Raw genomic sequence first — 115,343 nt, forward strand, 5'->3', positions numbered from 1 at the left:
TTAAATGAGATATAAATTTGGGTGGTACCGCGAACAGGCTTTTCGCTCCAGTAAGGAGAGAAGTCTGTTTTTTTATTTTAAAAATCAATAAATAAATTTTAGGGGGCAAAAATTATGATGTGTAAAAAAACTTTAAAAACTTTAGTAACAATTCCATTGGTGGCTTTAGCTTTATTTTCGGGGTGTTCTAGTAACAAGGGGGATGAACAAGTTATTAGTAAAGGTAATGAAAAAGTTATTAATATTGGGGTAGCTCAAATAGTGGAACATCCATCTTTAGATTCAGCTAGGAAAGGATTTATGGATGCTCTTTCAGCAAATGGTTATAAGGAAGGTTCAAATTTAAAGGTAGATTTTCAAAATGCACAAGGAGATATGCCTACAGTACAAACTATTGCTCAAAACTTTGCATCTCAGAATAAAGATCTAGTGTTTGCAATTGCAACACCTACAGCTCAGGCAATGTATAATGCAATAAAAGATAAGCCTATACTTGTAACAGCAGTAACAGATCCTGTTAAGGCAGGTATTGCAAATTCTCTTGAAAAGTCAGGAACAAACGTTACAGGAACTACAGATGCAGCGCCAATTGAAAAACAATTAGAACTCTTAAGAAAACTAGTACCTAATGCTAAGAATATGGGTATACTTTATAATACCAGTGAAGTAAACACTGAATCAGAAATTGAAAAGATTAAAAAAATAGCACCTAAGTACGGTTTGAATATTATAACCTCAGGGGTTACTAATACAAATGAGATATCGCAGTCTTTAAGTGCCCTTGTGAAAAATATAGATGTTTTATATGCTCCAGCAGATAATGTTGTCGCATCATCAATGCCTTTAATATCATCTAAGTGCATTGAAAATAAGATTCCAATTATAGGAGCTGTAAAGGCTGAAGTCGAAGGAGGAGCTTTAGCTACTGAAGGTATAGATTATTATAAACTTGGATATCAAACAGGAGTTATGGCAGTAGAAGTTATAAAAGGAAAAAATCCAAAGGAAATGCCAATTACAACTTTAAGAGATACTGAACTAGTTATAAATATGGATACTGCAAATAAGATAAATATAACTGTTCCTGAGGACTTAAAAAAATCTGCGACAATTATAAATGGTGGTGAAAAATAATGTTTAATTTTTGGTTAGGTGTATTAGAACAAGGACTTATATTTGGCATAATGGCTCTGGGAGTATATATTTCATACAAAATATTGGACTTTCCGGATTTATCAGTAGATGGCAGCTTCCCATTGGGAGCTGCGGTTACTGCTGCATCTTTAACATCAGGTATGTCCCCAGCTATTGCTTGTGTATTGTCTTTACTAGCAGGTGCTATAGCTGGAAGCATTACAGGAGTTTTACATGTAAAACTTAAAATAACTAATTTACTTTCAGGAATTATAGTAATGACAGGATTATATTCCGTTAATTTAAGAATCATGGGAAAAGCAAATATTCCTCTTTTCAACAATAAAACTATATTTACAGGTAGTAATAATACTTTAATAGTTATTTTAATATTTGTTTTGGTGATGAAGTATATATTAGATTTTTTCCTAGATACAAAGATAGGCTTTCTTTTAAAAGCAACTGGTGATAATCCAAAACTTATAACTTCACTAGGAATTGATAAAGGGACGATTAAAATTCTTGGACTTGCTATTTCAAATGCATTAGTAGCTTTATCTGGATCTATAATGGCACAATATCAAAGTTTTTCAGATGTAGGTATGGGAAGTGGAATAGTTGTAATGGGGCTTGCCTCCATTATACTTGGAGAAGCCTTATTCAAGAAGTTATCATGGGTTAAGTTAACAACTGTTGCAGTACTTGGAGCAATTCTATATAAACTAAGTATTGGGGCTGCTTTAAAATTAGGATTAGAGCCTACAGATTTAAAACTTATAACTTCTGTAATTGTAGTATGCGCACTTGGATTAAGTCAAAATAAATTAAAGTTAAAGATTAAAAAATTATCACTTTGGGGAGGGATGACTAATGCTCAAGATACAGAAATTGTCTAAGGTATTTAATGAGAATACTATAAATGAGAATTTAGTTTTAGATAAATTATCACTAGATATTGAAGAGGGAGATTTTATTACTATAATAGGAAGCAATGGAGCAGGTAAGTCAACTCTATTAAATATAATTTCAGGTTCTATAGAAGATTATAAAGGGAAAATAGTTTTAGACGATAAAGAAATATCTAATTTATCTGAGTTTAAAAGAACAAAATTTATTGGGAGAGTGTTTCAAGACCCTTCTTCGGGAACATCACCTTCAATGAATATATTAGAAAATTTATCCATGGCCCATAACAAAGGAAGGCGATTTGGACTTTCTAAGGGGATTTCAAAAAAAGATATTCCGTATTTTAAAGAGTTACTATCAAAACTTGATTTAGGCCTTGAAAATAATCTTTATAATAAAGTAGGACTTTTATCAGGAGGCCAGAGACAGGCGATGTCACTAATTATGGCTACAATGTCAAATCCAAGACTTCTTTTGCTTGATGAACATACTGCTGCACTAGATCCTAAAACTTCTGAAAAAATAATAAATTTAACTGAAGAAGTAGTCAGAAGTAAAAAGATAACTACCCTTATGATAACTCATAATTTAAATCATGCAATAAAGCTTGGCAATAGACTTATTATGATGCATAGAGGCAATATATTATTAGATATTAAAGGTGAGGAAAAGAAGTCTCTAACTATAGAAAAATTACTAAATTATTTTGAAAATCTACAATCTCAAGATGTTATGAGTGATAGAGTATTATTTTCATAGAAATTATAAACTGAAAGCACATTAAATAAGGAGATTGAGTAATTTTGAATCATAGTATAAAGGGAAAGGGTACTAGGTACCATCCTATAAATATTGAATAAGATGAGCAGAGGAATGAAAAACTCTGCTCTCTTTATTTTTTGGCTGAGACTTCTTTAGGGGATTTAACTTGAAATTGATTGGTTCTTCCCATGATATAAGAGAGCTTAATTATTTTCTTCTCATCTTCGCTCATTTCTCTATTAAACATCTTTTCAAATTGCTTTATTAAACTATAGTAATCAATATTTTTCTTTTCTTTGATAAGAGTATTTTGAGCTCTTTGGCTTATAGGATTATATGTTTTAACTTGAATTTTGTTACTGTAAATTCTTTTGAATATTTCCGTAGTATAATGAGCATCAGCAAATGCATTATGAAATTTACTATCAAGGGGAATGTTTAGCAAATTAACTGCTTTATTTAATCCTATATGAGTTCCCTTTGGACATTTAAGAAATTTAGATGCATACTGTTGAAGATTTATATATTTCATAGGTATAATAGATATATCTAAATTATGGTATTTTATATTACGTAATAGCTCTTTAATATCTGCAAGGCCCCATACACACAGGATGCTTTTATCTCCTTGAATAAAGTCAATAAATTCCTCATATATATCTTTAAAGGGCTTTGAAGTATTTAAATCATCCATTGTTATGCCAGTAAGATTTTCAATAAATGGATTAAGTGTAGTATATATATGAGGTTTTATTAGCCTATTAAAGGTTTGTATTGTTTCAAAGTTTTCATTAAGTTTTAGTGCTCCAATTTGAATTATTTCAAAAGGACATTTTTCATTTGTTATAGTGATTTTTTCTTTTTTGCATTGGTAGGCTTGATTAAATTCTAAATCAAATACTATATAACTCATATATTTATCTCCTAAATTTAATTCTATTATTTAGTATGCCACAAAAAATTATATATAAGAAGGGGGGAAATAAAAATGTCTGATTATAATGCAGCAAAAGAAAGTAAAATGACAAAAACTCTTTCTTTATGGAATTACTTTACCATAGGTTTTGGTGCGATCATTGGTACTGGTTGGGTTTTGCTTGTTGGAGATTGGATGATTATAGGCGGGGGACCTACAGCTGCAATAATTGCATTTATTATAGGCTCTTTATTTTTACTTCCTGTAGGTGCAGTTTTTGGAGAACTCACCTCTGCTATTCCTGTTTCAGGAGGGATAATCGAATATGTTTCACGTACTTTTGGAGATAAGGCGTCATATTTTACGGGATGGTTTCTTGCTTTAGGTAATGGAATACTTTGTCCATGGGAAGCAATTGCTATCTCCTCTTTACTTGGTGAATTTATACCTGCACTTAAAATAATTCCCTTGTATGAAATTATGGGAGCTACTGTGTATCTTCCTACATTAATTATATCTCTAATATTTGCAACTTATGTTATTATGTTAAATTTTAAAGGTGCTTCAGAGGCTGCAAAACTTCAAGGCTTTTTAACTAAATTATTGCTTTTAGGTATGATAATTGCAATGGGTATCTCTTTTTTTAGAGGAGGACCACATAACTTAACGCCTATATATGATGGTATTTCAAAAGGAAGTAAATCACAAAGTATATGGATGGGAGTTTTACAGGTTCTCGTCATTACACCATTTTTTTATGCAGGTTTTGATACAATTCCACAACAAGCTGAAGAAGCAGCGGAGGGACTAGACTGGAATAAGTTTGGTAAAGTTATTAGTATGGCATTATTAGCTTCAGGAATATTCTACGTAATATGTATATACTCCTTTGGGACAATAGTTCCTTGGAAAGAATTTGTTACTTATAGTATTCCGGCACTAACTATTTTATCAGTAATTGGTCTTAAAGTTTTTTCAAAAATAATGATATTTATTGCTATTATGGGGCCACTTGGACCTATGAATTCTTTTTTTGGAGCTACTACAAGAATTTTACTTGCTATGGGTCGTAAGGGGCTACTTCCTAAAAGGTTTGAAGAACTTGATAAAAAAAATGGAACTCCAAGGCTTGCCAATATTTTAATGGCAATTCTTACAGTAATAGGACCATTTTTAGGGAAAAATATGCTGATACCACTTACCAAGGTTAGTTCTTTAGCATTCATAATTGCTTGTTTTATGGTAAGCATTGCTTGTCTTCGTATGAGAAGTACAGAACCTGAAATGACAAGGCCTTATAAGGTTCCTGGGGGAAAACTTGGAATAGCTTTAGCTTGCATTACATCTCTTGTTATTATAGGGTTAATGGTTATCCCAGGAAGCCCTGCAAACTTGAATTTTGTAGAGTGGATTATTGTAATTTTATGGTTTGTAATAGGAGTTATATTTATGCTTATTCAAAACAAAAAATAAAAAGTAAACAATTTATATAAATCCATGATTAATTTTTAATTATTGTGGTATACTAGTAATATCAACGAAAAAGCACTATTGATAAAAATTAGTTATATCAATTATAAAAGTGTTTTAATTTTAGGAGGAATATTAAGCAATGAAAACAGGAACAGTAAAATGGTTTAATTCAGAAAAAGGATTTGGATTCATTTCCGTTGAAGGCGAAGATGACGTTTTTGTTCACTTCACAGCTATTCAAGGTAATGAAGGAAGAAAAAATCTTGAAGAAGGTCAAAGAGTTGAATTTGAAGTAGAGCAGGGATCCAGAGGACCTCAAGCAGCTAATGTTGTAAAACTTTAAATATAGTTTTATAGTGTATTAAGATTCCCTATGCTGTAAAGCTAGGGACTCTCTTATATACAATGATTTGTAAGTAATAAATGGTTACCACCTTTATAAAGGTGGTTTTTATATTTCCATATAATTAAAGTATTTTTTAAATAGTTAAAAAGAAGGAGAATAGCATTGAGAAAAAATTATAAATTAAAGAGAACCATATCTATGAAGCAGTTTATTAGTGAATTTGGGGAAAGTTTTTCTGATCATATGAAGGAAAGATTATTAGAATTAGAAGTAAGATGTGTTTTAACAAGGAAAGAAGAGGAAAATAAGCTTGACTTAAAACATGTGGAACATACAAAATATGATTCTAAAGAATATGCATATGGACAACTTATAGCAAATGAGGGGGAATTATACTTTTCAGAAAAGTGTATGGAAGGACCTGATGTTATGGAAAATCCAGTTGTAGATCCTATTTATAATGCTTTAAAAACAGAAGAAGTAGTGATTAATGAAAATATTAAGGCTAAAAAAGTAGATGACAGTAATATTGATTATATAATTGACAATATATTAGAAGTATGTCCTCAAGTTACGGATAGATATCTAGAAATCATGTCTAAGTATTTATAAAATTAAAAAACATCTAATATAATTTAAAATACAAGCTGACTAGTTTGCAAATTACAATATCGGAATCACCTAAGAATTAAAATCATGCAGAATACACATACTAATAGCCAAAGGTGGTGAAAGTATGGATGAAACACTAAATCAGCTTCACAATAAAACAGACCAAGCAATAGTTATGGGTATAGAAATACCACAGGATGGCTATTGGGGAAATAAAACTTCTAAAGAATGTGGCATGGTCGGGGGAGCAACTGTCGGAAATTTCACAAGAAATGCTGTGGAAAGCTTTGAGAAAAATTTAGTTGAGAAAAAAACAACATTTTAAAAATAAGCTTAACATAGGAAAAGCTGTAATAATAGCTACAGTTTTTGAAATTATATTAATGAGCACAGCCATAGTCAGCATTATAAAAAAACAATGGGGAAATGTATTTTTATGTATATTAGCTATGATTGTGCTTATGGCTCCCTTTATCATTAAATATATTACAAATAAAAATAATATAAACTTGCCAAAAGGCTTTGAATTAGTAACTGTGTTGTTTATTATTCTAGCACAATACTTTGGAGAAATTTTAAACTTTTATAATTTTTGGTGGTGGGATTTATTTTTGCATGGAGCAGCGGGCTGCTATATATTTATAATTGGCATGAGTTTATATAATAGCATTAATATACCACGAAAAAAAATTAATAAAAAGGTGCTTATTTTGTTAAGTATAGTATTTTCATTTGGATTTTCAATTGCTATAGGAGTTTTGTGGGAGATATTTGAAGCTGCAGGAGATTATTTATTTAAAACTCGCATGACAGAAAATGGACTTAAAGACACAGCGGGAGATCTTCTTATAAAAACAATAATAGCATTTATTACTTCGATAATATATTATTTTTATAAGGAGAAATATAATATTAAATTATAAGATGATATTTTTAACCAGGAATGTATAGGACAATTATCCTATTTTCCTGGTTTATAATTTTGCTTAAAATTATATTTCCGTCGATATTATTTATGAGTGTACTTAGTGTATATTCTTTTTTTAGGATCTATAATAGTAAAATATTTTTTGATAATCTTAAGTTTATAAAGATAAGTATGATAATATTATTTATAGGTTTAGTTGCTAAAATTTTTAGTACTATCTATATTGGATATAACACAGGTAATGGGAATAAGATTTTATGCTTCATAAAACAGTGTTATAGGATAAATGAAAATACTATTATCAAATATTATAAATTGGTAAAATTCATATAAATATTTTGGTATGCATAAAGAAAGGAAGTAATTAATTTGTTACAGAAAGCAAAAGAGCTACTTAAAAAGTATTATGGATATTCTGAATTTAGAATAGGTCAGGAAAAGAGCATAACAAGTATTTTAAATAGAGAGGACACATTGGCTATTATGCCTACAGGAGCTGGTAAATCTATATGTTACCAAATTCCTTCTCTTATACTAGATGGCATAACACTAGTCATATCCCCGCTTATTTCTCTTATGAAGGATCAAGTGGATTCTCTAAATGATATGGGTATAAAAGCCACCTATATAAATAGCTCCTTAAGTAATTTAGAGGTGGAAGATAGAATCTTTAGAGCTAAGAATGGCGAATATAAAATGTTGTATGTTGCTCCAGAAAGACTTGAGTCTCAAGGTTTCTGTCAAGTTTTAAGAAATATAAATATTTCCTTACTTGCAGTAGATGAAGCTCATTGTGTATCTCAATGGGGGCATGATTTTAGGCCGAGTTATAGAGAAATTTCAAGGTTTATAAAGAACATGCCAAGTAAACCTATAATTGCGGCTTTTACTGCCACTGCCACAAAAGAGGTAAAGGAAGATATAATAAGGCTTCTTGATTTAAGAAATCCTAATGAATATATTACAGGTTTTGATAGAGAAAATCTTTATTTATCCGTGGTACAAGGAGTAGATAAAAAGGATTACATTTTAGATTATGTAAAAGATAATGAAGACAAGGTGGGAATTATATATGCTGCAACCAGAAGAGAAGTTGACAGTATTTATGAATTGTTAAGTAAAAAGGGATTTAAAGTAGGAAAATACCATGCGGGCTTAAGTGAAGATGAAAGAAGCAAGAATCAGGAGGATTTTTTGTACGATAATGTGAGTATTATTGTTGCAACTAATGCCTTTGGAATGGGAATAGATAAATCCAACGTTCGATATGTAATACATTACAATATGCCAAAAACTATGGAAGCATATTATCAGGAAGCTGGACGTGCAGGAAGAGATGGAGAGCCTAGTGAATGCATATTATTATTTTCTGAGCAGGATGTTGTGCTTCAAAAATATTTAGCTCAGCAAAACTTAAATTCTCATGAAAGAAAAATTGGAGAATATAAGAAAATTCAAATGATGGCAGATTATTGTCATACCCAGAGATGTCTTAGGGGATATATATTAGATTATTTTGGAGAACATGATTTTAAGGATAATTGCAATAACTGTAGTTCCTGCAAGGATGATAGGGAAAGCGTAGATATTACTATAGAAGCACAAAAAATATTTTCATGTGTTGCAAGAATGAATCAAAGATTTGGAACAAGTCTCGTAGCATTAGTACTTAAAGGTTCTAAAAATAAAAAGGTTATGGAGCAGAGATTTGACGAGTTGTCTACCTATGGAATAATGAAACAGTACAGTGAAAAAGAAATTAAAAATATGATAAATGTACTCATTGCTGAAGGATATTTGATTCTTACAGAAAGTGAATTTCCAGTAATAAGGCTTACCCAAAGGGCTTTAAATGTTCTTAAAGGTAATGAAAAGGTATTTAATAAAATTCAAAAGAAAGCGGAAAAGAAAAAGACAGATAACTCGCTATTCCAGCTTTTAAAAACCCTTAGAAAAGCTATATCTGAAAGAGAAAAAGTTCCACCATATATTATCTTTCCAGATAATACTCTTCGTGAGATAAGTGAGTATTTACCTTTAGATAAAACCTCATTACTTAAAATTAAAGGGGTAGGAGAAACAAAGCTTCAAAGATATGGAGATGAGTTTCTAGAAGTTATAAGTAAGTATGTAGATGAAAATCACATTGAAATAGTTCCAGATATACAAGAAGCTTGTTTAGAAGATGTGAAAGGAAAATTAAATGAAAATACACAAACTGAGTGTATAGAAGAGAAGGTTCCAAGTCATATAATAACTTTTAACATGTATAAAGAGGATAAATCATTAAATACAATAGCGGAAGAGAGAAATTTAAAAATCACAACTGTACAAGATCACATTATAAAATGTTTTCTTGAAGGGTTAGAAGTTAATTTAGATGAATTTATTCCAGAAAGATATAGAAAACTTATTTATGAAACTATTAAAAACATAGGTGCAGAAAAATTGAGGCCCATCAAAGAGGCTCTACCTGATGAAGTTGACTACATGGCAATTAAAGCAGCACTATGTAAACTATAGAAATATTACGACGGTTTTAATGCTCTGGGTTGCATAGAATTTTCATCTAGGAAGGTCATTGAGTTATGGTAACATCTCAGCAAACTGAGATGTGCTGATTTATAACGAAATCATAGATTTCTATAAATCATGCAATAACGGCTAATATTTATAAATTAAAAATTCCTAAACCTCCTAAACTCGCTGTCGCTCAGACAGTAGGAGGTTCTTAACGGAGTTTTCAGTTTATAAATATAGCCGTTTTAAAGCTTATTCAATGTCTTCTACGATGAAAATTCTATACTCTCAGAGCATTAAAAAGTTCTTCATGTGAACTGCTGAAGGAAGAAATTCAGCTAACTGAATTTCTAAGATCTTTTAGGACGGCAGTCCTTAACGTTACAAGAACCTACAAGTTAAAGGTAAGGTAGTACAATAAAAGATTTCTGATAAAATATAGAATACTTAATATCTTACGACCTATCGGTCTGCGGGCTTATCAGCCCTTAGGTAAGCGCCAATTTAAGAGAATTTCGTTAAAACGAAATTCCTTCCTTCAGTAGTGAAGATGAAGACATTTTTAATGTTAAATTTAGTATGGGTTCTGCATTGTAGAAAGCATTAAACAAGCAATTAGAAGCTCTTTGTCTGTCAATTTAAATCACCGTAAAGAACTTTCTACTGTCTGAGCGTCAGCGAGTTTAGAAAGTTTAGGAGATTTAAATTGACAGATATTAGAGCTTGTTTGCGTAGTGAACGCCTTCTTAAATGCAGAACCCATACGGAAGATTTAACATTAAAAACGTCATAATTTCCTTTTATTACATATGAATAACAGTTTGATTTTTTTGAAATTAGTGCTATAATAATTAATGTGTCAGAATAGTTTGAATTATTCAAAGTGTTCTTAGTGCTAGAGGCAGTGCCTTAATTAGAATTTCAAAAATGCACTATATTTTTATGTATTATGTATGGGGGTAATAAGATGAGTTTAGGGATTATTGAACAAAGAAAATTAAGTTTATTAATTGAGGAGTATAAAAATAATTATCAAGGCTTATTACGACAATACTTAAATAATAATAAAATGCTATCTAAATTAGATTTACTATATTGTGCATCACAAGGAATTTACATAATTTTGAATGAAAATGGTGGCGTTGAATTTAAAGAGCATAAAAGTTGGTGCAACATACCTGATATTATAAAGGATGAAATAGAGACAAGCTTATGTGAAATAAAAGAAGATATATTTAGTAAGGATATACCTGATTTTGAAACGCTTTTTAATATTATCTACAATAGTATTAGTGAAATTTATGGAGTGAATGAGTTGATGTGTTACGATATTGCCTTAAGAATAGGAGCTGCAAACGACATACTTCCTAAAGAATATATAATGTAGTTAAGTAATTATTAGAACTATTGGGCATGCTAAATAGAGGTGATGACCAATGGAAAATATCGCTTTTTGGCTACTGTTAACAATAACACTAGCCATAACTGCTATTATTATAAAAATAAGAAAATATAAGCTAATGGATTTTATTATGGCTATTAGCTTGGTAGGGGCTTCAGCTATTATTGATAAATTGCTTTCATCTCAGTTTCAACTGTATTATTATGTAGATTATGATAATAAGCTAATCTATTCATCTATATATGACTTATTAATTTATCCATGTTATGGAATCATGTTCTCAGTATTCATGCCGGGGAGCAGGAAATATAAATCCGCAGCTTATTATATCTTAAGTTGGACAGTGTTTCTAACTTTTGTTGAAGCTATAGTAGTATATCCTTTTCATATAGTTATTTATACAGGTTGGTGGATATTTCCATACTCACCTATATTTTATGTTGTAGGACTTACTATAACATACATCTATTATCAGATTGTAGAAAATAAATTTGCTTCGTAAAACTACGAAGCATTTTTTATAACTATTTATCTAATTGTAGAAGTTTTTTAGCATTGTTCCCAAGTATCCCATTAATTTCATGAGGATTTAAGTTTAATGACTTAATAAGGGAAATATCTATAGCCTGATCTCGCCATGGAGAATCAGTTCCAAAAATAACTTTCTCAGGACCATGAGCTTTTATAAAATCTGTTGCTCTTTCTATTCCCAACTCATGTATTGAGTAAGCTGTATCAAAATATATATTCTTTCCAAGTAGGCACTTTTCTACATCATCCCAATATCTATATCCTCCCATATGCGCTGCAATCATAGGGCTGCCTGAAAATGTATGTAATACTTTTTGTAACCTTGCAGGTGTAGTGTGAAAGGGCTCTGAAAATGCAGTATCAACACCAGAGTGGAATAATATAATGAGACCTGCATCAAATATTGCTTCATAAATCTTAAACAAATATGGATCATCTACAAAATAATTTTGACAATCACCATGAACTTTTACACCTTTAAAACCATGACTTGCTAGCCAAATTATTTCTTCTTTCCAATTTGGGAAATCGGGATGTATAGTGCCAAAACTAAGTATATTATCATCTTGTACACTTGCAGCCCAGCGGTTTATTTCTATATTTTTTTCTGGTTTTGAAGCTATATTCTGAAGTACGCTTATATTTACATCAGAGTTTAACATAGAACGTTTTAGTCCATCTACAGTTCCATCAGTAGCAGGTATAAGTCCAAATTTTTGTGAACGGACAGATATTGCTCTTTGAGCTACATTATCTGGAAAGCAGTGAGTATGTATGTCTATTATCATTTGATAGTTCAACCTCCTATTTATAAAAACAACTTATATTATTATAGCATACTGATAAATTATTAATAATCACATATTATACTGAAAAATAATGAAGTGGCTTTAAAAGAATTAAAGATATATAAGAGGAAATACTAAATAATGAAAGTAAGAGTTTTCAAGGAGGAATAATGATGTCAAAAATAGATGATGCAATTGAAAGAATAAAAATATTAGAATGCCCAACAGGAAATGTAGAAGCTAGAGTTGCTCAAATACTTGAAGAGTATGGAGTGGCAAGTAGTAATGAAATAAGTATAGAGAGAGATAAATATATTGATAATGTTAATGGAGAGGCTTATAGAGCGAAGATTTTAGGAGATGCTAACCAATCGATCATAGTAGTAGCTGAATCAGGATTAGATGATTATGTAGCTAAAGTTACAGATGTATATATGAAATAAATTATAAAATGGTGTTTTTTTATAAAAAAACACCATTTTCTTATATAACCGAATGATATTGAAAAATATTAATTTGGAAAACCTAGTAGCTCCTTTAAAGGATTAACAAAATAGATAGCGAATTTTATGAAGATAATGATGTTTTTAATAGTAAGAATGTACTTGTTATAACTTGTTAAACCCAACAAGGGAATTCTTCAAGGAGAGTGTGTATGGAAATTATAACTTATATATATTCACAGGATATAAAAGATACTATCAAGGATTGCTTTAATAAAAAAGGAATAAAGAATCATGACATATATGATATAAAAGATATTATCTGTGCTTTAAAGAGAGAGAAAAGAACTTTACTTATGATTGAGATAGATAATGATAATGAGGAGCTTAAAAATTTATTAGTTAAATTTAAATCTATTAATCCACTTTGTGAAATAGTAGGATTATTTTATTTAGAGCAGCACTATTTGGCTACTGAGTTTGTAAATTTAAAATTAGTTAGTGGTATAGGGTTTATTCCTATGAATTATAAGGAGTTTAGTAAAATTATTAACTTTTTTATAAATTCACGAAAGGATATTACTAATACAATAATAGAAAATATATCAGATAAGGACTACGTGATAAAGGATATTTTATCAATGGAATACATATATGATTTAATATACGGAAATATTGGAAGAATAAAAACTTTAAAAGAGACTACAAAGTTAATGGGCTTAATAAAGGTACCCCAATTAGTATTAACTCTTATGTGCGATGATTTCTGGAATATTTGCGAAAGCTTAGATAATAGGGAAAGATATAATGTAAAAAGAAAAATTTTAAATACAGTTAGGAATGCACTTAAAAGTAAGTGTAGAGGGGTATCCGCAACGTTAATTGGAACAGATAAAATTGTTATATTACTAGATTGTTATCCAATGAAAGAAAAAGAAGCAGAAAACTTTGGATTTGAAGTAGCAGAAAAGATAAGGAAGTATATTAATGAAAAAACTATATATACCGTAACTATTGGAATTAGCAGCTTTTCAAAAGACTATAGAGAACTTTGGAGAGCATACGAGGAATCCTTTAAAGCACTTACACATTCATTTATAAGAGGAGATAACAGTATTATTAGATATGATGAAATAAAATCTAAAGATAATGTTAGTTACGAAAGATATCTAAATGAATTTGAACAAAAACTAATTAGATGTATAAGTAGTACAAGCCGTGACGAATTGGAGACATCTTTTAAAAGTATATGTAAGTTTCTAACAATCAGTGGTTATAATCCAGAAACTATAAAATCAATAATAATAAAAATTTTATTTCAAGTTGTTCAATATTGCTATAATGTGGGCATAGATTTTAAATTTTTATCTAAAATAATGATAGATTTAATGGTTGAAATTCTTAAAACAAATTCCTTTAAAAGCATTGAGGTTATTGGGAGTAAATTTCTTAAATTGATATCAGAGAAAATAAGAAATTTACACCATAGTGATAAAAGTACTGTAATGAATACAGCTGTAGCATATATTAACAAATATTACTACACAAATTTAACCTTAGAAGAGGTGGCTGATGTATGCAATTTAAGTCATTTTCATTTTAGTAGAGTATTTAAGAATTATTGCGGAGTGAATTTTATTCAATATTTAACAAACTTAAGAATTGAAAAAGCAAAGCAGTTTTTAATTGAAAGTAGTGCAACCATTGAGGAAATATCAGAAAAAGTAGGATACAAGGAAGTTTCTTATTTTAGTAAAACATTTAAAAAGATTATGGAGATGTCCCCTAGCCAATATAGGAAAATTAAGTAGCAAAAAAATACAAATATTAAGCAATAATATTAATGGTTTAAAGTTATGAATTATCATAATATTTAAATATGATAATTCAGAACTTTGCATTTTCAAGGAGGTGTGGGACGAAAATGCAGTGTAATCTTAGTAAAATTTTATAGGGGGAATATTATATGGAAACTATGAAAAAAACTCAAACTAGCAATAATCTACTTATTAACGCATGTAAATTTGTATTTTTAAGCTTGATTGGTATAATAATGTTTTTTATTCCAATAACTATTGGTGGAAGTAATTCTGTACTACTTGACCACATTACCATGTATATAATGAAGAGCTTTCCTTTGGTGGGGAAGAATTATGCCCTTATTGTAATATTAATAGGCACTATTTATCCATTTTATAATAAATCATGGAATAAAACAAAAACAGATTTAGTATTTTCTCTTTTCAAAATTGTAGGGGCGATAGTTACTATTTTAGTTTATTTTAACATAGGACCCGAGGCAATATTACGTCCGGACTTTGGACCATTCTTATTTAATTCTCTTGCCATACAAGTAGGAATTCTCATACCTATAGGTTCAATATTTTTAACATTTTTAATTGGATATGGATTCATAGATGCAATTGGTATACTAGTAAGACCTATAATGAGGCCTATATGGAAAACTCCAGGCCTTGCAGCGGTGGATGCGGTTGCTTCATTTGTAGGAAGTTCAGTAGTAGGACTTTTAATTACAAATAACTTATACAAAGAGAGAAAATTTAATGCAAAGGAAGCTTGTATAGTTGCAACGGGATTTTCAACAGTTGCAGCAACATTTATGATAGTTGTTGCTAAAACATTAGGCATAATGGAAATGTGGAACACATTCTTTTGGGTTACCTTCGCAGTAACTTTTACAGTATCAGCTTTCACAGCAAGATTAAGACCGTTAAGAACAAAGCCTGAAACTTATTACAAAGGCCAGGAAGGAATCAAAGAAGAAAAACTTGAAGGAAACATAATTGTAAATGCTATAAAGGAAGGATTAAGGGTAGCAAGTGAAGCTAAACCATTTTGGACAAGCACTGTAGAGTGTGTAAAGGATGCTCTTCACTTAGTAATGGGATTTTTACCAAACTTTATGTCCATGGGAATTATAGGATTATTACTTGCAGAGTACACACCACTTTTCAATATTTTTGGATATCTATTTTATCCATTTACCCTTTTATTAAAAATTCCAGAACCAATGTTAGCAGCAAAGGCAACCAGCCTTGGACTTGCAGAAATGTATTTACCAGCACTAGTTGCAGCAGGTGCACCACTAGTTACAAAATTTGTCATAGGTGTTGGATGCGTATCTGGAGTTTTAATGTTTACTACAACAATTCCTGGCATTGTATCAACTGAGATTCCTTTATCAATTGGAGAGTTAGTTGTAATATGGTTCGAAAGAGCAGTTCTTACGCTAATAATTGTAGCACCTATTGCACATTTGATTCTATAATATTCAAAACTAATATTACAGGTTAATTGAGGAGGGATTACATGAGTAACATTAATGAAAAGTTAAAGGAATTATCCGAGGCAGTCATTGTCTATGATAAGGATAAAACAATAGAAGTAGTTAAAGAGTTGCTAAGTTTAGAACTTGAACCTAAAAAGATAATAAATGATGGTCTTTTAGTTGGGATAGAAGTTGTTAAAGATAAATTTGATAAGCTTGAGTATTTTTTACCAGAGTTAATTTTTGCATCAGAAGCAATAAAGGCATCTATAGATCTTATAATTGAAAAATTGCCTGAAAATGAGAGAGAAGAACTTATATGCGGTAGAGTTGTCATAGGTACCCCAAAGGGAGATATACATGATGTAGGTAAGAATATATTTGCAACCCTTCTTATGGCATCAGGGGTTAAGGTTTATGATATTGGTATTGACAAGCACATAGATAGCTTTATAGAAAAAGCTAAGGAAGTAAATGCAGATATTATTGCTATATCTTGCCTTATGACAACAAGCTTAATTCAACAAAAGGAGCTTATAGAAGATTTAATAAGACTTGGAATTAGAGACAAGTATAAGATAATTCTTGGCGGAGGAGCTGTTCAAGAAAATTGGGCAAATAAAATTGGAGCTGATGGATATGCTGTTGATGCTGGAACAGGAGTCACCATGACAAAGTCATTGCTGAGAAGATAATCATAAAAGGAGGGATAAAATGTATCTTAATACAATTGAGCTAATGGATAGAGCTATGAATACAGGGGAAAAGATGGAAGCTAGGGATTTTGACATGAAGGTTTATAAGGAGACAACAAGGCTTGTAAAGAAATATGGAATTAAATTTGATAAAGAAAACGTTGTTAATTTAGATGATGATATGGCAGATAGGCTCTTTCAAGCTGGTAAAGAATTTTACCTTAGCATGGGAACCTATACAATGGAGACAAAGAGAATTATTAGGGCTACTGAGAAAGAAATAAACAAAATTATATCAGAGCTGCCTTTTGAAATATCTATAGGACAGGGAAAAGATACAAGGATTATGAAACATAGATTTGTTGAAGACAGCGTACTTCCTACTATTCAAGGAGGAGTTATTGGAGGAAAGGCAACAGAAAGTATGTTGCTTCCACTATATCAAAGTATTGCACAAGAGAAATTAGTGGATTCCTTTTACTTTGATCCTCCACATGTTATAGAGGGTAGACCTGTTATGTTTGGAAGCCCAACAGAAATTTATGCAGCAAGGAGTACAGTGGTAAAAGTAAGGGAAGCAATTCAAAAGGTCGGAAGAGGCGGAATGCACCTTCTTGGAGGTTGTGGTTCAGCAGTTGCAGATATTAGCACATGCTTTGAAGGGGGAATAAGGACAACGGATGGAATATGCTCTCATACCACATCAGAACTAAAAACAGATTTTGATGCTCTTAATAAAATAATGCATACAATTCAATATGATTGTTTAAGACAGGTTTGGTGGGCTCCTGTTATAGGTGCCTTTGCTGGTGGAGCAGAAGGTTCAGCAGTTGCTGCAGTAGGAGGGCTTTTCCATGCAGCACTTATAGGGCAAGCGCATTTAGGATCAGCATATTTAGATTTACAAGTAACTCCTTATTATAATGCAGGAGCAACAGATAGAATGTCTCTTTGGATATTAACTGCTGCAGGACAAGCGATAGCAAGAAATTCAAATGCAATTCTACAAGGAACTGTAACTACATCAGCAGGACCAGGTACAAAGCTAATGTTATATGAAATAGCAGCTTCTGTTATTGCACAAACAGTTTCAGGATATCATATCTTTGGCGTAAGAATACAAAAGCCAACTAAAGATAATCATGGAACAGGACTTGAATCAAGATGGCTTGGTGAAGTTACCAGAGCAGCTATAAAATTAAATCGTAAGGATGCAAATAAAATTATAAATAAGCTTTTTCAAAAGTATGAATCATATATTGGAAATGCACCTGATGGATATAGCTTTGAGGAATTATATGATGTAGAAAAGATTGCACCAAAGGACAGTTATTTAACTATTTATGAAGAAACAAAGAAGGAACTTTTTGATATGGGAATACCTTTTGAAAATATTTAAATGAAGCAGGTGAGAGGATGAGTAATATTTATAGTCTTAATTTTAGATGTAATAAAGATGTAGTTATGAGGTGTATAAATTGTAAAAAAACTAGTCCTCTCTACAGTAAAGTTGTTGATATTTATGATGAAATGTTAAATAGGGCTAAATCACTTGTAAATATTAAAGGAAGTTTTAAATTTGTAGAAGGGGAACAAGTGGAAGAGTATTTTAAGGAATATGAATACTTTGTTCCATGTATTGTAACTCTTGGGGAAGAAATTATCAAGGAAATTAGTAATTTGTTTAAGAAAAATCAATGCATGAAGGCTATTATTTTGGATGAAATTGCTTCACAAGCATTATTTAATGCTACAAAAGAAATGTTTGATTTTATCTTAAAAAATGCCGATGAAGAGGGTTTAAACTTAACTCCAAGATTGTCTCCTGGTGATAACTCCATACCATTGGAATTTCAACAAGCCATCTTAAGCACTTTTAATCAGGAGGGAAGTCTTGGGGTCTCTCTTACAGAAGCTTTAATGCTAAATCCAATAAAATCAATGACTTACTATTATGGGGCGGGAAAAGATTTAGAAAGATGCACGGCTGATCATGATTGCAAAGGATGCGGTAGGATGAATTGTGTATATAAAAAAGAAGAATTAATAAAAATAAAAGTTATTGAAAATGACGAGGTTTCTGAAGTTTATGGTAAATCAGGAGATAATTTATTAGATATTTTAAGAAAAAATGATATATTTGCCGATTCTCCCTGTGGCGGAAGTGGAAAATGTGGTAAATGCAAAATAAAAATCATTCAAGGTAACTGTGATTATAAGGAAAATCATGAAAAAAGGCTATCAGATGAAGAATTAAAAGCAGGAATCCGACTTGCTTGTTTTACGTACTTAAGTGAGGAATTAAAAATTCAAATAATAAATAACATGAAAAATTATAACATATTAACGGAGTATTCTAATTCACTAAATTCCGTAAATCCGAAAATAGAAATTTTAACTTTAAATGAAATTAGTAAAGACTTAAAAGATGGAATTAGTATGACAGAATTAATTGATAGTGAGATAGGTAATAAACTAAAATATTCATTAAAATCATTACAAAATTTAGCTAAAGTATTTAATGAGCCTACAATAAATATTGTATTACAGGATGACTATGTAATAGATATATCATCAAAACATTCTATGCAATCCCTTGGCATTGCTATGGATATTGGTACTTCAACAATAGTTTTAAAAGTTATCAGCTTGATTAATGGCAGTGAAATTGGAAGTTACTCTGTTTTAAATCCTCAAAAACAGTTTGGTGCGGATGTAATAAGTAGAATCCAATATGATATGATTGAACAGGATGGGAAATTAACTAAGCTAATAAGGAAATGTATTGATAGTAGTATTGAAAAAATGTGTAAGGATTTATTTATAAACTATGAGGATATTCATAATATAGCGGTTGCAGCTAATACAACTATGCTTTATTTTTTACTTGGAATTAATCCTAAGGATTTAGCAACAAGTCCATTTACTACAGTTGTTTTAGATAAACAAACATATAACTATTATGAGATTTTTGAAAATAGTAACATAAAATGTGAAGTTAATATACTGCCGTGTATATCTGCATATATAGGTGCTGATATTTTTTCTGGAATGATGCATAAGGATTTTCACAACTTGGATAAAACAACGTTATTGATTGACATAGGAACCAATGGAGAAATGGTTATTGGAAATAGTGAAAAAAATCATTGCACTTCAACAGCTGCAGGACCTGCCTTTGAAGGTGCAAATATTATCAATGGAGTTGGCAGTGTTGATGGTGCAATAAATAAGGTTTACATGAAAGATAAAGATATTTGTTTTGAAACTATTAATAACCTGCCACCAATTGGTATATGTGGTTCTGGAGTAATAGACATTATTTCAGTTTTGTTAGAAAACAATATGATTGATAAGACAGGGAGATTAACTTTAGAAAATATGAAAAGCTCCATACCAATAGCTATTAAGAAAAATAAAGCTATAGACTTTTATCAAAGGGACATTAGAGAGGTTCAATTAGCTAAATCTGCAATTAGGACAGGGATGGATATTTTAATTAGTAGATTTGGATGCAGTTACAGTGAAATTGATGAGGTTCTTGTATCAGGAGGTTTTGGGAATAATATTAATGTGCAAAATGCAGTAAAGATAGGATTAATCCCTAAAGAGCTTAAAGAAAAAGTGAAATTTATTGGGAATAGCTCCCTTGGAGGAGCGGTTAAATATCTGCTCAATAAAGATTCTGATAAAATGATTGATGATATAAAAGCAAAAACCAGTTTTTTTGACCTAGGGACAATTGAAGAATTTAATCAAAAATATATTTACAACATGTATTTTTAATAAAGAAATAGTTAATTATACGATTTTTATAATACTGAAACATACTTTAAAGGTACTAGAAGCAAAATTCTAGTACCTTTAAAATTTACTTTTAACATTAATTAAAATATAATTGAGAAAGAGATAATGTTAGCTAAATCAAATATGTATGATATACGCGATATTAGAAGGAGAACAAAATTGATGGATATATCAAAAGAAAAGGAATATGAAGATTTAACATTTAGGGGATTAAAAAAAATTAATGAAAATGTAAGAGATAAAACTTTTATAAGTTGTGAGTTTAATAATTGTGATTTTACACAAACAGATTTTTCAAACTCAAAGTTTGAAGACTGTACTTTTAATGAATGTAATTTGACGTTAGTGAAATATGATGATGTGAGGCTAAGAAATGTAAATTTTAAAGGTTGCAAATTAGTAGGAGTAAACTTCAATAAGTGCGATACCTTTATACTAGAAATTGGATTTCAGGACTCTTTAATTGAAAACTGCAATTTTTCTAGTTTGGTATTAAAAAAATCCTTGTTTAAAAATTCTAATATCTTCGAAAGTGATTTTGTAGGAACAGATTTAACAGAATGTGATTTTACATCTTCAAATTTAGGTGGGACTATATTCGATAATTCCAATTTATCAAAGGCGAATTTTTCTGATGCCAAGGATTATGATATTAACCCATTAAATAATATAGTTAAGAAAGCAGTATTTACTATGCCAGAAGCGATGATGCTTTTAAGACATTTTAATATAACTATAAAATAAAAAGGGGTAAGATTATGGAAGTCAAACAAATTTGTGAAAAATCCACTGCTTATGTTTATGACGAAATCGAAAGTTATTTAACTAGTGTCTTTTTAATAGAAAAGAAATCTAAAATTTATCTTATTGATACCTTTTGTGGATCAGATAGCATGGAACCAATTATAAATGAAATAAATAAAATTTCACATAATAAAGAAGTTATAGTCATCAATACTCATTTTCATTGGGACCATGTATGGGGAAACTGTAGCTTCAAAGGAAATAATATAATAAGCCATGAGTTGTGTAGAAAGTTACTCGATAAATTTTGGGAAGAACAAATAAATAAAAATGGTGAATATATATTTGGGAAGGCAGAAAAACATCTACCGAATATAACTTTTAAAGAAAAGATTGCTTTTGAAGATGATGGTATAGAGTTATTTCATAGTCCAGGCCATACTGTTGATTGTATATCTATATTTGACCATGAAGAAAGAATATTATATGTAGGAGATAACTTAGAAAAACCTATAGTGTATGTTGAAAATGATGATATTGATACATACATTAGTACATTAGAAAATTATTTGAGCTATAACCCAAAGAAGATAGTAGCAAGTCATACACTAGAGATAACAAAGGAAGATTTGTTAAACACAATTAAATACTTAAAGTCTTTACAAGCTAATGGACAAATGGAATTTCAAACAGAGTATGAAAGAAAAATACATAAAGAAAATCTAAGGATAGTACATAAAATGTGTATTTAAATGAAATGGTGTTTTCTGCAAAGAAAGCATCATTTTAGTCAAATGGGGTTAAGGAGTTACCAAGGGAACTTATAATAACAAATAATAATGTAATAAGATATTTATTGAGGGAGAGAACAATATGAAATTAATAAGGGAAATAACTGAAAAGGATATTACAAATAAAGAAACTTATGAAGAGATAAGTTATAAAATAAGAAAGGCATCAAGAGCCATTGTATTTAATGAAGAAAATAATATAGCAATACTTAATGTTTCTAATGACAATTATCATAAGCTTCCTGGTGGTGGAATTGAAAAAGATGAGGATATAATCACTGCATTAAGACGAGAATTAATAGAAGAAGTTGGAGTAGAAGTAGATGTCATAAATGAATTAGGAATGATAATTGAATACAGGGATAACTTTAAACAACTACAAATTTCTTATTGTTATTTATGTAAAGTAGTAGGAGCATATCAAGAAACGTCCTTTACAGAAGAAGAAAAAAATAATGGCTTTATATTAGAATGGGTAAGTTTAAATGAAGCAATTTCTATTTTAGAGAAGGATAATCCGGAAAAGTACATGGGGAAATTTATAAGAAAAAGAGACTTGGAATTTTTAAAGAATGTAACGATATAGAAATATTACGACGGTTTTTAATACTCTGGGTTGCATAGAATTTTCATCTAGGAAGGTCATTGAGTTATGGTAACATCTCAGCAAACTGAGATGTGCTGATTTATAACGAAATCATAGATTTCTATAAATCATGCAATAACGGCTAATATTTATAAATTAAAAGTTCCTACCCCCCTCTAAACTCGCTTTCGCTCAGACAGTAGGAGGTTCTTAACGGAATTTTTAATTTATAAATAAAGCCGTTTTAACGCTTATTCAATGTCTTCTACGATAAAAATTCTATGCTTCTAGAGCATTAAAAAGTTCTTCATGTGAACTGCTGAAGGAAGAAATTTAGCTAACTGAATTTCTAAGATATTTTAGTACTTATCACATAAAAATCTTTTAGGGCGGCAGCCCGGCACGTTACCAGAACTTATACTAAATAAATGAAAAAATTTAACTTATAAGTTCAAGATAATATAATACAATAAAATATTTTTGATAAAAAATAAAATGGCGAATACTTTACCACCTATCGGTCTGCGGGCTTACCAGCACTTTGGTAAGTGTCAATTTAAAGGAAGTTCGTCAAAACGAAATTCCTTCCTTCAGCAGTGTGAATGGAGACATTTTTAATTTTAAAGTCACTGTTTTTTAAAAGGTAATATATAATGCAAAACTGGCTCTGATGAAGTTTCAAGCCTTACATTAACTTTATTTTTAGGAAGTAAATTAAAGCCTAGTGGATCAGTAGTTAATAAATTTATCCAATAATTACTTTTAGCAAAGGAAAGTTTGAAATAAAAAGATATCAAACTTGTAATGTCCTCTGAGATTATTTCAATGGAGTTCTTTATTCCCTTAAAATCTTCATTGCTATATATTACAATGGACAATAGGGATTCATTAATGTCTTTTATAAAGTCATAAAATTTACTCTCAGTATTAGTTTTTTTTATCAAATCAGAGAGAGATAAGTCCTGTGTGTCTTTATTATGAATATAGAGATATGCAAAATCATTAAATAAACTTTTGATTTTTTCCAGTTTTTCAGGATTAATTTCATATGCTATAAGTGATAAATTTAAGTCCTCTATTAAGTGTTTGAGAAATAAGTTTAAACCATCTATATTACTGTGTTCAGTAACTAAAGATACAAACTTATCATAGGGCAATCCTTCATAAGGGGCATGACTAATGTATGTTACCATGCTCGTAACTGCACTTTTATTGTATTGTGCTAATTCATAAACAATTTCAACAGAATTCATATAGCACATATCAAGAACCAATGTATCAATTTCACATTTTGAACTTTTACCTGCAGAGTTAATAGCCTCAATCATTTCAGGTATGCCCATAATATAAGGTGCATTTAAGCTTAAATCCGTCATACATCCTATAAAATTTGAACCATGATCAGACAATACAATCATATATTTTTCAGCTTTGTAATTGTCAAATCCCCATTTTATAAACTTATATAAATTATTTGGGTCTGCCATATTAATTTTTCCTAAATCCTCTATTAAGTAAGACATAGGATTTTTTATATAATATCGTCTTACACCAATCCAGTTATTAATACCAATGGCTTCATTAAAATCTATAAGTCCAATTTGCATAATTACATTGACATTTTCGTTAGAACCAGACTTTTCACAATCTAGCATGTTTTTGTATATAACATCAATCATTTCGTTATTGCCATCGGCATAAATTAAAATAGTCCATTTTTTTACTTCACTCATCTAAATCATCCTTTATGAAAGTTGTGTAATTATCCTTTAATCACCGCTCCTAGTTCTTAACTCTTAAAGTTGGGAAGTGATATATTTAGTAGAGACCAGTGCTAGGACTGGGTAAACTTCTAATTTATAATATGAAGGCAAAGTAGAATTAGTTATAAACTTACTTGATAAATTTTTTTATAGATCTAAAGGTTTATGGTAAGATATACTAGAATGGATTTTTAATTATAGGAGGATAAGTTAATGTATTATGGAGAAAAGGTTTGCTTAAGAGCTTATAAAGAAGAAGATATTAATATAGCAACATCGTTTGTTAATGATAAGGAACTTAAAAAGTTTTTAGTTACAACTATACCATTTCCAATGAGCTTGTGGGAAGAAGAGACTTGGATAAAATCTCAAACTGCTAATCAAAGCGGTGAATATAATTTTGCAATAGAGGATGTAAAAACTAATAAATATATTGGAGGTTGTGGCATTCAAAAGGTGAACTGGATATCACGTGTTGCAACGGTTGGAATAATGATTGGAGATAAGGAGTATTGGAGCAAGGGGTATGGAACTGATGCCATGAAAGTGTTAATGGAGTTCATATTTGAAAATATGAATATTAACAAAATAAGGTTAAGTACATTTTCTTTCAATGAAAGAGCTCGAAAATGTTATGAGAAATGTGGATTTAAAGTAGAAGGCGTTTTAAAAGATGAGATATTTAAGGAAGGAAAATACTATGATGAGATAATCATGGCTGCCTTTAAAAGAAATATAACATTTTAAAATCTATTTAATAAAATATAGGATTAGTCCCTTTACACAACAAAAATTTTGTTGGAAATTAGGTACTATAGAATGGTGAGTGAAAAAGAAATTGCAATTCAATTTCTTTTTTTATTTGTTATAGTAACTATGCAAGTCATGAAAACCAGTAATATTATTTATAATATTTGTGGAAAAATATTCACAAAAACATATTGTAAAACATATATTAATAGTGTAAAATTACACTAAAGAGATAGAAATGCACACAAAATATTGTAAGATTTTTAGTTGAGTAAAAGTATAGAGGTGGTAATATGGAGGGATTGACGCAAGAAGAACTTATCAGCATAGTTTCTAAAAAGCTTAGACTTATAAGAAGTGAATACAACTTTTCTCAAGATAAGATGGCTGAAGTGCTGGGTATTTCCAAGAAAACTTTGATACAAATAGAGAAGGAAAGAATAGAAGCTTCTTGGACACTGGTTATCGCAGTATGCGGGCTTTTTAGAGAAAGTGAAATTTTAAAAATGGTTTTAGGAGATGAACCTATAGAGCTTATAGAAACCATAATATTTAAAAATATGGCTACACCTAAAAATATAACGGGAGGTGGCAAAGCATTTTGGAAGGATATCAATATAGAGGGAAAGTTTAAGCTGCAAAAGAATATAATAAGCTCTCACTATAGGATAATTGATGGAAACAACAGAAGATGGTACAGTTCTTTTGATAAGGATTATATTTTAAAACAGTTTAAAGACCTTTTGGAAGGAGGAAAAGACAATGAAGAAGAAATTGAGTAAAGATCGTTACAGATTTATTTTAAGAGAATTTAATGAGCATAGGGACAGAGGAATAATTACTAAAGAACAAGTAGATGACATGATGACATTTTACGAAGAAGAATCATCAATGAATTTTATAAAAGTCCTAGTAACTATAGGAGCAATTTTAGTAGGACTTGGAGTTTTAAGTTTTGTTTCAAGTAATTGGATGTATATTAATAAACCGTTTAAGGTGGGTATCATCATTTTAGCACTTGGACTTTCAATATTTGCTTCATTTAAACTGGAAAAGTTGTACCCTAAAACTTCAAAGGCATTATTGTATTTAAGTGTGCTGATTTATGGGGCGGGAATATTTTTAATAGAACAAATATTCCATTTCGGGGGAGAATTTACTCAATCGTTCCTACTATGGACAATAGGGGCAATACCAATAGGATTGTTTTTAAAAGAAAAAATTATTTTTATATTTACTCACATTTTATTTATGGTTTATATTAATGGAAGTTTTGATAATAATATAATAGCTTATTCAGTAATAATTCTAGCTATTTTATATGCGGGAAATAAGTATTTTAATTTTTCAAAAATAGTAACGTTTTTTAACAACTTAGTAGGATTAAACTTCTTACTATACTTTTTAAATTATATAGATATGAAAGCTATATATGTAATATTAATCTTCTTTGGAATAGGTCTCGCTATGTATTATACAAAGCATAACTTAAACTTAGAGGTATTTAAATTTGAAGGTCTTGTAACCCTAGGAATAAGTGGACTATTTTTAACTTCAAAAGATGCGTGGGAAGAACTAAACTTCATAAGCAATGGTAATGCTATAGCAATTACCTGTGGAATTCTTTTATTGGTATATTTATTAACGTTAGTTAAAAAAGGAATGTTAACACCGCTTATATTTGTGTGTGCTTTAATTTTAAGATATTATTTTGATACATTATATGACTTCATGCCGAAATCAATATTCTTCATTGTTGGAGGAGTTATATTATTAGGTTTTGGTTATTACTTTGAAAGACTTAGAAAGAATTTAGGAGGTGCCTTAGATGAAAAAAATAATTAAAAAAAGAGGATTTAGATATCTAATGGCATTTATAATACCATTTATTGTACTACTTTCTATGACTATAAAACCTTCTATAACAAATGCTTGGGGAAGTGAAATTCTTATAAAAACAAAACCATTTGATCCTAGAGATGTGTTTAGAGGAGACTATGTATATTTAAATTATGAAATTAGTGAGATCACTTTAGATAAACTTGACGATAGTATTTTAAATATTAAAGATAATACAGAAGAATATGAGCCTTTTAGACGGCTTAGAAAGAAAGATTTATATGTAATTTTAAAGGAAAACAAGGGTTTTTATGAAGTGGATAAAGTGTCCTTAAATAAACCTAATGAGGGAATATACCTTAAAGCAAAATATAGATATACCCTTCAAGAAATCCCAGACAAAGAAGATGAAAACTTTGATAAGGAAAAAGAAAAATATATAATACCTAAAGCTATTGGAATTAATGTAGATTATTCATTAGATAAATACTTTGTACCTGAAAATACAGGTAAGGATTTAGAAGATAAAGCATTAAAGGGAGAACTTTTAGCAAAAGTAAAAGTATATAAGGGATATTCATTGTTAAAGGAAGTAATTTCAAAGTAATTTAAAAAAGCTCTTGGAGAAATCCAGGGGCTTTTTAGTACTAAAAAGATATTAAGTGCTTCACCATTAACCAAAAATATAGAGTATGTTTTTGGTCAATGGTGAATGAGTAAGATTAGTAATTAAAATTTGCTTTTCCAATCTGCTACAAAGTCATCAAGAACAGTATGTAGTACTTCTCCAATCTTTATATAATCCTCATCTTGAAGATTTGCAAGGGATATTCTAACGGACCATTCGGGTCCATGAAACCCAGAACTATCTAGTAGCACTATAGAAGATTTTTCAGCTAAATGAAATAAAATATCTACTGGTTTTTTATTTTCTCTTAAATATGTTGCAAAATCATCTCCATAATAATTATAAGCCCAATCTAATAAATTGAACTCTGTGTAATAGGAAGCATCATAAGGATCTTTTCTTAAGTTTAAGCCTAAGCTATCAAATAACAGCTTTTGACGACGTCTACAAATATCTATTGTAAGCTGTTTGTATTTATTTTCCTTGTCAATTAAAGAGAATAAACAGAAAAATGCCATTTGTACTTGCTGAGGTGTTGATAACCCAGCTGTATGATTTAGTGCTACCTGTCGACTATCTGCTACCATTCTATCGATAAAAGAAATATCCTCTGGATCACCTGCAAGTGCTTCATAACGGTGATGTAATTCTTTCTTACTATCTTGTGGTAAGTCTTTTAATAGCTTATCAAAAATGTTTTCTTCATGTAATGCAACAATTCCGAGTCGCCATCCAGTTACACCAAAGTATTTTGAAAAGGAATAAACGCCAATAGAGTTATAAGGCAAATCTGCCATTAAGGAACGAAAATCATCTACAAAGGTGCCATAAACATCATCAGAAATAATCATTAAATTTTGGTTATGTTCCTTTACGATTTGAACTAATTGCTTAACAGATTCAGGCCTAATTGCCACAGAAGGCGGATTACTTGGATTAACCACAAATAATGCTTTAATACTTGGATCTTTAAGTTTTTCAAGCTCAGATTTTGGATACTGCCAAGTAGGCGCTCCACCTTCTGAAGTATCTGATGCATTAATTTCAACTACATTAAAATCATAGCGAGATAAATGAGGAATTTCAAGATAAGGTGTAAATATTGGCACCATTAAAGCAATTTTATCTCCTTTAGATAGTAACTTGTTTGCAATTAATGAATCAAATATATAGCACATGGCAGCAGTAGCGCCCTCTACAGCAAATAACTTGAAGTTTCCTTCAGGTGGCTTATTATAGCACATTTCTTGCACAAGATATTTATATACAATTTTTTCGGTATGAATAAGCATTCTATCTGGTACAGGATAATTATCCCCAATGATTCCATCAGCAAGTTCATAGACGAAATCATCAGGAGTAAATTTAAGATGCTCTACGCCATAATCTACAATACTATCTAAAAGCTTTATCCCTGGCGCGTTTCTATGACTTGCTATGTAAGATTTAAAACGATTATAAATACCTTCTCGGTGAGGCATTCCTGCTAAATCACCTTGATCCCATACTCTGCGGGTTTCTTCTACAGCAAACAATCCAAAGGTAAAGAAAGCTTCACGAGGCGTAGCAGCAGTCCAATTTGGATTACCTCTTCCAGCATCAAGTAAAGTACGGGTGCTTTTTTCAGCAGTATCTTTTGCAAGGGTAACTAATTTATTTTTAAGCTCAAAAGGACTAAGTTTCCCATAAATATTTTCTATTTGTTCACGTTCTATATTCTGTGTATCCATAGACTTTGAAGCCTCCCTATTCACAATATCTATTTTGATAGTTTCATAAAATTTTAATTTCTATAAATTATAAAGTCACATATAATTATCATTATCTATATTGTAGGAAGTTATACTTATTTGATACCTGAACCATTTAGAAATATTGCGACACATTTTTAATGTTGAACCGCCCGCAGGGAATTTGCATTTATGAAAGCGTTCGCTACGCAAAAAAGCTCTAATATTTCTTCCTTTTAAGGCGCCTAAACCTTCTAAACTCGCCTACAGCTCAAACAATAGAAGGCTCTATACGGCGCCTTGAAATCAGAAATAAAGAGCTTTTAATTGCTTGCTCAATGCTTTCTACAATGCAAATTCCCTGCTTGTGTTCAACATTAAAAATATCATTCATGCTTACCTTACTAAAAGATGGAATTTCGCTTTGGCGAAAATTCCTTTTAAATTGACGATTATCAAAGAGCTAGTAGGCCTGCAGACCGATAGGTCGTAAGATATTAAGTATTCTATTTTTTGTCAGAAATCTTTTATTGTACTACCATATCTTTAACTTGTAAATTTTTTATTTATTTAGTATAAGTTTCTGTAATGTTAAGGACTGACGTCCTAAAAGATCTTTAGGTACTGATTACTAAGATATCTTAGAAATTCAGTTAGCTGAATTTATTCCTGCAGCAGTTAACATGAAGAACTTTTTAATGCTCTAGGAGCATAGAATTTTTATCGTAGAAGGCATTGAACGAGCCTTAGAACGGCTTTTATTTATAAATTCAAAATGCCGTTAAGAGCCGCCTACTGTCTGAGCGACAGCGAGTTTAGGCGGCTTAGGTATTTTAAATTTATAAATATTAGCCGTTCTTGGAGAAATGAACGCCTTCCTAGATGAAAATTCTATACGACCCAGAGCATTAAAAATGTCGTAATATCCTTTTTATCTGAACATAAAGAATGCTGAAACAAATAAAAGTACATAAACTATCTTAGTAAAAGCTCCATCTTTAATTCTATGATGGGCTAAGTTTCCGAGAACTGCGCCTATTGCAAGGAAGGGAAGAGTGTATAGGACAAGTTTTAAAACGTCCTTAGTTATTGCATGACTTAGAGCACTTTGTAATACTATAATACTGTCTAATGTAATCCAAAGCATTGAAAGGGTAGCTCTAAAGTTACTTTTATTTGGTAATTTTTCTGAAGCATAAAGTATGATAAGAGGGCCTCCACAGGAAAATGCTCCATGTATACACCCACCTAAAAATAAAAATATGCTTAATATAGAATTATTTATAGCTTTAAATTCTTTACCTTCTTTACTTTCTTTATAAGCTATAAATAATCCCCTTAGGGCAATCAAAACCATAAATACTCCAAGTATTTTTTTTAATGTGCTTTCAGGTAGTTTATCAAATAACCAAATACCAAATGGAAGACCTAAAATTACAAAAGCTAAAATTCTAAAATAATGCTCCCATAAAATGTCCTTGTGGGATATTATGACAATATAAATTGCAAGAAGTAATGCCACAATTGTAAGTACTGGTCTGGCTATATTTATCCCTATAAGCATTATTGCAAAAGGCATAGCAACCACCGCAGAACCAAATCCGGTTAACCCTTCTAAAAAATCAGCTATTAATATTACAAAACCAAGCAATAGGATAGTTAAAAAGCTCATAGCATATATCCCTCCTTAAAGAAATTGTGAAATGGCTTGGGTCAATAGTAAACAAGTGGTAATTATTTACAGAGTTCACTTATCATTATATATATATTCTAATCAGAGGGCAAATATTTTTAAAATAATCTATATTGAGTAGAGCTTTCTAAATCTTCTAGTTTGGGTTTGGGACATAAAGGTGTCATATATTCTAGATAATAGCTTAAAGTTAGGGCGAGCTGCTACATCCATAAAATAAGCAGAGGTTTTGGAGTCTTCTTTTCTATTTTCATTCAGTGAATTTATAATTTCATCTGCATCTCCTACACCTATGCCATGACCATAATAGGTCTCATTACCTAGGTCGATGACATTTTCGCCTTGCCATTCAGGGGTTTCAGGATTCACATCTGGATTTTTGAAATACCTACGATCACCAGGTAAATAATCAGGATATTTTTCGACATAACCTATATGACGAAGTTCTTTATTAATATAGTGCCAATTCATTAAGTGAATTTTAGGAAAAACTTTATTAAATAACTCTTCAGGATATATGCTTAAAAGTGCTTTATAATATATAATTACCATAGCTGTAGCACATTCAGTAGCATACTCATCTCCATTTTGAAAAATATCCCTAATAGCATCAGAAGCTTTTACTCCATCTTTTAGTAAAAAACCTCCTTCTGGCGTGAGTTCCCAATACTTAGCATTACATTTAGCATCATCAAAAACTTCAAAGGAGAAATCACTTCTATAAAGTTCCATAGAGGCTTTAATAATATTAATTCTAAATTTTATTTCAAATTCTAGTTCACTTAATGATGTATATTCGTATTCATTATTGCTTGAATTAAGTATGTTGATAATTTTAGTTGCTATACTATCTGATGAGTACTTTTGCATAATATCCTTTGTATCAAGTTTTTTCCCGGAAATTTTAATCATAATAAATTCCTCCCATTCTAGCACTTCTTATTTGAGAGTTAATGGGGGAATGAATCCAAGTATTCCAAGAGTATAAATTTTGACGATACACGGCATGTGAAAAGCTTGAAAGAAGCTTTTGAAAATCATCATCTAGTTTATTAAATTGGTCTAAAAGACTGAATTCATATCTAGTTAAAGGAGTTATAGGCCTTCCAGTATCAACGGATATTTTCTTACAAATATATTTAGCAGGATAAACTATTGTGTATGGACATGGAGTAGTTGTAAGTTGAAAGCTTTCTCCGGTAAATTTTAAAAATGATTGATTATCTTCTATCCAGTTAGTGAAGCATAAATACTTATTAAGATTATCTGTATTTCTGTAGCTATTTATTTCAGGTATAAATGACAAAAGTTCTTCTGCTAACTTAACATCCTTTAAATTTGAAGATTGAAGTTTATTGCCAATTAGATTTAAGCTGGATGGTTCTTTGGCCTCAAAAAAGGACCAAATTAAATTATGAGTGAAAAGTCCCTTTCTATGACGTAAAAAAATAGCATTTGCCACAGTAGGTAAAATGCTGTTGTCCTTATAATTGCATATCAAAACTGCTGCAATTTTATCAAAAGTTTTATCATAATCTTTGTCAAGTCCAACATATTTAGATAATTCATAAAAATTTTTGGTTAAATTCTCAGGAGTATCCTTTAGGTTTATATTATTTAGCAGGGATTTAGAATTTAAAGTCTCTCTAAACACATGTATTCCACCTTTTTAGTATTACAATACATAATATGCAAAAGAGACATAGAGGTGTATATGAAAGTCAGATGTAATTCTCTTGATTATAAATGTTAACATGTAATGTTGTTATAACTAATGATTAGTAAATAAACAGAATATATCGTAATTTTTACTGGTAAACTAAAAAATGAAGGTATATAATAAATGGTAGATATGGGCATGGTACCCGGTAAATAAAAATTTCAAACGGAGTGGAGGAAAACGTGAGATGCTTAATTTATTAATGAAAAGAAGAAGTATAAGAAAGTACAAGAATATGGAAATTTCAAAGGACAAGGTGGATACTTTAATAAAAGCTGCATTATTAGCCCCATCTGCAAAGGGAACAAGACCTTGGGAATTTATTGTGGTAGAAGATAAAGAAACACTTGAAAAACTAGGTAAGGCTAAGCAGCATGCAAGCGGCTTTATATCAGAAGCACCTCTTGCTATTGTGGTTGCTGCTGATAGTACTAAAACTGACGTATGGGTAGAGGATACATCAATTGCTTCCACAATAATTCAATTAGAAGCAGAGCATTTAGGCTTAGGATCTTGTTGGGTGCAAATAAGAAATAGGATGCATGATGAGGATAGTAGTGCTGAAAAATACGTAAAAGAAGTTTTAGGAATACCAGAAAATTATACAGTAGAATCCATAATATCCATAGGATATAAAGATGAGGAGAAAATACCTTATACAGAAGAAAGTTTAAAATATGAAAAGATTCATAGGGAAAAGTTTTAGGTAAGTTTTAATGATGAGAGGAGAGCTATAGTCTCCTCTTATTTTACTTATATCGTATTAATTTTATAGTTAAATTTGGAGGAGAAAACTCAACTTCCGCCTCATCAATCATCATTCCAATTAAGCTTAATTGATCAGTGCCTTCATCACTGCCAGCTAATTGCCAATAGTATTCTTCGATTTCTCTTTGTCTTTTTAAATTTAGAATTTGTTTTAAATTATTAATTTCTTGATTAGAGGATGTAACATTATACGAGTGAGCAATGATTTCAAAGAAATTTTCTGTGTTAGATAAGGATATATTTAAATTTAAAGCTCCATTTAGAAGACAAAAGTCCATTAGTTCCTGAACTATCTTAGAGATTTTTTTTAGCTCGTTTTTCATTAGGATAATCTCCTTTCTTAAATGCTTCAATAAGAGGAACTACTATGGCAGCAACCACTCCTCCAGAGAAGCCATTATTATATAAATTTAGCCCACCGTGAACAACTCCAATATTCATAACTACTGAAAGATGCAGAAAACCTGCTAAAATGCCAGCAAGTGGCCCGTAGGCTCCAGCAACAGGGGCTAAGGTTGTTCCAAATAATGCACCTATTATAACAACAGTCGAGCAAGGGTCCCAAATTTTTATGTTAGCTGCTATAAATACTCCAATTAAAATAGGTATAGCATTTCTAGGATGTTTGCCAAAAGCTGCAAAACCAACCATTGTTAATATTCCAGCGGTAATAGGTCCATTTACAATTCCTTTAGATATAACTACATAAGCTATACCTATTAAACCCATAATTCCCATATTTATAAATGTTATACCATATCCACAAAGTTGTGTAAAGTCTGTAACTGTTTTACCAGAATAATGTAGGACATTCTTATATCCTTTAAAGCTTTTGCCGTTTATATAATATCCTAAGAAAATAAGGAGTATAAAGCAGGAAATGAGAAGCAGCTTTAAAAATGAGTCATATTCAGTTGATAATATTTCTGTTGATTTAATTATTAGACCAAAACCTCTAAGTACAGAGGTTATTATAGAACCGATGAGGCCTGCTGTAAATCCTATATTATAAAGATTATATCCATCATGGACTTTTATAAGATGTGATGATAGTGGTGTTATTACAAATCCTATTAGTATTCCAAATAGTATGCCAATAGGAAGACCTAATTTTATAGATACATGTAATCCAAAGCTTATCTCACTTACTACTGGGGCAAGAGCTGTACTAAACATCATTATTACTACTATGTTTTTGAAATTTATTTGTTGATACTTAACATAGAGGTATCCTCCTAAATATATAGGCCAGACATTGAATAAGTTTTTTCCTATAAACGAGAAGGCCATAATAGTAAATACAGATGCAATTAATGCGCCATTAACTTTTAATTTTAATTTCCATATTATAAAAATGTTTACTAAGGTTAAAACACCTGCATTTATAAATGTTGCTCCAATTCCACCAACTGATATATAATCCGTCAATAGTATGTCGGGACTTACAACTATTCTATAAAGTCCTTTATATATGTTTTTAGGGTTATCAAATATAAAAGCTAAGATGATTAGGCATAATGGAAATAAACTAAGTATAGTTAAAACTCTTTCTTTTCCAATATCTATAGAATCCTTTGTAATAGCGACAACCTCCAAATGAACACCTCCAATGAAATTTTAAGTGTTCTATAATATTTTGGTATTGAAAAACTTATGTATACTTTACATAAATTTAATAGAATTTTATCAACCTTAAATTCCCTATTGCAATCTAGATGATATTTGATATAATAATTTCATAAGGTTAATCCCTTATTTCTGAAATATTTGTGAAGCTCTTATTTTGAACCTACATTACTTAAAAGGGAGTTCAACATTTAGATGTGAATTGACTCATAAGTCCAACGTAAATGGCAAGGTCTATAAAGCATCTGTGAGGACACCCACCTATCGGAGAGATAGGTGTCAAAATTAGGGCAGCGGTATTTTGGATACTTTCTTTGATTATAATTAGATTAGTATATATGATAAGAGATGACACTAGTCATCTCTTATTTTTGTATGAATAAAAATTTCCAGCTATGTTTCTAATATTAATCACTTAAAAAAGTCTTGGCATTTTTAAGCTATTGTGGTAATATGACTTTGTAAGATTAAGGTGAAAAGCAGTTTATGTAAGATTAGATTTTAATAGTATTACATATTGTGAAACACAACAAGTGCATAAAAAATCCCGGGGGGGCTGGTGTTGCTGGCTGAGAGTAAGAACGAAATTCTTAGACCCTTTTAACCTGAACTGGATAATTCCAGCGTAGGAAGAGGTTTTACATATACATATATTTTGAGGATATAGGTACAAATCTCTTTTGTAGATTTGTACCTTTTTATTTTTCTAAGATCCTTAAAATTATTAGTCTTACAATATTAAGTGTTACGACTAAAAGGAGCAATGGAGGGATTAATAATGAAATTTTCACAAAGTTTATACAAGAGTGTTGAAGATATTTGGGAATCTTATTACAAACATCCTTTTGTAGATGGTATAGGACAAGGAACTTTAGATGTGGACAAATTTAAATTTTACATGATTCAAGATTATATTTATCTTATTGATTATGCAAAAATTTATGCTCTGGGTATAGTTAAGGCTGATACTGAAGAGGTAATGAAAGGATTTGCCACTATGGTAAATGGAATATTAAATGGCGAAATGAGTATTCATAGATCTTATATGAGAAGACTTGGAATTACTCAGGAGGAAATTAGAGATACAAAGGCATCCCTTGCTAATATTTCCTATACTAATTATATGCTTTCTGTATCTCAAAGAGGAACTTTAGCAGATCTTACTGTGTCATTATTATCTTGTATGTGGAGTTATTTAGAGATTGGAAGACAGTTAAGTAAAATTCCAGGAGCTGTAGATCACGAGTTCTATGGAGAATGGATAAGAGGATATATTTCAGAGGATTATATAAAGCTAACTAACTGGGTAATAGACTTAGTAGATGACCTGGCAAAGGATCTACCAAAAGGGGAGCTTGAAAAGCTAGAGGAAATATTTGTGAACACAAGTAAATATGAGTATATGTTTTGGGACATGGCTTATAACAAGGAGATGTAATCAGTATGTTAGAGTTTTCTAATGTGAACTTTAAATATGAAAATGATTCAAAGACTCTTATAGAAGATCTAAACTTTAAGATAAATAAAGGAGATTTTGTAAGTATAATAGGGCCTAGTGGTTGTGGTAAAAGTACAATCTTTAGATTGATTTCAAAACTTGAAAAAGCTTCTAGTGGAGATATTTTATTAGGTGGTAATAATATTAAAGACCTACATGGCCATATAGGGTACATGCCCCAACGAGATTTATTAATACCCTGGAGAACGATTTTAGAAAATGCTTCATTACCGATGGAAGTAGGTTCTAGAAATGTTAAAGAAGCTAGACAAAAGGCAGAGGAATATTTAAAGATTTTTGGCTTAAATGAGTATAAAGATAAACATCCAAAGGATCTATCGGGAGGAATGAGACAAAGGGTTTCTTTTATCAGAACATTACTTACAGGATCAGAGGTAATGCTTCTAGACGAGCCTTTTAGTGCCTTAGATGCTATTACAAAGGTTTCTATGCAGGAATGGCTTCTAAGTCAATGGATTAATTTAAAAAAGACTATCTTGTTTATAACTCATGACGTAGAAGAAGCTTTATTTTTATCTAATAGGATATTTGTGATATCAGAAAAGCCTATTGTAAGGTTAAAGGAAGTTATAGTTCCTCTTAATTATCCAAGAGATAGACATGCTTTAAGCAATAGGGAAATACTTGAGATAAAAGAAGAACTTATAAATGAATTAAAGCAGAGGGTAGAGCTATGAAGAAATATAAATCATCAGCAATTGTAGGAATTTTCTTTTTTATTACCTGGGAAATTATTGCACGATATATAAATGCAATGTTTATACTTCCATCTCCTACTAAAGTTTTAATGAAAACTTGGGAGCTTAGGGAACCTCTTTTTTTAGTGCATCTTCCTGCTACAATGCTAGTTACTTTCATAGGACTTTTAATATCAATAGTTTTAGGAGTTATGCTAGCCATAGCTATGAGTTTAAATAAAAGAATTGAAGAAGCAATATATCCTATTTTAGTAGTAACTCAAACTATACCGATAACGGCATTGGCGCCAATATTTGTACTCTGGTTTGGATACAGCATTTGGAGTAAAGTTGTAGTAACTATACTTATTACGTTTTTCCCTATAGTTGTAAATACCTATGATGGCTTCCGTTCTACTAAAAGGGAAATGGAAGAGCTTTTGGTAACCTTTGGAGCAAGTAAAAAGGAGATTTTTATTAAGTTGAAATTTCCTCATGCTCTGCCATATTTCTTTTCGGCACTAAAAATAGCTGTACCTTTAAGCGTAATAGGTGCTGCAATTGGAGAATGGCTTGGAGCTCAATCGGGACTTGGATATTTTAGCAAAAGAATGATGACTCAATTAGATGGTGCGGCAGTTTTTGCTCCAATAATGATTTTATCGCTTGTAGCAATAGTCTTAGTTTGGATAATTAATATTTTAGAAAATAAAATAATAGGGGATTTTTATAGAGAATAACCTTTATTTTTATATTTAAGGTATCTTGAAAAAAATAATCAATTAGATGATAACATATTTTTAAGAGCCTAAAAGGAGGAGTAAACTATGAAAAAGTTAAAGTATTTATCATTATTATTAGCATTTTTACTTTTAGTAATGACAGGATGTAGTAGTAAACAATCTAATCAAAATGAGGCAGATAAGCTAGAAGAGGTGGATTTAGTACTTGATTGGTACCCAAATGCAGTACATAGTTTCATATATGCAGCTATAGAAAAGGGATATTTTAAAGAAGAAGGATTAAATGTAAATATTAAATTTCCATCTAATCCTACAGATCCACTATCACTACCAGCAGCAGGAAAAGCAACAGTTGGAATATACTATCAACCTGATGTTATAATTGCAAGAGCTAATGAAAAAGTGCCTGTAAAATCTATTGGATCTATAGTGCAATCACCTCTAAATGTAATAATAGCTTTAAAAGAGAAGGGGATAAATTCTCCTAAGGACCTATCAGGGAAAACTATAGGATTTTCAGGGAATCCATTAAATACAGAATATGTTAAAACAATGGTGAAAGAAGATGGGGGAGACCCAAATTCAGTAAAGGTAATAGACGTAGGATTTGAGCTTTTATCTGCGATGATTACAAAAAAAGTTGATGCAACAACTGGGGGACTTATAAATCATGAAGTTCCTGTTATGAAACATGAAGGACATGAAATAAATTATTTTGATCCATCTAAGTATGGAGTACCTAACTATTATGAATTACTTTTTGTTACAAGTGATAATACATTAAAAGAAAAGCCTGAAACTTTAAAGAAATTTATGAAGGCATGCAAAAAAGGATTTAATTTTACAAAGGAAAATCCAGATGAGGCATTAAGTATATTATTAAAGAATCAACAAAAGGATAATTTTCCTCTTATAGAAGCTGTAGAAAAGGAAAGTATGAATACTTTACTTCCAAAGATGGAGTTAAAAGATAGTCCATTTTCCACTCAAGATAAGAAAGTTTGGGAAGACAATATGAACTGGTTATATGAAAAGGGAATGCTTAAAGAAAAAGTAAAAGCAGAGGACTTTTATGTAGACTTACTTTCTAAATAGTATATATAATTAATAAGCAGTAAGCAGTATATATAATATATAACTACTTACTGCTTATTTTATTAAAAGGTATTTTGTGAGTGCTGAATACTTATCCAAGCGTCCTGTGGTAAGCTTACAAGTATGCAGCTTACTGCAGAAATGCAAAGTATTAGTAGTATTAAAAAGATACTAATACCTTTTATCTTAAATCTTTCTGAGGAAAAGAGGCACATAGAGTTTGAAATTAAAAGTTCTGTACCTAAGAGTATTAAAAGTACTGGCCACCATTTAAGAAAGCTTATAAGGGTTAGTATATCTTGAGAAGGAGATAAAAAAAGAACTATGCCAAGAAATATACAAGATATTCCTAAGGTAAAAGATCCTGTTGTCCATTGGCGCATGGCTTATCTCCTCCAGTTTTTTTAGTTTTCTTACCTGATAGAAGCTTTATTCCAATACCTATACATAAAATAGAAGCTATAGATGTTCTTATATAATTTTCAATTCTCATATCTAGATATATATTTAATGATGGAAATATTACTCTGTTTATCATAGATAAAGCACCAATTATTATAAGTCCATAAGCTATTAATTTTACTTCATCACCTTTACATACAAAGTTGATGCCTTCATCTTCTGAAATAGGTTTATCAGAAATCAATTGCTTTCGAACATCAAATATACTAAAAAACCAAATTATTGGAATTAAAAACATAGTAAATGAAATACGAAGCCAGTCGCTTAACCCAATTATTAAGAAAAATGATGCCATAATTTGAATTCCTTTTCGCTGTAGCCCTATATACATGTGACCTGCCCCAGGCATTAATGAAAATAGCATTGCTAAAGATTTATTATTTTGCATTTTAACAACTCCTTAAAATTTTCTTTCTAATCAATACTATAAGACTTAATTCTTAAATAAAAGAAAATATAAATATTAAAAATTTCTTAAGTTTATTCAGTATAAGCTTGTAGAAGGAATTATTAGAATTATTATAGAAAATAAAATTAATGGTATATTAATGTAATTGATAATAATATTTTGTGGTAAACTAAAAGTATAAATTAACTAAGGGGGCATTAAGAAATGAAACAAAATAGACTAGAAAAAGTATTGAATGATATGAGGAAAAAAGACATACAACAACTTATCGTAACAGATCCATCTTCTATATTTTACTTAACAGGAAAATGGATTCATCCAGGAGAGAGAATGCTTGCACTTTACATAAACTTAGCTGGAAATCATAAGCTGCTTATAAATGAACTTTTTCCAGTATATGATGACTTAGGAGTGGAAAAGGTTTGGTTTAAAGATACAGATGATAGTATAGAACTTTTAGCTAATTATATAAATAAGGATCAGGTAATTGGTATAGATAAAAACTGGCCGGCTAAATTTTTATTGAAATTAATGGAGCATAATGCAGCTAAGGGTTATATAAATGGATCAAATATTATAGATGAAATAAGAATGAAAAAGGATGAAGAAGAAAGAGAACTTATGAGAAAGGCTTCAAAGATAAATGATGAAGCTATAGAAAGACTTATAAATATAATACCTGAAGGATTAACAGAAAAAGAAATGGGTCAAAGACTATTAAAGATATATGAGGAAATAGGAGCAGATGGATTTTCCTTTGAACCAATTATAGCTTATGGAGCAAATGCAGCAGATCCTCACCATGAAGGTGATAACTCAAGGGTAAAAGAAGGGGACTGCGTAATCATAGATATAGGATGTAAATATAAATCATACTGTTCAGATATGACTAGAACTGTATTTTATAAAAGCATACCTGAAAAATCAGAAGAAATATATAATATAGTATTAGAAGCTAATAAAAGAGCTATAAGTATGGTAAAACCAGGAGTTAGGTTTTGTGATATAGACAAAGCGGCAAGAGATTATATAGAATCCAAAGGCTATGGTAGATATTTTACTCATAGAACAGGTCATTCTATAGGTATAGATGTACATGATTTAGGGGATGTGTCATCAGTAAATACAGACATAGTAGAGCCAGGTATGATATTTTCCATTGAACCGGGAATATACCTTCCAGGAGAAGCAGGAGTAAGAATTGAAGATTTAGTATTAGTAACGGAGGAAAGCTGTGAAGTGCTAAATAGATTTACAAAAGATGCCCAAAGAATAGAATAAACTATGATTTTTATTAATTAAATATGAAAACTAGAAGAAGTTTGCAAATGCAAGCTTCTTTTTTTATAAATTACAATTATTTTTGAATTGCATAATTTTTAAGAAAATTTATTGAGAAATATATTGAAATCTGGAAAAAATTATATTATTATAAATTAATAAACGTTTGTTAAGTTAGGGGATGATACAGTTGTCAGTTGAATTTAAAGAAGCAGCAATAACGTTATTTTCAAAGAAAGGATATTCAGGAACCTCTGTAAGAGATATTACAAGATCCTTGGGAATAACGCCTGCAGCTTTATATGCACATTTTGGTTCAAAGGAAGAACTTTTTTTAAAGGTATTTACAGAAGGCTGGGATGAAATATTAAAAGAAGTTAAAGACATCATAATAAGCAGTGAGGGAAAATCGTATAAGGATATATTACATGATATATATAGGCATTATGTAACAGCCTATATAAAGGACAAGCAAAGAACAATTTTTTTACTTAGAAGCGTAATGTTTCCCCCAGATGAGTTGAGAGAAAAGGTACTTAATATTTTTCAAAAAAGTTCCAGTGAATTTAATGTTCATATTAAGGAAATATTTAGGGGATGCATAGAGGGAGGTATTATAAAGGATTTCCCAATACAAGAACATGAGGATATTTTTTATAAATTTGTTGATTGTTTTTTATTTCAAATAACAGTAACAAACAAAATAATTACTATGGATGAAATTGAAAAGCATTGGATGTTTTATTGGACACTTATAGAAAATAAGCACTAAAGAGGAGAGACTTATATGAAAATATTTAAATTTACTTCAATACGTAAAAGAATACTAACTACTGTATTACCATGTGTAATAATCTCAATGTTAGTTTTATCTGTTTTAAGTTATCAAAATTCCAAGAGTATAATAAATAATGAAATTGATTCGAAAATGAATTCTGAAATTGATTATATAGCTGAATCTATAGAAAAAAATCTTACAAATCACAGTAGAATTCCAAATACTCTTGCAAGAACAGTTGAATCTGTAGGTGGTATCATGACAGAGGGACAATACCAATCAATTTTAAAAAAGTATACAGCAATAAATGAAGCTACTTTTGGAGCTGGAGTTTGGTTTGAACCTTTTATGTATGAGAAAGATAAGAAATATTTTGGACCATATGTTTATAAAGATAAAGATAATATAGTTTATACGGATCAATATAATAATGAACAATATGATTATCATAATTATGAATGGTATAAAATTGCAACTAATACTGACAAACAAGTGGTATGGTCAGATCCATACTATGATGAAGTTGGAAAAATAACAATGGTTACAACCACAGTTCCATTTTATGATAATAACAAAAAACTTTTAGGTGTAACCACAGGAGATATAGATTTAACAAATATTCAAAAGTTCATTGACGAAGTAAAAATAGGAAGTACAGGAAGGGCCTTCTTACTTGACAAAAATGGAGTATACATGGCGGGAGTAGATGCTTCAAAAATAATGAAAATAAATATAAAAGAAGATGAAAATAAAAGTATAGCAGAGCTTGGGCAAAAGATGGCATCAAAACAAAAGTCTGTAGGTGAGTATTCAGATATTAATGGGGATAATATTGTATATTATGCACCTATAGCGGAAACAGGATGGATGCTTGGAATTTCGATAGCAAAAGGTGAACTGTATAGTCCTTTAAAGAATTTGATGTATAAGCTAATATTTATAAGTTTAATATCTATAGTACTAATAGTAATTATTATTTTATTATTTGAGTCTTATATTAGTAAAAACATCAAAAAGATTTTAGAATTTGGACAAGCTTTAGGAACTGGAGATTTAACTCATAGTTTAGATATAAAGTCTCATGATGAGCTTAGAAGCCTTGGAAAGTCTTTGAATTCAGCACAGGAAAATATCAAGAATATGATAACTGAAATAAATGAAGGTTCGGAAAAGTTAAGTACATCTAGTGTAGAACTTTCGTCAACTATTGATAATATTTTTTCAAAGGTAGATGCAGTAAATATGGCTATTAACCAAATATCAAGGGGGACTCAGGATTTAAGTTCTACTGCGGAAGAGGTAAATGCTTCTACAGAAGAAATTACCTCTACTGCTCATGAGCTTTCTAAAAAAGCTGACAATGGCAGTGAAGCTTCAAAGGAAATTAAAATACGTGCTGGGCAAATAAAGAAAACTGGTAAGGAATCTATAGAAACAGCAACGAAAATTTACGAAGAAAAACAAATTGATATTGTTAAAGCTATTGAGAAGGGGAAAATTGTAGAGGAAGTTAGGATGATGGCAGAGTCAATTTCAGATATAGCAAGTCAAACTAATCTTTTGGCTTTAAATGCAGCAATTGAAGCTGCAAGAACTGGGGAACAGGGAAGAGGATTTGCAGTAGTTGCAGATGAAGTTAGAAAGCTTGCAGAAAAGTCATCGGAGGCAGTATCAGCTATTCAAAATACAGTAGTAGACGTGCAAGAGGCATTTAATAACCTTTCTAAAAATGCTCAAGATGTATTAGAATTTATAGAGGATAAGGTTAAGCCTAATAATGAACTTCTTTTAAATACAGGAGAGCAATATGAAAAGGATGCAGAATTTATAAATGCCTTATCAGAGCAGATAGCTATTGCAAGTAAATCAATGAGTGAGATTATGACTCAGGTAGGTAGTGCTATTGAAACTGTATCTGCAACTGCAGAAGAAACAGCAGCAGGCTCTGAAGAAATTTCTGCAAGTACCAATGATACAGCTGCTGCATTAGAGGAAGTAGCAAAAGCCTCACAAGAACAATCTGAACTTGCAGAAAGTCTTAATAATATTGTAAAGAATTTTAAATTATAACAAAATACTTCTGAGGGTATATTAATATACACTCAGAAGTATTTTGTTTTTTGAATACTAGTTGAAAATAAAATATAAAATTTACTTAAAAGGTATAGTTTTTTGCAAAGTGGTAACGTAGGATACCGAGTTTTAAATTAATAACATATAAAATAAGAATTAAGAAAATACTAGTAGAGAAAATAAATTTAACAAGTGAATTTTAGGAGGAATATAAATATGAGCAAATTTTTAGGTAAAATACATTATTGGTTATTTGATAAGATAGCGTGGTTTGAATCTTTAGAACAGGAAATAATAGATTGGGGCAAAGGTAAATCAGATTTGTCTATGCTACAATGGGAAAAAGAATCTATAGAAAAGTTTGGCGCTCCTGTAGGAAAAGTAGCCCTTGAAGATGTAATAGATACATCAAATATTCATGGATGGCTTCAAGATAAAATAAATAGAGCAGAACTAAGACAGGCATTTATAATAACTAAGGTTATAGATTCAGCTAATGGAGAAAGTTACAAGGAAGATTTAAAGAATATATATAAGTCTCAAGGTACAGAAGCAGGTACAAAACACAAAGGAGAATATGCACTTGAGACACCAGATGAAATATTTAATGTTATAAATAACTATATATTAGAAGGAATGCCTTGTGATCGTGTAAACGAGGTTTCTGAAAATACTAAAGATGCATTTAGCTGGTTTGCAACAACTTGTCTTCATACACAATACTGGAACCAAGTACAGGGTAACGTTTCAAACTTTTATGCATTAAGAGAAGAATGGACTCGTGCATTTGTAGAAGCACTTTCAGACGAATATGCATATGAAGTAAAAGATGAAAATGGACACAGATTAAATACAATATATAGAAAGTAATTTAAAAGGAGGTATTATTATGAATGCTATTGAGCTTATGATGAGTGAACATAAAAATATAATAAGAATGCTTCATGTTGTAAGAAAATATTCTTATAAAGTGTTAAAAAATGAAGAGGTTGATATCAACGATTTTTACAAGATAATAGATTTTATTAGAAATTATGCAGACAAACATCACCATATGAAGGAAGAAAATTCTCTATTTAATAGATTAAGTGAAAAAATGGGTGGAGCAACCCAAAGTGGACCTATAATGGGAATGCTTATGGAGCATGACTTAGGAAGAATGCATATAAAATTATTAGAAGAAGCTCTCGAAGAATTAAAAGAGGGTAATGATGAAGCTAAACTTGATGTAATAGCTAATGCTATAGCTTATGCAGAACTATTAAAAAGGCATATTGAAAAGGAAGATACAGTTATATATAAATATGCAGAAAGAGCATTATCATCTGAAGAACAAAAGGCAGTTGAAGAGGAATGCATAAATGTAGAGAAAACTGCTGAAGAAAGTAAAACACAACAAAAGTATATAGACTTACTAGAAGAATTAGAAAAAAAGGTGCAATAATATAAAACGGAGCCCCGTTATGTGGGCTCCGTTTTGTATTATTGTAGTAACTATGTTAAACAAATTAAAGTAAAGCAGTAATATCTTATTGCTTTATATGGTTATTCTTCCTCATATTCCTTTACAGATATGATTTCTTCAATAGTACATAAATCCTGTATTAGTGAAGATGGATAAATCGATAATGGCGTGGAGAGGGTATAAAATGCTTTATGATAGTTTAGTTCTTCGTCAGTGGTAAATGACACGCATGTAACTTCTATACTTCTAGCATTAAAAAGTCTTTCAGCCTTTTGTACAAACCTATTATTTAAATATTGTAGTTCGATTTTTATAGTTTTATTTTTGTCTAAAAATTTCACTTCAAATCTTTTAAGACTAACTAATACTAAAAATACTCCTACTGCCGCAGCAATACTTAAAAAATAATATCCAAGACCAATAGCGAGTCCAATACATGCTACAGTCCATATACTTGCAGCGGTAGTAAGACCTCTTACAGAACCCTTTTCATGAATTATAGTACCAGCACCTAAAAAACCAACACCAGTTATAACTTGTGCACCCATTCTGCCTATATCTACCTTAAGTGATGACACAAGAGCGGGATTTGCTGCTATCTGCTTTGTCATGTCATGAACAGCTACTTCTTGGATTATTGAAATTGTAGCGGCGCCAATGCAAACTAAAATATGGGTTCTAAAACCAGCTGGACGTTGTTTATATTCTCTCTCGTACCCTATAAGTCCGCCAATTATTATAGCAAGAAAAAGTCTTACAATAATTTGTATATATAAGTTGTTAAAATCCATTTAAAGCCCTCCTATAAGTTGTTTAATTAGTTTTGTATGATGAAGATTATTAGGCATTTTTTCTATTTTCCCATTTTTAGCTAATAAAATCAACATATTTATAAACATATGTACTAAATAATGCTCTAAATATACAGAAATTATGAGTATAGCATTTAAAATAGAAAAGAGAAGAGTTTATTATTTCCAAACTCTCCTCAGCTTTAAAATCTCCTGGAAGTATCCGATTAATGACATAGGGCTCATAAGCATTTGATATGCTAGTACATAAACTAAAAATCCTAGAAAGTTTTTTCTAATTTGCAGGTTAAGACTTTTAAATACATTTCGTTGATATCTATACAGTACATAGTTTTGAAGAAGTGCTAAAGGAAGTACAAATAAAGTCATTACACCAACTATGGCATGATTACCAAATAGGGCAAGTATTAATCCAGGGATGAAAAAAAATGTATATGCAATATCTAAGTAAGGCATAATAAAGTTAATTGTAGTTAAATACTTGATATACATTACAGGCTGATGCCAAGGCTTTATAAGTTTTAGAGCCTCGATCATACCCCTTGCCCATCTGCTCCTTTGGCGAGTTAAGTGTTTTAAGCTAGTAGGTACATCTGTAAATGCAACAGACAGTGGTTCAAAAAAAACCTTTTTATTATTATTTAAAATGTTCCAGGTAAGAACTATATCTTCTCCTATGGCGTTGGGCCACCCGTTAATACTTCTTATTATACTTGTTTCGTACAATGAAAAAGCGCCTTGAGCAACTAGTGTACCTTGATAAAGACCTTGAAATCTTTTAATACTTGCAATACCTAGAAAGTAATCCCATTCTTGAAGCTTGGTTAGAAAGTTATAGCGACTATTTCTTGTGAGCACAGTTCCGGCTACCGCACAAACATCGGAAGGAGAAGATTCCATTCTAGATATCAGATGTTTCAAAGCAGATTTATGCAAAATAGTATCAGCATCTAAGGTTATTAAATAGCTAGTTTCAACATATTTTAAAGCTGTATTCAAAGCATTGTGTTTTCCAGGCTTCTTTTCCTGTATAACTAAAATATTTAGTCCAAGCCGTTCACCTTCATGCTTAGCTGCTTTAAATGTATTATCAGTAGAAGCGTTATCAACTACAATTAATTTAATAGTTCCCTCAAAGTCTTGCTTTGGGATATATGAGAGGGTATCTGCAATTGTTTTTTCTTCATTATGACAAGCTATAATTATTGTGATTTCATTTATAGACTTTCTTTTATTGAACCTAGGTTGTCTGTCTAATAATAAACTTATTAAAACAAACATATTTATATATCCAGGGATATATCCAAGTCCTCCTATTGCAAATAGTGCGACAGGAAAAGTTATTAAGTTTGAAAGATCTTTAAGCCATGGGAGGGATAAAATTATAGAAAATGTCATCCATAAAAATGCAAAAAAATTACTTATAAAAAACTTAGTATTAACTTTAACATACCTATCTTTCTTAAAAGAATTGTATTTGAAGTCATATAGAGTATGAGAAAAAATACTTCGACACATAATCTCACCTCAATAATTAATATTCTACAAAAAGCGACAATTATAGTGTAATTATATCAATAGTCTATAGTACAGTCAAGGAAAGAGGTAATATAGATAATCTTTACAATATATGTAGTTATCAAGAAAGGATGTTAACTTTATTTTAAAAAATAATAAAAATATTTTTTTGTGGTATCATATATATAGGTGATAATTTAAAGCTAATATTATCACTTGAATATTATATATTTAAATATAAGAGGATGATAATGGATAAGAATTGCTTGAATTTTAATAAAGAAAAGGAAGTAAAAAAATTAAGTAAGGTTCAATATGATGTTACCCAGAAGAATGCTACAGAAGCACCCTTTGAAAATGAGTTTTGGAACCATAATGAAGAAGGCATATATGTAGATATAGTCTCAGGAGAGCTACTTTTTACATCTAAGGATAAATTTGATTCAGGGTGTGGTTGGCCTAGTTTTACTAAGCCTGCAGAAAAGAAAAATATAAAGGAAAAAGCGGACTTTAGCTTTGGTATGCATAGAATAGAGGTCAGGAGTAAATATGGAGATTCTCATTTAGGACACGTATTCACAGATGGACCTGAAGATAAAGGTGGGCTTAGATACTGTATAAATAGTGCAGCGTTAAGGTTTATACCAGTAGATAAACTTGAAGAAGAAGGTTATGGACAGTACTTAAAATTATTTAAATAATTGACAATTTCTTATTAGTTGAAAAGTTAAAAATAATAAGGGAAAAATTAATAAAAGTAGTTGACTAAAATATAAATTTAGCATAGAATAGTAATATAAATAATACCCCTTAGGGGTATAACGGAGGTATTGAAAATGGTAACAGAAGTAAGAGATAATAGTTTCGAACAAGAAGTTTTAAAATCTGATATTCCAACTGTAGTTGATTTTTGGGCAGTATGGTGTGGCCCATGCAAGATGCTTGCACCTGTAATAGATGAAGTTTCAGAAGAATTAGCTGGTAAAGCTAAATTTGTTAAAGTAAATGTAGATGAAAATCCTGCAACAGCTAGTCAGTTTAGAATAGCAAGTATTCCTACTGTTATGATATTTAAGGGTGGTAAGGCAGTAGATACTTTAGTTGGATTTAGACCTAAGGATGCTATTAAAGCAGCTATAGAAAAGCACCTATAATATTTATGGATAAATATTATTAATAATCCATAAGTGATTTAATGAATTGATATAGAACAATCGCTTATAAAAAGGAAGTTTGCAAGTGCAGGCTTTCTTTTTATTTCGTTAACTTAATAGAGGTTATTAACAAATAATAAACATTTATGAACTTTGTGGATTTATATGCTGGCTATGGGATAAAATATAATAAGGAATATGTACGAGGTTAGATATAGTAATTTTAAAAATTTAATATATATGGAGGGGAATGTTATGGTAATTAGTGTAAATGATGATAATTTTAAAGAAGAAGTTTTAAATTCCAATATACCAGCAATAGTTAAACTTTACGCGGATTGGTGTCCGTACTGCAGAAAATTTGCTCCAGTATTTGATAAGGTATCAGCGGAATATGAAGGTAAGGTTAAATTTGTTGTAATGGATGTGGATTTGAGTCCAAAAACTACTAAAGAATACAATGTTAATACCATTCCAACGGTTATAATTTTTAAGGATGGGGAAAAAGTGAATGAATATATAAATCCTCAAACTGAGGAAGTTTTGAAAAACTTTTTACACGAAAATCTTAATTAAAAATCTCTAGTTTCTACTCTCTAGCCGATAATTGTCTTTAACTAATTTTAAATATGGCGGTTAGAGAGTAGTAGTTAGAGATTTTTTAATTACAAATATACAAATTTAAATAGCATTAAGTTTTATTAAATTACCAACAATAAAATTTTAAATCAATCTAATACTTAGCAGTAGCTGCTAGATTTTTTAATAACAAAGTTACTTCCTAATTTTACTATTTCAGTAGGCCCAACAATGCGAGCAAGTTTTTCTTCAATGACAAATTTCACACCATCTTTTTCTACAGTTATATCATTTTGCTGCTGCTCATCCAGAACAACATTCAAATTAGGGCCTCCTCAGCCAAAACCAGCCATATTAACTCTCACAGCGCTTTTATTTGAAGTACTTAAGGCTTCTTTTAAGTCTATTAATACTTCTGGTTTAACTACAACGTTAAATGTAGGCGGTTCTTTATGTCCTTTAAATAAGGAAAATAAACCCATATTAATTTAACCTCCTTTATAGTGATTATATTATTAGGATACCAAAAAACACATAAAAATAGACAAGAAAATTTCATATATATAATTAAATAAAATTTGCTTTTTTATTATAAATCCCAGGTCTAGTTAATGAAACCTTAGGCATGCCAATTTTAATCATACATACTAGAATGTACTTTAAGGAATAATAATAAAGCAAAGACAATTAATAAAATATAAAAATAATATAAAATATGCAAAAATTAAAGCTGAAAACTTACAATTGTTAATGTAGAAAGGCAGGTAATTTACTATGTTTACTGGTGTAGTTAAATGGTTTAACAATGATAAGGGATATGGGTTTATATCTGCAAATGATGGAAGAGACGTGTTTGTACATCATATGCAAATAAAAGAAAAAACCCATGATAAGGACTTACACGAAGGTGAAGAGGTAATGTTTGATGTTGTAGAAAAGGAAAAGGGTCCAGCAGCAATTAATGTACAAAAAATTGAATAAGTAATTTTAGATAAAAACTTCGTAAAACTTACGAAGTTTTTTATAAAAGTAAGATAAATTTATAAATAAGCGTTGCTCAATTTATTTAACAACATCAGACTTAAATGAATATCATATAGTAATCTATTTTATCACTTATTAACTTATCTTATGGAATCTCCATTTTATTTTATGATTTAAGGGTAAAAAGTGTTACACTGTGGAAAAATAATATTGACAAGGGAAGTGTGGATATATATTTTATAATAATTAATAATGAAGTTCATTATCAATTATAAAGGAGTAGAAATTATGTGCAAAAGAGATGAAGTAGAATATATTAAAACTTTTAATAAAGAAGATTTGCTATATGTTACAATAAGCTATCACATTGCTCCAAGTATATTAGAAGATAAGCCCTCCACAATGTTGACTTTTAGTAAAGATGATAGAGACTTATACAAGCTTTGGAAGAAGTATGGAAATGAATATACTAAGCTTATGGATATAGAAGCATTTGAACTAGCAGAAGATGATAAGAAATGTACAGTTTTGTTTTATGAAAAACAAAAACTAGAAAAGATTATTTTTAATAATGAAAATATGCAGTTTTTAAAAAACTTTGGGTACAATAACTTTTATAATTTAACTAAGTATTTAAATCACTTGAGGGATAGATTTAAGGTGTGTTGCCCTCATGAAATGGGCATATTTTTAGGGATTCCATTAAAAGATGTTCAAGTATTTATTTGTGGAGAAAATAAAGATTGCTTGTTATGTGGATACTGGAAGGTATATTATAATGAAAAGGAAGCAAGAGACACATTTATAGCTTATGATAAGGCAAAGGAAAAGGTCATAGATTTTATAAAAACTTATGATAAAATGGATGTTAAAAAATTTAAGAAGTTTATGGAACTTCAAAGAAAAAATTCATTATTTGTACATTAATATATGATATAATAATAAGTTGTATAAGAGAAGGACATCTGAAGGGGGAATTAAAATGAATCCAATAGCGTTTAATATTTTTGGGTTGGATGTACGATGGTATGGAATATTTATTGCTACAGGTATACTTATTGGAGTTATATTTTCAAAGTATACGTGTAAGTTAAAAAGTATAGATTACGAAAAGATGCAAGATATAGTATTTATTGCATTACCTTTTGCTATTATTGGAGCCAGGCTATATTATGTATTATTTAATTTAAATGATTATGATACATTCTTTGAGGCTATTAACATACGAGAGGGAGGGCTTGCAATACATGGAGGAGTAATAGGTGCATTCTTATCTGCATGGATTTACACTAAAAATAAAAATTTAAGCTTTATAAAATATGCAGATGCAGCAGTACCATGGCTGATTTTTGCTCAAGCATTAGGTAGATGGGGGAACTTCTTTAATGGAGAAGCACATGGGGGTGAGGTAACTTATGAGTTTATAAGTAAATTTCCTCAATTTATTCAAAAGGGAATGTTTATAGAAGGAAGTTATTATCATCCTACATTTTTGTATGAGTCACTGTGGAATTTGATGGTATTTTTTATTTTAATATATTTGCTTAAAAGAAAAAGTAAGGATGGAGTGGCTTTAGCTACGTACATAGGCATGTATTCTTTAGCAAGATTCTTTATTGAGGGGCTTAGAACAGATAGTTTAATGTTTGGACCTATAAGAATTGCCCAACTTGTAAGCCTTATAGGAATACTTATTGCAATTGTAATTTTAGTAATCATAAAAAAACGAAGAGATTAATACAGTGGTTGTTTTAACTATCCAGTGATAATGATAACTTTTTAGTTATTCTATACAGTAGAAATTTTACTAGGATTAGCGAATAGAGACTAGATATTAAAAAGGAAATTGCAATGCAATTTCCTTTTAGTGTATTATTCCTTCTTTCTTCATGTAATCTTCTAGCTTCTTTCCAGAACTTTTAAGAAAATCACTATATTTATCATCAAATTTTAATTGGGTCTCAGCAATCTTTTGAACAGCTTCACTTTGAAGAGATTTGTCACTCAGCTTAGTTGTCATGTCTTGTAGGGTGTTTTGATCTTTAGAATTTAAGGAATTCAAATCAGTAATAACATACCAAGATCCATTTTTATTAAGTAAATTTAAAAATTCAAAATCTAGCTTTTCTTCTTGAATATTACTCATTGAAGTTTTAAAGGAACAAAGAGCTACAGAAAGAGTGTCTCTTTTATCAATTGCATGTATGAGATTTAAAGATACTTTTTTTATATCATAAGCTTTAGATTTTGCATTTAACAATTTGATACTTGTAGCGTCAGAAGGATATATAGATGATTTGAATTCTTCTGAGTCGCCATCTAATTGATACATATAGTAATTTCTGATTGCTTCTTCAGGAGTAGTATTTTTAACAACAACTATAGAGTCTTTAGTTTTTTTCTCTATGGTATTAGTGGTTCCAGATTTTGTACTGCAGCCTAAAAGCAGAAATATAGTTGCTGCTGAAATAACACATATGCTTAAAAGTTTTTTCATTTTCACACCACCTTTTATAAACAAGCCGTTATAAGGCTCATTCAATGTCTTCTACGATGAAAATTCTATGCTTCCAGAGCATTAAAAAAGTTTTTCATGTGAACTGCTAGAGGAAGAAATTCAGCTAACTGAATTTCTAAGATGTTTTAGGAATTAGCACATAAAGATCTTTAACGTTACAAGAACTTACATTAAATAAATAAAAAAATTTACAAGTTAAAGATAAGGTAGTACAACAAAAGATTTCTGATAAAAATAGAATACTTAATATCGTACGATCTATCGGTCTGCGGGCTTACTAGCCCTTTTATAATTGTCAATTTAAAGGAAATTTCGCCAAAGCGAAATTTCTTCCTTCAGCAGTATACATAAAGATATTTTTAATGTTGAATTTAGTATGAGATTTGCATTGTAGAAGGCTTTGAACAAGTAATTAGAAGCTCTTTATTTATGAATTTAAAGAACCGTAAAGAACTTTTTACTGTCTGAGCGATAGCGAGTTTAAAAAGTTTAGGTGCTTCAAATTCATAAATATTAGAACTTCTTTACGTAGTGAACGCCTTCTTAAATGCAAATCTTATACGAAAGATTCAACATTAAAAATGTCGCAATATCCTTAAAATGCCCAATTCCCATTTTTAAATACAGGTATTTCTTTGTTGTCATAAGTTACACCTATAATTTCTAAGTCAGAAGTTCCTATCATAAAATCATCATGTACTAAAGAGTTATTAACTCCTGCCTGATTTAATTCCTCTTCACTCATATTCTCACTGTTCTTCAAGCATACAGGGTAAGCCTTTCCAATGGCTAAGTGACATGAAGCATTTTCATCATATAATGTATTAAAGAATACTATATTAGAATTTGAAATAGGTGAATCATAGGGAACCAATGCAACTTCACCTAAATAGTGTGAGCCTTCATCTGTTTCTATAAGACTTTTTAAAGAATCATGGCCTTCTTCTGCTTTGAAATCTACGATTTTTCCATCCTTAAAAGTAATAGAAAAGTTTTCAACTAAATTCCCATTACAATTTAATGGCTTTGAACTTACAACAGTGCCGTTTACCCCTGTTTTCAATGGAAGAGTAAATACTTCTTCTGTAGGCATATTCGCAATAAATTCAACACCATCTTGAGTTTGGTCGGCTCCACCAAGCCATATATGATCTTTTGGAAGCTCTATCTTTAAATCTGTTCCTATAGAATTTTTGTAATATAAGTATTTAAAATTATAATCATTTAATACTTTCATATTTTTTTCTAAGTTCTTTTTATGTTCTTCCCATGCTGCTACAGGATCCTCTTTATCAACTCGAACAATTGTAAATATAGCATCCCACATTTTTTTAATAGCTTCTTCGGTAGAAACTCCTGGGAAAACTTTTTTGGACCAAGCTTCAGTAGGAACAGATACTATAGACCAACTATTTTTATTACTCATAAGTCTATCACTATATTCTTTTAATGCTATTTTTCTAGATTTTTGAAATTTAGCTATTCTTTCAGGGTTCACGTCCTTCATAACTTCAGGATCGGATGCAGATATACTTAAAAAAGCAGCACCTTCTCTTGCGTAGGAAGTATAAAATTCCTTTTGCCACTTAGGTACTATATCAAATATTTCATCAGGAGCTTTCATATATCTTATTTTGGAGAAAAGCTCATCATTCCAATTCATAACTACGTCTTTAGCACCAGCTTCAAAAGCTTCTTCAGCAATCAGTCTTGCAAAAGATGCACATTCGATAGGAGAATTTAAAATCAAAGTTTGCCCCTTTTGAATGTTTGCACCAACCTTTACTGCTAAGGCAGCATATTTTTTAAGTATTTCATTGTTTACCATTTACATACTCCTTTCCTGTGTGATTTATAGAAATTTATAATTTCATTATAAATCACCACATCTCAATTAATTGAGATGCTGTCTTAATTATTATTTATATTAAAGTTTTTTCATAGCAATAAAAAGTTCCTTCTTTTCCGCTAAAGGTAAATTCTCCAACAAAGTTATATCCACATTTCTTAAATAAGTTTTGAGCTTTTGTATTTAACGAATTTGTATCTATTTTCATGTAGTTTATACCTTTTTCTAGTGATAAGAGTTCTGCAAATTTCATAAGTTCTAACCCAATACCGCATCCTCTAAATTTAGGATTAACGGCCATTCTATGAACTATCATGGAAGGCTTTTTTAAAGACCAAGCTAAAGTATTATATTCTTCAGGTTCATCAAAATTTATACATGCAACGCCAGCAACTTCATTATTGCTCTCACAAACGAAAAGCTCTCCATTATATATATCATTTTTAAAATCTTCGTCTCTAGGATAATTTTTATCCCATTGAAAGTTATTATAGGAATGCATATCAGATATAGCTATATCTACAATTCTTGAAATTTCCTCAATGTCTTTTAAATGTGCTTTTCTAACCAATTTAGTATCCCGCCTTTTATAATAAAAAATATATTTCCTATTATAATACCACAATTTAGAAAAGAGAGTACAATTTTCTTGAAAATAGTACTTAAAATTAATAATTTCAAATACTTTAATATTATAGAAAGTTAAAAGAGGGGAAGGGGATGAATGATAAAGAAGATAAATCTAAAAATAAGAGTGATTATGGTATTAATGAACTTAAGCAGTATTTAGAAAAGTATATAAAAGCATTAAAAAGCAAATTAATTCGCATGGATTATGAAATAGAAGCAAAAAAGACAGAACTTATAAAAATATTAAAGGAACAAAAGTCGCTAAAAAAGAATTTATCTAAAGTAAAAATACATCCTTTAAAAAAAGATTTAATAATAGATACAAAAACTGAAAATATAAATAATTGCACAAAACTATGGAGTATTGATTATATAGGAAAAGGTAATAAAAAGTGCAAGAAATGTCAGGAGGAGCTATATTTAGATGTTGTATGGCTTGGATTGTTTAAAAATAAATATGAACAAAGTACTTCAGCGTTTATTGAATGTCCTGTTTTATATTGTACAAAATGCAAACTTTATTATATAAATAATATATTCAAAAAAGAAATTCAAAAGAGAATAGGGAAAAACGTTATAAAAATAGGTACGCCAAAGGAAAATGAGATTAAGCCTAACGATAATGTAAACATAGAAAGAAAATTATATAAAGAAGATCAGAACAAAGATAATTTCACAAAGGATAATGCTTATTTTGATAGCTTAAATAAGAAAAGTGAATTATATAAACTAGGATACAATGTATCTAAATTAAATAAAGAAGAAAGAAAACAGATACTCTTGTACAAGGCTATTCCAGAGCTTGGTATTGATAATATATTGAGTCTTTTAAATTATCTTGTAGAGCTGAGAAAAAATAATAAAAGATATGTTAAAGCTGTGGCGGCATGGAAATGTGATATAGAACTATTAGAAAAACATAAAAGGGGAGAAGAGGTAAATGGCTCGTGATAATGAGAAAGTATATGAGTCCATAGATAGGCTTTTAAATGATATAAGAGATATATTAGATATTATTTTAAAAGAATTAGCAAGGAAAAGAAAGCACTTGGAGTATTTAGAAAAAAGAATAGACGTAGAAAGCAATAATAATTTACAATTGAAAAAAGTCTTAGATTATTATAATGTAAATAGTAATAATAATGAAAAATAAAATGTATTAATTTATAACGGAAGAGGAAATATTCATGAAAGAAGTTAGAGTTATAACTGAAAAGAACTATTGTACTATGGAAGATATATATGAACTTTTTAATACGGGATTTAATAAGATAGTTGAAAATACTATCTTTAAGGGATGTAATTTCTTAGGAGTGGATTTAGCGCAAATAATATGGATAAATTGTACTTTTGAGAATGTAAGATTTGATAAATGTAGAATAATAGGAACTTATTTTAATGAAAGTAGATTCATTTTTACAGACTTTATAAAATGTTATTTTGAGCAGGGATCCAAAAGCTTTGATTTAATGAGTTATTCTGTAAGTTCTTGTACTAGCTCCTTTAAGAAATGCATTATGAATTATGTGAATTTTATAAAGTGTAACAATAAAGACATAAAAATAGTTGAGTGTACTTCTGAAGGCATTGATTTTGAGGGGTGTAACTTGACCAGCTGCCAAATATTAAATAACAAATTTGATGCATTAAAAATATTTAATTGTGAACTTTATTCTACAAAATTTACTTACAATAGCATTATAAGTGCAGAATTTGTGGAATGTGTGTTAAACGACAAAACTACATTTATCTTTATAGATAATGAGGAAAATTTAAAATCTAATATTCATATACTTTATCAAATTTATAGATTTTTAAAGGTTCAGGGATATACCTCAGAGGCAGTGGAGTATTACTTAAAATATAGAAGATATCAAAGAAAGGCTTCTAAAGGTATGAATAAAGTTTGGCTTTATTCACTTCATAAATTATTTGGAGATGGAGAAGAACTAAGAAAAATTTTATCAGGAGCTCTTTTAACTATATTTGTTTTTGGATTATTATATAGTATCACGGGAATACAAGTAAATATAAATTCTGAGATGATTAAAAATGCACCTAAACTAATTCAATGCTTTTACTTAAGTGTATTAACTTTTACTACATTAGGTTCTGGAGACATATCCCCATCTACTCCTATAAGTATGATTTTATGTATGATAGAAGTGCTTATAGGGGTAATCTATATAGCAGTTTTGACGGCCGTATTTTACAAAAAGATATCAAGTTAAAGTGTGAAATTATGATATTATAAACAATCTCTTTTCTCGTATATTAAAGAAAGGTCCTTAATATATTTATATATGAAATAATAATTAATATAGGGGGAAGGGAAAAGATAAATGGATAAGGAAAGTATGATAATTCATCTGGAAAACTTAATAAGCTTATTGCAAGAGAAGAAAGCAAAAGACGCTAAAGTTAAGCATCTTAAATCTCAAGGTAAAGATGTCATGGAGGCAACTATAGCGATATCTATGATTATGATTATAGTAGCTTTCTTTGGGCATATGAATTCCAGTGTTTATATAAAAACAGTAAGTTTTATATTTAATAAGGAATTGTCAGAAGTATATATATATAATTTTTGTACTATGCTTATGTATATGGGGAGTGTTATACTTATTTCAGGGATTTTATATAAACAATTATTTAAAAGAATAAATTTAGATAGATTAAAAAGCTTAAAAAGAGATATCAAGGATATTGAAAACGAGCTCGATAATAATAGCATATATAATTTGTTAAAGGATACAGAATTTATTGATATAGAAGTACTTAAATATTTTCAAAAAAATTTAATAGCAGGACGAATGGATACTTTAAAAGAATGTATGAATGTATATAAAAGTGATAAGTATATGGAAGCTTTAACAAATAGTCATTAATCTCTAATCTCCAATTTCTAGTCTCTAGTGGTGATAGAATTACCGGATAGAGACTAATGATTTGGAGATTATTCTTTTGTTTTAAGAGAATTTTATTATATAATCTTAGTGGGGTGATTTTTTGAAAAGTAAATGGATGCTAAAGTGTACTAGTTCTAATGTAAAAGCTTTAGCACAGGAGATAGGAGTAAATGAAACTATAATCAATGTGCTAATAAATAGAGGGATAAAGACCTCACGAGATATAAAGAAATTTGTAGATGCATCTTTAAAAGATTTATATAATCCTTTTTTTATGATAGACATGGATAAGGGTGTAGATATAATAAAAGAAGCAATAGACATGAAAAGAAAAATAGCCATATATGGAGATTATGATGCGGATGGAGTCACAAGCACAGTAATACTATATAAAGCATTAAAAAGGCTAGGTGGGAATTTTATTTATCACATACCAGATAGGGAAGCTGAAGGATATGGAATGAACTTAGAGAGAATAAGGCATTTAAAAGAAGACGGAGTAGAGATAATTTTAAGCTGTGATAATGGAATATCTGCTATAGATCAAATAGCCTATGCAAAAGAACTTGGAATGAAGGTTGTGGTAACAGACCATCACGAATTAACTTTTAAGGAAGAAGATGGTGAAAGAAACTACATACTTCCCAGTGCTGATGCAGTTATAAATCCTAAGAGGTTAGATTGCACTTATCCTTTCAAATTGCTATGTGGAGCAGGAATAGCATTTAAGTTTGTGCAGGCACTTTATTCAGTATTTAACATTCCAGAGAATGAGGTTTTAGAATTTTTAGAGTATGCAGCAATAGGAACCATATGTGACGTAGTGGATTTAGTGGATGAAAACAGAATTATCGCTAAGAATGGATTAAGACTTATTAGGGATACAAAAAACATGGGATTAAATGCAATAATAAAAGAAACCTCAATAAATAAGGATACTATTAATTCTTATCATATAGGTTTTATAATAGGACCATGTATAAACGCTACTGGAAGACTTGAAACTGCTAAGCTTTCAGTGGAGCTCCTTTTAACAGAGGATGAGGAAGTTGCAAAAGGTTTAGCAATAAAGCTTCACAAGCTTAATATGGAAAGACAAGAAATGACTATTAAAAGTGTTGAGGAGATAGAAAGTATTATAGAAAACTCATCACTAAAAAATGATAAGGTGCTAGTGGTATATAAGGAAAATGTACACGAAAGTATAGCAGGTATTGCAGCTGGAAGATTAAGAGAGAAGTATAATTTACCTACTATAATACTCACTAAAGGTAAAGACATGCCAAAGGGTTCGGGAAGATCTATAGAAGATTATAATATGTTTGAGGAACTTTTAAAGTGTAAGGAGCTTTTAGATAAATTCGGAGGGCATCCAATGGCAGCGGGGTTGTCTTTAAAAGAAGAAAATATAGAATTTTTACGAAGAAAACTAAATGAAAACTGTCTTCTTACAAAAGAGGATTTAATTCGTAAAATATCTATAGATAGAAGAATGAAGCTTAGTGAGGTATGCGTTTCCTTAATAAAGGAACTTAATATCTTAGAGCCCTTTGGAAAAGGCAATGCTTCCCCGGTATTTGCAGAAAAAAACGTGGACATATATAAGATAAATTTTATAGGAAAAGATAAAAATACTTTAAAGTTCTCCTTGAAAATTGATGGAAGTTATAATAAAATTGATGCGTTGTGTTTTGGAAAGGGAGATGAATTTAAAGAGTATATAAAACAATACTTTGGTGATGATTATTTAGATATTATAGATAACCCTAAGAACTTAAAGATGGATTTTATATTTTATCCAAGTTTAAACGATTATAATGGATGTATAACTCCACAATTAAGAATAGTTGACTATAGAATTAGTGGTAAATAAGTTAGATTAAAAGGTAGGGTTAGATAAGAAAATTTGGGAAAATTAACCGGTTTACTAAAAAATACAAAAAGCTAGAAGGAAATTGAGGATTTTAATAGAATAATAGTTATAGTAATTTATCTAACTAAATTGGGGGATAGTATATGGAGAGCAGGTTTGAAGGACTACCTTTTGGAGTTGTAATACTAGATAGGGAAACCTTAGACGTAAAATATAAGAATAGCATTATGGACAACATAATAAAACAACACGAAGATATTTCAGAAGATGAATTTAATATAATAGATGTGCCGCTAGTAATATTTAAAATAGTAAATACATGTGCAGATGATGGAGAAGAGCGATATATACCAGGAGTTGAAGTGTTTCCAGGATGCTTTTTTAATATAACAGTAAATACTTACAAAGATACAGTACAATTATTTTTATATGAAATAAAAGAGCCTGTATTAAATGAAAAACATCAAACTTTAAATAAGCGTGAGTTAACAACAGATATTCTAGAATCTATTCCTTATGTAGTGTATATAACAGATAAATCTGGAGAAATAAATTATTTAAATAAAACTGCATATCAATTTTTTGAAAGTGAAGATTCGACTTATATAAAAAATGCATTTGAATTTATAAAATATTATAATATCAAAAATGAACAGGGAAATGATTTAAAAATAGTAGAATTTCCACCATACGTAACTCTTACAGAAGGAAGAAAAGTTGAAAATAAGGTGATGAAATACTTTATTAAAGGCAAACCTGAATATTCCTCCATATCTTCATATCCTATATTTGAAAGAGATGAGGTCGTAGGGGCAACTGTAGTGTGTGAAATTATAACTGAAAGATATATACAGAAATTAAGACAGGAAGAAGAAAAAAATAAATATTTAGAGGTTTCAACTGAACTTAAAACTAAGTGCGATATCATAGAAACCTTAAGAAATAGAGAAAAAGATCATCTTCGTCATTTAAGAGATGTGATAAATAATATATCTGAAGGTATAGTGGTTATAGATAAAGAAGATAGAATTACTTTATGTAGTAGTTCTGTATATGAAATAACCGGACTTAGACATATAGAACTTATGGATTATAAAAATATAATAAGAAAATATGATATAGCTGTAGAAGAAAACAAGGGCAGAAATATAGAATGGTTTTATAATGGATTTTATAAAAATAGACTTCCTATAAAAGATTTGATATTAAAAATTACTGAAAAGTCTAGTAAAAATATAAAATATATAGAATTAAATACGAGTCCAATACTTAGAACAAATGGCGAGTTGTTACATACCGTTGTAACTTTGACTGATATTACAGAAAAGAGAATTAATCAAATAATAGCAGAAGAACAGGCTCTATTTGTAGAAAATGTAGTAAATACATTAGATGTGCCTATTGCGGTGCTGGATTATCCTGAATGTAATTATAAGCTCTTAAATAAAAAATATGAGGAGCTGGTAAGTTGTATTGCAAAAAGAGAAATTAATGCATCAATGATTATTAATAAAAGTATATACGATGTATTTGAAGAAAGTACAATTAGTGGAAGCTTAGCTAAAATAGCAGAGAGTGGAGAGGCTCAGATATTTCCACCTTTATATATTAAAGATTACCAAGGAAGAGATAAATATTATAAACCTAAAGTTGCGCCTTATAAGGATAAGAATGGGAAGACAACTATATATATACATGTAGTAGATGTAAAAGAGGAAATAAATCATAATATTCAATTAGAAAAGGTAAATAAGTTAAAGGATGAGTTTTTTAATATAATTTCCCATGAACTTAGAACGCCTTTAACTATGATATATGGGTCCTTGCAACTTGCTTATGATGTATACAATGGGGAAGTTACTCCTAATATAGATAAAACATTAACAAGAATAAGAGAAAATTCTAGCAGGCTTTTAAAGTTAACTAATAACATGATGGATATTTCAAAGGCTGATGCAGGACTTTTAACCTTAAATAATGTAAATTTTGATGTAGTCATGCACAGTGAAAATGTAGTAAATTCATCTTTGTACTATGCTCAAAGAAAAGGAATAAACATAATATTTGATACAAATGAGGAAGAATGCAGTGTATTAATAGACAAAGAGAAATTTGAAAGAATTCTATTAAATCTTTTATCTAATGCTATAAAGTATACTGCTGAAAATAAACATATTTATGTTAACCTTGAAGTGGAAGAAGAATATTTTGTTTTAAGAGTTAAGGATGAGGGTGTTGGAATCCCAGCGGACAAAATAAATTCAATTTTTGATAGGTATTCCCAATTAAATAGCTCGTTGTCTAGAAGAGCAGAGGGTACAGGGCTTGGACTTGCAGTAGTTAAAAAGTTTGTGGAAGCAATGAATGCATCTATTAAAGTAATCAGTGAAGAAAGAAAAGGCTCTGAATTTATAGTGAAGTTTAAAAGATATTCAAATGGAAAGAGCGGTTGCCCTCAATATGTAACCTTATCTGATAATTTTGATGATATATTAAATATTGAAATGTCAGACGTGTATTAAAAACAATGAAAAAGGAGTTTGCTAAAGATGCAAACTCCTTCTTTATTCTATAAGTTTCTTTCATATTCTTCTACCATTTTCTTAACCATTGCTCCACCAACGGAACCGCATTCTCGTGAAGTAAGATTTCCGTTGTAATCAGAGAACTGTACTCCTAATTCTCTAGCAGTTTCCATTTTAAATCTATTTAAACCTTCTTTAGCTTCTGGGACAACTACTTTATTTCCTCTACTTGCCATAAGTCTCTACCTCCTTAAATATAGAATACATATTTAGTAGTTCTAGTAAGCTTAATATAAGCCTTATAGATTGCTAATAGTGTATTTTATCCTAAGGTGTCAAATTTCATTTAATGTCTTATGGTATTATAGATTTCTTTCGTAAGCTTCCACCATTTTTTTAACCATGTATCCACCAACGGAACCATTTTCTCTTGAAGTAAGGTTTCCATTATAGCCTTCTGTTAAGTTAACGCCTAATTCTCTAGCAGTTTCCATTTTAAATCTATTTAAACCTTCTTTAGCTTCTGGAACAACTACTCTATTTCCTCTACTTGCCATAATTTTCTACCTCCTTAAATATAGGTTATGGCTTTATCTATAAGATATTACTCCTATAGATAAACCATAAACTATATTATATCTATATTTTAATGATTTTTATTATAAATTTCTTTCATAAGCTTCTACCATTTTCTTAACCATGTAACCACCAACAGAACCATTTTCTCTAGAAGTAAGGTTTCCGTTGTAGCCTTCTGTTAAGTTAACACCTAATTCTCTAGCAGTTTCCATTTTAAATCTATTCAAACCTTCTTTAGCTTCTGGAACAACTACTCTATTTCCTCTACTTGCCATAACCTTTCACCTCCTTAGAATAAATTTTCGGATGGCGGCATCTCCTAAGATTAATTTCTTACAAGACACCAAATATTATATATATTATATTTAAGTTATGTCTTTATAGATTTCTTTCGTACTGTTCTACCATCTTTTTAACCATATAGCCACCAACTGAACCATTTTCTCTGGAAGTAAGGTTTCCATTGTAACCTTCTGTTAAGTTAACACCTAATTCTCTAGCAGTTTCCAACTTGAATTGGTTTATTCTTTCTTTAGCTTCTGGAACTACTAATCTGTTACTTCTGTTTGCCATTTTTATTACCTCCTTTTACTTTTGTAATATTATCTTCTCCAGCTTACAAATAATTATATTAGTGAGTTAAAGGTAACATAAACACTTTGTACATATATTGTTAAAAAATTCTTTTTTATAAATAGAAACATAGACAAGAGCATGGGAATAATATAAAATTATAGAGAAATTATTCTAAAAGAAGGTGTAGACGTGGCAAAAAAGAAGATAATTTTAACTGGCGGAGGAACAGCAGGACATGTAACTCCAAATGTAGCTTTAATACCTAAATTAAAGATGATTGGATATGAAATTCAGTATATAGGAAGTAAAGATGGTATAGAAAAAAGCATAATTGAAAAGGAAGGAATAAAGTATCACAGTATATCTAGTGGAAAGCTTAGAAGATATTTTGATTTTAAAAATTTTTCTGATCCCTTTAAAGTTTTAAAAGGGGTAGCAGAGGCTTTTAGTATAATAAGAAAAGAAAAGCCAGATATAGTTTTTTCAAAAGGTGGATTTGTAGCAGTACCAGTGGTTATGGGGGCATATTTTAATAGAATACCTGTTATTGCTCATGAATCAGATATTACTCCCGGGCTTGCAAATAAAATATCAACTCCTTACTTAACAAAAATATGTGTTACATTTCCTGAATCACTTAAATATATTAAAGGAGAAAAAGGTGTGCTTACAGGAACACCTATAAGAGAGGAACTTTTTAAAGGAAGCCGTAAAAGAGCTCTTGAAATATGTGGGTTTAAAGATGATAAACCTATATTATTTATAATAGGAGGAAGCTTAGGTTCCAAATTTATAAATGATACTGTAAGAAGTATATTAAATGTACTTTTAAATAAATTTAATGTTATTCATATATGTGGTAAAGGAAACTTGGATAAATCTCTTGGAAATAAAGAAGGTTATAAGCAATATGAGTACGTAAAAGAGGAACTTCCTCATTTTTTGAATTCTGCAGATATAGTTATTTCTAGAGCTGGGGCAAATGTTATATTTGAGCTCTTAGCACTTAAGAAACCTAATATATTAATTCCTCTTTCCAAAAAATCTAGTAGGGGAGATCAAATATTAAATGCTAAATCCTTTGAAAAAAGTGAATATAGTATTGTATTAGAAGAGGAAAATATTAATAAGGAAAATCTTTTAAATAAAATTAATTATTTATATGAAAATAAAGATAAATATATAGAAAATATGAAAAAGAGTCCTGTACAAGACGGAGTTGAAAATATAGTTGGATTGATAGATAAATATTGCACAAAGAGAAGTTAATAAGCAATCATAATAATTATTCATCTGATTTGAAGTATTTAGTGATTAATAATAAGTTATTGAAATATAATAAATAATTAAAAGGAAGCTTGCAAGCTTCCTTTTAATTATTTAGCGTAAAGTGTTAAATATTTACCATTAATTTCTTTAGTGCATAGCAGGTTCTTCTCTTCTTGGATTTTCAAAGGATGGTGGAGTGGGATTTGGAGCATCAAAGAACTTTCCTGGTGTTGATAAATCAAAATAAAGCTTTGAATCATGTGTTACTCCAAAATCTTTATTGGAACCTTGGTTTTGAACTTTATTCAGTGCCTCCCTAAATAATGCATTATGTGCTTCTTCTCTATTTAATAAGAAATCTATAGTTTCCCTAACATACTTATCGTTAATTTGACGATGTAAATATTCATATACTACTTTAGCTCTTTGTTCTGAAGCTATATCAGATAACAAGTCGGCGCATATATCTCCAGTAACATTTACATAGTTAGCTGTCCAAGGTTCACCAGAAGAATTAACAAGACCTGGTGCTAACCCTGTCAATACATGGGTCTCTATTTCTCCGGCTGGTGTGGTTCTATAATCTACTGTATGGCCATTTAGTAAATTTATTGTTTGTGCAACCATCTCCATATGACTTAACTCTTCTGCTGCAATATCTATAAACAAATCTTTTATAGCAGGGTCAGCTATTCTAAAACTTTGAGAAATGTACTGCATTGCTGCTTTAAGTTCTCCATTTGCTCCACCTAGCTGCTCTTGCATAAGTACAGCATATTGAGGATTTGGTTTTTCAACTCTAACATCCCTAAGTAATGGTTTTTCGTGTTTAAACATAATAAAACGCCTCCAAGCTTCAAAATATAGATTATAACAAAGTTAGTTTTGCATTTGGCTAGTGTATTTATACATTGTATGAATATTGTAAACTTATTTTAAAGTGCCTTGTAAAAATTAACCATAGGTATAAAATGAGAATATAAATATGTGCTGTGTTAAAAACATTAAGGTAATAAAACTTAAAATTAGCGGCAAAATAAAATAGCTAGATTTTTAGTTAATAAATTATAAAAGTATAAGGAGGTTTCATTAATGAAAAAGATAGCTGTTATATATTGGAGTTACAGTGGTAATGTTGAGGTGCTTGCAGATAATATAGCAAAAGGAGCTAAGGAAGCTGGAGCAGAAGTTTTAATAAAGCATGTAGATTATGCAAAGGTAGAAGATGTACTAGAAGCAGATGTGGTGGCATTTGGAAGTCCATCTATGGATAATAACAGAGTGGAACAAGAGGAAATGGCTCCATTCATACATGAATTCAAATTACTTCCAGTAAATAAAAAACCTGTAGTATTATTTGGATCCTATGGATGGGATAATGGAGAATTTTTGAATAGCTGGGAAGCACAGATGAAGGATTATGATTTTAATGTAATAGAAAAATTTGCAGTAAAAGAAGCGCCATCAGAAGAACAAATTCAAAAGGCAGTAGAAATTGGAAAGAGAATGGCAGAGTTAAAAGAATTTGCTGCATTTTAAGATAATGCTGACTTGGATTTATTGATTTGTAGAGACATCTCGATTTAATGGGATGTTTCTATTTTCCATATCCTAACACTAGTCCTAATGCTTTTATTTTTTTGATAAAACTACTACATAAAAAAAATATTTATGTTATAATATCACTTGTAAGTATTTTGTTAAAAAATAAACATAGATTAAAAGAAATAGAAAAATGAGTTAAAACGGAAAAAAATCATATTTATGACCAAATTTTTGTATTATTATGCGACTAAGAAGGTTTACATATCTATATTTTTGTTGTATATTAAATAACGTAGGTATAGTACATGCTTTATAAGAATTTGTAATTTAGCTATAAATTATCACATCTTAATTGATGGAGATATTTTTTAGTAAGTATTATTGGAAATGTAAAGCATTAAATTAGCTTTAAAAATTTTGTAGAATTTCTACGAAATTTTAATTTAATTATATATACTTTAAAATTGTATAGAAAGAAGGGAAATTTTAATGAGAAGAATGAAGACTATGGATGGTAATACCGCTGCTGGATATATATCCTATGCGTTCACTGACGTTGCAGCTATTTACCCAATCACTCCTTCATCCCCAATGGCAGAACATGTTGATGAATGGGCTGCTCAAGGAAAGAAAAATATTTTTGGACAAACTGTAAAACTTATGGAAATGCAATCAGAAGCTGGTGCTGCTGGTGCGGTTCACGGTTCATTACAGTCTGGTGCATTAACTACTACATATACTGCATCACAAGGTCTTTTACTTATGATACCTAATATGTACAAAATTGCTGGTGAATTATTACCAAGCGTATTCCATGTTAGTGCAAGAGCTCTTGCAACACATGCTTTAAACATATTTGGAGATCACGCTGACGTTATGGCAGCAAGACAGACAGGATTTGCTTTACTTGCTGAAAGTAGTGTTCAGGAAGTTATGGACTTAGCAGCTGTTGCTCATCTTGCAACTATAAAGACAAGCGTTCCTTTCATGAGTTTCTTTGATGGATTCAGAACTTCCCATGAAGTTCAAAAGATAGAAGTATTAGAATATGATGAGTTAGCTAATTTAGTTGACATGGATGCTGTTAAAGCTTTCAGAGCAAAAGCTCTAAACCCAAATCATCCTGTAACTAGAGGAACAGCTCAAAACCCAGACGTATACTTCCAAGGAAAAGAAGCTTCAAACAAATTCTACAACAGAATTCCTGAAGTTGTTGAAGGATACATGAACGAAATCAACAAATTAACAGGAAGAGATTACAAACTATTCAACTACTACGGAGCAGAAGATGCTGAAAGAGTAATAGTTGCTATGGGTTCTGTATGTGACTGTATAGAAGAAACTATCGACTACTTAATGGCTCAAGGAGAAAAAGTAGGTCTTGTTAAAGTTCATCTTTACAGACCATTCTCAGTAGAACACTTAATGGCTGTTATGCCAAAGACAGTTAAGAAGATAGCTGTTCTTGACAGAACTAAGGAACCAGGATCAATTGGAGAACCTTTATACTTAGATATTAAAGCTGCATTCTATGCAAATGAAACATTAAAACCAGTTATCGTTGGTGGAAGATATGGTCTTGGATCAAAAGATACTTTACCAGGACATATGATTTCTGTATTCGAAAACTTAAAATTAGATGCACCTAAGGATTTATTCACAGTAGGTATAGTTGATGACGTTACTAACACATCATTAGATATGGGACCAGACGTTGATACTACACCAGTAGGAACTACAGCTTGTAAGTTCTGGGGTCTTGGATCAGACGGTACTGTTGGAGCAAACAAGAGTGCTATAAAGATCATAGGAGACCACACAGACATGTATGCACAAGGATACTTTGCATATGACTCTAAGAAATCCGGTGGTATCACTGTATCTCACTTAAGATTTGGTAAGAAGGCAATAAAGAGCCCTTACTTAATCAATAAAGCAGATTTCGTTGCTTGTCACAACCAAGCATACGTTCATAAATATAATGTTCTTGATGGATTAAAGAAGAACGGAACATTCTTATTAAACTGCATATGGTCAGATGAAGAATTAAATGCTCAGTTACCAGCTGAAATGAAGAATTTCTTAGCTAACAACAACATTAAATTCTACACAATCAATGCTGTTAAGATAGGTCAGGAAATTGGATTGGGTTCAAGAATTAACATGATAATGCAATCCGCTTTCTTTAAACTAGCTGATATAATTCCAGTTGAAGATGCAGTTAAATATCTTAAAGATGCAGTTATAAGCTCTTACGGTAAGAAGGGTGAAAAAATTGTTAACATGAACAATGCTGCTATTGACCAAGGTGTTGAAGCTATTCACGAAGTTGCAGTTCCAGAATCATGGAAGACTACAACTGAAGGATTTGTAGAAGAAGAAAAAGCAAAACCAGATTTCATAAAGAACATCGTTGATGTTATGAACAGACAAGAAGGAGATAAACTTCCTGTATCAGCATTCAATGGATATGAAGATGGTACTTTCCCTAATGGAACAGCTGCATACGAAAAGAGAGGTATAGCAGTTAACGTACCAGAATGGCAAGCAGATAAATGTATACAATGTAACCAGTGTTCATATGTTTGTCCTCACGCTGTAATCAGACCATTCTTATTAAATGAAGAAGAAGCTAAAAATGCTCCTGAATCATTCAAGATGGTTGCAGCTAAAGGTGGAGCTACATTCAAGGGATTAAACTACGCAATGGGTATAACTCCACTTGACTGTACAGGATGTGGAAACTGTGCTGACGTATGTCCAGCACCAGCAAAAGCTCTTGTTATGAAGCCAGCTGAAACTCAATTAGTAGAACAAGGAAACTGGGAATATGCATTAACAGTATCCAAGAAAGAAAACCCAATGAACAAAATGAACGTTAAGGGAAGTCAGTTTGAACAGCCATTACTTGAGTTCAACGGAGCATGTGCAGGTTGTGGAGAAGCAGCTTACGCTAAGCTTATAACTCAATTATTTGGTGACAGAATGATGATCGCTAACGCAACAGGATGTACATCAATTTGGGGAGGATCTGCTCCTTCAACTCCATACACAATCAACGAAAAGGGCCAAGGTCCAGCATGGGCTAACTCCTTATTCGAAGATAACGCTGAATTTGGTTTAGGTATGTCTCTTGGAGTTCAACAGATAAGAGAAAGATTAGCTACTAAAGCACAAGCAGCTATAAACGGAAACGTAAGCGAAGAATTAAAGGCAGCTTTACAGGCATGGGTAGATACAAAAGATAACGGTGAAGCTTCAAGAGAAGCTACTAACAAGTTATTACCATTACTTGAAGCAGCTAAAGATTCAAATGAAGATGTAAAAGATTTATATGAAAATAAAGACTTCTTAGTTAAACAGTCTCAGTGGATATTTGGTGGAGACGGATGGGCTTATGACATCGGATACGGTGGATTAGACCACGTACTTGCTAGTGGAGAAGATGTAAATGTATTTGTATATGATACAGAAGTTTACTCAAACACTGGTGGACAGTCTTCAAAATCTACTCCAACTGCAGCTATAGCTAAGTTTGCAGCTTCAGGTAAGAAGACAAGAAAGAAAGATCTTGGAATGATGGCAATGAGCTACGGATACGTATACGTTGCACAAATAGCTATGGGTGCTGATAAGAATCAGACATTAAAGGCTATTCAAGAAGCAGAAGCTTACAACGGACCATCATTAATAATGGCTTATGCTCCATGTATCAACCAGGGATTAAAAGCTGGTATGGGTGCTAGCCAAGCTGAACAGAAGAAAGCTGTTGACTGTGGTTACTGGCAGATGTACAGATTCAACCCAGATCTTAAAGAACAGGGTAAGAATCCATTTGTACTTGATTCCAAAGAACCAGATTGGACTAAGTTCCAAGACTTCTTAATGGGCGAAGTAAGATACGCTTCATTAAAGAAAGCATTCCCAGAAGTAGCAGATAAATTATATGCTAAGACTGAAGAAGATGCTAAGGATAGATACGATAGCTACAAGAGATTAGCTAGCTACCAATTCTAATCTTAAAGTTTATAAAAAAGGGAAGACCGAGTAATCGGGCTTCTCTTTTTTTAGGTATTAGGATTAAAGTACTAGGTTCTAGGATAGGTTAAAATTTCACTGATGTGAAATTTAGAAAAATATGTTGAGAGTGTAGAATAAATAATTTAAAATCGTCCTAGCGCCTGACATAATTTTATTAAGCAACAAAAAATTAAAAAAATAAGCTTAAAAGAGAATATGATTTTACAAATAACACATACTATAATTGTAACTTCTTTCAAAGATTAATCTCAATAACTTTCTGTGATAACTCATAGAAGGCAAAAAGGAGATGGTTAACTTGGGCTTTAAGAATATGATGAAGATGAAAAACACGAAGATGAAAAAAGGTAACCCTATGAATGGCATGATGAATGACATGGAAAAGGGAGTTAAAAAACTAGTGAATAACATCAAAAAAGTATTCTAGGAAGTTACAAAAGGCAGGGGATAAACTCCTCTGTCTATTAATTTGTATTAATTATTATGATAATATGATAAAAAATGTTGTTATTTTTAAGAAAATCATTATTTTTAGCTAATTTTTTAAAGAAAATTTAAAAAAACTCTTTTAAAATTACTAAATAAAGGTTAAAATTATACCATAACTAAAAAGGAGGTGACAATCTGGTTGTATTTATATGGCCAGAGAGTGAATATGGATAAAGAAAAAGAAGTTGGATGCGGATGTGGATGCGGAAGCGACCATGAAAATGAACATGAAGGATGCGGATGTGGATGTGGTGACGATCACGGACATGAAGCGTTAATGGTAGATCTAGAAGATGAAAACGGCAACACTGTTGCATGTGAAGTTGTAGATGGATTTGAGTATAAAGATAATGAATATGCATTAGTGCAAAATCCAGAAGACGGTTCAGTATACCTTTTCAAGATCGTAGGAGAAGGAGAAGAGGGAGAACTAGTTATACCAGAAGATGAAGAATTTGATGAGGTATCAGCTTATTACCAATCAATTTGTGATGAACAAGAAAAATAATTTACTTAAAAAGAACCGTTGATACGGTTCTTTTTGTTAATCTTTAATCTTTATAACTAAAAGGAGGATGCTTTGCTTTGGATAACAATAGAAATAAAGAAGCAATAGACATTAATAATGACGAAAAGGTTCGTCTTGCAATATTTGATGTGGATTATACTTTAACTAAAAAAGAAACCTTGATAGAGTTTTATAAATTTATGTTGAGTAAAGACCCAAAACTTATAAAATTTCTCCCTAAAGTATTAATAACAGGTATACTTTATGCCTTTAAGATATATGATGCACACGCTGCAAAGGAAAATTTCATAAAATTTATTGATGGCGTAAAACAAGAAGAAATGATAATTCTAGTAAAACAATTTTATGAAGAAAAATTAAGTAAGATACTTTATATAGATGCTATAAATACAATGAGAAAATTAAAAGAAAAGGGATATAAAATATACTTAATTTCTGCATCAGCAGAATTTTACTTAAATGAGTTATATAATATAGATATAGTAGATAAGATAATAGGAACTCGATTTACTTGTAATAATGGTATTTATGGAAGAAAAATAGAAGGGAAAAACTGCAAAGGTGAAGAAAAAGTAATTAGATTAATGCAAGTATTAAAGGAAGAAAACTTGAATGTAGACTTTAAGAATTCTTATATGTATTCAGATTCATTGTCAGACCTTCCATTGTTAAAATTGGTTGGAAATCCTTATTTAATTAACTATAGAAAAAATCATGAAAGTATTGAAAGGCTCACTTGGAGGTGAAGGGTTAATGTATGTATTAGGTAAGTTTTTTTTAATGAATGATGAAAAGGTTACCACAAAAGAGTTTAAAGATGAATATATCAAAAATGGCAAAAGTCTTTATGAGGTAATAAAGGTTCAAGAAGGTACCCCGCTTTTTTTAGAAAAGCATTTGCAAAGACTTCATAATTCAGGAAGGCTTACAGGATTTGAAATATTTTTAAGTGATGAAATTATAAGTAAAAGACTTAGGGATCTTATAGAAGTAAATAAGATAAAAGAAGGAAGTATAAAATTTATATTGAATTTTGATAAAAAAATGTTTGTAGCTTATTTAGAGCAGACCAATTTTCCAAAGGAATATCAATATAAAGAAGGGGTAAAAACTGATTTATTCTATAAGGAAAGAGTGAACCCAAATGCAAAGGTATTGAATTTGTCTTTTAGAGAAGAAGTAGATAAATTTATAAAAGAAAAAAATGTATATGAAGCTATATTAGTGGATAAGGAGGGCTATATAACTGAAGGAAGTAAATCAAATGTGTTCTTTGTAAGAGATAAAAACTTATATACAACACCTATATCAGGAGTGCTTCCAGGAATAACGAGAAACACAATATTGGACATATGTAGTGAAAATTCTATAAGTGTTACAGAGCAAAGCATAAATGTAGAAGATTTAAATTCAGTGAAGGGTGCATTTTTGTCTAGTACTCCATTTGATGTTCTTCCTATAAATGAAGTAGGGAATATTAAACTTAATTCAGCGGAAAATGAAATTATAAAATACATTATGGAATGTTATAATAACAAGATTTTAAGATATATTGGTAAAAATAAATAAAGATTGAGGGAATGACAACGATAACTATAGAAAAGCCTTAAGTGTGGTAGTGTGTTGTCGTATAAGTTATTATAAATACATCTGGATAATTATTTAAATAGGGGGAATTTTGTATGGAAACAATAACAAATATTTCCACAAAAACAAATACAGCTACAAATGTAAGCGGCAGTGTAATGATTAAAAATGGGGAGATAATGGTAAAAAACCCTAATGAAAATGATAAAGCAGCCTGTCTCGTAATAGATGATTCTATTAAGGTAAAAATAAATGGTGAATTAGTAAAAGGTAAAGTTGAAATTTATGAAAATAGTGTAATAGAAATAGAATTAGAAGATGAGGAACTTCCTAAGAGATATTTAAATATATCTATATCAGATGATAGGATGAATGCTTATATAAGCATAGCTTATGAGCCAAAGTTTATTTATAAGCTAAAAGATGTAGAAGAGGGAAATAGTGCTATATTAAAAAAAGTTATAAAAGATCAAATTATGCCTGAAAAATATACAGTAAAAGAAATTAAAGAAGAGTTGGTCAAAAAAGGTATTATTTGTGATATAATAGAGGAAAATATAGCAAAATATGTAGAAGAAGGTTGCGAGAAAGTCTTAATAGCAAAGGGGATTTACCCTGTAGATGAAGAAGACGATTATATGGAATATAAATTTTCTGTAAGTGATGATCATGTAAACTTTCAAGAAGATAAGAATGGAAATATTGATTTTAAAAGCATTGGTAATATAAAGTCAATAGAAAAAGGATCTGTAATAGCTATAAAACATCTTGGAAAGCCAGGGCATGACGGTAAAGATGTAATGGGTAAGGTTAAGAAACATAAGTCAGGAAAAAAGATAAAACTTAAATTGGGCAACGGGTGCGCCATTAAAGATGATAATATAATTATAGCTACAATAGAAGGAAAACCTTGTGTAAAAGGCAATACCATATGTGTATACTCTATGCACCAAATTAAGTCAGATGTTGATTTGGAAACTGGAGATATTAAATTTGTAGGGGATATAGATATACTTGGTAGTGTAAAAGAAGGCATGAAAGTTGAAGCAGGAAATTCTATAACGGTTCACAAAGACATCTATAGAGCTTCTATCATTGCTAAAGGAGATATATATATTCGTGGGAATGCCGTATCTAGCACTATATTTGCTGGCGGAGTAAATGTAGACAAGCTTCAGTATTCAAAAACTTTAAATGCACTTAAATCTATGTTAAATGATATCATAAATAACATAGGGGAAATAAAGAAGTTTAATATTTTAGGTAATGCTAGAAAAGATGGTGAAATATTAAAGGCACTTATAGAAACTAAGTTTAAAAATTTAAATAGAGTTTGCCTTAACATTATTAGCCATATTAAACTAATAGGAGATGTAAAGGGACAAGAAGAGCTTATTCCACTTATGAAACATAAATTAATGGGATTAGCACCTATAAATGTGAAACATTATTCAGAGTTAGATTTAATTACAAAATGCATAGACAGCATAACAAGAGAAATGGATGGGGCACTTATACTTCCAGTAAACATTAATCTAGCTTATTTACAGGATTCTCGTATCAAGAGTACAGGAGATGTAATAATTACCGGAAAAGGTCAGTATGTTTCAGAGATAATTGCAAATGGAAGCATATATTTTATAGGACAAAAGGCCGTTTCAAGAGGAGGAGTACTAAAAGCTCAAAATGAAATAAAGTGTAAGGTCGTAGGAAGTGAAGGCGGGGTTAAAACTACACTTATGGTAGAACGCGGAGGAAGTATATGGTGCGATATAGCATATACTAACACAGTATATGTAATAGGAAATAGAGAAGTCGTATTAAATGCACCAAGTAAGGATATTCATGCTTATTTAGATGACAGGGGAGAGTTAATTCTTGATAAACTGATGTTATAGGAGGGATATAATGAATAATGAAGAATTAAAAGTTCTTATATTTAGTGTAGGCAATAATTATTATGCCACAGATATAATGGAAATTGAAAGAATTTTAGGATATGAGGAGCCTACAAAGCTTCCAGACTCACCTGAGTTTTTAGAAGGAGTAATGAATTACGAAGGAAATATCTTACCTGTAATATCCTTAAATAAGAAGTTTGCAATAGAGAGTAAAGAAAAGTCAGCAGATACTAAAATAATAGTTGCAAAACAAAATGATTATAAAACAGGAATAATAGTTGACTTGGTTTTAGAAGTAAAAGATGTAAAAAAGGAAAATATAGAAGATGCTCCCCAAATAGTGGGAGGAATCTCAAAAAGATATATTAAAGGACTTATAAAGATAGATAAAAAAATAATAATATTTTTAAATTTAGCAACGATACTTACAGAAGACGAAAGACGTCAGATGCATGATTTATAGAAATTTTTAATTTCGTTATAAATCAGCATAGTCCGATTTATTTGAGATGTTTCAATATATAATTTATATAAATTATTAATTTTATTATAAATATTTAACAAGTTTTTATGAAAGGTGCATGCTATGGAAGTGATAGAATATAAAGTTGGAATTGCAGATATGGATGCGGCCTTGTCGCCCCACAAGATAATAACAGTAGGACTTGGTTCATGCATAGGTATAGCCATGTATGATAAAGTAAATAATGTAGGGGGGCTTCTGCACATAATGCTTCCAGATAGTACTCAATTTAATAATGTATCAAATCCCCTTAAATTTGCAGATTTGGGAATACCTCTTTTAATAGAAAAAATGCAAAAAATGGGAGCAGTTAAGAGAAATTTAAAAGCTAAAATAGCAGGAGGAGCTTCGATGTTTAGCTTTTCTGACAAAAGTATGAATATGGACATAGGGTCTCGTAATGGAACTGCTGTAAAAAATATTTTAAAGGAATTATCTATCCCTGTAATGGCAGAAGACATTGGAGGAAATAAGGGAAGAACTATGATACTTGATTTGAAAAATGGGATAGTACAAATTAAAACAGTTGGTATGGGAGTAAAAGAAATTTAATGGAGCTGATATGCCGTGAAAAAGTTTAAAGTATTGGTAGTAGACGATTCTGCACTGATGAGAAAAATTATATCCGATATGATAAACTCAGAGAATAATATGGAAGTTGTGGCAATTGCAAGAAATGGGCAAGATTTTATAAAAAAGCTTGAAGATGTAAAACCAAATGTAGTAACATTAGATGTGGAAATGCCAGTAATGAATGGTATTGAGGCGTTAAAAGAATTAAGAACGCGAAATATAGGTATTCCTGTAATAATTTTAAGCAGTGTTTCTAAAAAATCCTCAGAGCTTACTATGGAATGCTTGGAAAATGGAGCTTTTGATTTTATAGCAAAACCTTCGGGAGCTATTTCATTAGATATAGACAAAGTGAGAAATGAACTAATAAGCAAATTAAATTTAGCTTATGAAAAATGTCAAAATGGATGCACTATTGAAGAAATAAGAGCTATATCAAAAGACATATCAAAGGAATTGAATGAAGAAAATAAATCTATCCCTAAAAAAAAGTTTGTAAATAAAATATCAGCGTTAGTTATTGGAGCATCCACAGGAGGACCTAAGGCACTTCACCAAGTAATATCAAATTTGCCTGATGATTTGGGGGTTCCAGTATTTGTGGTACAGCATATGCCAGCTACATTCACAAAAGCATTTGCTGAAAGGCTAAACAGTAGAAGCAAAATTACAGTAGTTGAAGCCTATGATGGACAAGCGGTTACAAATAACGTTGTATATATAGCTCCAGGTGGTTTTCATATGGAAGTAGGAAAAGATAAAAAGATACACTTAAATAAAGAACCTACAGTTTGGGGAGTTAGGCCGGCAGTGGATAAGCTTTTTAAATCTGCAGCAGCTGTATACAAAGAAAGGTTAATGAGTGTAGTCCTTACTGGTATGGGAAGGGATGGAGCAGAAGGTACTATAGAAGTTAAAAAAAATGGTGGAATAACTATATCAGAAGATCAATCTACTAGTGTAATATATGGTATGCCAAAGGCAGCATATGAAACAGGTATGGTAGATATGGTTTTAACATTAGATAAGGTAGCTTCAGAAATAGTTAAGATAGTTAAATGGAATGGGAGGTAAAATATGGATTTGGAATATTTTAAGCAGTGGGTATATAAAGAGTTTAGAATAAACCTCTCAGCTTACAAAGAAACTCAGCTGCATAGGAGACTTTTAAGTCTAATGTCAAGAGTAGGAGTGAATTCTGTAGAAGAATATATTGCTATTTTAAAAAAAGATGCAGGGCAAAGGCAAAAGTTTTTAGATTTTATAACGATAAATGTATCGGAATTCTTTAGAAATCCTGAAATATTTTCTGATTTAAAAAATAAAATAGAAACAGAACTTTTGCCCAATAATAAAAACTTAAAAATCTGGAGTGCCGCATGTTCCATAGGGGCAGAACCATACTCCATAGCTATGATACTTGATGAAGTAGCACCAAATGGGAATCATAGTATTTTAGCTACAGACATAGATAATACTATTCTGCAAAGAGCTCAAAAGGGAGAATATGCAGAATCTGAAATTAAAAATGTAAGTAAAAATGATATTAAAAAATACTTTACCCAAATAGGAGACAAGTACGTAGTAAATAATAAAATAAAAAATATGGTTAAATTCAAAAAACATGATCTTATTTTAGATAACTACGAATCAAACTTTGATCTTATTGTATGCAGGAATGTAGTTATATATTTTAATTCAAATATAAAGGATGAGATATATAAAAAGTTTCATGCCTCTTTAAAAAAAGGAGGACTTCTTTTTGTAGGGGCTACTGAAAGTATATATAATTATAAAGAATTTGGGTTTGAAAAAACTTCAACCTTTATTTATAGAAAGGTATAGGGAGGGTACAAAATGGATACATCACAATACATGTCCATGTTCCTTGAAGAATCTATGGATAACCTTCAAACTTTAAATGAATCACTGCTTCAGCTAGAACAGGAGCCAAATGATTTAGATAGAGTAAATGAAATATTCAGAGTAGCTCATACTATAAAAGGTATGGCTGCTACCATGGGATTTAATCAAATGGCAGAACTTACGCATAAAATGGAAGACGTTTTAGCTGAATTTAGAAATGGAGAGCTTAAAGTAACAGAAAAAGTAGTAACAGTATTATTTAAATGTCTAGATACCCTAGAGAGAATGGTAAATAATATTTCTGAGGGCATAGAAGAGGCAGTATTTATAGACGATATGACGATATAATGAATGAACTACAACACATTAAAGAAAAAGAAATTGAAATAGAATTAAATGAAGAAGCTTATAAAAGTGAAGAAAATAATGAATTTGCTATAAATGATAAGTTAAATATAGAACTAAATGAATATGATATAGATGTAATTAAAACAGCTGTGGAAAGAGGTTATATACCATATCATATAAATGTGGTTTTATCCGAAAATACCTTGCTTAAATCTGCAAGAGCATTTTTAATATTTAAAAGCTTAGAAGATTCTGGAGAAATAATAAAATCTCTACCTAGTGCTGAAGATATTGAAAATGAAAATTTTGAATTTGAATTCGATGTGGTATATATTTCAAGTAGTAGCCAAGAAGATATATATAATGTTATTATGAGTATATCTGAAGTAAATAACGTAATAATTGAAGAAATAAATTTACGAAAAGAAAAGGCTAGAAAAGTTGAAGAAGATATCAAAGCTTCAGAAGTAATAAAAGAAAAGGTAATAGAGGTTGAAGAGACTAAAGTAAAAGAAGATATTAAAAAAGAAAGCAAACAAAATGTAAGTGTTAAAAACACTTCAAGCAACAATAAAGAAACTACCCATAAAAAACAGCATCAATCCGTAAGAGTAGATTTAGAAAGATTAGATAAATTTATGAATATGGTATCGGAGCTTGTAATTCACAGAACTAGACTTGAACAAATAAGCTTAAACTATAAACTTGGAGAGCTAAATGAAACCTTAGAACAGGTTGCAAGAACAACGTCTGATCTTCAAGACTTAGTAATGAAGATCAGGATGCTTCCACTAGATGTTGTGTTTAATAGATTCCCTAGAATGATCAGAGATTTATCCGTAGAATTAAATAAGGATATGGAACTTATAATAGAAGGTCAAGATACAGAGCTTGATAGAACTGTAATAGATGAAATAGGAGAACCTTTAATTCACCTTATAAGAAATGCAGCTGATCATGGAATAGAGTCAAGAGAAGAAAGAATCAAAAAGGGTAAGGATCCAGTAGGGAAAATAAAACTTGTAGCGTATCAAGAAGGCACCAAAGCAGTTATAAAAGTAGAAGACAATGGTGGCGGAATAAATGTAGACAGGGTAAGGGAAAAGGCAGAAAGAATAGGCGTAAATACTGAAGGAATGACAGAATATGATATAATAAATCTAATATTTCTTCAAGGATTTAGTACTAATGAAAAGGTAACAGACATATCAGGTAGAGGCGTAGGCATGGATGTGGTTAAGACAAAAATCTCATCACTTGGTGGTACTGTAGAAGTTGTTAGCGAAAAGGATAAAGGATCAGCATTTATAATAAAACTTCCATTAACGCTTCAGATAATACAGGCTCTTTTAGTGAAGATAGGTACAGAAACCATGGCAATATCTCTAGGATATATAGATAGAGTTATAGATTTTAGTGAAAATTTAGTGAAGAGAACAAATAGTAAAGAGGTTATAATATATAATGAAGATGTTATACCACTTGTAAGACTTAATAAGAAGCTGCATTTAAATGAATCTGATAGTTTGAAGAAATATATAGTAATTGTTAAAGTAGGAGAAAAGAATATTGGGCTTATGGTGGATAGTTTATTTGGACAGCAAGAAATAGTAATAAAGCCTCTAGGTAAAACACTTCATGGTATGAAAGAATATATAGGTGCAACAATACTAGGAGATGGACTTGTAACTCTTATCTTGGATGTAGCAGCCTTAGTTTAAGGAGGAATTTTTATGTCATATAAGGACCTTACACCTTTACAACTAGATGCACTGCGAGAGGTTGGAAATATAGGAGCAGGAAATGCAGCTACCGCACTATCACAGCTTTTAAATAAAAAAGTAGATATGTCTGTACCAGCTATAAATATTATATCTTTTGAAGACATATTTTCAAACTTAAGCGGAGAAGAAATAGTTTATGGAGTATTGGTAAGGGTGCTTGGAGATGCTCCAGGGAATATTCTGCTTGTGCTTAAAAGAAATACAGCTATGCATGTAATAGAAGCATTAACAGGTCAAAAGGGAGAAGACATAAACGAGATGGGTGAATCTGTTTTAGCAGAAATTGGTAATATACTTTCTGCAACTTATATGAATGCAATAGGCAGGTTTACCAATTTAAGTATAATACCATCAGTACCAGCACTTACTTATGATATGCTAGGTGCTATACTATCTACTACGTTTATAGAATCCGGACAATTTGATGAATACGTATTAGATATAGAAACTGCATTTATAGAGGGTGAATCAGAAATAAATGCACACTTTTATTATATACCAATGCCGGGTTCATTAGAAAAAATATTAAATACACTAGGAGTAATATAATTTGGAGGGAATATTAAATGGCTAAAGTATTAATTGTTGATGACGCTGCTTTTATGAGAATGATGATAAAGGATATTTTAGAAAAAAATGGATTTGAAGTAATAGGTGAAGCAAATAATGGTTTAAAGGCAGTTGAATTATATAAGAAGGAAAGACCAGATGTTGTAACTATGGATATAACAATGCCAGATATGGATGGAATACAAGCTGTAAAAGAAATAAAATCAATGGATCCAGATGCAAAGATAATAATGTGTTCTGCTATGGGACAACAGGGAATGGTTATGGATGCTATAAAAGCAGGAGCAAAAGACTTCATAGTAAAACCATTTCAAGCAGATAGAGTTCTTGAAGCAATAAAAAAGGTTATAGGATAAATAACAGTTAATAGTAAAAACAAATGCTTAATAGTTGTGGATGAAATTCAGCAAAAGCTGAATTTCAACTAAAACTATTAATAGTTAATTAGTAACTGTTAATTGTAACATTGGGGGTGTTTTTACAGTGCAGGTTGTAGTATTTACTTTAAGCAATGAACAGTTTGCAGTGGAAACTGCAAGGGTTCAGGGAATAAATGATATGATGGAAATAACAAAGGTGCCTAATGCACCAGCATATATAAAAGGACTTATAAATTTAAGAGGAAATGTAATATCACTTTTAGATATAAACCTTATATTAAATTTAGAAAAGTTAGACACAACTCAAAATAATATAATAATACTTCATATGGAAGAAGAGTTAGTAGGTATTGTTGTAGATAAAGTAGATGAAGTGCTTGAAATAGATGAAGATATTATTGAAAGAGTTGAAGATGAACAAATGGAGTTATACGTAAAAGGAGTTATAAATTTTAAAGATAGAATAGTAACTCTAATTGATATAGACAAACTCCTTGCAAACTAGCAGGAAATGAGGGGAACAAATGGCAGAAGTTTTATCACAAAGTGAAATAGACGCCCTTTTAAATGCCTTATCTACAGGGGAATTAAATCCTGAAGAAGTAAATAAAGAAGAAGAAAAACAAAAGATAAAACTATATGATTTTAGAAGTCCTCAAAAGTTTTCTAAGGATCACATGAGGACATTAGAGCTTATACACGATAATTATGCCAGAATAATATCTAATTATTTAACAGCCCAATTAAGAGCCAATGTCAAAGTTAAGATTGAAACAATAGAACAAATAACATATGAAGAATTTATACATTCCATTCCAAATCCAACTATGTTAACAGTATTTAAAATGCCTCCTTTAAGTGCCACTATTTTATTTGAAGAAAATCCACAATTTGTATTTGAAGTAACGGATGTGCTCTTAGGAGGAACAGGACATGGAAAATATAAGATAAGAGAATTTACAGATATAGATAAAAATATAATAAAAAAGGTAAATGAAGGAATGATATCAAGTTTAAAACTTGCATGGGAAGATGTACTCGAAGTACACCCTGAAATAGAGGGTTTGGAAACCAATCCTGCTTTAAGTCAAACCCTAGCCCCTTCAGAGCCTGTAGCACTTATAACATTTTCTGTTGAAATGGGAAAAAATAATACTTTTATAAATATGTGTATTCCATATTTAAGTATTGAGAAGATATTAGATAAATTAATAGTACAATATTGGTTTCAGGATAATGATGAGGAGATTTTATCTCAATCAAGAGAAAAGATAAGAAAGAGAATGGATGTAGTTGAAACTGATGTTTCTGTTTTAATTGGAAAGACTGCTATAACCGTAGAAGACTTCCTAAGAATTAGTGTAGGAGATGTATTAACTTTAAAAGAGCAAATAAATTCAACAGTAACTGTAATGGTAGGAGATGAAGAATATGCCTACGCAAAACCAGGCACTATTGGAAGGAAGATGGGAATACAGATATTAGATATTATAGATAAGGATGTGGAAAAAGATGAGTAACGACTTTCTTTCACAAGAAGAAATAAATGCACTACTGAGTGGAGAACTAAGTGATTTTGTAGATGAAAGCAATTCCACTGAAGAAAGCAGTAATGATGATATGGAAAACGTATTTACAGATATAGAAAAGGATATTTTGGGTGAAATAGGAAATATATCCATGGGATCTGCATCTACTGCATTATCTCAAATATTAAACCAAAAGGTAAATATAACAACTCCTGTTGTTAGCGTGACAACTCTAGAGAAACTAAAAGCTGATTTTAAAGTCCCTAATTTAGCTTTAGAAGTTCAATATACAAGTGGTATTGTAGGTGAAAATCTGCTTCTTATGCAGGTTACAGATGCCTATGTAATTGCCAACCTTATGATGGGTGGTAATGGTGAAGTAGAACAAAGTGATGGAGAACTTTCAGAATTAGAGCTTAGTGCTGTATCAGAGGCTATGAATCAAATGATAGGTTCTGCAGCTACTTCTATGGCAACTATGTTTGGAAGAGAAGTAAATATATCTCCACCTCATTCAAAAGTATGGATAGACTTAACACAGCCGCTTTCAGACAATATAGCAGAATCAGAAGCAATAGTAAAAATATCTTTTAAATTGACTATAGGAAATCTTGTGGACAGCAGCATAATGCAGCTTTTGCCTATTCAAACTGCAAGGAAAATAGTATCTATAATGCTTGGCAAGGAAGAACCTATAGAAGAAAATAAAAAGGAAGAAATATCTGTGAGCGGTCATAAAGAAGTAGAAACTTCTAACTCTCAGGGAAAAACGAATGATAGTAATTACAATACATATCAAGAAAATTTATACACTGAGCCTTATAATTCTGAAGCAGCTATGATGAGTTATGAAAAGCCTGTAGAAGTTCAACAAGCTACTTTTAAGCCTTTACAAGAACAAGCAAGACGTGGAACTGCATTACCTAAAAATATTGATCTTATAATGGATGTGCCTTTAGAAGTATCTGTGGTACTTGGAAGGACTAAAATGAATATAAGAGATATTTTAAATTTAGCTACAGGTTCTTTAGTGGAACTTGATAAACTTGCAGAAGAGCCAGTAGAAGTTTTAGTAAATGGTAAACGTGTAGCATATGGAGAAGTAGTTGTAATAGATGAGAACTTTGGAGTAAGAATTACTAGCATAGTAAGTAATGAAGAAAAAATTAAAAGTCTTGGAAAATAGTTAAGAAAGCCTTGCATTAAGCAAGGTTTTTTTATTTTTTAACTAAATAACTATATTCTGTGTTCGATAATATACATAAGAGTACGTTAAGAAATTTTGGAATCAATTGGAAAAGGTTGAGATAAATAAATGTGATATAATAACGATGAATAATTGTTTGGAATATAGTTAAATACTAGTAAATATCAATTGATCACCAGCAATAAATAATAGAAGGAGGGTAAAAGATGCGTGTTGGAGGATTGAATAATGCAGATAAAATTATAAGTCTTTATAATAAGAAGAAAAGTGTTGATAACAAAGAACAAAACCATAAGGGTAATGGAAAAGACTCTATACAGATTTCTTCTTTAGGAAAAAGTCTTAGTGCATATTCTACAAATGGAGAACTCGTAAACTCTTCGGAAAAGATAGAAAAAATAAAAGAGGAAATATCAAAAGGTATTTATAATAGGGACTCTAAGCTTGTAGCTGATAGCATATTAAGAGCTATAAAAGAACAAAAGTAAAATTAGATTGTAGGAGGAGCTATGGATTTAAAGTCGATTGTTATAAATGAAAAAAGAGCTTTGGAAACACTTTTAGAAAGACTAGAAAAGCAGCATAAATTTGTAGTTAAGAATGATGTATTCAATATGGATAGCATAGTTAGAGATATAAATGAATCTTTAAGGGAAATAGCAAGTATAGAAATGGAGAGAAGAAATCTAACTACTGGTAAAGATATGAGTAAAATAGTTGAGGAATTTGGTGATGAAGAGCTTGAACGAGAATATAGGGAAATAAAAAAGCTGCTACATTCATTAGAACTTCAAAAAAGCATAAACGAGCTGCTAATAAAACAAAGCTTAAGTTTTACAAATAAAATGCTCCAATATATAAACCCAGATAGAAGTGTAAAGACTTATGGAGCTTATGGAAAAATGAAAAAATAATGTAGATAATTATTATTTTGGGGGGATAAATTTGTCAGGATTATTTGGTACCCTAAATATAGGGAAGTCGGGTTTGTTTTCAAACCAAAAGGTCATAAACACAATTTCTCATAATATAGCAAATGCAAATACAGAAGGATATTCGAGACAAAGGGCGGAGCTTCAAACCACAAGACCTTATTCAAATCCTTCTCTTAACAGTTCATCTGAAGCAGGACAAGTAGGTACGGGAGTAGAGGTATCTCAAATTACAAGAATTAGAGATACATTTCTTGATTTCCAAGTACGTGAAGAGCTTGGAATTGATGGATGGTATTCAGGAAGAGATAAGTTCTTAACTGAAATAGAAGGAGTATTTAATGAACCAAGTGAAACGGGTTTATCAAGCCTTATAAGCAAATTTTTTGGTTCATGGCAGGAGCTTTCAAAGCAAAGTGAAACTTCAAATGCAAGAACTGTTGTAGTAGAACAATCTCAAGCCCTAACAAATGAGTTGAATCATACATACAACAAACTTCAGGGTATAAAAGAAAATGCTCAAGACCTTATAAAACAAACGGTATTTGAAGCAAATAAGATATTAGATCAAATAACCCAGTTAAATCAGGAAATAATCCAGGTAAGTGTAGCAAAAAATAATCCTAATGATTTAATGGATAGAAGAGATGTGCTACTGGATCAACTTAGTGAAAAGTTTGGAATAACTGTAGATAAAAAAATATTTAATGGAGTAGATGTAAGCACAAGGAAAGATGAAGATGCTAATACTCCAAAAGATATAAACTTGGTTCAAGCTGTAGAAACCAAAAAGAATGCAGATGGAAGTATAGACAAAGCTACAGTTGGGAGACTTTCATATATTAGCAGTATTGAACCTGTAGAGGGTGAAACAGGAAAATATAAAATTGAATATTACAAAGATGGAGATATGACTGACGATAAAAACAGAGTAGTAGTTGAAAACGTAAGTCTAACCAAGGAAGAATTTATGAAATTGGATCAATGCAGAGTGGTATGGACGAATAAGGAAGGTCAGCTATTAGGTGCTGATGGAAAACCAAGCACAACAGACATGGTGAAATTTACGCCTTCTTCTGGAGAACTTAAAGGATATATGTCTGTACAAGAGGATGTGGATAAGTATATAGACCAGTTAAATAAATTGGCTAAGTCTATAGCTTATTCTGTAAATGCAGTACACAGCCAAAGTGAAGTTGCAGAAGATGGTGAAATTTTTTTCTTTGTAAATAAAGAAGATGCCACTGCAGCTGGAGAAGCGGGAATTACTGCAGGAAATATAAGCATCAATCAAGCGATAATAGATAACGTTATGCTTATAAAAACAGGAAAAGATAACGGTGGAGAAAGTGATGGAACAAGAGCACTAGCTATTGCTCAACTTCAAGATAAGCTTATGGAAGTACAAAAGATAACAGATAATATGACAAGAGGAGAGTTCATAGAAAATCTATGCGGCGGGGATAATTTTCCTAGTACTACTGATAATACAATAGGGACTATAAATGGTAAAACTAGTGGAATGAAGGTAAATAATTATTTTAAAGATGTGGTAGATGCATTAGGTGTACAAACTCAGCAGGCTAAAAGAATGGTTAAAAATCAATTTGTGCTTTTACAAAGCTTCGAGGAATCAAGGGCATCTGTGTCTGGAGTATCATTAGACGAAGAAATGGCAAATTTAGTTCAATCTCAACATTCCTATCAAGCAAACTCAAAAATAATATCAACCGTTGATGAACTACTTGATGTTGTAATTAACGGATTAAAACGTTAGTGAAAAGCACTAATTACTAAAATGTAAGAATTGACGATCAAAACTATAATTAAGATAGGAGGAGTATAAAAGTGCGTATAACAAATAAAATGCTTTCAAGTAACTTTTTATATGATATGCAAAATAATTTACAAAATCTAAAGACACTTCAAGGCCAGCTTAGCTCAGGTAAGGAAATTAGAAGGCCTTCAGATGATCCATTTAAAGTTGCAAGGGCTATGCAAATGCATACTGATATAACTTCAAATAAGCAATATAACACAAACATAAAGGATACTATAAATTGGCTTGATCAAACAGATACGGCATTAAACCAACTTGGTAATCAATTTCAAAGAATGAGAGAACTTATGGTTTCATCTGGTAATGCTGCTTATGGGAGCGATGAAAGACAAAAGATAAAGGACGAAATAAACGGAATTATAAGTAATGTGTCACAAACATTAAATGCAAGCTTTGATGGGAAATATATATTTGGAGGGACTCGAGGAACATCAAAGCCTGTAGTAGTAAATGAAGAGGGAAATAACAATATTATAACTTATAAAACTGCAGATGGTAATGCTGAAGCTGCTATGAGTGAAAGGCTTGTAACAGAAATATCTCAAGGAGTTACTGTGGAATATAATGTTACATCTACAGACGTTTTACAATTTACAGATGGAAAAGGAATTTCAAAAGATGTAAGAGACATACTAAAAGATATAGTAAATCATTTGGATGGAAAAGTTAAAGAAACTGATGCAGATGGTAAAGTTATTTGGAATGAAAATACATCATCGGCCAGTGACGCGCTTTCGGGCAAAGACTTAGAGGATATGGATGCAATAATAAATAATATATTAAAACTTCGTTCTCAAGTAGGTGCTAAAACCAATGCAATGGATAGTGCAAAGGAAAAGAATCTAGATGAAAACTTAAATCTTACAGAAATACTTTCAGAAACTGAAGATATAGATATAACTGAAAAAACTATGCAGTTTGCTACAGCACAAACAGTGTATATAGCAGCTCTCCAAACCAGCGCAAAAGTAATACAACCAACTTTAATGGACTACTTATAAAATAGGAAGAGGGATTTTTATGCTACTTATTACAAAATACCATGGGACAATTGAATACAATGAGGAAGATATAATTACATTTAAAAAAGGACTTCCTGGATTTGAAAGTTTAAAGAAATTTATAGTAGTTCCATTTGAAGATAATGAAGTATTTAGTATTTTAATTTCATTAGAAGATACGGAAGTTGCAATACCAGTTATATCACCTTTTCATGTAGACGAAACTTATGAATTCAAACTATCAGATGAAAAAATAAATGAATTAAATGTAAATTCTCAAGAAGACATACTGGTTTTAAATACCGTTACCTTAAATAGCAATGTAAAAAATATCACAATTAACATGAAAGCTCCAATAATAATAAATATAAAAGGAAAAATTGGGGAACAAATAATACTAGATAACGAAAAATACAGAATAAAAAAGCCCCTTTTTAAGGAGGAAAGTTCATGTTAGTGGTAACAAGAAAAAAAGGAGAATCCATATTAATAGGAGATGATATCGAAATAACAATTTCAAAAATAGATGATGGATCTGTGAAAATTGCTATATCTGCTCCTAAAGAAGTAACCATACTAAGAAAAGAACTATATAATGAAGTTCAAAATGAAAACAAGGAAGCTGCAAAAATTGACATGTCAATACTTAAAAGCCTTAAGGGAAAATAAAAGTAATATAAGGGGTGTCTAAAGCATGGATGTTAAAGTGTTAAGTCAGGGAGGGCAGAAGGATTTTGACATAAGCTTAAAAAGTTCGAATAAAGTAATTGAAAATAATACAAATGTTGGCCGTAAATATATAAATAATAATTTAGAAAAAGAAATTAAGTTATCGGATGTGGAAAAGGCAGCAGAAAAGCTAAACAAGCTCTTTGAAGATAAAAATACACATATTGAATATGAACTTTACGGAAAGTCTAAAAGTATGACTATAAAGATAGTTGATAATAGTACAAAAGAAGTAATAAAAGAACTTCCTCCAAGAAAACTTATTGATATGGTGGACAAGCTTTGCGAATTAGCGGGATTATTCATGGATGAAAAGGCCTAAATGGAATACAAACTTAATAAAGTGGATTTAGATGTTCGTCAAAGAATTGAAGATTCTGTTAGGGATGGAGTTGTCCATAGAAAAGATGAAATATCAATAAAAAAAGATGGGGGAAATTCAGAAGGAAAGAGCAAGAATGAATTTTCAAAGAGTTTGAAAAAGGCAAAACAACAGAATAAAAGAGATAAAGGAAATAAAAGAAACAAACAAGATGATAAAATTTTAATTGAAGCGGTAAAGATGAAAGTTGTTAATATAGAAGCTTCTATAGAAAATAAAGATAAAGAAAACATAACATCAGGAAGATTTTTAGATACAAAGAGATGAATATAATCTAGGTTACTTATAAATGGGAGGTCTATATATGTATGGAAATAATGCATATAATGCGTATAAAACAAATAGCGTAAATTTTGCTTCAAAGGATCAACTGCTTCTAATGTTAGTTGATGGAGCTGTAAAGTTTTCTAAAATAGGAAAACAAGCTATCGTAGATGGGGATGTGAAAAAAGCTCACAATAATTTGGTGAAAACTCAAGATATATTTTACGAATTAATGGTAACCTTAGATGTTGGCCAAGCGGAGGCATGGGGGAATCAACTTATGTCCATTTATGAATTTATAGTAAGAAGACTTGGGGACGCAAATATAAAAAAGGATATAACTATAATGGATGAAATTATTCCACTAATAGAAGAAGTGAGAAATACATGGTATGAAGCCGATAAACTATCTAGAGGGAGTAAATAAAATCGGAGGTGTTTAAATGAATACTGTAAACAATTATAGCAGTATGAATAGAATAACAGGAATGGCAACAGGTATGGATACGGATGCTATGGTAAAAGCTATGACTGCAAATTATCAGCTTAAAATTGATAAAATGAATGAGGACAAACAAATTGTACAATGGAAACAAGAATTTTATAGGGAAATCATAAAGGATATAAAAGGGTTGCAGGATTACTTTGACCCTGTTTCTGACAAATACATTATGTCTGCAAGCAAATTTAATCCTATGAATGTTACTAATAGTAATGAAGGTGCTCTTGGAATTAGTGCAAGTTCTACAGCTCAAAAAGGTTCTTATAAAATAAACATAAGTCAACTAGCTAAGCCAGCTGTAGTAGAAGGTGGAGTAGTGAATGCTACTAATGGAGTAAATACTAAACTAACAGATTTAGGTATAGCAAATGATAGTTCTGTTCAATTCAAAATTGGTATTGATAGCGATGGTAATGGTACAGTTGATGATAGAGATGATTATACAGAAATTAAAACATCAAATATTACAGTTGATGAAAATACTACGATTAAGAGTGTAATCGATAATATTAATGCAGATTTAGGTGGTAAAGTTAACGCATCTTTTGATGAACTTTCAAAGAAAATTGTTTTTAGTACAGCTACTACTGGATCAAATTCAAAATTGTCAGTAGAAGGTTCTGCATTAGGGTTTACAACAGGAAGCATAGTAACAAAACCAGGTGAAAATGCAAATTTTACAATTACTTATCCTGATGGTAGAGGAGTAACAGTAACAGATCAAAAGACTAATAAGTTTACTGCCAATGGTATTACTTATGATTTAAAGGCTGCAGGTACTGGAGACATAACTTTTAGTATAGAAAAAAATAATACAGATGAGGTAGTTAAAAAACTAAAGACTTTTCTTGATGATTACAATAAGATAATTGGGAAAATAGAAGACAAATTAACTGAAAAAAAACAATTTAGCTATAAACCCTTAACAGATGAACAAAAGAAAGACATGAAGGATGACGATATAAAAAAATGGGAGGAAAAAGCTAAACAAGGTATCCTAAAAAATGATGATTACCTTGAACAGTTAATGTCAGATTTAAGAGGAACTATTTTTGATACAGTATATAGTAATAAAGCTTCCAACCAAAAAAACTCATTACACATGGGTCAATATGGGGATGGTGCAATAGGACTAGATACTTCTAGGGAATTTAAAGAAAGAGGACAAATATTTATTAAGGATGAAGAAAAATTAAAAAGTGCCATAGAAAATAATATAGAGGATTTAACAAAGTTTTTTATTGGAAAATCAAGTACAAAAGAAGATACTGATAAATATATAGGCACTAATACTTATTATGAAGATGGATTATTTACTAGAATGGATAAAATAATTAGACAGTATGCAGGGGATCCTGCTATAGGTAAAGATGGTATGTCTACCTTAAAAGGAACTTTAAATATACAAGCTAATAAGCAATATGATTACAGCATTACTGGAAGTACTGGTAAGAATACCATGCCAGATAAGATATACTCTAAAATCCTTAGCATTGGGGAGTTGGAGAAAAAGATGTCTCAAGCACAAGAAAGATATTATGCTAAGTTTGCTAGATTAGAAACAGCTATGAATAAGCTAAATTCTCAAATGAATTCAATGTACTCTCAATTTGGAATGAATGGGTAAAATGTTAGCATAATAAATAAAAGGGGATATTATGAATTTAGATGATTTTATGGAGGAATACAAGAAAATTTCACTTGAAATTAAGAAAAGTTTGGATAATGATGATTTAGATTCTTTAGAGATTTTACTAGAAGGAAGAGAAAAAGTTATAGAAAGCTTGGATATAGACAGCTTTGATAGAGAAGAATTAAAAAAAATATATGAAAAGTATGAGATTTACGAATTAGACCAATTAATATTTGAAGAAATAAAATTACAAAAAAATCAAATGCGTAACAAGATATTTGAAGTTGAAAAGCAAAAAAAGATGAGAAAAGGATATAACAATTTAAATGCAAAAGCTGTATTCTTAACAAAAGAAATTTAACTATAATTTAACTATAATTTAACTATAAATGAAAAATAATATTTTATAAAAATTAATAAAAAAACTATAAAGCTAAAGAATAATAGTACGATATAAATAATGTAATTAATATTAATGATAAAAATAGTTAACTAGTTAGCTAGCCTAAAAGGCTTTCTATAAATAAAATATTGTGAGCAAGGAAGCTCACGTAAAACTCAAGGAGGAATAAAAAATGATAATTAATCACAACATGAATGCAATGAATTCACAGAGACAAATGGGAGTAAATCTAGTAAGTGCTGGAAAATCAATGGAAAAGTTAAGCTCAGGTTTAAGAATAAACAGAGCAGGAGATGACGCTGCAGGATTAGCAATTTCCGAAAAAATGAGAGGACAGATTAGAGGACTTGACCAAGCTTCAAGAAACTCACAGGATGCTATATCACTTATTCAAACAGCAGAAGGTTCATTAAATGAAACTCACTCAATTCTTCAGAGAATGAGAGAACTTGCAGTACAATCAAGAAACGATACAAACGTAACTCAAGATAGAACTGCTTTAAATGACGAATTTGTACAATTACAAGAGGAAATAACAAGAATAGGTAACCAAACAGAATTTAACACTCAAAAATTATTAGATGGAACATTTAGTGGAAAGACATTCCAAATCGGTGCTAATGAAGGACAGACTTTAACTTTATCTATAAAAACAATGACAGCAACAGGAATTGGTGTTGATGCAGCAAATGTTGATATTGCATCAGGGGCTGCTGCAAGTGATGCAATAAAGATTATTAACAGTGGAATAAACACAGTTTCAAAAGAAAGATCAAAGCTTGGAGCATTACAAAACAGATTAGAGCACACAATTACAAACTTAAATACATCATCTGAAAACTTACAGGCATCAGAATCAAGAATTAGAGACGTAGATATGGCTAAAGAAATGATGAGCTTTAGCAAGAATAACATACTACAACAGGCTGCACAGGCAATGCTTGCACAAGCTAACCAACAGCCACAAGGTGTTCTTCAATTATTAAGATAATTAGATTTTAAAAGGCAGGGCTTTATTTAAAGTCCTGTCTTTTGTTGTATTTAAAATTAAAGAAATTCCATATGCATACGATATTATTATTAGTAATTTAATTGAGAAAATCTTGGAGGGGAAAATGAATCCAATAACTGAATATATATTGAAAAATTTAAAATTAGATAGTATAGAAGAATATCCAATTGAAAAAAGTAAAGATGGCAAAGATGTTATAAGAATATGTAAAGAAGAAAAGCAAATATATATAGGGAGTAAATACTCTGTTGATAGAGATATAGATAAATTATCGGAAGAGTTAAAAGATATAAATAATGAAACTATAATTATAATTTTTGGTCTAGGAACAGGAGAACATATATTAAAAATTTTGGGAAATACAAAATACAATAAAATAGTAGTTTTTGAACCAAATTTATCTATAATAAAAACTTACATGAATATAGATTATTCTAAAAAAATTTTAGAGAATGAAAGATTCATTTTAACCAATTATACTAAAAAGAGATGTAGGGAAGTATTAGATAATGTAATAACAGAAACTGAAGCTAATAATGTAAAAGTATTAAACTATGCCAATTATAATCAAATTTTTAATGAGGAATTTGAAGAGTTTTTTAAAGTATGCATTGATATAGTTGAAAAATGTAAAGTGAATATAAGTACAGAAATATACTTCTCTAAAAAGATGATAGAGGTATATTTAAATAACATGAAAAATCTTGTAAGTAGTAAGCCTATAAATTGTTATAAGAATGTAGCTAACAATATGAAAGTTGTGGTGGTTTCTGCAGGACCGTCCTTAAGTAAAAACATACATAAACTAAAATCAGTTCAAGATGAGTTTATTATCATATGTGGAGCTAGAACTTTAAAATCACTTTTAGATGTAGGAGTTACTCCTGACTATGTGTGTATAATAGATCCAGGTGATGTAAGTTTTGAATTTATAAAGGAATGTGAAAATAATAGTGCAACTATGGTTTATTGTGAAGTATCTAATTTTAAAACAGTAGACTCTTATAAAGGAAATAAAGTAATATTTAATGAAGCTAGCATTTTTGGAGATCTAACACACAAACTAACAAGAAATCATATAGATAGCTTATGGCATGGTGGCTCTGTGGCTCACACATGTATGAGCTTTGCTAGATATTTGGGATGTGATACTATTATATTCATAGGGCAAGATTTAGCTTATACTAATAATAAGCAGCATGATGAAAAAGCTGATTTTTATGGCAGTAATAATAAAAAAATAAAAGAGAATAGCGATAATATTTACGTAGAGGATATATATGGAAAAAAGGTTTTAACAAGTAAGGTACTTAATTTTTATAGGAAAAATTTTGAGGAATATATTAGTAGAGCTTCCAACATAGAGTTTATAAATGCCACTGAAGGAGGCGCAAATATTAAAGGAACTAAAGTAATGACTTTAGACCAAGTCATAGATAATTATAGTAAGGGAATGAAAAAGGGAATAGTTCCTTTGGAAGATTTTAAAGGATCTAATAAAGGAATAATAGTAGATAATTTAAAAGATATATATAAGCATTTAAAAAATACAGATAAAAAATGTAAAAAATACTTGGATATAATAAAAGATATTGAAAAGAAGAGCATAGCAATCAATGCTAAGATGATTAAACTATTACATAAAATAAAGTCTAATAATGAAAAAATAGAAAGTACAACAATATTAAATTCTCTTATAAATCCTACCTTAAATAGGGTAGTATCTAATCCTGAATATAGAGAAAACGAAAAAGATACAGATGAAGAAAAAATAAAAAAAATAATGGAACAAACAAAGATAGTTTATAATGAGGTAGTAGAGAGCATTAAATATTTGAACCCAATGTTGGACAATTTGATACATGAACTAGAGGAAGGAGAAAAAAATGAATAAGGAGAAAACAGAAGTTTTAAATACGGCTAAAGATTATATGGTTAACTTAAATAATGCCATAATAAAATCTGCAGAATATTTGCAAAGTGGTGATTGTTTTAATGGAACTAATTTGATTATAGACATTACAGATGGTTTAGAGTGGATAGTTCAACTCATAACCATAAGAAGTGACATATATGGAGATGAAATTAAAACTACTAGCTTAATACATAATATTAAAGAAATAGTAGGAGCTTTTGAGAATGAAGACTATATATTTATAGGAGACTTATTACAGTATGAAATCAGTCCAATAATTGAAGAATATTATGATAAAACATTATTATTGTTAGAAAAAATATTATAAATTGATAGGTGATATTTTAAATGAATTATTTAGAAAAAAGACTTGCAGAATATTTTAAAAAGAGGTTTTGTTGTTTTACTGGAAGTGGTACTACAGCTATATATTTAATTTTAAAGGCATTAAATCTTCAACAAAAAAAAATCCTATATCCTAGTATAAGTTGTATGGTACCGGTAAATGCAGCATTATATGCAGGATATGATGTAGTATTTTGTGATGTAAGCTTAAAAGATTATACTATGGATTTAAATGCTTTTGAAAATACAATAAATAAGTATGATATTGGAATAGTGGTTCCAACACATATATATGGACATATATGTGACATGAAAAAAATTTCAAGGATTGCACATGAAAAAGGAATTTTTATTCTAGAAGATGCAGCTCAAACTGTAAGTTTAAGTAATGACTCGGATGCATCTATAATGAGCTTTGGACATACCAAAATATTAGAAACTGAGAATGGTGGAGGAGCTATTTTTACAGATAATGAAAACTTGTATAATAAATTAAAAGAAGAAAAAGATTTGTTACCTAAAAAACCAAGAAATTTAGGAGGATTATTTGATGAATACAGAAAAAACTATTATTCAATTATGAACAATGAAAATAAAAGCGTTAATAAGTATAAAGAAATATATAATTTGCAGTTAAATAGTAAAGATGCTTTTATATATGATATGGATAATAATGAAGAGGTAATTGAACAGTTGGCCAATATAGAAGAAATAAAGAGGGAGAGAAATAAAAGGGCCAATTTATATGGGAGATATTTGCACAAATCTTTAATACACAAGGCTAAGTGTACTTATGAGATTTTATGGAGATATAGTTTTTTATATAAGGGTGATAGAGAACAATTATTATATAAGATTAGAGAAAAAGGGATAGATGTGAGTAGTTGGTATCCTGCTCTATATAAATTTTATTCACAACAAGAAGAGAAAGAGTTCTCTAATTCTCAAATTGTAGAGAAGCAAATAGTTAATTTGTGGGTTAATGAAAAATATTCGCAAGAAAAAATTTTGCATGATATACAAAGTATAAATTTTATAATGGGGGAAGGTAAATTTTATTATGACTAATATAGGATTTAAGAGAAAAGATAAGACAATGCATATAGCAGAGTCTTTTTATACATATAGGTTAGTGAACCCCCTATTGCCATATATATCAAAGACAGGTATAACTCCTAATATGATTACGATATTCAATATGATATTTTCTATATTCATATTTTATATGGCTTATAAATCCAATAATATAGTAGTCGGAATTTCTATTCAAATATATTTATTTCTAGATATATTAGATGGTAATTTAGCAAGATATAGAAATTTAAAAAGTTCTATAGGTGCAAAGCTAGATTATTTTAGTGATTTGATTTTTTATAATCTTGTATTTGTATTTATAGGAATTAATAAGGTTCAATGGTGGTATATTTTATCTGTAATTATAGTAATAAATTTATATGGTATTATTGCAACATATTATATAGTACCTGGATTAAGGAAGTTGAAAGTTATAAAAAGAAATAGTATCAAAAAATATTTTATGGATAGAGGTTATATAATAGGCATGGATTTAGGAACTATAGATATAATTTCCACTATTTTAATAATGTTAAATAAGATAAAATTTCTATTTATTATACTTATATTAGGTATTATTTTTGATATCTTTTGTAGAATTGTAGAATTAAAATATAATGAAAGACTAAAGGAGAATAATTAGGAGGATGTAGGTATGAATATAGCAATAATATTAGCTGGTGGTATAGGAAGTAGAATGGGAATAAAAGATATGCCTAAGCAATTTATTGATGTTTATGGGAAACCAATATTAGTGCATACTTTAGAAAGCTTCGACAGCAATATGAATATTGATAGCATATGCATTGTAACATTAAAAGATTATATTGAAGAGGTAAATATATTATTGAGAAAATTTGAAATCAATAAAGTGAAGTGGGTTATTGAAGGTGGAAGTAATAGACAAGAGTCAACATTAAAAGGATTGCAAGCTATCGAAAAGGATTGTAAAGAAGATGATATCATCGTAATACATGATTCCGTAAGGCCGCTTATTAGCCAAAGAATAATAGATGATAATATAAAATCTGCAAAAGAATTTGGTGCAGTAGATACTGTCATCCATACGAGTGATACTATAATAAGAAGTATAGACAATCAAAGCATAGATTCTGTACCAATTAGAAAAGAATTATTTTTAGGACAAACACCTCAAAGTTTTAAATTTTCCATAATAAAAGAAGCTCATGAATGTGCTATTAAAAATAAAATAGAAGATGCAACAGATGATTGTCAATTAGTTTTAAAAATGAATAAAAAAATACAGTTGGTTTTAGGTGAAAAACTTAATTTTAAGATAACATCTTTTGATGATTTAGCTATGCTAAAAGCTTTAATAAAGATAGGAAATGTTTAAAAGAACTTTGAAAATTTCATATAGCAAAATTTGTGGGGTGATATAGTGCTATCTAAAGGATTTAAAATATGTGAACCTATGAGGTTTGATATTTACATAGAAAATGTGTTGGCAAGAGAAGATGAAGTTATAGTGAAAATAGATGCAGCAGCAATATGTAAAGCAGATTTAAGATATTATTCAGGAAAAAGAGACAAGAGAGTATTAGATCTGAAGTATCCTATGAATTTACTACATGAAGCAGTAGGGACTGTAATAAAAGATAATTCTAATGAATTCAGCATAGGGGACAAGGTAGTATTGGTTCCCAATATAGCATCAAAACAATGCGGAAAGTGTAATTATAAGATTTGTGATAATAGAAATTTAGGACAAAACTATTGTCCAGATGCTAAATTTGCTTCTAGCAACTGCGATGGCTTTTCAAGAGAATATGTTAGTTATCCAGCAGGTAATGTAGTTTTGTTGCCTGAAAATTTAAAAAAAGAAATAGCAGTATTTTCTGAACTTGCATCCGTTGCATATTCCGTATATAGAAGAATTGATTTAAAAGATAATGACGTGGTGGCTATATTTGGAGATGGAACGCTATCTTATATATTATGTTGTGTTCTTAAGAAATTTTTTAAAGGCAAAATATTGGTTGTAGGAAAACATGAAGAAAAATTGAATCAGTTTCCTGTAGAAGATAAAATAATCTTGGAACATATAAATAAAATAGGCAATTTTGATATAGCTTATGAATGTGTTGGTGGAAATAAAATGGAGGAAGCCATAGACAGTATAGTAAATTATATAGCTCCAGGAGGAAAAGTTGTTCTAAATGGAGTAGCAGATAGTAATATTTCGATAAGCACAAGAAAAATATTAGAAAAAGGGTTAAGCTTTTATGGAGTAACTAGAAGCAATGTGGAAGATTTCAAAAAATCGGTTTTGCTTTTTGAGGATGAAAAATTTAGAACTCAGATTGAGAAACTAATTTTAAACATAAAAACTATAAATGATATTATAGATTTTTATAACGTTTTTGATTATGAATCCAAAAATAAACAATTAGGTAAAGTAGTTATGAATTTTAATTTTTGAAGAAATATCAAATAAATAATGTGTTTTTTTAAAGGAGAATTAAATGAATATAATAGAACAAGTAAAGAATGAAGAAAATGTATTTCTAAAATTTATATATAATATGTATAACAGCAATAAACCATTGATATTATTCGGAACAGGAAGTTATGGTAAAAAGGCATATCAATATTTAAGCGAAAAAGGTATCAATGTTAAGTATTTTTCTGATAATGACAATAAAAAATTAGGAAACAAATGTTGTGGTATAAATATATTGAGTATTCATAATATTAAAAAACAATTTTCGGATTTTAATGTGTTAATAACTAGTTCATTTTATAAACAAATAAGAGAAAAATTAATTGATGAAGATAAAATTAATAAAAACAATATATTTTATTTTTCCTCAGCTGTATATCAAGAGTTAGATAATATGTACTATGATTATAGCTTTGTATTGGATAACTTAAAAAAACTGAATGAAGTCTATAATTTATTGGAGGATGAAGAATCCAGATATATTTTTACTAACATAATAAATCATAGAATAAGTGCAAGAATAGACTATGTCGAAGAAATTAAAAATAGTGATATGTATTTTGATAAAAAAATTATAAATTTAAGTGGGAATGAAGTTTTTTTAGATGTTGGAGCGTATAATGGGGATACTTTATTAGATTTTATAAATGTTTCAAAAAAACAATATAAAAAGATAATTCTTATGGAGCCAGATAAAAATAATCATGGAAATATAGTTGAATTAATTAAGAATAATGGTTTTAAAAATGTAAGTTTATATAAGTTAGGAGCATATGATAAGGATGGATTTTTAAAATTTAGCGAAACTAATACAGATCGTTCAATGATAACTAATGAAGGAAGTGATTTAATACAAGTTACTGCTATAGATAATTTAAAGTTAAATGAAAAAATAACTTTTATAAAAATGGATATAGAGGGAGTAGAAAGAGAAGCTTTAATAGGGGCAACAGATACAATAACAAAGTGTAGACCTAAGTTAGCTATTAGTGCATATCATAAGAAACAGGATTTATTTGAGATACCTTTATTAATAAAAAAAATTTTACCTGAATATAAAATATATTTTAGACATTATACAGATTCAATATATGATACAGTATGTTATGCTGCTATATAAAAGCAATAAGGTATGTATATATCAAGGAGGAAGAATAAATGGATAAAAACATGCAAAATTTATGGCAAAGTCTACATAAGCAAAACAAGTTTAGGCCTAAATACCCATCAGAAATAGTAGTTCAATTTATTTTTAGAAATTTTAATAGAGATAGTAAAACAAAAGTATTAGATTTAGGATGCGGAGCAGGTAGGCATGTTTATTTTATGGCAAACGAAAATATAGATACTTATGGAACAGATATATCAAGGGATGGAATAGAGTATACAGAAATGATTCTAAAACAGCACCAACTAAATTCTAACTTAAAAGTTGCTTCTGTAGATAATATACCATTCGAAGATAACTATTTCGACGGTATATTATGTTATGGAGTTCTGTATTATTGCAGTATTAAAGAAATAAATGATTCAGCCAAAGAGATATTTAGAGTGCTAAAGCCAAATGGAAAAGCATTGATAGTAGTTAGAAATACAGATGATTATAGGTATGGGAAGGGTAAGGAAATAGATAAAAATACTTTTTTAATAGAAGAAAAAAACAATAAAAAGTGCGCCTTTAATGAGAATGGCATGAAAATGCATTTTTTTGAGAGAAGTGAGATCGAGGAACTATTCAAAAACTTTAGTAAAATAGAAATAGATGAAATTATGGAATCACACGAAAATGGGAAATATAGGGATTCGAATTTTGTAATTAATTTGACTAAGTAATAAATGTTTATTTTAAATATACATGAATATAAAAATTTATGTATGTTCTACTAATAGAAAAGAGGCAAAAGAATATGATTTTAAGTGGACATCAACCTAATTATTTACCATACCCAGGCCTTATTGGGAAGATAATGATGAGTGATAAGTTTATATATGTAACAAAGGTACAATATGAAAGAAAGAGTTGGCAAAATAGAAATAGAATAAAGACAGTAAGTGGTCCCATTTTTTTAACAGTTCCTACTTTAAAAAAGGGAAAGTTTGATCAATTAATATGTGATGTTAAAATTAATAATGATTTAAATTGGAGAAGAAAACATTTTAATGCAATAAAGATTAATTACAAAAATTCAAAGTTTTATAATACATATATTGATTTTTTTGAAGACCTATATAATAAGGAATGGGATAATATCTGTAATTTAGATATATATATTATTAATTATATTTTAAATGAATTGAAAATTAATACAGAATTGTTATATGATAAGGATTTTAATTTTAAAGGGAATAAAACAGAGTTTTTAGTAGATATGTGTAAAAAAACTGAATGTGATACATATATGTCCAATAAGGGAAGTGAAAATTATGTAGATTTAAATATATTTTCACAAAATAAACTGAATCATATATATATAAATTATATAGGAAAACAGTATGAGCAATGTTTTGAAAATTTTGTTTCGGATATGTCTATAGTAGACATGTTGTTTAATTGTGGGAAAATACAAACTAAGCAGATATTAGAGGATGCGACTAGTTATCAGATTAGTAAAATAAATTCTAGATTAGAATAGAGGCAATGTTTATGAATATTTGTATAAGAGCTGATGGTGGAAGTACTATTGGTATGGGACATATAATGAGAACTTTAGTAATTGCTAGAGAATTAAAGAAAAATCATAATGTGTTTTATGCTTGCAGAGTAGATAATCCTTTAAGTGATAAGTATGCATTAGGGATTAATAAAGTAAAATCAGATGGTTTTAAAGTAATATCTTTAGATGAAAAAACTTTGAAAAGTGAAATTAGAAACATAAAAGCAGATTGCATAATTACTGATAGTTATGATGTAGATGAAGAATATTTTAATATAATAAAACAAAATTTTAAAATAAGTGGTTGTTTAGATGATGAAAGGATTTGTAATTATTTTAATGTGGATTTTTTAATAAATCAAAACATCTATGCAAGGAATTTTGACTACAAAGTTAATTTAGATACAGAACTTATGCTAGGAAATAAATATATTATTTTAAGAGATGAATTTAGAAATTTAAAGAAAAAAGAAATTAAGAAGAATGTAAAAAATATAATGGTGACTGTTGGAGGTAGTGATAATAACAATTATACTGAAAATATAATAAAATCACTTAAAAAGCTTACTAATGTGATTTTATATGTAATTGTAGGACCAGCTTTTAATCATATAGAAAATTTAAAGCAGTATGAAAGTTATAATGTAAAATTATGTTTTAACGCAGATATGGCAAAGATTATGAAAGAATGTGATTTAGCAATAGCTTCCTGTGGAACAACTTTATACGAATTAGCAGCCGCAGGTACACCTACTATTGGAATAGTAGTAGCTGAAAATCAAGTATTAGCTGCGGAAACAATGGATTTCAAGGGTATTATTAAATCTTCTAATTTAGAAAATTTATATAACGATATAATTAATTTGACATATAAAGAGAGAAAAAAAATGAGTTATAAAGGACGTGATATAGTGGATGGAATGGGAGTAGATAGAATAGTTGAGTTTATAGAAGGAAGGTTATAAACACATGAATTTAGTTATAATACAAGCGCATATGGCTTCCACAAGGTTACCAGGAAAGGTAATGAAAACAATTCAAAATAAAGAGATTTTACTTCATGTTTATGAAAGATGCTTAAAGGCTAAAACTGCAGATAAAGTAGTTATAGCAACTAGTACAAATAAAGAAAATGATGAAATTGAACATTTTTGTAATAAACATAATATTGAGTGTTTTAGGGGTGCAGAAAGTGACGTCTTGGATAGATATTATCAATGTGCTAAACTATACAATCCGAATATAATAATAAGAGTAACTTCTGATTGTCCGATATTAGAACCCAAGTTAATAGATTATTGGGTAAACAATATGTTTATAGATGGGGTGGAATTTATAGAGGAAGAAAAAGAACTTTTCACTGGATTTGGACTAGACATATTTACATATCGTGCGTTGATTAAAATGAAAAAAAATGCCGTTACAGATAAGCAAAAGGAACATGTGGTAGGATATTATTATGATAATAAACATAAGTTTACACATAAAATATATCCATTAAGTGTTGAATTAAAATATTTATATAAAAATTATAGATTAACTATAGATACTAAAGAAGATTTTGATTTGATAAAAGAAATATATGATAAATTTTATATTGATGAGTATGTTGATTTAAAACAGGTTATGGATTACCTGGATAACAACAGAAGTTTATTAGAAATCAATAAAGGTATATGTCAAAAAAAATATAAATAAACAAGGCTTTTCTTGCAAATATTTTTCTAAAAGTATCTAGTAAAATAAATTCTTAAATTTATCTTACTAGATACTTTTAGAATTTTATATAGAATTCTAAAATATTTAAGTAGTCAATTAAAATTACGATAAATTAGTATATAAATTATGATAAGTGTTATAAGGAGAAAGTTATGAATAAATTTTTTAATATAAATAATATGAGAATTGGTGAAAATGAAAAAACTTTTATTATAGCTGAAATGTCAGCGAACCATCTTCAAAGTTTTGATAATGCAGTAAAAATTATTAAAGCAGCTAAATATGCCGGTGCAGACGCTATAAAACTTCAAACATACACTCCGGATACAATAACTTTAGACTGTAATAATGAATACTTTCAAATTAAACAAGGAACTATTTGGGATGGCACTACATTACATAAATTATATCAAAAGGCCTACACCCCTTGGGAATGGCAGCCTAAATTAAAGAAAATTGCTGAGAAAGAAGGACTAGTTTGTTTTTCATCTCCTTTTGATAATACTTCTGTAGACTTTTTAGAAGATATGAATGTACCAGCATATAAAATAGCTTCTTTCGAAGTAACGGATATTCCTTTTGTTGAATATATAGCATCCAAAGGAAAGCCTATAATAATGTCAACAGGTATATCGACCATTTCCGATATAGAAGAAGCTGTAAATGCTTGCAAGAGAGTTGGGAACAATCAAATAGCGATATTAAAGTGCACAAGTGCTTATCCAGCTCCTATAGAAGAATCAAATTTAAGAACTATTCCTAATATTGCTGAGACCTTTAATGTTATAACTGGGCTTTCAGATCACACTTTAGGAAGTGCAGTATCTGTAGCGGCTATAGCATTAGGAGCTAAAATAATAGAAAAGCATCTTACTTTAAGCAGGAAAGATGGTGGACCAGATGCAGCATTTTCCATGGAGCCTCATGAGTTTAAACAAATGGTTGATGATATAAGAAATGTGGAAAAAGCATTGGGAAAGATTAGCTATACACTTTCCGAAAAACAAAAAAATAGTAGGCAGCATTCAAGGTCGTTATTTGTAGTAAGAGATATAAAAGCAGGAGAAAGGTTTACTGAGGATAATATAAGAAGCATAAGGCCAGGTTTTGGTGTAAAAACTAAGTACATTAAAGATATCATAGGTAAAACAGCAAAAATAGATATAGGAAAAGGAAGTCCTATGGACTGGAAATTTGTAGAGTAAGGCGATATTAAATGTATTATTAAAAACGAAAGAAAATTTATTTAACTCAATTTATAGTACGAAAGCGTGTAGAACTTAGGCAAATGAATAATTAAGAATTTATAACGCAGTTTGGAGGAATAAAATGGGATATTATACAGGGAAAAAGATTTTAGTTATTGGTGGTACGGGAACTATAGGAAATGGACTTATTAAAGAACTATTAAATCAGGAGCCTTCTGTAATAAGAATATTAAGTAGAGATGAATATAAGCAGTTTATTATGGAAAATCAAATTGAAAATAAATCTAAGTTAAGATTTTTAATAGGTGATGTTAGAGATTACGACAGAGTAGATAGAGCTATGGATGAAATAGACGTAGTGTTTAATTTAGCGGCTATGAAACATGTGCCAGCCTGTGAATATAATCCTTCAGAAGCAATAAAGACTAATGTTATAGGAATGGAAAATGTAATTAAAGCTGCTCTACATCACGGGGTAGAAACTGTGATTTTTACAAGCTCTGATAAGGCAATAAATCCTACTAATTCCTATGGAGCTACTAAGCTTTTGGCTGAAAAATTAGTACAAGCAGCTAATTATAGTAAGGGAAAAGCTAAAACTAAGTTTGTTGCAGTTAGATTTGGAAATGTAATGGGCTCAAGAGGTTCTGTAATTCCACTTTTCAACAAACAGATTCGGGAGTTTAGAAAAATAACTGTTACAGATCCTAATATGACGAGATTTATGATGACTTTAAGTCAAGCTGTAAAACTTATCATGACTGCTGGTGATATTTCCATTGGTGGAGAGGTTTTTATATTAAAAATGCCAATAATAAAGTTACAGCATTTGGCAGAAGTTGTTGTTGAAGAGACAGCGAAGAGAACTAACATATCTTTAGAAAGCATAGATATACAAACCATTGGATTCAGAGCGGGAGAGCGTAAGTTTGAAGAGCTTATGACAAAAGAGGAATCAGAATTTGCATATGACTTAGGAGATATGTATGCTGTTGTATGCTCAGATTCTGCAAGAGGGTTAGAAGTATTCTATGAAAAATATAAAAAAGCAGAAGTAGAAAGTTATAATTCATCTGAAGGTGTACATATAACAAAAGAACAAGTTAGAGCTTTGCTAAAAGAGGATGGTTTTATTTAATTATTAGTTTCAATATTGTATTTCATTAAGAAAGTGGCTGGCTATTCCTAAGAAGATTATCTAAAGTGAATGATGCCCCTTTTGTTATGTTTAAAAGTATAAATTATTTAAGGATAACTTAAAAGCTACGAAAATATTAGTAACAAACAAATTATATACTTTGATTAGTTTTGAAAGGTAATTATTAAGATTATATTTAAGGAGAGATTATTGGTATGAATATATTAGTAACAGGCGGAGCAGGATTTATAGGTAGATGGGTAATAAAAAGATTATTAAAAGATGGACATAATGTTTTAGCATTAGACAACTTATCTAATGGAATGTTTGAAAATGTAGAGGAATTTAAAAGTAATAGTAGCTTTAAATTTATAGAAGGTGATATAAAAGATGAAAAAGTTCTTGATGAGGTATTTAAAGAAAAGTTTGATATAATATATCACCTTGCAGCATCTATAAATGTTCAAGATAGTATAGATGACCCAAGAACTACTTTTTTTAACGATACTGTAGGAACTTTTAATATACTTGAAAAAGCTAAAATTCAGATGTTTGGTAAAAATACAAAAATGGATGGAGAGGAATGGGCAATAGATAAAAATGAAGATACACATCCTTGTAAAGTTGTGTTTATGAGCACCTGTATGGTTTATGATAAAGCAGGGGAAAAGGGGATAGATGAATTTCATCCAACAAAACCGGTGTCACCATACGGTGGAGCTAAAATAGCAGCTGAAAATATGGTGCTTTCATATTATAATGCCTATAAGCTTCCAACTGTAGTAATAAGACCTTTTAATACCTATGGACCTTTTCAAAAAACTGGTGGAGAAGGTGGAGTAGTAGCTATATTTATAAAAAATGCTTTAAATAATAAAACGCTAAATATATATGGTACAGGAGATCAAACAAGAGACCTACTTTACGTAGAAGATTGTGCAAGATTCGTCGCTATGGCAGGATACTCAAATAAAGTTGATGGAGAAATAGTAAATGCAGGAACTGGAAGGGATGTAACTATAAATGGACTTGCTAATATTATTTCTAAAGGTAGAGTAGAGATTGAACATATAAAACATATTCACCCTCAAAGTGAAATAATGAAATTAAAATGTAATTATAAAAAAGCAAATGATCTTTTAGGTTGGAGTCCTCAATATACATTAGAAGAAGGTATAAATGAGACAGAATGTTGGATAAAAACGTTAATTAAAAAATAGCTATAAGAGCAGATGATGAAAATAAAATAGGTATAGGAAATGTAGTATAGACATTGGTTTTAGCTAAAAGGTTAGCTAAAACCAATGATGTTTTTTATATTTGTAAAATCTATCAGAAATTAACTGATAAATATAAATTAGAAAGTTTTAATGTAATAGCAATTAATTATAACAATGAGAAAATATCTAAATTAAACAATAGAGAATTAACGATTAATAAACAAAAAAACGTTAATAAAAATAGAATAGAAAAATTAGCAATAAAAATATTAAGATAAGAAAAAAGTAAAGAGGATAATTTTAAAATAAAAATGTGTGGGAATGCTTTGGGAGAAATATATAAATGAATAAAAAAAGAAAAATAGAGGTTCTTGAATCTAAAGATAACAATTATTCTTTAAAAATAGATTATAAATTTGTATATAGTAAGTTTTATCCTTTAAAAGACGCGGAGAAGTTTATAGTAAGCAATGAAGAGTTAATTTTAAATAAAAAATATATTGTTATGTATGGATTAGGTCTTGGATATCATGCAATGGAGATACTAAGGAGAATATCGTTAGATTCTCAAGTATTCATATTTGATTTAGATATGGAAATATATGATATAGCAAATAAGTATAATCTCTTAGAAAAGATAAAAGTAGATAATAGAGTGAAAATCATATTAGGCAATAATGAAGACTTTTATGAAGAATTTAAAAACAAACTTTCTTTAGTAGAAGACATTATAATTTATGACCCATTATTAGATGCTTTGGAAGATAAATATAGTAGTTTTAAGGAAGCTATAAAAAGTTACAAGATATCTAAAATTAACTTGAAAAGATTTGAACCCATTATGAAGGAAAATGAAGAAGCAAATATAAAAAACAACTATAAAACCATAGGAAAATTTCTTGAAAATTTTAAATTAGAAAATAAACCTGTAGTAATTGCATCAGCGGGACCTTCATTGGAAAAGGATTTAAATATAATTAAAGAAAAAAGAAAATATATTAAAGTATTTGCAGTGGGAAGAACATTAGATATTTTAATGAAAAATGGAATAAAGCCAGATGCAATTACTATATTAGATGCAGGAGAGATAGTTTATGATCAGATAAAAGGTTATGAAGATTTAGATATACCACTCTGTTTTTTATCTACAGGTTCCAGATGGGCAGTGGAAGCCTATAAAGGACCTAAATATATGTTTTTTAATAAAGGGTGTAATTACAACAAAGAAAATATTGTAGTGGAAACCGGCAAAACTGTAGCTATTCCTACTATAGATTTAGCTATAAAGGTTGGGGCAGATAAAGTAATTTTATGCGGGCAAGATATGGCTTTTCTAGATAATAAATTTCATGCTGGGGATAGTGAAAATATTAAAAAAAATAATTTTTATCAAAAGGTATTAGGTATAGATGGAACTTATTTAAGTACTACATCTGGTATGTTAGAATTCAAAAAAGGCATAGAAAGACTTATAGAAAAAAATAAGAATGTAAAATTTATTAACTCAAGTAAAGGAGCTAAAATAAGAGGAACTATAGAAATGGATTTAGAAAATTTATTATAAGATTAGTTTGTGATGGAGTGACCTATGAAAAAATTTTCCATAAAAGAAAAAATAATTTTAGTAGTAACATTGTTATTTGGTTGTACTACACTTGTTTTTAATATAAAAAACTTTAAAAAAGATATTAAGTATATAATATCTATAAGAGAGAATAAATACATTACTAAACAAAATAATGATAAAGAAAAAAGTAATGAGATAAAATATCGTATTTTAGGTCTTTGGAATACTTTAGGTGAATCTATAGATTATTTAAAATCAAATATAAAGGACAAACGAGAAATAACAGAAATGGAGATATTAATAGATGATTCTATTAAGGCTTTAAATTCCATAGAAGATGCATTAAACAAAAATTACAGGAATACATCTAGTAATTTACTATTATATACTAGAAATATAAGAACTGGTTTTATTAACTTAAAAGAGATATTAAAAGAAGATAATGATTCTAAAGATGAGTTTTTAGAAATTATAGAGCAAAACTATATAAAAGGTAAAGAAGAAAAAGATTTTTAACACCAAAAAAAGAGCTGCATAGTAAATAAAATGTACCCTTTGTCAAGAACATTAGAAAAAAGACTAGAGTCTGTCAATAAATTTGTGTAAACTTCTTTAAAAAATTTTATATGTAGATATATATTTTATTTGTAGAGAGGATAAATGTTAGAGTTTATCCTCTCTTACTTTAGTTAATTATGATGCATAAAATATTGTGTACAAGCTCGATGAAAAAAAGGGAGTGAGCTCCCGTCAGCCGGTAGGCTGTACAAGCTATATCATGCTTTCATCAAATCTATCTTCAAAATGTATTGATAGCTGCGCTAATATTTGAGACCATCCTCTTAGATTTTGAGTCCATTTCTTAACTACATCCTGAGTAGCTAAGTATAGCATCTTCAATAAGGAATCGTCCGAAGGAAATATACTTCTAGATTTAGTTACCTTTCTTAGTTGTCTGTTAAAACTCTCCATAGCGTTTGTGGTATAAATCATTCTTCTTATTTCTTCAGGATACTTAAAGAAGATTGAGAGCTCTTCCCAGTTGTTCTCCCAAGAATTTATGGAGATTGAATATAAATGACCCCATTTACTCTTTATATTATCCATAGCCATAAGGGCTAATTGCTCCGTTGATGCTGTATATATTTCTTTAAGATCTCTGCAAAATTCCTTTCTATGTTTGTAGGGTATGTATTTTGTGCTATTTCTAATTTGGTGTATAATACAGCGTTGTATTTCTGTGTTAGGAAATACTGCTTTTATAGCATCCTTAAAGCCGGTTAGGCCATCTATAGCTGCAATATAAATATCCTTCACACCTCTGTTCTTAAGTTCTGTTAAGACACTTAGCCAATACTTTGCACTTTCATTTTCACCAACCCAAATACCTAGTATATCTTTAACCCCAGACATAGATATGCCCATAATTATATATGCTGCTTTATTTATAACTTTTCCCTCAGAGCGAACTTTATAGTGTATAGCATCAAGAAAAACTACAGGATATATTGAATCTAGTGGCCTGTTCTGCCACTCTTGAGCCAGTGGGATAATTTTATCTGTTATTCGTGAGATAAGCGTATGCGAAGCTTCTATTCCGTATATTTCATGAAGGTGAGCACTTATATCTCTTGTGGTCATTCCTTTAGCATACATCCCTAGAATTTTATCTTCTATACCTGAGACGTCAGTTTGGTGCTTTTTCACAGCCTTCGGCTCAAATTCTCCTTCTCTATCTCTTGGAATTGCAAGTTGGATTTCTCCTAAATCAGATAATGCCTTTTTAGAAGAAGTACCATTTCGGCTGTTGCTAGTGGCTTTATTTTTATAGTCATACTTTGTATATCCTAAATGTTCATCAAGCTCCGCTTCAAGCATTTCTTGAAGCGTACTTGCAAAAACATCTTTTAGAGCGTCTTGTATTTCCCTTGCTGTTGTTAAGTTATTCTCTCTAATAAACTCTCTTAATAATTCTTTCCTTAATAGCATAATAGTTTGTGTACCCTCCTTGGATATATATTTTTAAATTATATCCACATTTGAGTTTACACAAACCATTTTACACTCTCAAAGACTATGCTAAATCAAGAAGATGATTTCTGTATTGAACAGGAGTCATCTTCTTTAATCCCCATTGATATCTGAAATTATTATAGTAAATCATATATTGCTTAATTTCTTCTCTAAGCTCACTTAGTGTTTCACAACTCTTTATGAATGCTTCATCCTTAAAATGCCTAAAGAAGGACTCTTGCGGAGCGTTATCCCAACAGATACCTCGCCTTGACATAGATTGTCCTAGTTTGAAGCTTTTGACTACACTTTGAAATGTAGGACTTGTATAGTGGCAACCCTGATCAGAGTGAATAAAGGCATCCTCGGAGAGGGTTACTTGTCCATTATTCATTAGGTTATATATAGTATTGGTAGCGATGTCTAGGGTTAATTTATCGGAGAGATTGTACGCCAATATTTCATTAGTAGAATCATTCTTAACAGTAGATAGGTATGCCTTGCACCCGTTGCCATAAAATAAGTAAGTTATATCTGTAAGAAGTACCTTTCCAGGTATATTTTGTTTGAATTCTCTATTCAGTAAATTAGAAAAAACAGTATGTTCTTTAGTGGCTTTCATCATTCTCCTGTATGGATTAGATTTCCTAATAGGACAAATGATTTCATATTTCTTCATAATCCTTCGGATGCGCTTCAAATTATATACGATTCCAAATTGCCCCTCTAGTGTCATTTTGATTTGCCTGGCTCTTTTTTTACGCCTTTTAAAGTTAAATGCTTTTAGAACGTTGTCCCTTAGTACATCATCTTCACTATCTCGTTTATTCCTAGTTTCTTGAGATTTTAGCGAGAAATAGTTTATAGTATCCAGAGCGTGATACACCAACCATTTCGCATAAATAGCTAATCATTTTTTTCGGTTTATGCTCTTTGACGACTAATTTGACAAGATTGATCTTTTGTTCAGACAGTAACCTTATTTCCTTTTTATCATCATCCTTTCTAACATATCGAGTTTTTTTAGCAGTTCATTCTCAGCTTTCAACAAGTTGTTTTGTGCCATGAGCCGTTCATATTTTTCTTCTAGGGAAAGTTCATTTTCTCTAGGCCTTCCTGAATTCGCCTTTCTAGTATCTTGTAGCCCAAGTATACCTTCATTTCTGTATGCAGCACGCCATCTTTAACCTGATGATTCTACTCGCTTCATTCCCAAAATATCTATATTAAAACCACATTCTTCGAATATTGTCCTTGGAAACTTTCCCTTTTCATTCTCAATTATAAAAATACGCTTTAACTCATCAGTATAAGTGATTCCTTTGGGGCTAACGCGCTTAACATATTTATTATTAGTCAATATTTCTATTTCTTCTTTTGTGAATATCTTATTGCTCATCTTAATCTACTCCTAGTTTCATTTGTTTTATTATACACAAAAATACCCTATAGGATAGACTTTTTTTCATTGTCTACTCTATAGGGTACATTTTAATAATATGTAGTTTTTTAATATAAATTTTAAAGAAATAAAAATTTTTATTCTATACATTCTTCAAAAATTCTCTCGATAAAATAATGTAAAAATTCAATGCTTTAATTGTACTTGTAATATGAGACAAAAATGAGAGATATAAGTGATTGTAAATCATAATTTATCAGCTATGAATGCTTATAATAGATCAAAAAATAATAACATAAATGCATCAAAGGCTATGGAAAAACTTTCAACAGGACTATCAATAAATAGAGCTGGTGATAATGCTGCAGGTTTATCAATTTCTGAGAAAATGATGGCTCAAATTAGGGGATTGCAGCAGGCTGAAAGAAATATCCAGGATGGCGTTTCTTTTTTACAAACTGCTGAAGGTGCATTAGAGGAAATAGAAAACCCTAATTTACAAAGAATGAGGGAACTTGTGGTACAAGCAGGTAATGACACTTTAACTAAAGAAGATAGGGACATAATTCAGCAGGAAATAGATCAAATAAAGAAGAGTATTGACGATATAGCAAATTATACTGAATTCAATGGAATCAAACCTTTAAGTCCGCCAGCAATAAAAGAGCCCCCTAAGTGGACACCAGGGAATGCAGATATTATGTTTATTATAGATAGGACAGGAAGCATGGGTGGTGCTATAGAAAAGGTAAAATCCAATATAGATGGATTTGTAAATAGATTGAACTCAAATGGTGTAGATGTAAAATTAGGACTTGTCACTTATGGAGAAGTAAACTCAGGAGAGCCTGTTATAAAAAAGGAATTTACTGGTGATTTAAATACATTTAAGGCCAATTTAAACAGTATTAGTGTATACGGTGGTGGAGATTACTATGAATCAGGCCTTGAAGGTATTGCAGACCCAACTAATGGTGCAATTACCTATAGTTTTAGAGATGAAGCACCTAAACATTTTATACTAGTTACTGATGCACCAGTACATGATAATAATGCAGACTTAGATGGTGGAGATAACTTATCAACGCTTGATATTGATGGAGTAGCAAATGATTTAAAAAGCAAGGGGATTAAGCTTACAGTTGTGAGTAATATGTATGGAGAAACAAATACTCAGCTAAAAAGACTATCTGATCCAACTGGTGGAGATTATTTAGATATAAGCGGCAACTTTGGAACACAATTGGATGCTCTTGCAGGAAAGATAATGATAGAAGCTGGAGCTGAATATGATGGTGAGGATATGCCAGCTATTACTCTGCAAGTAGGTGCTAATTCCAAAGAAGTATTTAAAGTAGAACTATATGATACAAGAACTTTTAAGATAGGATTAAATGATGTACAAGTTGATCCTATTGAAGAGATACAAAACGCATTATCTAATATAGATAATACAATAGCTTTAATTTCTGGTAGAAGAGCTAAGTATGGTTCTTATGTAAATGCCTTAGAACACATTAATAATAATGTAACAAACTATAGCTTAAATTTAGAAGCTGCAAATTCAAGAATTTTAGATACAGATATGGCAAAGGAAACTATAAATTTAAGTAAGACTTCTATAATGCAAGAGGCATCATCGGCAATGCTAAAGCAAGCAAATAATTTACCTAATGGAGTGCTTGAACTTTTAAGAAAAGAATAGTTATAAAATTTTCTTATTTAACATTTAATTTAAAGCTTTTTCCAAAAATCACGATAATTAAAGAGATAGTTGGATAAATAGGAATTATGTTACAATAAGGAGGTGAGATTGTGTTTATTCAAAATAATCGATTGCTTTTAAATTCCTATGGTAAGGTTACCATTAATAAAACAGCTAAAAATGATACTACTGAAAAGCTATCCTCAGGAAAGAGAATAAATAAAGCAGCAGATGATGCAGCTGGACTTTCAATAAGCGAAAGCTTTAAATCCAAGGTAAGAGGATTAGACGCAGCCGAAAGAAATATACAGGATGGAATTTCCTTGATTCAAGTAGCTGATGGAGCTATGGAAGAAATAACAAAGACACTTCATAGAATGAAAGAAGTTTCTGTTCAAGCTTCAAATGGTACTTTAACAGATGAGGATAGAAGTGCATTAGAGGAAGAATTTAGTCAACTCAATAAAAGCATAAACTCCATAGCAAATGAAACTGAGTTTAATGGAATTAAGCTTTTAAATGAAGATAAAAGTTTAGCTATTAAAATTAAAGATAATCCTGAAGTTTTTTATGATTTGACCTTATTTGATAGTTCTACAAGTGCCTTAGGTTTAGATACTGCTTCATTAAGCAGTATATCAAGTTCTAGCGATACTCTTTCAAAAGTGAATGAAGCCTTAAATAAAGTTATAGTAAACAGGACAGCTTTAGGAGTACATTCCAACAATCTTCAATCTGCTTTTAATGATGCAAACAATGCAAAATTAGGATTGACTACATCCCTTTCTCAAATTGAAGATATAAATATGGCAAGCGCTGTTATGAAGTCAGTTAAAGACAATATACTTGTAAATAGTAATCAATCTATGCTGGTTTCAGCACGTCAAAATAACGAAAGTGTAAATTCGGTACTTAATAGATGGCTGAGCTAATTAGAAATGGAGGAGATTAAATGGATATAGCAGGATTATCTGTTGCAATGAGTCAATCAAAGGTTCAAGATGCAGCAAGCTTAGCAGTAATGAAACTTGCCATGAATACAGGAAAAGAAAATGCAGTGCAAATGACTGAAATGTTAAAAGGTGCAGCAATAGACCCAAATAGGGGACAACACTTAGATGCAAGAGCATAATAACACCCCAGTGGTGTAATCTTTTCCAGCAGCGTGAAATATAGCTGCTGGATTTATAAAGTTTATAAGCAGAGCAAAGAAATTTGCTCTGTTTTTATTTTATAAAAAAATTTAACATTCTCACAACAAATCTCTATATTTCTGCATATTAGATATATAGGTGGAAATTTTTGGAGGTGGATTACTTATGGCATTATATAGACAATTACAATTATCCTTTTGGGGAGATGCTTTCGTTATGGATTTGACACCGGAGGAGAAGTTTTTTTATATATACTTGCTTCAATGCACTAATACTAAACAATGCGGAATTTTTGAACTTTCTAAAAGAACTATTGAATATGAGACAGGCTATAATAGAGAAACTGTGAGCAAGCTGCTACAGAGGTTTATTAGCTATGGGAAAATAGAATATTGTGAGGAAACAAAAGAGATAATGATTTTAAACTGGATAAAGTACAATTTTATAAACAGCCGCAACACAATAAAGTGCATAAATAAGGAAATAAAAGAAATTAAACATAGAGAATTTGTAGACAAGCTTTATGACTTATGTAAGAAGCTAGGATACCCTATACATTTAATTTTTGATGAAATAGAGGACTTTCATGAAAAAATAAGGGGCTTGCAAGGGGCTTATAAGGACCTGGGGGAAGAAGAAATTAAAGAAGAAATTGAAAAAGAAATTAAAAAAGAAATTAAAGAAGTAGAAGAAAAAGAAGAAGCAGAAATAATAGTGAACTCTGCTGC

At 30.1% G+C, this 115,343-nt stretch carries 118 protein-coding genes, 1 other RNA gene, 2 pseudogenes and 1 riboswitch (1 of these 122 running past the window's edge); of the genes and pseudogenes, 96 read left to right on the forward strand and 25 right to left on the reverse strand.

What is annotated here, in order from left to right; translation table 11 throughout:
- The first annotated feature begins 114 nt into the window (after nt 1–114).
- Genes DP68_RS14155 through DP68_RS14165 form a run of 3 tightly spaced genes read left to right on the forward strand, consistent with a single transcriptional unit; the run spans nt 115 to nt 2,799 of the window.
- Entirely contained in the window at nt 115–1,134 is a 1,020-nt protein-coding gene (locus tag DP68_RS14155; protein WP_035310610.1) for an ABC transporter substrate-binding protein, read from the forward strand.
- Nucleotides 1,134–2,030 (forward strand): ABC transporter, encoded by an 897-nt coding sequence (locus tag DP68_RS14160; RefSeq protein WP_035310612.1) that lies wholly within the window; start codon nt 1,134–1,136, stop codon nt 2,028–2,030. Before DP68_RS14155 ends, DP68_RS14160 begins: the two co-directional genes overlap by 1 nt.
- Nucleotides 2,005–2,799, forward strand: coding sequence for an ATP-binding cassette domain-containing protein (locus tag DP68_RS14165; RefSeq protein ID WP_035310614.1), 795 nt, complete (start codon nt 2,005–2,007; stop codon nt 2,797–2,799). The genes DP68_RS14160 and DP68_RS14165 overlap by 26 nt, the downstream gene beginning before the upstream one ends.
- Nucleotides 2,800–2,932: 133 nt before the next feature.
- Here DP68_RS14165 and DP68_RS14170 read toward each other — a convergent pair whose 3' ends face one another.
- Nucleotides 2,933–3,715 carry a 3'-5' exonuclease gene (locus DP68_RS14170; RefSeq protein WP_035310616.1) on the reverse strand — a complete coding sequence of 261 codons (783 nt, stop codon included), beginning with the start codon at nt 3,713–3,715 and terminating at the stop codon, nt 2,933–2,935.
- Nucleotides 3,716–3,790: 75 nt separating this feature from the next.
- Between DP68_RS14170 and DP68_RS14175 the strand changes: the two genes are divergently transcribed.
- From DP68_RS14175 to DP68_RS14210, 8 genes are all read left to right on the forward strand, one after another.
- Nucleotides 3,791–5,191, forward strand: coding sequence for an APC family permease (locus tag DP68_RS14175; RefSeq protein WP_035310618.1), 1,401 nt, complete (start codon nt 3,791–3,793; stop codon nt 5,189–5,191).
- A 139-nt stretch (nt 5,192–5,330) separates the two neighbouring features.
- Nucleotides 5,331–5,534, forward strand: a complete 204-nt coding sequence (locus DP68_RS14180) for a cold-shock protein (protein ID WP_035310619.1) — start codon at nt 5,331–5,333, stop codon at nt 5,532–5,534.
- 165 nt (nt 5,535–5,699) lie between these two features.
- Nucleotides 5,700–6,149 carry a hypothetical protein gene (locus DP68_RS14185; protein ID WP_035310621.1) on the forward strand — a complete coding sequence of 150 codons (450 nt, stop codon included), beginning with the start codon at nt 5,700–5,702 and terminating at the stop codon, nt 6,147–6,149.
- Nucleotides 6,150–6,273: 124 nt separating this feature from the next.
- A complete protein-coding gene (locus DP68_RS14190) occupies nt 6,274–6,474 on the forward strand; it encodes an alpha/beta-type small acid-soluble spore protein (RefSeq protein WP_035310623.1) in 201 nt (66 codons plus the stop codon).
- Nucleotides 6,452–7,072, forward strand: a complete 621-nt coding sequence (locus DP68_RS14195; protein WP_052085818.1) for a hypothetical protein — start codon at nt 6,452–6,454, stop codon at nt 7,070–7,072. Before DP68_RS14190 ends, DP68_RS14195 begins: the two co-directional genes overlap by 23 nt.
- Before the next feature lie 374 nt (nt 7,073–7,446).
- Nucleotides 7,447–9,600, forward strand: a complete 2,154-nt coding sequence (recQ, locus tag DP68_RS14200) for a DNA helicase RecQ (protein WP_035310625.1) — start codon at nt 7,447–7,449, stop codon at nt 9,598–9,600.
- A gap of 964 nt (nt 9,601–10,564) precedes the next feature.
- Nucleotides 10,565–10,984, forward strand: coding sequence for a hypothetical protein (locus DP68_RS14205; protein WP_035310628.1), 420 nt, complete (start codon nt 10,565–10,567; stop codon nt 10,982–10,984).
- Between the two features lie 49 nt (nt 10,985–11,033).
- Complete coding sequence (locus DP68_RS14210) at nt 11,034–11,501, forward strand: hypothetical protein (RefSeq protein ID WP_035310631.1); 468 nt, start codon at nt 11,034–11,036, stop codon at nt 11,499–11,501.
- 22 nt (nt 11,502–11,523) lie between these two features.
- Here the strand turns inward: DP68_RS14210 and DP68_RS14215 are convergent, their stop codons facing one another.
- A complete protein-coding gene (locus DP68_RS14215) occupies nt 11,524–12,318 on the reverse strand; it encodes an amidohydrolase family protein (protein ID WP_035310633.1) in 795 nt (264 codons plus the stop codon).
- Nucleotides 12,319–12,491: 173 nt separating this feature from the next.
- Between DP68_RS14215 and DP68_RS14220 the strand changes: the two genes are divergently transcribed.
- The 9 genes from DP68_RS14220 to DP68_RS14260 all read left to right on the forward strand — a co-directional run bounded on the left by DP68_RS14220 (nt 12,492) and on the right by DP68_RS14260 (nt 22,673).
- Entirely contained in the window at nt 12,492–12,761 is a 270-nt protein-coding gene (locus tag DP68_RS14220) for a hypothetical protein (protein WP_035310634.1), read from the forward strand.
- Between the two features lie 212 nt (nt 12,762–12,973).
- Nucleotides 12,974–14,572 carry a helix-turn-helix domain-containing protein gene (locus DP68_RS14225; protein WP_035310638.1) on the forward strand — a complete coding sequence of 533 codons (1,599 nt, stop codon included), beginning with the start codon at nt 12,974–12,976 and terminating at the stop codon, nt 14,570–14,572.
- Nucleotides 14,573–14,727: 155 nt separating this feature from the next.
- Nucleotides 14,728–16,050, forward strand: coding sequence for a YjiH family protein (locus DP68_RS14230; RefSeq protein WP_052085819.1), 1,323 nt, complete (start codon nt 14,728–14,730; stop codon nt 16,048–16,050).
- A gap of 41 nt (nt 16,051–16,091) precedes the next feature.
- Nucleotides 16,092–16,745 (forward strand): cobalamin-dependent protein, encoded by a 654-nt coding sequence (locus DP68_RS14235; protein WP_035310640.1) that lies wholly within the window; start codon nt 16,092–16,094, stop codon nt 16,743–16,745.
- Between the two features lie 19 nt (nt 16,746–16,764).
- Complete coding sequence (locus DP68_RS14240) at nt 16,765–18,144, forward strand: monomethylamine:corrinoid methyltransferase (RefSeq protein ID WP_035310642.1); 1,380 nt, start codon at nt 16,765–16,767, stop codon at nt 18,142–18,144.
- Nucleotides 18,145–18,161: 17 nt separating this feature from the next.
- A complete protein-coding gene (locus tag DP68_RS14245) occupies nt 18,162–20,531 on the forward strand; it encodes an ASKHA domain-containing protein (RefSeq protein WP_035310644.1) in 2,370 nt (789 codons plus the stop codon).
- A 183-nt stretch (nt 20,532–20,714) separates the two neighbouring features.
- A complete protein-coding gene (locus DP68_RS14250; RefSeq protein WP_035310646.1) occupies nt 20,715–21,296 on the forward strand; it encodes a pentapeptide repeat-containing protein in 582 nt (193 codons plus the stop codon).
- Between the two features lie 14 nt (nt 21,297–21,310).
- Nucleotides 21,311–22,048, forward strand: coding sequence for an MBL fold metallo-hydrolase (locus tag DP68_RS14255; protein WP_035310647.1), 738 nt, complete (start codon nt 21,311–21,313; stop codon nt 22,046–22,048).
- Nucleotides 22,049–22,169: 121 nt separating this feature from the next.
- Nucleotides 22,170–22,673 carry an NUDIX domain-containing protein gene (locus DP68_RS14260; RefSeq protein ID WP_035310650.1) on the forward strand — a complete coding sequence of 168 codons (504 nt, stop codon included), beginning with the start codon at nt 22,170–22,172 and terminating at the stop codon, nt 22,671–22,673.
- 626 nt (nt 22,674–23,299) lie between these two features.
- On the opposite strand, the gene DP68_RS14265 is transcribed toward DP68_RS14260, so the two are convergent.
- Nucleotides 23,300–24,406, reverse strand: a complete 1,107-nt coding sequence (locus DP68_RS14265) for a clostripain-related cysteine peptidase (protein ID WP_035310654.1) — start codon at nt 24,404–24,406, stop codon at nt 23,300–23,302.
- A gap of 243 nt (nt 24,407–24,649) precedes the next feature.
- On the opposite strand from DP68_RS14265, the gene DP68_RS14270 reads away from it, so the two are divergent.
- The 4 genes from DP68_RS14270 (at nt 24,650) to DP68_RS14285 (ending at nt 27,632) form a co-directional block, all read left to right on the forward strand.
- A complete protein-coding gene (locus DP68_RS14270; RefSeq protein WP_035310656.1) occupies nt 24,650–25,183 on the forward strand; it encodes a GNAT family protein in 534 nt (177 codons plus the stop codon).
- 296 nt (nt 25,184–25,479) lie between these two features.
- Nucleotides 25,480–25,968, forward strand: a complete 489-nt coding sequence (locus DP68_RS14275) for a helix-turn-helix domain-containing protein (RefSeq protein WP_052085820.1) — start codon at nt 25,480–25,482, stop codon at nt 25,966–25,968.
- Nucleotides 25,949–27,031: a DUF2157 domain-containing protein gene (locus DP68_RS14280; RefSeq protein WP_035310658.1), complete on the forward strand. Its 1,083-nt coding sequence runs from the start codon at nt 25,949–25,951 to the stop codon at nt 27,029–27,031. The genes DP68_RS14275 and DP68_RS14280 overlap by 20 nt, the downstream gene beginning before the upstream one ends.
- On the forward strand, nt 27,015–27,632 hold the full coding sequence (locus tag DP68_RS14285) for a GDYXXLXY domain-containing protein (protein WP_035310660.1): 618 nt from the start codon (nt 27,015–27,017) through the stop codon (nt 27,630–27,632). The genes DP68_RS14280 and DP68_RS14285 overlap by 17 nt, the downstream gene beginning before the upstream one ends.
- A 122-nt stretch (nt 27,633–27,754) precedes the next feature.
- Here the strand turns inward: DP68_RS14285 and aspD are convergent, their stop codons facing one another.
- The 4 genes from aspD to DP68_RS14305 form a co-directional block, all read right to left on the reverse strand.
- Nucleotides 27,755–29,383, reverse strand: a complete 1,629-nt coding sequence (aspD, locus tag DP68_RS14290) for an aspartate 4-decarboxylase (protein ID WP_035310662.1) — start codon at nt 29,381–29,383, stop codon at nt 27,755–27,757.
- Nucleotides 29,384–30,314: 931 nt separating this feature from the next.
- The gene (locus tag DP68_RS14295; protein WP_035310663.1) at nt 30,315–31,055 is read right to left on the reverse strand and encodes a sulfite exporter TauE/SafE family protein; all 741 of its coding nucleotides are present in this window, start codon (nt 31,053–31,055) and stop codon (nt 30,315–30,317) included.
- 129 nt (nt 31,056–31,184) lie between these two features.
- Nucleotides 31,185–31,988, reverse strand: a complete 804-nt coding sequence (locus tag DP68_RS14300; RefSeq protein ID WP_035310665.1) for a protein-glutamine gamma-glutamyltransferase — start codon at nt 31,986–31,988, stop codon at nt 31,185–31,187.
- The gene (locus DP68_RS14305; RefSeq protein ID WP_052085821.1) at nt 31,981–32,730 is read right to left on the reverse strand and encodes a hypothetical protein; all 750 of its coding nucleotides are present in this window, start codon (nt 32,728–32,730) and stop codon (nt 31,981–31,983) included. Before DP68_RS14305 ends, DP68_RS14300 begins: the two co-directional genes overlap by 8 nt.
- Before the next feature lie 253 nt (nt 32,731–32,983).
- On the opposite strand from DP68_RS14305, the gene DP68_RS14310 reads away from it, so the two are divergent.
- Entirely contained in the window at nt 32,984–33,502 is a 519-nt protein-coding gene (locus tag DP68_RS14310) for a nitroreductase family protein (RefSeq protein ID WP_035310667.1), read from the forward strand.
- Between the two features lie 43 nt (nt 33,503–33,545).
- Here the strand turns inward: DP68_RS14310 and DP68_RS14315 are convergent, their stop codons facing one another.
- Nucleotides 33,546–33,887: a hypothetical protein gene (locus tag DP68_RS14315; RefSeq protein ID WP_035310669.1), complete on the reverse strand. Its 342-nt coding sequence runs from the start codon at nt 33,885–33,887 to the stop codon at nt 33,546–33,548.
- Complete coding sequence (locus DP68_RS14320) at nt 33,859–35,160, reverse strand: DUF1576 domain-containing protein (protein ID WP_291549437.1); 1,302 nt, start codon at nt 35,158–35,160, stop codon at nt 33,859–33,861. Before DP68_RS14320 ends, DP68_RS14315 begins: the two co-directional genes overlap by 29 nt.
- A gap of 156 nt (nt 35,161–35,316) precedes the next feature.
- Here DP68_RS14320 and ssrS point away from each other — a divergent pair.
- The 5 genes from ssrS to DP68_RS14340 all read left to right on the forward strand — a co-directional run bounded on the left by ssrS (nt 35,317) and on the right by DP68_RS14340 (nt 39,224).
- Nucleotides 35,317–35,502: non-coding RNA, 6S RNA (gene ssrS / locus DP68_RS19330), on the forward strand.
- Between the two features lie 227 nt (nt 35,503–35,729).
- A riboswitch (TPP riboswitch) is annotated at nt 35,730–35,839 on the forward strand.
- A gap of 129 nt (nt 35,840–35,968) precedes the next feature.
- The gene (tenA, locus tag DP68_RS14325; protein ID WP_035310671.1) at nt 35,969–36,628 is read left to right on the forward strand and encodes a thiaminase II; all 660 of its coding nucleotides are present in this window, start codon (nt 35,969–35,971) and stop codon (nt 36,626–36,628) included.
- 5 nt (nt 36,629–36,633) lie between these two features.
- Complete coding sequence (locus DP68_RS14330) at nt 36,634–37,386, forward strand: ABC transporter ATP-binding protein (protein WP_035310673.1); 753 nt, start codon at nt 36,634–36,636, stop codon at nt 37,384–37,386.
- Nucleotides 37,383–38,126 (forward strand): ABC transporter permease, encoded by a 744-nt coding sequence (locus DP68_RS14335; protein ID WP_035310674.1) that lies wholly within the window; start codon nt 37,383–37,385, stop codon nt 38,124–38,126. Before DP68_RS14330 ends, DP68_RS14335 begins: the two co-directional genes overlap by 4 nt.
- 87 nt (nt 38,127–38,213) lie before the next feature.
- On the forward strand, nt 38,214–39,224 hold the full coding sequence (locus tag DP68_RS14340; protein ID WP_035310676.1) for an ABC transporter substrate-binding protein: 1,011 nt from the start codon (nt 38,214–38,216) through the stop codon (nt 39,222–39,224).
- A 62-nt stretch (nt 39,225–39,286) separates the two neighbouring features.
- Here DP68_RS14340 and DP68_RS14345 read toward each other — a convergent pair whose 3' ends face one another.
- Together DP68_RS14345 and DP68_RS14350 are read right to left on the reverse strand one after the other, a co-directional pair.
- Nucleotides 39,287–39,607 (reverse strand): DUF5668 domain-containing protein, encoded by a 321-nt coding sequence (locus DP68_RS14345; protein WP_035310678.1) that lies wholly within the window; start codon nt 39,605–39,607, stop codon nt 39,287–39,289.
- Nucleotides 39,574–40,074, reverse strand: a complete 501-nt coding sequence (locus DP68_RS14350) for a hypothetical protein (RefSeq protein ID WP_035310680.1) — start codon at nt 40,072–40,074, stop codon at nt 39,574–39,576. The genes DP68_RS14345 and DP68_RS14350 overlap by 34 nt, the downstream gene beginning before the upstream one ends.
- Before the next feature lie 225 nt (nt 40,075–40,299).
- Here DP68_RS14350 and DP68_RS14355 point away from each other — a divergent pair, with 225 nt between their 5' ends.
- From DP68_RS14355 to DP68_RS14375, 5 genes are all read left to right on the forward strand, one after another.
- Nucleotides 40,300–41,376 carry an aminopeptidase P family protein gene (locus tag DP68_RS14355; protein ID WP_035310681.1) on the forward strand — a complete coding sequence of 359 codons (1,077 nt, stop codon included), beginning with the start codon at nt 40,300–40,302 and terminating at the stop codon, nt 41,374–41,376.
- 190 nt (nt 41,377–41,566) lie between these two features.
- The gene (locus DP68_RS14360) at nt 41,567–42,148 is read left to right on the forward strand and encodes a TetR/AcrR family transcriptional regulator (protein WP_035310682.1); all 582 of its coding nucleotides are present in this window, start codon (nt 41,567–41,569) and stop codon (nt 42,146–42,148) included.
- A 15-nt stretch (nt 42,149–42,163) separates the two neighbouring features.
- Nucleotides 42,164–44,224, forward strand: coding sequence for a methyl-accepting chemotaxis protein (locus tag DP68_RS14365; RefSeq protein ID WP_035310683.1), 2,061 nt, complete (start codon nt 42,164–42,166; stop codon nt 44,222–44,224).
- A 219-nt stretch (nt 44,225–44,443) separates the two neighbouring features.
- The gene (locus DP68_RS14370; RefSeq protein WP_035310684.1) at nt 44,444–45,097 is read left to right on the forward strand and encodes a hypothetical protein; all 654 of its coding nucleotides are present in this window, start codon (nt 44,444–44,446) and stop codon (nt 45,095–45,097) included.
- A gap of 19 nt (nt 45,098–45,116) precedes the next feature.
- A complete protein-coding gene (locus DP68_RS14375; RefSeq protein ID WP_035310685.1) occupies nt 45,117–45,671 on the forward strand; it encodes a hemerythrin domain-containing protein in 555 nt (184 codons plus the stop codon).
- Nucleotides 45,672–45,772: 101 nt separating this feature from the next.
- Here DP68_RS14375 and DP68_RS14380 read toward each other — a convergent pair whose 3' ends face one another.
- A complete protein-coding gene (locus DP68_RS14380) occupies nt 45,773–46,483 on the reverse strand; it encodes an MgtC/SapB family protein (RefSeq protein ID WP_035310686.1) in 711 nt (236 codons plus the stop codon).
- 180 nt (nt 46,484–46,663) lie between these two features.
- Nucleotides 46,664–48,022, reverse strand: a complete 1,359-nt coding sequence (locus DP68_RS14385) for a glycosyltransferase (RefSeq protein WP_052085822.1) — start codon at nt 48,020–48,022, stop codon at nt 46,664–46,666.
- Between the two features lie 251 nt (nt 48,023–48,273).
- Here DP68_RS14385 and msrB point away from each other — a divergent pair, with 251 nt between their 5' ends.
- The 3 genes from msrB (at nt 48,274) to DP68_RS14400 (ending at nt 49,752) form a co-directional block, all read left to right on the forward strand.
- Nucleotides 48,274–48,723: a peptide-methionine (R)-S-oxide reductase MsrB gene (gene msrB, locus DP68_RS14390; RefSeq protein ID WP_035310688.1), complete on the forward strand. Its 450-nt coding sequence runs from the start codon at nt 48,274–48,276 to the stop codon at nt 48,721–48,723.
- 135 nt (nt 48,724–48,858) lie between these two features.
- Nucleotides 48,859–49,176 (forward strand): thioredoxin, encoded by a 318-nt coding sequence (gene trxA / locus DP68_RS14395; protein WP_035310690.1) that lies wholly within the window; start codon nt 48,859–48,861, stop codon nt 49,174–49,176.
- 255 nt (nt 49,177–49,431) lie between these two features.
- Nucleotides 49,432–49,752: a thioredoxin family protein gene (locus DP68_RS14400; protein ID WP_052085823.1), complete on the forward strand. Its 321-nt coding sequence runs from the start codon at nt 49,432–49,434 to the stop codon at nt 49,750–49,752.
- Nucleotides 49,753–49,916: 164 nt separating this feature from the next.
- On the opposite strand, the gene DP68_RS19715 is transcribed toward DP68_RS14400, so the two are convergent.
- Both DP68_RS19715 and DP68_RS19720 read right to left on the reverse strand, forming a co-directional pair.
- Nucleotides 49,917–50,078 carry a hypothetical protein gene (locus tag DP68_RS19715; protein ID WP_291549458.1) on the reverse strand — a complete coding sequence of 54 codons (162 nt, stop codon included), beginning with the start codon at nt 50,076–50,078 and terminating at the stop codon, nt 49,917–49,919.
- A gap of 12 nt (nt 50,079–50,090) precedes the next feature.
- Nucleotides 50,091–50,237 (reverse strand): hypothetical protein, encoded by a 147-nt coding sequence (locus DP68_RS19720; protein WP_186429846.1) that lies wholly within the window; start codon nt 50,235–50,237, stop codon nt 50,091–50,093.
- Between the two features lie 292 nt (nt 50,238–50,529).
- Between DP68_RS19720 and DP68_RS14405 the strand changes: the two genes are divergently transcribed.
- The 3 genes from DP68_RS14405 (at nt 50,530) to lgt (ending at nt 52,477) form a co-directional block, all read left to right on the forward strand.
- On the forward strand, nt 50,530–50,736 hold the full coding sequence (locus DP68_RS14405; RefSeq protein WP_035310694.1) for a cold shock domain-containing protein: 207 nt from the start codon (nt 50,530–50,532) through the stop codon (nt 50,734–50,736).
- A gap of 291 nt (nt 50,737–51,027) precedes the next feature.
- Nucleotides 51,028–51,666 carry a DUF3793 family protein gene (locus DP68_RS14410; protein ID WP_052085824.1) on the forward strand — a complete coding sequence of 213 codons (639 nt, stop codon included), beginning with the start codon at nt 51,028–51,030 and terminating at the stop codon, nt 51,664–51,666.
- 55 nt (nt 51,667–51,721) lie between these two features.
- The gene (gene lgt / locus DP68_RS14415) at nt 51,722–52,477 is read left to right on the forward strand and encodes a prolipoprotein diacylglyceryl transferase (RefSeq protein ID WP_035310695.1); all 756 of its coding nucleotides are present in this window, start codon (nt 51,722–51,724) and stop codon (nt 52,475–52,477) included.
- A 126-nt stretch (nt 52,478–52,603) separates the two neighbouring features.
- Here lgt and DP68_RS14420 read toward each other — a convergent pair whose 3' ends face one another.
- The 3 genes from DP68_RS14420 to DP68_RS14430 all read right to left on the reverse strand — a co-directional run bounded on the left by DP68_RS14420 (nt 52,604) and on the right by DP68_RS14430 (nt 55,677).
- Nucleotides 52,604–53,236 (reverse strand): hypothetical protein, encoded by a 633-nt coding sequence (locus DP68_RS14420; RefSeq protein ID WP_035310699.1) that lies wholly within the window; start codon nt 53,234–53,236, stop codon nt 52,604–52,606.
- A gap of 616 nt (nt 53,237–53,852) precedes the next feature.
- On the reverse strand, nt 53,853–55,085 hold the full coding sequence (locus tag DP68_RS14425) for an aminopeptidase (protein WP_035310703.1): 1,233 nt from the start codon (nt 55,083–55,085) through the stop codon (nt 53,853–53,855).
- Between the two features lie 94 nt (nt 55,086–55,179).
- Nucleotides 55,180–55,677, reverse strand: coding sequence for a GNAT family N-acetyltransferase (locus tag DP68_RS14430; protein ID WP_035310706.1), 498 nt, complete (start codon nt 55,675–55,677; stop codon nt 55,180–55,182).
- Nucleotides 55,678–55,826: 149 nt separating this feature from the next.
- Between DP68_RS14430 and DP68_RS14435 the strand changes: the two genes are divergently transcribed.
- From DP68_RS14435 to DP68_RS14460, 6 genes are all read left to right on the forward strand, one after another.
- Entirely contained in the window at nt 55,827–56,687 is an 861-nt protein-coding gene (locus tag DP68_RS14435; RefSeq protein ID WP_035310707.1) for a hypothetical protein, read from the forward strand.
- Nucleotides 56,677–56,889: a hypothetical protein gene (locus DP68_RS14440; RefSeq protein ID WP_035310710.1), complete on the forward strand. Its 213-nt coding sequence runs from the start codon at nt 56,677–56,679 to the stop codon at nt 56,887–56,889. Before DP68_RS14435 ends, DP68_RS14440 begins: the two co-directional genes overlap by 11 nt.
- Nucleotides 56,890–56,923: 34 nt before the next feature.
- A complete protein-coding gene (locus DP68_RS14445; protein WP_035310713.1) occupies nt 56,924–57,967 on the forward strand; it encodes an ion channel in 1,044 nt (347 codons plus the stop codon).
- 111 nt (nt 57,968–58,078) lie between these two features.
- A complete protein-coding gene (locus DP68_RS14450; protein WP_035310716.1) occupies nt 58,079–58,624 on the forward strand; it encodes a hypothetical protein in 546 nt (181 codons plus the stop codon).
- Nucleotides 58,625–58,745: 121 nt separating this feature from the next.
- On the forward strand, nt 58,746–60,518 hold the full coding sequence (gene recJ / locus DP68_RS14455; RefSeq protein WP_035310718.1) for a single-stranded-DNA-specific exonuclease RecJ: 1,773 nt from the start codon (nt 58,746–58,748) through the stop codon (nt 60,516–60,518).
- A gap of 143 nt (nt 60,519–60,661) precedes the next feature.
- Entirely contained in the window at nt 60,662–63,040 is a 2,379-nt protein-coding gene (locus DP68_RS14460; protein WP_291549466.1) for a PAS domain-containing sensor histidine kinase, read from the forward strand.
- Between the two features lie 47 nt (nt 63,041–63,087).
- Here DP68_RS14460 and DP68_RS14465 read toward each other — a convergent pair whose 3' ends face one another.
- The 4 genes from DP68_RS14465 to DP68_RS14480 form a co-directional block, all read right to left on the reverse strand.
- Nucleotides 63,088–63,279: an alpha/beta-type small acid-soluble spore protein gene (locus DP68_RS14465; RefSeq protein WP_035310721.1), complete on the reverse strand. Its 192-nt coding sequence runs from the start codon at nt 63,277–63,279 to the stop codon at nt 63,088–63,090.
- Between the two features lie 126 nt (nt 63,280–63,405).
- On the reverse strand, nt 63,406–63,600 hold the full coding sequence (locus DP68_RS14470) for an alpha/beta-type small acid-soluble spore protein (protein WP_035310723.1): 195 nt from the start codon (nt 63,598–63,600) through the stop codon (nt 63,406–63,408).
- A gap of 102 nt (nt 63,601–63,702) precedes the next feature.
- Nucleotides 63,703–63,897, reverse strand: a complete 195-nt coding sequence (locus DP68_RS14475) for an alpha/beta-type small acid-soluble spore protein (protein WP_035310723.1) — start codon at nt 63,895–63,897, stop codon at nt 63,703–63,705.
- Between the two features lie 103 nt (nt 63,898–64,000).
- Nucleotides 64,001–64,195 carry an alpha/beta-type small acid-soluble spore protein gene (locus tag DP68_RS14480; protein ID WP_035310726.1) on the reverse strand — a complete coding sequence of 65 codons (195 nt, stop codon included), beginning with the start codon at nt 64,193–64,195 and terminating at the stop codon, nt 64,001–64,003.
- A gap of 192 nt (nt 64,196–64,387) precedes the next feature.
- Here DP68_RS14480 and DP68_RS14485 point away from each other — a divergent pair, with 192 nt between their 5' ends.
- The gene (locus tag DP68_RS14485) at nt 64,388–65,467 is read left to right on the forward strand and encodes an undecaprenyldiphospho-muramoylpentapeptide beta-N-acetylglucosaminyltransferase (protein ID WP_035310728.1); all 1,080 of its coding nucleotides are present in this window, start codon (nt 64,388–64,390) and stop codon (nt 65,465–65,467) included.
- A 147-nt stretch (nt 65,468–65,614) separates the two neighbouring features.
- Here the strand turns inward: DP68_RS14485 and DP68_RS14490 are convergent, their stop codons facing one another.
- Nucleotides 65,615–66,304 (reverse strand): manganese catalase family protein, encoded by a 690-nt coding sequence (locus tag DP68_RS14490; RefSeq protein ID WP_035310730.1) that lies wholly within the window; start codon nt 66,302–66,304, stop codon nt 65,615–65,617.
- Between the two features lie 255 nt (nt 66,305–66,559).
- On the opposite strand from DP68_RS14490, the gene DP68_RS14495 reads away from it, so the two are divergent.
- The 44 genes and pseudogenes from DP68_RS14495 (at nt 66,560) to DP68_RS14715 (ending at nt 108,857) form a co-directional block, all read left to right on the forward strand.
- A complete protein-coding gene (locus DP68_RS14495; protein WP_035310732.1) occupies nt 66,560–67,006 on the forward strand; it encodes a flavodoxin in 447 nt (148 codons plus the stop codon).
- Between the two features lie 495 nt (nt 67,007–67,501).
- Nucleotides 67,502–71,029 (forward strand): pyruvate:ferredoxin (flavodoxin) oxidoreductase, encoded by a 3,528-nt coding sequence (nifJ, locus tag DP68_RS14500; protein ID WP_035310733.1) that lies wholly within the window; start codon nt 67,502–67,504, stop codon nt 71,027–71,029.
- 679 nt (nt 71,030–71,708) lie between these two features.
- On the forward strand, nt 71,709–72,050 hold the full coding sequence (locus DP68_RS14505; protein WP_035311007.1) for a DUF1292 domain-containing protein: 342 nt from the start codon (nt 71,709–71,711) through the stop codon (nt 72,048–72,050).
- A gap of 77 nt (nt 72,051–72,127) precedes the next feature.
- Nucleotides 72,128–72,817, forward strand: a complete 690-nt coding sequence (locus tag DP68_RS14510) for an HAD-IB family hydrolase (RefSeq protein WP_291549481.1) — start codon at nt 72,128–72,130, stop codon at nt 72,815–72,817.
- Nucleotides 72,818–72,824: 7 nt separating this feature from the next.
- Nucleotides 72,825–73,640: an aminotransferase class IV gene (locus DP68_RS14515; RefSeq protein WP_035310736.1), complete on the forward strand. Its 816-nt coding sequence runs from the start codon at nt 72,825–72,827 to the stop codon at nt 73,638–73,640.
- Nucleotides 73,641–73,753: 113 nt separating this feature from the next.
- Nucleotides 73,754–75,556, forward strand: coding sequence for a flagellar assembly protein A (locus tag DP68_RS14520; RefSeq protein WP_052085825.1), 1,803 nt, complete (start codon nt 73,754–73,756; stop codon nt 75,554–75,556).
- 10 nt (nt 75,557–75,566) lie between these two features.
- Nucleotides 75,567–76,022, forward strand: a complete 456-nt coding sequence (locus DP68_RS14525; protein ID WP_035310738.1) for a chemotaxis protein CheW — start codon at nt 75,567–75,569, stop codon at nt 76,020–76,022.
- A gap of 123 nt (nt 76,023–76,145) precedes the next feature.
- Nucleotides 76,146–76,634 (forward strand): chemotaxis protein CheD, encoded by a 489-nt coding sequence (locus DP68_RS14530; protein WP_035310740.1) that lies wholly within the window; start codon nt 76,146–76,148, stop codon nt 76,632–76,634.
- Between the two features lie 15 nt (nt 76,635–76,649).
- Entirely contained in the window at nt 76,650–77,729 is a 1,080-nt protein-coding gene (locus DP68_RS14535; protein ID WP_035310743.1) for a chemotaxis response regulator protein-glutamate methylesterase, read from the forward strand.
- Between the two features lie 3 nt (nt 77,730–77,732).
- Nucleotides 77,733–78,500: a protein-glutamate O-methyltransferase CheR gene (locus DP68_RS14540; protein WP_035310744.1), complete on the forward strand. Its 768-nt coding sequence runs from the start codon at nt 77,733–77,735 to the stop codon at nt 78,498–78,500.
- A 12-nt stretch (nt 78,501–78,512) separates the two neighbouring features.
- Nucleotides 78,513–80,590 (forward strand): annotated as a pseudogene (locus tag DP68_RS14545) (chemotaxis protein CheA).
- 12 nt (nt 80,591–80,602) lie between these two features.
- Nucleotides 80,603–81,202, forward strand: coding sequence for a chemotaxis protein CheC (locus tag DP68_RS14550; protein ID WP_035310745.1), 600 nt, complete (start codon nt 80,603–80,605; stop codon nt 81,200–81,202).
- A 17-nt stretch (nt 81,203–81,219) separates the two neighbouring features.
- Nucleotides 81,220–81,579 (forward strand): response regulator, encoded by a 360-nt coding sequence (locus DP68_RS14555; protein ID WP_035310747.1) that lies wholly within the window; start codon nt 81,220–81,222, stop codon nt 81,577–81,579.
- Between the two features lie 127 nt (nt 81,580–81,706).
- Complete coding sequence (locus DP68_RS14560) at nt 81,707–82,108, forward strand: chemotaxis protein CheW (protein ID WP_035310749.1); 402 nt, start codon at nt 81,707–81,709, stop codon at nt 82,106–82,108.
- A 19-nt stretch (nt 82,109–82,127) separates the two neighbouring features.
- Nucleotides 82,128–83,123 (forward strand): flagellar motor switch protein FliM, encoded by a 996-nt coding sequence (gene fliM / locus DP68_RS14565; protein ID WP_035310751.1) that lies wholly within the window; start codon nt 82,128–82,130, stop codon nt 83,121–83,123.
- Nucleotides 83,116–84,318, forward strand: a complete 1,203-nt coding sequence (gene fliY, locus DP68_RS14570) for a flagellar motor switch phosphatase FliY (protein ID WP_035310753.1) — start codon at nt 83,116–83,118, stop codon at nt 84,316–84,318. Before fliM ends, fliY begins: the two co-directional genes overlap by 8 nt.
- Nucleotides 84,319–84,545: 227 nt before the next feature.
- Nucleotides 84,546–84,827 carry a flagellar biosynthesis anti-sigma factor FlgM gene (locus tag DP68_RS14575; RefSeq protein WP_035310754.1) on the forward strand — a complete coding sequence of 94 codons (282 nt, stop codon included), beginning with the start codon at nt 84,546–84,548 and terminating at the stop codon, nt 84,825–84,827.
- Nucleotides 84,828–84,848: 21 nt separating this feature from the next.
- Nucleotides 84,849–85,253, forward strand: a complete 405-nt coding sequence (locus DP68_RS14580) for a flagellar protein FlgN (RefSeq protein WP_035310756.1) — start codon at nt 84,849–84,851, stop codon at nt 85,251–85,253.
- A gap of 31 nt (nt 85,254–85,284) precedes the next feature.
- Entirely contained in the window at nt 85,285–87,048 is a 1,764-nt protein-coding gene (flgK, locus tag DP68_RS14585; RefSeq protein ID WP_035310758.1) for a flagellar hook-associated protein FlgK, read from the forward strand.
- A 71-nt stretch (nt 87,049–87,119) separates the two neighbouring features.
- Entirely contained in the window at nt 87,120–88,112 is a 993-nt protein-coding gene (gene flgL, locus DP68_RS14590; RefSeq protein WP_035310760.1) for a flagellar hook-associated protein FlgL, read from the forward strand.
- 19 nt (nt 88,113–88,131) lie between these two features.
- Nucleotides 88,132–88,569 (forward strand): flagellar assembly protein FliW, encoded by a 438-nt coding sequence (fliW, locus tag DP68_RS14595; RefSeq protein WP_035310762.1) that lies wholly within the window; start codon nt 88,132–88,134, stop codon nt 88,567–88,569.
- On the forward strand, nt 88,563–88,781 hold the full coding sequence (gene csrA, locus DP68_RS14600; protein WP_035310764.1) for a carbon storage regulator CsrA: 219 nt from the start codon (nt 88,563–88,565) through the stop codon (nt 88,779–88,781). The genes fliW and csrA overlap by 7 nt, the downstream gene beginning before the upstream one ends.
- A gap of 25 nt (nt 88,782–88,806) precedes the next feature.
- Complete coding sequence (locus DP68_RS14605; RefSeq protein ID WP_035310766.1) at nt 88,807–89,163, forward strand: flagellar protein FlaG; 357 nt, start codon at nt 88,807–88,809, stop codon at nt 89,161–89,163.
- Complete coding sequence (locus DP68_RS14610) at nt 89,164–89,490, forward strand: hypothetical protein (RefSeq protein ID WP_052085826.1); 327 nt, start codon at nt 89,164–89,166, stop codon at nt 89,488–89,490. It begins immediately after the preceding gene.
- Nucleotides 89,491–89,527: 37 nt separating this feature from the next.
- Nucleotides 89,528–89,914: a flagellar export chaperone FliS gene (fliS, locus tag DP68_RS14615; RefSeq protein ID WP_035310767.1), complete on the forward strand. Its 387-nt coding sequence runs from the start codon at nt 89,528–89,530 to the stop codon at nt 89,912–89,914.
- A gap of 16 nt (nt 89,915–89,930) precedes the next feature.
- Nucleotides 89,931–91,616 (forward strand): flagellar filament capping protein FliD, encoded by a 1,686-nt coding sequence (gene fliD / locus DP68_RS14620; RefSeq protein ID WP_052085827.1) that lies wholly within the window; start codon nt 89,931–89,933, stop codon nt 91,614–91,616.
- A gap of 31 nt (nt 91,617–91,647) precedes the next feature.
- Nucleotides 91,648–91,983, forward strand: a complete 336-nt coding sequence (locus tag DP68_RS14625; RefSeq protein ID WP_035310768.1) for a flagellar protein FliT — start codon at nt 91,648–91,650, stop codon at nt 91,981–91,983.
- A gap of 214 nt (nt 91,984–92,197) precedes the next feature.
- Complete coding sequence (locus DP68_RS14630) at nt 92,198–93,016, forward strand: flagellin (protein WP_035310770.1); 819 nt, start codon at nt 92,198–92,200, stop codon at nt 93,014–93,016.
- A gap of 124 nt (nt 93,017–93,140) precedes the next feature.
- Complete coding sequence (locus DP68_RS14635) at nt 93,141–94,931, forward strand: 6-hydroxymethylpterin diphosphokinase MptE-like protein (RefSeq protein ID WP_052085828.1); 1,791 nt, start codon at nt 93,141–93,143, stop codon at nt 94,929–94,931.
- Nucleotides 94,924–95,280: a hypothetical protein gene (locus DP68_RS14640; protein ID WP_035310771.1), complete on the forward strand. Its 357-nt coding sequence runs from the start codon at nt 94,924–94,926 to the stop codon at nt 95,278–95,280. The genes DP68_RS14635 and DP68_RS14640 overlap by 8 nt, the downstream gene beginning before the upstream one ends.
- 20 nt (nt 95,281–95,300) lie before the next feature.
- On the forward strand, nt 95,301–96,365 hold the full coding sequence (locus DP68_RS14645; protein ID WP_035310773.1) for an aminotransferase class V-fold PLP-dependent enzyme: 1,065 nt from the start codon (nt 95,301–95,303) through the stop codon (nt 96,363–96,365).
- On the forward strand, nt 96,358–97,014 hold the full coding sequence (locus tag DP68_RS14650; RefSeq protein ID WP_035310775.1) for a CDP-alcohol phosphatidyltransferase family protein: 657 nt from the start codon (nt 96,358–96,360) through the stop codon (nt 97,012–97,014). Before DP68_RS14645 ends, DP68_RS14650 begins: the two co-directional genes overlap by 8 nt.
- A 12-nt stretch (nt 97,015–97,026) precedes the next feature.
- The gene (locus DP68_RS14655) at nt 97,027–97,728 is read left to right on the forward strand and encodes an IspD/TarI family cytidylyltransferase (RefSeq protein WP_035310777.1); all 702 of its coding nucleotides are present in this window, start codon (nt 97,027–97,029) and stop codon (nt 97,726–97,728) included.
- A 45-nt stretch (nt 97,729–97,773) separates the two neighbouring features.
- Nucleotides 97,774–98,814, forward strand: coding sequence for an alcohol dehydrogenase catalytic domain-containing protein (locus tag DP68_RS14660; RefSeq protein WP_035310778.1), 1,041 nt, complete (start codon nt 97,774–97,776; stop codon nt 98,812–98,814).
- Between the two features lie 43 nt (nt 98,815–98,857).
- Complete coding sequence (locus DP68_RS14665) at nt 98,858–99,955, forward strand: FkbM family methyltransferase (protein WP_035310780.1); 1,098 nt, start codon at nt 98,858–98,860, stop codon at nt 99,953–99,955.
- Nucleotides 99,956–99,993: 38 nt separating this feature from the next.
- Nucleotides 99,994–100,668: a class I SAM-dependent methyltransferase gene (locus DP68_RS14670; RefSeq protein WP_035310781.1), complete on the forward strand. Its 675-nt coding sequence runs from the start codon at nt 99,994–99,996 to the stop codon at nt 100,666–100,668.
- A gap of 74 nt (nt 100,669–100,742) precedes the next feature.
- Entirely contained in the window at nt 100,743–101,468 is a 726-nt protein-coding gene (locus DP68_RS14675) for a WbqC family protein (protein WP_035310784.1), read from the forward strand.
- A gap of 11 nt (nt 101,469–101,479) precedes the next feature.
- Nucleotides 101,480–102,454, forward strand: coding sequence for a UDP-2,4-diacetamido-2,4,6-trideoxy-beta-L-altropyranose hydrolase (pseG, locus tag DP68_RS14680; protein ID WP_035310786.1), 975 nt, complete (start codon nt 101,480–101,482; stop codon nt 102,452–102,454).
- A gap of 4 nt (nt 102,455–102,458) precedes the next feature.
- Nucleotides 102,459–103,187, forward strand: coding sequence for a glycosyltransferase family protein (locus tag DP68_RS14685; RefSeq protein WP_035310788.1), 729 nt, complete (start codon nt 102,459–102,461; stop codon nt 103,185–103,187).
- A gap of 173 nt (nt 103,188–103,360) precedes the next feature.
- Entirely contained in the window at nt 103,361–104,413 is a 1,053-nt protein-coding gene (gene pseI / locus DP68_RS14690) for a pseudaminic acid synthase (protein WP_035310789.1), read from the forward strand.
- Nucleotides 104,414–104,537: 124 nt separating this feature from the next.
- The gene (locus tag DP68_RS14695; protein WP_035310791.1) at nt 104,538–105,554 is read left to right on the forward strand and encodes an SDR family NAD(P)-dependent oxidoreductase; all 1,017 of its coding nucleotides are present in this window, start codon (nt 104,538–104,540) and stop codon (nt 105,552–105,554) included.
- Nucleotides 105,555–105,769: 215 nt separating this feature from the next.
- On the forward strand, nt 105,770–106,774 hold the full coding sequence (locus tag DP68_RS14700; protein ID WP_035310793.1) for an SDR family NAD(P)-dependent oxidoreductase: 1,005 nt from the start codon (nt 105,770–105,772) through the stop codon (nt 106,772–106,774).
- A gap of 343 nt (nt 106,775–107,117) precedes the next feature.
- Nucleotides 107,118–108,338: a 6-hydroxymethylpterin diphosphokinase MptE-like protein gene (locus DP68_RS14710; RefSeq protein WP_035310797.1), complete on the forward strand. Its 1,221-nt coding sequence runs from the start codon at nt 107,118–107,120 to the stop codon at nt 108,336–108,338.
- A 24-nt stretch (nt 108,339–108,362) separates the two neighbouring features.
- Nucleotides 108,363–108,857, forward strand: coding sequence for a hypothetical protein (locus DP68_RS14715; RefSeq protein WP_035310800.1), 495 nt, complete (start codon nt 108,363–108,365; stop codon nt 108,855–108,857).
- A gap of 255 nt (nt 108,858–109,112) precedes the next feature.
- On the opposite strand, the gene DP68_RS14720 is transcribed toward DP68_RS14715, so the two are convergent.
- Together DP68_RS14720 and DP68_RS19335 are read right to left on the reverse strand one after the other, a co-directional pair.
- The gene (locus DP68_RS14720) at nt 109,113–110,330 is read right to left on the reverse strand and encodes an IS256 family transposase (RefSeq protein ID WP_291549523.1); all 1,218 of its coding nucleotides are present in this window, start codon (nt 110,328–110,330) and stop codon (nt 109,113–109,115) included.
- Between the two features lie 85 nt (nt 110,331–110,415).
- Nucleotides 110,416–111,753: pseudogene (locus DP68_RS19335) on the reverse strand (IS3 family transposase).
- A 238-nt stretch (nt 111,754–111,991) separates the two neighbouring features.
- Here DP68_RS19335 and DP68_RS14735 point away from each other — a divergent pair.
- The 4 genes from DP68_RS14735 to DP68_RS14750 all read left to right on the forward strand — a co-directional run.
- Complete coding sequence (locus tag DP68_RS14735) at nt 111,992–113,461, forward strand: flagellin (protein ID WP_035310804.1); 1,470 nt, start codon at nt 111,992–111,994, stop codon at nt 113,459–113,461.
- A gap of 110 nt (nt 113,462–113,571) precedes the next feature.
- On the forward strand, nt 113,572–114,393 hold the full coding sequence (locus DP68_RS14740; RefSeq protein ID WP_035310806.1) for a flagellin: 822 nt from the start codon (nt 113,572–113,574) through the stop codon (nt 114,391–114,393).
- A gap of 20 nt (nt 114,394–114,413) precedes the next feature.
- Nucleotides 114,414–114,593, forward strand: a complete 180-nt coding sequence (locus DP68_RS14745; RefSeq protein ID WP_035310808.1) for a YjfB family protein — start codon at nt 114,414–114,416, stop codon at nt 114,591–114,593.
- 187 nt (nt 114,594–114,780) lie between these two features.
- Nucleotides 114,781–115,343: the 5' portion of a DnaD domain protein gene (locus DP68_RS14750; RefSeq protein ID WP_052085829.1), read on the forward strand. The gene runs 229 nt beyond the window's last position; only the first 563 of its 792 coding nucleotides appear in the window; it begins with the start codon at nt 114,781–114,783; its stop codon lies beyond the right edge, outside the window.

Origin of the sequence: Clostridium sp. HMP27 (genome assembly GCF_000765165.1) — a bacterium.
Lineage (GTDB): Bacteria > Bacillota > Clostridia > Clostridiales > Clostridiaceae > Clostridium_AK.

Bases quoted from the DNA above. Each gene is read 5' to 3' on its own strand.
- fliD (WP_052085827.1), top strand. From the start codon at position 89,931: ATGAATACTGTAAACAATTATAGCAGTATGAATAGAATAACAGGAATG.
- DP68_RS14515 (WP_035310736.1), top strand. From the start codon at position 72,825: ATGTATGTATTAGGTAAGTTTTTTTTAATGAATGATGAAAAGGTTACC.
- DP68_RS14255 (WP_035310647.1), top strand. From the start codon at position 21,311: ATGGAAGTCAAACAAATTTGTGAAAAATCCACTGCTTATGTTTATGAC.
- DP68_RS14335 (WP_035310674.1), top strand. From the start codon at position 37,383: ATGAAGAAATATAAATCATCAGCAATTGTAGGAATTTTCTTTTTTATT.
- DP68_RS14710 (WP_035310797.1), top strand. From the start codon at position 107,118: ATGAATAAAAAAAGAAAAATAGAGGTTCTTGAATCTAAAGATAACAAT.
- DP68_RS14525 (WP_035310738.1), top strand. From the start codon at position 75,567: ATGAATAATGAAGAATTAAAAGTTCTTATATTTAGTGTAGGCAATAAT.
- DP68_RS14315 (WP_035310669.1), bottom strand. From the start codon at position 33,887: ATGAAAAACGAGCTAAAAAAAATCTCTAAGATAGTTCAGGAACTAATG.
- DP68_RS14170 (WP_035310616.1), bottom strand. From the start codon at position 3,715: ATGAGTTATATAGTATTTGATTTAGAATTTAATCAAGCCTACCAATGC.
- DP68_RS14720 (WP_291549523.1), bottom strand. From the start codon at position 110,330: ATGCTATTAAGGAAAGAATTATTAAGAGAGTTTATTAGAGAGAATAAC.
- DP68_RS14340 (WP_035310676.1), top strand. From the start codon at position 38,214: ATGAAAAAGTTAAAGTATTTATCATTATTATTAGCATTTTTACTTTTA.
- DP68_RS14505 (WP_035311007.1), top strand. From the start codon at position 71,709: ATGGATAAAGAAAAAGAAGTTGGATGCGGATGTGGATGCGGAAGCGAC.
- DP68_RS14640 (WP_035310771.1), top strand. From the start codon at position 94,924: ATGAATAAGGAGAAAACAGAAGTTTTAAATACGGCTAAAGATTATATG.
- fliY (WP_035310753.1), top strand. From the start codon at position 83,116: ATGAGTAACGACTTTCTTTCACAAGAAGAAATAAATGCACTACTGAGT.
- DP68_RS14180 (WP_035310619.1), top strand. From the start codon at position 5,331: ATGAAAACAGGAACAGTAAAATGGTTTAATTCAGAAAAAGGATTTGGA.
- DP68_RS14260 (WP_035310650.1), top strand. From the start codon at position 22,170: ATGAAATTAATAAGGGAAATAACTGAAAAGGATATTACAAATAAAGAA.
- DP68_RS14605 (WP_035310766.1), top strand. From the start codon at position 88,807: ATGGATGTTAAAGTGTTAAGTCAGGGAGGGCAGAAGGATTTTGACATA.
- DP68_RS14285 (WP_035310660.1), top strand. From the start codon at position 27,015: ATGAAAAAAATAATTAAAAAAAGAGGATTTAGATATCTAATGGCATTT.
- lgt (WP_035310695.1), top strand. From the start codon at position 51,722: ATGAATCCAATAGCGTTTAATATTTTTGGGTTGGATGTACGATGGTAT.
- csrA (WP_035310764.1), top strand. From the start codon at position 88,563: ATGTTAGTGGTAACAAGAAAAAAAGGAGAATCCATATTAATAGGAGAT.
- DP68_RS14215 (WP_035310633.1), bottom strand. From the start codon at position 12,318: ATGATAATAGACATACATACTCACTGCTTTCCAGATAATGTAGCTCAA.
- DP68_RS14420 (WP_035310699.1), bottom strand. From the start codon at position 53,236: ATGAAAAAACTTTTAAGCATATGTGTTATTTCAGCAGCAACTATATTT.
- DP68_RS14270 (WP_035310656.1), top strand. From the start codon at position 24,650: ATGTATTATGGAGAAAAGGTTTGCTTAAGAGCTTATAAAGAAGAAGAT.
- DP68_RS14495 (WP_035310732.1), top strand. From the start codon at position 66,560: ATGAAAAAGATAGCTGTTATATATTGGAGTTACAGTGGTAATGTTGAG.
- DP68_RS14295 (WP_035310663.1), bottom strand. From the start codon at position 31,055: ATGAGCTTTTTAACTATCCTATTGCTTGGTTTTGTAATATTAATAGCT.
- DP68_RS14460 (WP_291549466.1), top strand. From the start codon at position 60,662: ATGGAGAGCAGGTTTGAAGGACTACCTTTTGGAGTTGTAATACTAGAT.
- DP68_RS19720 (WP_186429846.1), bottom strand. From the start codon at position 50,237: ATGGGTTTATTTTCCTTATTTAAAGGACATAAAGAACCGCCTACATTT.
- DP68_RS14425 (WP_035310703.1), bottom strand. From the start codon at position 55,085: ATGGTAAACAATGAAATACTTAAAAAATATGCTGCCTTAGCAGTAAAG.
- DP68_RS14480 (WP_035310726.1), bottom strand. From the start codon at position 64,195: ATGGCAAACAGAAGTAACAGATTAGTAGTTCCAGAAGCTAAAGAAAGA.
- DP68_RS14280 (WP_035310658.1), top strand. From the start codon at position 25,949: ATGAAGAAGAAATTGAGTAAAGATCGTTACAGATTTATTTTAAGAGAA.
- DP68_RS14235 (WP_035310640.1), top strand. From the start codon at position 16,092: ATGAGTAACATTAATGAAAAGTTAAAGGAATTATCCGAGGCAGTCATT.
- DP68_RS14655 (WP_035310777.1), top strand. From the start codon at position 97,027: ATGAATATAGCAATAATATTAGCTGGTGGTATAGGAAGTAGAATGGGA.
- DP68_RS14190 (WP_035310623.1), top strand. From the start codon at position 6,274: ATGGATGAAACACTAAATCAGCTTCACAATAAAACAGACCAAGCAATA.
- fliM (WP_035310751.1), top strand. From the start codon at position 82,128: ATGGCAGAAGTTTTATCACAAAGTGAAATAGACGCCCTTTTAAATGCC.
- DP68_RS14240 (WP_035310642.1), top strand. From the start codon at position 16,765: ATGTATCTTAATACAATTGAGCTAATGGATAGAGCTATGAATACAGGG.
- pseG (WP_035310786.1), top strand. From the start codon at position 101,480: ATGAATATTTGTATAAGAGCTGATGGTGGAAGTACTATTGGTATGGGA.
- DP68_RS14445 (WP_035310713.1), top strand. From the start codon at position 56,924: ATGAAAGAAGTTAGAGTTATAACTGAAAAGAACTATTGTACTATGGAA.
- DP68_RS14630 (WP_035310770.1), top strand. From the start codon at position 92,198: ATGATAATTAATCACAACATGAATGCAATGAATTCACAGAGACAAATG.
- DP68_RS14470 (WP_035310723.1), bottom strand. From the start codon at position 63,600: ATGGCAAGTAGAGGAAATAGAGTAGTTGTTCCAGAAGCTAAAGAAGGT.
- msrB (WP_035310688.1), top strand. From the start codon at position 48,274: ATGGATAAGAATTGCTTGAATTTTAATAAAGAAAAGGAAGTAAAAAAA.
- aspD (WP_035310662.1), bottom strand. From the start codon at position 29,383: ATGGATACACAGAATATAGAACGTGAACAAATAGAAAATATTTATGGG.
- DP68_RS14275 (WP_052085820.1), top strand. From the start codon at position 25,480: ATGGAGGGATTGACGCAAGAAGAACTTATCAGCATAGTTTCTAAAAAG.
- DP68_RS14330 (WP_035310673.1), top strand. From the start codon at position 36,634: ATGTTAGAGTTTTCTAATGTGAACTTTAAATATGAAAATGATTCAAAG.
- DP68_RS14165 (WP_035310614.1), top strand. From the start codon at position 2,005: ATGCTCAAGATACAGAAATTGTCTAAGGTATTTAATGAGAATACTATA.
- DP68_RS14665 (WP_035310780.1), top strand. From the start codon at position 98,858: ATGAATATAATAGAACAAGTAAAGAATGAAGAAAATGTATTTCTAAAA.
- DP68_RS14355 (WP_035310681.1), top strand. From the start codon at position 40,300: ATGAAACAAAATAGACTAGAAAAAGTATTGAATGATATGAGGAAAAAA.
- DP68_RS14400 (WP_052085823.1), top strand. From the start codon at position 49,432: ATGGTAATTAGTGTAAATGATGATAATTTTAAAGAAGAAGTTTTAAAT.
- DP68_RS14405 (WP_035310694.1), top strand. From the start codon at position 50,530: ATGTTTACTGGTGTAGTTAAATGGTTTAACAATGATAAGGGATATGGG.
- DP68_RS14160 (WP_035310612.1), top strand. From the start codon at position 1,134: ATGTTTAATTTTTGGTTAGGTGTATTAGAACAAGGACTTATATTTGGC.
- DP68_RS14540 (WP_035310744.1), top strand. From the start codon at position 77,733: ATGGATTTGGAATATTTTAAGCAGTGGGTATATAAAGAGTTTAGAATA.
- DP68_RS14365 (WP_035310683.1), top strand. From the start codon at position 42,164: ATGAAAATATTTAAATTTACTTCAATACGTAAAAGAATACTAACTACT.
- DP68_RS14210 (WP_035310631.1), top strand. From the start codon at position 11,034: ATGGAAAATATCGCTTTTTGGCTACTGTTAACAATAACACTAGCCATA.
- DP68_RS14225 (WP_035310638.1), top strand. From the start codon at position 12,974: ATGGAAATTATAACTTATATATATTCACAGGATATAAAAGATACTATC.
- DP68_RS14685 (WP_035310788.1), top strand. From the start codon at position 102,459: ATGAATTTAGTTATAATACAAGCGCATATGGCTTCCACAAGGTTACCA.
- DP68_RS14350 (WP_035310680.1), bottom strand. From the start codon at position 40,074: ATGCAAAATAATAAATCTTTAGCAATGCTATTTTCATTAATGCCTGGG.
- DP68_RS14345 (WP_035310678.1), bottom strand. From the start codon at position 39,607: ATGCGCCAATGGACAACAGGATCTTTTACCTTAGGAATATCTTGTATA.
- DP68_RS14675 (WP_035310784.1), top strand. From the start codon at position 100,743: ATGATTTTAAGTGGACATCAACCTAATTATTTACCATACCCAGGCCTT.
- DP68_RS14310 (WP_035310667.1), top strand. From the start codon at position 32,984: ATGCTTAATTTATTAATGAAAAGAAGAAGTATAAGAAAGTACAAGAAT.
- nifJ (WP_035310733.1), top strand. From the start codon at position 67,502: ATGAGAAGAATGAAGACTATGGATGGTAATACCGCTGCTGGATATATA.
- DP68_RS14300 (WP_035310665.1), bottom strand. From the start codon at position 31,988: ATGATTAAAATTTCCGGGAAAAAACTTGATACAAAGGATATTATGCAA.
- DP68_RS14385 (WP_052085822.1), bottom strand. From the start codon at position 48,022: ATGTGTCGAAGTATTTTTTCTCATACTCTATATGACTTCAAATACAAT.
- DP68_RS14550 (WP_035310745.1), top strand. From the start codon at position 80,603: ATGTCATATAAGGACCTTACACCTTTACAACTAGATGCACTGCGAGAG.
- DP68_RS14230 (WP_052085819.1), top strand. From the start codon at position 14,728: ATGGAAACTATGAAAAAAACTCAAACTAGCAATAATCTACTTATTAAC.
- DP68_RS14265 (WP_035310654.1), bottom strand. From the start codon at position 24,406: ATGAGTGAAGTAAAAAAATGGACTATTTTAATTTATGCCGATGGCAAT.
- DP68_RS14475 (WP_035310723.1), bottom strand. From the start codon at position 63,897: ATGGCAAGTAGAGGAAATAGAGTAGTTGTTCCAGAAGCTAAAGAAGGT.
- DP68_RS14670 (WP_035310781.1), top strand. From the start codon at position 99,994: ATGGATAAAAACATGCAAAATTTATGGCAAAGTCTACATAAGCAAAAC.
- DP68_RS14175 (WP_035310618.1), top strand. From the start codon at position 3,791: ATGTCTGATTATAATGCAGCAAAAGAAAGTAAAATGACAAAAACTCTT.
- DP68_RS14435 (WP_035310707.1), top strand. From the start codon at position 55,827: ATGAATGATAAAGAAGATAAATCTAAAAATAAGAGTGATTATGGTATT.
- DP68_RS14625 (WP_035310768.1), top strand. From the start codon at position 91,648: ATGAATTTAGATGATTTTATGGAGGAATACAAGAAAATTTCACTTGAA.
- DP68_RS14650 (WP_035310775.1), top strand. From the start codon at position 96,358: ATGACTAATATAGGATTTAAGAGAAAAGATAAGACAATGCATATAGCA.
- DP68_RS14530 (WP_035310740.1), top strand. From the start codon at position 76,146: ATGGAAGTGATAGAATATAAAGTTGGAATTGCAGATATGGATGCGGCC.
- DP68_RS14635 (WP_052085828.1), top strand. From the start codon at position 93,141: ATGAATCCAATAACTGAATATATATTGAAAAATTTAAAATTAGATAGT.
- DP68_RS14490 (WP_035310730.1), bottom strand. From the start codon at position 66,304: ATGTTTAAACACGAAAAACCATTACTTAGGGATGTTAGAGTTGAAAAA.
- DP68_RS14245 (WP_035310644.1), top strand. From the start codon at position 18,162: ATGAGTAATATTTATAGTCTTAATTTTAGATGTAATAAAGATGTAGTT.
- DP68_RS14375 (WP_035310685.1), top strand. From the start codon at position 45,117: ATGAATGCTATTGAGCTTATGATGAGTGAACATAAAAATATAATAAGA.
- tenA (WP_035310671.1), top strand. From the start codon at position 35,969: ATGAAATTTTCACAAAGTTTATACAAGAGTGTTGAAGATATTTGGGAA.
- DP68_RS14380 (WP_035310686.1), bottom strand. From the start codon at position 46,483: ATGGATTTTAACAACTTATATATACAAATTATTGTAAGACTTTTTCTT.
- DP68_RS14520 (WP_052085825.1), top strand. From the start codon at position 73,754: ATGGAAACAATAACAAATATTTCCACAAAAACAAATACAGCTACAAAT.
- DP68_RS14370 (WP_035310684.1), top strand. From the start codon at position 44,444: ATGAGCAAATTTTTAGGTAAAATACATTATTGGTTATTTGATAAGATA.
- DP68_RS14715 (WP_035310800.1), top strand. From the start codon at position 108,363: ATGAAAAAATTTTCCATAAAAGAAAAAATAATTTTAGTAGTAACATTG.
- DP68_RS14695 (WP_035310791.1), top strand. From the start codon at position 104,538: ATGGGATATTATACAGGGAAAAAGATTTTAGTTATTGGTGGTACGGGA.
- DP68_RS14440 (WP_035310710.1), top strand. From the start codon at position 56,677: ATGGCTCGTGATAATGAGAAAGTATATGAGTCCATAGATAGGCTTTTA.
- DP68_RS14250 (WP_035310646.1), top strand. From the start codon at position 20,715: ATGGATATATCAAAAGAAAAGGAATATGAAGATTTAACATTTAGGGGA.
- DP68_RS14555 (WP_035310747.1), top strand. From the start codon at position 81,220: ATGGCTAAAGTATTAATTGTTGATGACGCTGCTTTTATGAGAATGATG.
- pseI (WP_035310789.1), top strand. From the start codon at position 103,361: ATGAATAAATTTTTTAATATAAATAATATGAGAATTGGTGAAAATGAA.
- DP68_RS14700 (WP_035310793.1), top strand. From the start codon at position 105,770: ATGAATATATTAGTAACAGGCGGAGCAGGATTTATAGGTAGATGGGTA.
- DP68_RS14610 (WP_052085826.1), top strand. From the start codon at position 89,164: ATGGAATACAAACTTAATAAAGTGGATTTAGATGTTCGTCAAAGAATT.
- trxA (WP_035310690.1), top strand. From the start codon at position 48,859: ATGGTAACAGAAGTAAGAGATAATAGTTTCGAACAAGAAGTTTTAAAA.
- fliS (WP_035310767.1), top strand. From the start codon at position 89,528: ATGTATGGAAATAATGCATATAATGCGTATAAAACAAATAGCGTAAAT.
- DP68_RS14410 (WP_052085824.1), top strand. From the start codon at position 51,028: ATGTGCAAAAGAGATGAAGTAGAATATATTAAAACTTTTAATAAAGAA.
- DP68_RS14155 (WP_035310610.1), top strand. From the start codon at position 115: ATGATGTGTAAAAAAACTTTAAAAACTTTAGTAACAATTCCATTGGTG.
- DP68_RS14580 (WP_035310756.1), top strand. From the start codon at position 84,849: ATGGATTTAAAGTCGATTGTTATAAATGAAAAAAGAGCTTTGGAAACA.
- DP68_RS14575 (WP_035310754.1), top strand. From the start codon at position 84,546: ATGCGTGTTGGAGGATTGAATAATGCAGATAAAATTATAAGTCTTTAT.
- DP68_RS14450 (WP_035310716.1), top strand. From the start codon at position 58,079: ATGGATAAGGAAAGTATGATAATTCATCTGGAAAACTTAATAAGCTTA.
- DP68_RS14465 (WP_035310721.1), bottom strand. From the start codon at position 63,279: ATGGCAAGTAGAGGAAATAAAGTAGTTGTCCCAGAAGCTAAAGAAGGT.
- fliW (WP_035310762.1), top strand. From the start codon at position 88,132: ATGCTACTTATTACAAAATACCATGGGACAATTGAATACAATGAGGAA.
- DP68_RS14745 (WP_035310808.1), top strand. From the start codon at position 114,414: ATGGATATAGCAGGATTATCTGTTGCAATGAGTCAATCAAAGGTTCAA.
- DP68_RS14645 (WP_035310773.1), top strand. From the start codon at position 95,301: ATGAATTATTTAGAAAAAAGACTTGCAGAATATTTTAAAAAGAGGTTT.
- DP68_RS14220 (WP_035310634.1), top strand. From the start codon at position 12,492: ATGTCAAAAATAGATGATGCAATTGAAAGAATAAAAATATTAGAATGC.
- DP68_RS14205 (WP_035310628.1), top strand. From the start codon at position 10,565: ATGAGTTTAGGGATTATTGAACAAAGAAAATTAAGTTTATTAATTGAG.